At 58.7% G+C, this 115,343-nt stretch carries 101 protein-coding genes, 4 tRNA genes and 1 pseudogene; 51 read left to right on the forward strand and 55 right to left on the reverse strand.

From position 1 onward, the window contains the following. From msrQ to ACM6I0_RS26075, 6 genes are all read right to left on the reverse strand, one after another. The coding region (gene msrQ, locus ACM6I0_RS26050; RefSeq protein ID WP_414923622.1) for a protein-methionine-sulfoxide reductase heme-binding subunit MsrQ at window positions 1-609 on the reverse strand (609 nt) is incomplete at its 3' end. Then, window positions 609-1,622, reverse strand: coding sequence for a protein-methionine-sulfoxide reductase catalytic subunit MsrP (msrP, locus tag ACM6I0_RS26055; protein WP_285433654.1), 1,014 nt, complete (start codon window positions 1,620-1,622; stop codon window positions 609-611). The genes msrP and msrQ, both read right to left, overlap by 1 nt. Window positions 1,623-1,685: 63 nt before the next feature. Next, window positions 1,686-2,543, reverse strand: a complete 858-nt coding sequence (gene pssA / locus ACM6I0_RS26060; RefSeq protein WP_285433656.1) for a CDP-diacylglycerol--serine O-phosphatidyltransferase — start codon at window positions 2,541-2,543, stop codon at window positions 1,686-1,688. A gap of 146 nt (window positions 2,544-2,689) precedes the next feature. Continuing rightward, window positions 2,690-3,706 (reverse strand): ketol-acid reductoisomerase, encoded by a 1,017-nt coding sequence (gene ilvC / locus ACM6I0_RS26065; protein ID WP_007948647.1) that lies wholly within the window; start codon window positions 3,704-3,706, stop codon window positions 2,690-2,692. A 48-nt stretch (window positions 3,707-3,754) separates the two neighbouring features. Further along, entirely contained in the window at window positions 3,755-4,246 is a 492-nt protein-coding gene (gene ilvN / locus ACM6I0_RS26070) for an acetolactate synthase small subunit (RefSeq protein ID WP_003176102.1), read from the reverse strand. 2 nt (window positions 4,247-4,248) lie between these two features. Then, on the reverse strand, window positions 4,249-5,973 hold the full coding sequence (locus ACM6I0_RS26075; protein ID WP_285433658.1) for an acetolactate synthase 3 large subunit: 1,725 nt from the start codon (window positions 5,971-5,973) through the stop codon (window positions 4,249-4,251). Between the two features lie 398 nt (window positions 5,974-6,371). On the opposite strand from ACM6I0_RS26075, the gene ACM6I0_RS26080 reads away from it, so the two are divergent. Further along, entirely contained in the window at window positions 6,372-6,785 is a 414-nt protein-coding gene (locus ACM6I0_RS26080) for a DUF4124 domain-containing protein (RefSeq protein ID WP_285433660.1), read from the forward strand. 18 nt (window positions 6,786-6,803) lie between these two features. Here ACM6I0_RS26080 and ACM6I0_RS26085 read toward each other — a convergent pair whose 3' ends face one another. The 3 genes from ACM6I0_RS26085 to mrcB are packed head-to-tail and all read right to left on the reverse strand — an operon-like array spanning window position 6,804 to window position 10,217. Beyond that, window positions 6,804-7,139: a YqcC family protein gene (locus tag ACM6I0_RS26085; protein WP_285433661.1), complete on the reverse strand. Its 336-nt coding sequence runs from the start codon at window positions 7,137-7,139 to the stop codon at window positions 6,804-6,806. Continuing rightward, on the reverse strand, window positions 7,139-7,876 hold the full coding sequence (locus ACM6I0_RS26090; protein ID WP_414923623.1) for a tetratricopeptide repeat protein: 738 nt from the start codon (window positions 7,874-7,876) through the stop codon (window positions 7,139-7,141). Before ACM6I0_RS26090 ends, ACM6I0_RS26085 begins: the two co-directional genes overlap by 1 nt. A 16-nt stretch (window positions 7,877-7,892) precedes the next feature. Further along, window positions 7,893-10,217, reverse strand: coding sequence for a penicillin-binding protein 1B (gene mrcB / locus ACM6I0_RS26095; protein ID WP_222588464.1), 2,325 nt, complete (start codon window positions 10,215-10,217; stop codon window positions 7,893-7,895). A gap of 118 nt (window positions 10,218-10,335) precedes the next feature. Between mrcB and ACM6I0_RS26100 the strand changes: the two genes are divergently transcribed. The 3 genes from ACM6I0_RS26100 (at window position 10,336) to ACM6I0_RS26110 (ending at window position 12,841) form a co-directional block, all read left to right on the forward strand. Beyond that, window positions 10,336-11,892: an AAA family ATPase gene (locus ACM6I0_RS26100; protein WP_414923624.1), complete on the forward strand. Its 1,557-nt coding sequence runs from the start codon at window positions 10,336-10,338 to the stop codon at window positions 11,890-11,892. 90 nt (window positions 11,893-11,982) lie between these two features. Then, on the forward strand, window positions 11,983-12,327 hold the full coding sequence (locus ACM6I0_RS26105; RefSeq protein WP_285433667.1) for a pentapeptide repeat-containing protein: 345 nt from the start codon (window positions 11,983-11,985) through the stop codon (window positions 12,325-12,327). A gap of 241 nt (window positions 12,328-12,568) precedes the next feature. After that, window positions 12,569-12,841 (forward strand): TfoX/Sxy family protein, encoded by a 273-nt coding sequence (locus ACM6I0_RS26110; protein WP_003228231.1) that lies wholly within the window; start codon window positions 12,569-12,571, stop codon window positions 12,839-12,841. 259 nt (window positions 12,842-13,100) lie between these two features. Here the strand turns inward: ACM6I0_RS26110 and ACM6I0_RS26115 are convergent, their stop codons facing one another. From ACM6I0_RS26115 to ACM6I0_RS26125, 3 genes are read right to left on the reverse strand one after another with little or no spacing between them, the layout of a single operon-like run. Then, a complete protein-coding gene (locus ACM6I0_RS26115) occupies window positions 13,101-13,955 on the reverse strand; it encodes a ChaN family lipoprotein (protein WP_285433669.1) in 855 nt (284 codons plus the stop codon). 21 nt (window positions 13,956-13,976) lie between these two features. After that, a complete protein-coding gene (locus tag ACM6I0_RS26120) occupies window positions 13,977-14,744 on the reverse strand; it encodes a heme ABC transporter ATP-binding protein (protein ID WP_414923625.1) in 768 nt (255 codons plus the stop codon). Further along, the gene (locus ACM6I0_RS26125) at window positions 14,744-15,727 is read right to left on the reverse strand and encodes a FecCD family ABC transporter permease (RefSeq protein ID WP_285433686.1); all 984 of its coding nucleotides are present in this window, start codon (window positions 15,725-15,727) and stop codon (window positions 14,744-14,746) included. Before ACM6I0_RS26125 ends, ACM6I0_RS26120 begins: the two co-directional genes overlap by 1 nt. 305 nt (window positions 15,728-16,032) lie before the next feature. On the opposite strand from ACM6I0_RS26125, the gene ACM6I0_RS26130 reads away from it, so the two are divergent. Continuing rightward, the gene (locus ACM6I0_RS26130; RefSeq protein ID WP_414923626.1) at window positions 16,033-16,350 is read left to right on the forward strand and encodes a Rieske (2Fe-2S) protein; all 318 of its coding nucleotides are present in this window, start codon (window positions 16,033-16,035) and stop codon (window positions 16,348-16,350) included. Here the strand turns inward: ACM6I0_RS26130 and sfsA are convergent. Both sfsA and ACM6I0_RS26140 read right to left on the reverse strand, forming a co-directional pair. Further along, window positions 16,347-17,060 (reverse strand): DNA/RNA nuclease SfsA, encoded by a 714-nt coding sequence (gene sfsA / locus ACM6I0_RS26135; protein WP_414923627.1) that lies wholly within the window; start codon window positions 17,058-17,060, stop codon window positions 16,347-16,349. The genes ACM6I0_RS26130 and sfsA overlap by 4 nt on opposite strands. Next, entirely contained in the window at window positions 17,060-18,232 is a 1,173-nt protein-coding gene (locus tag ACM6I0_RS26140) for a pyridoxal phosphate-dependent aminotransferase (RefSeq protein ID WP_414923628.1), read from the reverse strand. The genes sfsA and ACM6I0_RS26140 overlap by 1 nt, the downstream gene beginning before the upstream one ends. A gap of 332 nt (window positions 18,233-18,564) precedes the next feature. Between ACM6I0_RS26140 and dksA the strand changes: the two genes are divergently transcribed. The 16 genes from dksA to ACM6I0_RS26220 all read left to right on the forward strand — a co-directional run bounded on the left by dksA (window position 18,565) and on the right by ACM6I0_RS26220 (window position 39,500). After that, a complete protein-coding gene (gene dksA / locus ACM6I0_RS26145; RefSeq protein ID WP_090179905.1) occupies window positions 18,565-19,005 on the forward strand; it encodes an RNA polymerase-binding protein DksA in 441 nt (146 codons plus the stop codon). Window positions 19,006-19,227: 222 nt separating this feature from the next. Continuing rightward, window positions 19,228-20,112, forward strand: a complete 885-nt coding sequence (gene gluQRS, locus ACM6I0_RS26150; RefSeq protein ID WP_414923745.1) for a tRNA glutamyl-Q(34) synthetase GluQRS — start codon at window positions 19,228-19,230, stop codon at window positions 20,110-20,112. A gap of 77 nt (window positions 20,113-20,189) precedes the next feature. Next, on the forward strand, window positions 20,190-20,366 hold the full coding sequence (locus ACM6I0_RS26155) for a hypothetical protein (RefSeq protein WP_003176118.1): 177 nt from the start codon (window positions 20,190-20,192) through the stop codon (window positions 20,364-20,366). After that, entirely contained in the window at window positions 20,350-23,304 is a 2,955-nt protein-coding gene (locus tag ACM6I0_RS26160) for a sensor histidine kinase (RefSeq protein ID WP_167360475.1), read from the forward strand. Before ACM6I0_RS26155 ends, ACM6I0_RS26160 begins: the two co-directional genes overlap by 17 nt. Before the next feature lie 22 nt (window positions 23,305-23,326). Beyond that, window positions 23,327-24,763, forward strand: coding sequence for a sigma-54-dependent transcriptional regulator (locus tag ACM6I0_RS26165; RefSeq protein ID WP_222588473.1), 1,437 nt, complete (start codon window positions 23,327-23,329; stop codon window positions 24,761-24,763). 710 nt (window positions 24,764-25,473) lie between these two features. Beyond that, on the forward strand, window positions 25,474-26,874 hold the full coding sequence (locus tag ACM6I0_RS26170) for a polynucleotide adenylyltransferase PcnB (RefSeq protein ID WP_285433675.1): 1,401 nt from the start codon (window positions 25,474-25,476) through the stop codon (window positions 26,872-26,874). Between the two features lie 3 nt (window positions 26,875-26,877). Beyond that, the gene (gene folK, locus ACM6I0_RS26175; RefSeq protein WP_285433676.1) at window positions 26,878-27,363 is read left to right on the forward strand and encodes a 2-amino-4-hydroxy-6-hydroxymethyldihydropteridine diphosphokinase; all 486 of its coding nucleotides are present in this window, start codon (window positions 26,878-26,880) and stop codon (window positions 27,361-27,363) included. 366 nt (window positions 27,364-27,729) lie between these two features. Next, on the forward strand, window positions 27,730-28,530 hold the full coding sequence (gene panB / locus ACM6I0_RS26180; protein WP_285433677.1) for a 3-methyl-2-oxobutanoate hydroxymethyltransferase: 801 nt from the start codon (window positions 27,730-27,732) through the stop codon (window positions 28,528-28,530). Then, complete coding sequence (panC, locus tag ACM6I0_RS26185; protein ID WP_285433678.1) at window positions 28,527-29,387, forward strand: pantoate--beta-alanine ligase; 861 nt, start codon at window positions 28,527-28,529, stop codon at window positions 29,385-29,387. The genes panB and panC overlap by 4 nt, the downstream gene beginning before the upstream one ends. 194 nt (window positions 29,388-29,581) lie before the next feature. Beyond that, window positions 29,582-29,962 carry an aspartate 1-decarboxylase gene (gene panD, locus ACM6I0_RS26190; protein ID WP_285433679.1) on the forward strand — a complete coding sequence of 127 codons (381 nt, stop codon included), beginning with the start codon at window positions 29,582-29,584 and terminating at the stop codon, window positions 29,960-29,962. A gap of 230 nt (window positions 29,963-30,192) precedes the next feature. Then, entirely contained in the window at window positions 30,193-31,857 is a 1,665-nt protein-coding gene (gene pgi / locus ACM6I0_RS26195; RefSeq protein ID WP_285433680.1) for a glucose-6-phosphate isomerase, read from the forward strand. Between the two features lie 246 nt (window positions 31,858-32,103). Then, window positions 32,104-34,041 (forward strand): acetate--CoA ligase, encoded by a 1,938-nt coding sequence (gene acs, locus ACM6I0_RS26200; RefSeq protein WP_414923629.1) that lies wholly within the window; start codon window positions 32,104-32,106, stop codon window positions 34,039-34,041. A 50-nt stretch (window positions 34,042-34,091) separates the two neighbouring features. Continuing rightward, complete coding sequence (locus tag ACM6I0_RS26205; protein ID WP_285433682.1) at window positions 34,092-34,964, forward strand: oxygenase MpaB family protein; 873 nt, start codon at window positions 34,092-34,094, stop codon at window positions 34,962-34,964. Window positions 34,965-35,134: 170 nt separating this feature from the next. Then, complete coding sequence (locus tag ACM6I0_RS26210) at window positions 35,135-36,151, forward strand: class I SAM-dependent rRNA methyltransferase (RefSeq protein WP_285433683.1); 1,017 nt, start codon at window positions 35,135-35,137, stop codon at window positions 36,149-36,151. 104 nt (window positions 36,152-36,255) lie between these two features. Then, a complete protein-coding gene (locus ACM6I0_RS26215; RefSeq protein WP_414923630.1) occupies window positions 36,256-39,198 on the forward strand; it encodes a DUF748 domain-containing protein in 2,943 nt (980 codons plus the stop codon). Then, complete coding sequence (locus ACM6I0_RS26220; RefSeq protein WP_414923746.1) at window positions 39,198-39,500, forward strand: DUF2845 domain-containing protein; 303 nt, start codon at window positions 39,198-39,200, stop codon at window positions 39,498-39,500. The genes ACM6I0_RS26215 and ACM6I0_RS26220 overlap by 1 nt, the downstream gene beginning before the upstream one ends. A 178-nt stretch (window positions 39,501-39,678) precedes the next feature. On the opposite strand, the gene ACM6I0_RS26225 is transcribed toward ACM6I0_RS26220, so the two are convergent. Further along, the gene (locus ACM6I0_RS26225) at window positions 39,679-40,032 is read right to left on the reverse strand and encodes a BON domain-containing protein (RefSeq protein ID WP_285433685.1); all 354 of its coding nucleotides are present in this window, start codon (window positions 40,030-40,032) and stop codon (window positions 39,679-39,681) included. Between the two features lie 978 nt (window positions 40,033-41,010). Next, on the reverse strand, window positions 41,011-41,427 hold the full coding sequence (locus tag ACM6I0_RS26230) for a pilin (RefSeq protein ID WP_414923631.1): 417 nt from the start codon (window positions 41,425-41,427) through the stop codon (window positions 41,011-41,013). A 224-nt stretch (window positions 41,428-41,651) separates the two neighbouring features. On the opposite strand from ACM6I0_RS26230, the gene pilB reads away from it, so the two are divergent. From pilB to yacG, 5 genes are read left to right on the forward strand one after another with little or no spacing between them, the layout of a single operon-like run. Continuing rightward, window positions 41,652-43,352 (forward strand): type IV-A pilus assembly ATPase PilB, encoded by a 1,701-nt coding sequence (gene pilB, locus ACM6I0_RS26235; protein WP_414923632.1) that lies wholly within the window; start codon window positions 41,652-41,654, stop codon window positions 43,350-43,352. 2 nt (window positions 43,353-43,354) lie between these two features. Beyond that, on the forward strand, window positions 43,355-44,572 hold the full coding sequence (locus ACM6I0_RS26240) for a type II secretion system F family protein (protein ID WP_414923633.1): 1,218 nt from the start codon (window positions 43,355-43,357) through the stop codon (window positions 44,570-44,572). A 1-nt stretch (window position 44,573) separates the two neighbouring features. Next, a complete protein-coding gene (locus tag ACM6I0_RS26245; protein WP_414923634.1) occupies window positions 44,574-45,446 on the forward strand; it encodes a prepilin peptidase in 873 nt (290 codons plus the stop codon). Next, a complete protein-coding gene (gene coaE, locus ACM6I0_RS26250) occupies window positions 45,443-46,066 on the forward strand; it encodes a dephospho-CoA kinase (protein WP_414923635.1) in 624 nt (207 codons plus the stop codon). The genes ACM6I0_RS26245 and coaE overlap by 4 nt, the downstream gene beginning before the upstream one ends. Beyond that, window positions 46,063-46,263, forward strand: a complete 201-nt coding sequence (gene yacG / locus ACM6I0_RS26255; RefSeq protein WP_222588489.1) for a DNA gyrase inhibitor YacG — start codon at window positions 46,063-46,065, stop codon at window positions 46,261-46,263. Before coaE ends, yacG begins: the two co-directional genes overlap by 4 nt. 4 nt (window positions 46,264-46,267) lie before the next feature. Here the strand turns inward: yacG and ACM6I0_RS26260 are convergent, their stop codons facing one another. The 4 genes from ACM6I0_RS26260 to ACM6I0_RS26275 form a co-directional block, all read right to left on the reverse strand. Continuing rightward, window positions 46,268-46,483: a hypothetical protein gene (locus tag ACM6I0_RS26260; protein ID WP_222588490.1), complete on the reverse strand. Its 216-nt coding sequence runs from the start codon at window positions 46,481-46,483 to the stop codon at window positions 46,268-46,270. Window positions 46,484-46,546: 63 nt separating this feature from the next. Continuing rightward, window positions 46,547-47,236: an energy-coupling factor ABC transporter permease gene (locus ACM6I0_RS26265; protein ID WP_414923636.1), complete on the reverse strand. Its 690-nt coding sequence runs from the start codon at window positions 47,234-47,236 to the stop codon at window positions 46,547-46,549. A 190-nt stretch (window positions 47,237-47,426) separates the two neighbouring features. Then, window positions 47,427-48,089 (reverse strand): hypothetical protein, encoded by a 663-nt coding sequence (locus ACM6I0_RS26270; RefSeq protein ID WP_414923637.1) that lies wholly within the window; start codon window positions 48,087-48,089, stop codon window positions 47,427-47,429. A 65-nt stretch (window positions 48,090-48,154) separates the two neighbouring features. After that, window positions 48,155-49,876: a SulP family inorganic anion transporter gene (locus tag ACM6I0_RS26275; protein WP_414923638.1), complete on the reverse strand. Its 1,722-nt coding sequence runs from the start codon at window positions 49,874-49,876 to the stop codon at window positions 48,155-48,157. A gap of 486 nt (window positions 49,877-50,362) precedes the next feature. Between ACM6I0_RS26275 and ACM6I0_RS26280 the strand changes: the two genes are divergently transcribed. The 4 genes from ACM6I0_RS26280 to ACM6I0_RS26295 all read left to right on the forward strand — a co-directional run bounded on the left by ACM6I0_RS26280 (window position 50,363) and on the right by ACM6I0_RS26295 (window position 57,596). Further along, window positions 50,363-51,439, forward strand: coding sequence for an efflux RND transporter periplasmic adaptor subunit (locus ACM6I0_RS26280; protein ID WP_414923639.1), 1,077 nt, complete (start codon window positions 50,363-50,365; stop codon window positions 51,437-51,439). Further along, window positions 51,436-54,645 (forward strand): efflux RND transporter permease subunit, encoded by a 3,210-nt coding sequence (locus ACM6I0_RS26285; protein ID WP_414923640.1) that lies wholly within the window; start codon window positions 51,436-51,438, stop codon window positions 54,643-54,645. The genes ACM6I0_RS26280 and ACM6I0_RS26285 overlap by 4 nt, the downstream gene beginning before the upstream one ends. Window position 54,646: 1 nt before the next feature. Next, a complete protein-coding gene (locus tag ACM6I0_RS26290) occupies window positions 54,647-56,080 on the forward strand; it encodes an efflux transporter outer membrane subunit (protein WP_285432567.1) in 1,434 nt (477 codons plus the stop codon). Between the two features lie 343 nt (window positions 56,081-56,423). Then, a complete protein-coding gene (locus tag ACM6I0_RS26295) occupies window positions 56,424-57,596 on the forward strand; it encodes a DUF2252 domain-containing protein (protein ID WP_414923747.1) in 1,173 nt (390 codons plus the stop codon). Between the two features lie 38 nt (window positions 57,597-57,634). Here the strand turns inward: ACM6I0_RS26295 and ACM6I0_RS26300 are convergent, their stop codons facing one another. Together ACM6I0_RS26300 and potE are read right to left on the reverse strand one after the other, a co-directional pair. After that, window positions 57,635-58,540, reverse strand: a complete 906-nt coding sequence (locus ACM6I0_RS26300; protein WP_414923641.1) for an amino acid ABC transporter substrate-binding protein — start codon at window positions 58,538-58,540, stop codon at window positions 57,635-57,637. A 48-nt stretch (window positions 58,541-58,588) separates the two neighbouring features. Next, on the reverse strand, window positions 58,589-59,929 hold the full coding sequence (potE, locus tag ACM6I0_RS26305; RefSeq protein ID WP_414923642.1) for a putrescine-ornithine antiporter: 1,341 nt from the start codon (window positions 59,927-59,929) through the stop codon (window positions 58,589-58,591). Between the two features lie 709 nt (window positions 59,930-60,638). On the opposite strand from potE, the gene ACM6I0_RS26310 reads away from it, so the two are divergent. The 5 genes from ACM6I0_RS26310 (at window position 60,639) to ACM6I0_RS26330 (ending at window position 64,090) form a co-directional block, all read left to right on the forward strand. Continuing rightward, window positions 60,639-61,265, forward strand: coding sequence for a DUF1780 domain-containing protein (locus ACM6I0_RS26310; protein ID WP_003228301.1), 627 nt, complete (start codon window positions 60,639-60,641; stop codon window positions 61,263-61,265). Then, complete coding sequence (locus ACM6I0_RS26315; protein ID WP_414923643.1) at window positions 61,262-61,789, forward strand: MOSC domain-containing protein; 528 nt, start codon at window positions 61,262-61,264, stop codon at window positions 61,787-61,789. The genes ACM6I0_RS26310 and ACM6I0_RS26315 overlap by 4 nt, the downstream gene beginning before the upstream one ends. Before the next feature lie 51 nt (window positions 61,790-61,840). Beyond that, window positions 61,841-62,014 carry a DUF3094 family protein gene (locus ACM6I0_RS26320; protein ID WP_090179818.1) on the forward strand — a complete coding sequence of 58 codons (174 nt, stop codon included), beginning with the start codon at window positions 61,841-61,843 and terminating at the stop codon, window positions 62,012-62,014. Between the two features lie 60 nt (window positions 62,015-62,074). After that, entirely contained in the window at window positions 62,075-63,373 is a 1,299-nt protein-coding gene (locus ACM6I0_RS26325) for an NAD(P)/FAD-dependent oxidoreductase (RefSeq protein WP_090179815.1), read from the forward strand. Between the two features lie 318 nt (window positions 63,374-63,691). After that, window positions 63,692-64,090, forward strand: a complete 399-nt coding sequence (locus ACM6I0_RS26330) for an EF-hand domain-containing protein (protein ID WP_285432562.1) — start codon at window positions 63,692-63,694, stop codon at window positions 64,088-64,090. A 61-nt stretch (window positions 64,091-64,151) separates the two neighbouring features. Here ACM6I0_RS26330 and ACM6I0_RS26335 read toward each other — a convergent pair whose 3' ends face one another. From ACM6I0_RS26335 to rluD, 9 genes and pseudogenes are all read right to left on the reverse strand, one after another. Continuing rightward, on the reverse strand, window positions 64,152-65,015 hold the full coding sequence (locus ACM6I0_RS26335) for a methyl-accepting chemotaxis protein (RefSeq protein WP_414923748.1): 864 nt from the start codon (window positions 65,013-65,015) through the stop codon (window positions 64,152-64,154). Then, a pseudogene (locus ACM6I0_RS26340) lies at window positions 65,007-65,777 on the reverse strand (MCP four helix bundle domain-containing protein); the annotation flags it as partial. The pseudogene ACM6I0_RS26340 and the gene ACM6I0_RS26335, both read right to left, overlap by 9 nt. A gap of 153 nt (window positions 65,778-65,930) precedes the next feature. Then, window positions 65,931-66,007 (reverse strand) — tRNA-Pro (locus tag ACM6I0_RS26345). 95 nt (window positions 66,008-66,102) lie between these two features. Continuing rightward, window positions 66,103-66,178: transfer RNA gene (locus tag ACM6I0_RS26350), tRNA-Lys, on the reverse strand. 5 nt (window positions 66,179-66,183) lie between these two features. Beyond that, window positions 66,184-66,260 (reverse strand) — tRNA-Pro (locus tag ACM6I0_RS26355). Window positions 66,261-66,269: 9 nt separating this feature from the next. Continuing rightward, window positions 66,270-66,345, reverse strand: a tRNA-Asn gene (locus tag ACM6I0_RS26360). 298 nt (window positions 66,346-66,643) lie between these two features. Next, on the reverse strand, window positions 66,644-69,208 hold the full coding sequence (gene clpB, locus ACM6I0_RS26365; protein WP_222588503.1) for an ATP-dependent chaperone ClpB: 2,565 nt from the start codon (window positions 69,206-69,208) through the stop codon (window positions 66,644-66,646). Between the two features lie 131 nt (window positions 69,209-69,339). Continuing rightward, window positions 69,340-70,065 carry a peptidoglycan editing factor PgeF gene (gene pgeF, locus ACM6I0_RS26370; RefSeq protein ID WP_414923644.1) on the reverse strand — a complete coding sequence of 242 codons (726 nt, stop codon included), beginning with the start codon at window positions 70,063-70,065 and terminating at the stop codon, window positions 69,340-69,342. After that, on the reverse strand, window positions 70,062-71,024 hold the full coding sequence (gene rluD, locus ACM6I0_RS26375; protein ID WP_007942311.1) for a 23S rRNA pseudouridine(1911/1915/1917) synthase RluD: 963 nt from the start codon (window positions 71,022-71,024) through the stop codon (window positions 70,062-70,064). The genes pgeF and rluD overlap by 4 nt, the downstream gene beginning before the upstream one ends. A 151-nt stretch (window positions 71,025-71,175) precedes the next feature. Here rluD and ACM6I0_RS26380 point away from each other — a divergent pair, with 151 nt between their 5' ends. The 4 genes from ACM6I0_RS26380 to ACM6I0_RS26395 all read left to right on the forward strand — a co-directional run bounded on the left by ACM6I0_RS26380 (window position 71,176) and on the right by ACM6I0_RS26395 (window position 75,466). Further along, the gene (locus tag ACM6I0_RS26380; protein WP_222588505.1) at window positions 71,176-72,198 is read left to right on the forward strand and encodes an outer membrane protein assembly factor BamD; all 1,023 of its coding nucleotides are present in this window, start codon (window positions 71,176-71,178) and stop codon (window positions 72,196-72,198) included. 112 nt (window positions 72,199-72,310) lie between these two features. Continuing rightward, complete coding sequence (locus ACM6I0_RS26385; protein ID WP_285432557.1) at window positions 72,311-72,544, forward strand: PP0621 family protein; 234 nt, start codon at window positions 72,311-72,313, stop codon at window positions 72,542-72,544. Further along, window positions 72,534-74,123, forward strand: coding sequence for a sensor histidine kinase (locus ACM6I0_RS26390; RefSeq protein ID WP_414923645.1), 1,590 nt, complete (start codon window positions 72,534-72,536; stop codon window positions 74,121-74,123). The genes ACM6I0_RS26385 and ACM6I0_RS26390 overlap by 11 nt, the downstream gene beginning before the upstream one ends. Continuing rightward, window positions 74,120-75,466: a sigma-54-dependent transcriptional regulator gene (locus ACM6I0_RS26395; RefSeq protein ID WP_414923646.1), complete on the forward strand. Its 1,347-nt coding sequence runs from the start codon at window positions 74,120-74,122 to the stop codon at window positions 75,464-75,466. Before ACM6I0_RS26390 ends, ACM6I0_RS26395 begins: the two co-directional genes overlap by 4 nt. A 6-nt stretch (window positions 75,467-75,472) precedes the next feature. On the opposite strand, the gene thiO is transcribed toward ACM6I0_RS26395, so the two are convergent. Genes thiO through ACM6I0_RS26430 form a run of 7 tightly spaced genes read right to left on the reverse strand, consistent with a single transcriptional unit; the run spans window position 75,473 to window position 82,227 of the window. Next, complete coding sequence (thiO, locus tag ACM6I0_RS26400) at window positions 75,473-76,573, reverse strand: glycine oxidase ThiO (protein ID WP_414923647.1); 1,101 nt, start codon at window positions 76,571-76,573, stop codon at window positions 75,473-75,475. 53 nt (window positions 76,574-76,626) lie between these two features. After that, a complete protein-coding gene (locus ACM6I0_RS26405) occupies window positions 76,627-77,028 on the reverse strand; it encodes a type IV pilin protein (protein ID WP_285432553.1) in 402 nt (133 codons plus the stop codon). Between the two features lie 14 nt (window positions 77,029-77,042). Beyond that, a complete protein-coding gene (locus ACM6I0_RS26410; RefSeq protein ID WP_414923648.1) occupies window positions 77,043-80,135 on the reverse strand; it encodes a pilus assembly protein in 3,093 nt (1,030 codons plus the stop codon). Continuing rightward, entirely contained in the window at window positions 80,122-80,601 is a 480-nt protein-coding gene (locus tag ACM6I0_RS26415) for a PilX N-terminal domain-containing pilus assembly protein (RefSeq protein WP_414923649.1), read from the reverse strand. Before ACM6I0_RS26415 ends, ACM6I0_RS26410 begins: the two co-directional genes overlap by 14 nt. Next, entirely contained in the window at window positions 80,598-81,311 is a 714-nt protein-coding gene (locus ACM6I0_RS26420) for a PilW family protein (protein ID WP_414923650.1), read from the reverse strand. Before ACM6I0_RS26420 ends, ACM6I0_RS26415 begins: the two co-directional genes overlap by 4 nt. Continuing rightward, entirely contained in the window at window positions 81,308-81,757 is a 450-nt protein-coding gene (pilV, locus tag ACM6I0_RS26425; RefSeq protein WP_414923651.1) for a type IV pilus modification protein PilV, read from the reverse strand. Before pilV ends, ACM6I0_RS26420 begins: the two co-directional genes overlap by 4 nt. After that, window positions 81,754-82,227: a GspH/FimT family pseudopilin gene (locus ACM6I0_RS26430; RefSeq protein ID WP_285432548.1), complete on the reverse strand. Its 474-nt coding sequence runs from the start codon at window positions 82,225-82,227 to the stop codon at window positions 81,754-81,756. Before ACM6I0_RS26430 ends, pilV begins: the two co-directional genes overlap by 4 nt. A 131-nt stretch (window positions 82,228-82,358) precedes the next feature. On the opposite strand from ACM6I0_RS26430, the gene ACM6I0_RS26435 reads away from it, so the two are divergent. Continuing rightward, the gene (locus ACM6I0_RS26435) at window positions 82,359-82,874 is read left to right on the forward strand and encodes a GspH/FimT family pseudopilin (protein ID WP_285432584.1); all 516 of its coding nucleotides are present in this window, start codon (window positions 82,359-82,361) and stop codon (window positions 82,872-82,874) included. Between the two features lie 3 nt (window positions 82,875-82,877). Here the strand turns inward: ACM6I0_RS26435 and ispH are convergent, their stop codons facing one another. From ispH to murJ, 6 genes are all read right to left on the reverse strand, one after another. Next, window positions 82,878-83,825 carry a 4-hydroxy-3-methylbut-2-enyl diphosphate reductase gene (ispH, locus tag ACM6I0_RS26440; protein ID WP_090179764.1) on the reverse strand — a complete coding sequence of 316 codons (948 nt, stop codon included), beginning with the start codon at window positions 83,823-83,825 and terminating at the stop codon, window positions 82,878-82,880. A 96-nt stretch (window positions 83,826-83,921) separates the two neighbouring features. Further along, window positions 83,922-84,359, reverse strand: coding sequence for an FKBP-type peptidyl-prolyl cis-trans isomerase (fkpB, locus tag ACM6I0_RS26445; protein WP_414923749.1), 438 nt, complete (start codon window positions 84,357-84,359; stop codon window positions 83,922-83,924). 7 nt (window positions 84,360-84,366) lie between these two features. Next, entirely contained in the window at window positions 84,367-84,879 is a 513-nt protein-coding gene (gene lspA, locus ACM6I0_RS26450) for a signal peptidase II (protein ID WP_090179761.1), read from the reverse strand. Further along, window positions 84,872-87,703 carry an isoleucine--tRNA ligase gene (gene ileS, locus ACM6I0_RS26455; RefSeq protein ID WP_414923652.1) on the reverse strand — a complete coding sequence of 944 codons (2,832 nt, stop codon included), beginning with the start codon at window positions 87,701-87,703 and terminating at the stop codon, window positions 84,872-84,874. The genes lspA and ileS overlap by 8 nt, the downstream gene beginning before the upstream one ends. Then, a complete protein-coding gene (gene ribF, locus ACM6I0_RS26460; protein ID WP_222588517.1) occupies window positions 87,704-88,654 on the reverse strand; it encodes a bifunctional riboflavin kinase/FAD synthetase in 951 nt (316 codons plus the stop codon). It lies immediately after the preceding gene. 129 nt (window positions 88,655-88,783) lie between these two features. Further along, window positions 88,784-90,322 carry a murein biosynthesis integral membrane protein MurJ gene (gene murJ / locus ACM6I0_RS26465; protein ID WP_414923653.1) on the reverse strand — a complete coding sequence of 513 codons (1,539 nt, stop codon included), beginning with the start codon at window positions 90,320-90,322 and terminating at the stop codon, window positions 88,784-88,786. Window positions 90,323-90,574: 252 nt separating this feature from the next. On the opposite strand from murJ, the gene rpsT reads away from it, so the two are divergent. After that, window positions 90,575-90,853, forward strand: a complete 279-nt coding sequence (gene rpsT, locus ACM6I0_RS26470) for a 30S ribosomal protein S20 (RefSeq protein WP_008154937.1) — start codon at window positions 90,575-90,577, stop codon at window positions 90,851-90,853. Between the two features lie 184 nt (window positions 90,854-91,037). Here the strand turns inward: rpsT and ACM6I0_RS26475 are convergent, their stop codons facing one another. The 5 genes from ACM6I0_RS26475 to rplU all read right to left on the reverse strand — a co-directional run bounded on the left by ACM6I0_RS26475 (window position 91,038) and on the right by rplU (window position 94,812). Continuing rightward, window positions 91,038-91,502, reverse strand: a complete 465-nt coding sequence (locus tag ACM6I0_RS26475) for a CreA family protein (RefSeq protein WP_285432545.1) — start codon at window positions 91,500-91,502, stop codon at window positions 91,038-91,040. A gap of 12 nt (window positions 91,503-91,514) precedes the next feature. Then, on the reverse strand, window positions 91,515-92,633 hold the full coding sequence (gene proB, locus ACM6I0_RS26480) for a glutamate 5-kinase (RefSeq protein WP_285432582.1): 1,119 nt from the start codon (window positions 92,631-92,633) through the stop codon (window positions 91,515-91,517). A gap of 137 nt (window positions 92,634-92,770) precedes the next feature. Next, the gene (gene cgtA / locus ACM6I0_RS26485; RefSeq protein WP_285432544.1) at window positions 92,771-93,994 is read right to left on the reverse strand and encodes an Obg family GTPase CgtA; all 1,224 of its coding nucleotides are present in this window, start codon (window positions 93,992-93,994) and stop codon (window positions 92,771-92,773) included. A gap of 193 nt (window positions 93,995-94,187) precedes the next feature. Further along, window positions 94,188-94,463 carry a 50S ribosomal protein L27 gene (rpmA, locus tag ACM6I0_RS26490; protein WP_017340859.1) on the reverse strand — a complete coding sequence of 92 codons (276 nt, stop codon included), beginning with the start codon at window positions 94,461-94,463 and terminating at the stop codon, window positions 94,188-94,190. Window positions 94,464-94,497: 34 nt separating this feature from the next. Then, window positions 94,498-94,812 carry a 50S ribosomal protein L21 gene (gene rplU, locus ACM6I0_RS26495; protein WP_003176051.1) on the reverse strand — a complete coding sequence of 105 codons (315 nt, stop codon included), beginning with the start codon at window positions 94,810-94,812 and terminating at the stop codon, window positions 94,498-94,500. Between the two features lie 240 nt (window positions 94,813-95,052). Here rplU and ACM6I0_RS26500 point away from each other — a divergent pair, with 240 nt between their 5' ends. From ACM6I0_RS26500 to ACM6I0_RS26510, 3 genes are all read left to right on the forward strand, one after another. Then, window positions 95,053-96,021 (forward strand): polyprenyl synthetase family protein, encoded by a 969-nt coding sequence (locus ACM6I0_RS26500; protein ID WP_208671383.1) that lies wholly within the window; start codon window positions 95,053-95,055, stop codon window positions 96,019-96,021. A gap of 190 nt (window positions 96,022-96,211) precedes the next feature. Continuing rightward, complete coding sequence (locus ACM6I0_RS26505) at window positions 96,212-96,553, forward strand: zinc ribbon domain-containing protein YjdM (protein ID WP_222588519.1); 342 nt, start codon at window positions 96,212-96,214, stop codon at window positions 96,551-96,553. 205 nt (window positions 96,554-96,758) lie between these two features. Next, complete coding sequence (locus ACM6I0_RS26510) at window positions 96,759-97,016, forward strand: hypothetical protein (RefSeq protein ID WP_285432543.1); 258 nt, start codon at window positions 96,759-96,761, stop codon at window positions 97,014-97,016. A gap of 72 nt (window positions 97,017-97,088) precedes the next feature. On the opposite strand, the gene ACM6I0_RS26515 is transcribed toward ACM6I0_RS26510, so the two are convergent. The 3 genes from ACM6I0_RS26515 to ACM6I0_RS26525 form a co-directional block, all read right to left on the reverse strand. Further along, window positions 97,089-97,706, reverse strand: coding sequence for an FKBP-type peptidyl-prolyl cis-trans isomerase (locus ACM6I0_RS26515; protein WP_285432542.1), 618 nt, complete (start codon window positions 97,704-97,706; stop codon window positions 97,089-97,091). Window positions 97,707-97,827: 121 nt separating this feature from the next. Further along, window positions 97,828-98,136, reverse strand: a complete 309-nt coding sequence (locus ACM6I0_RS26520) for a DUF6482 family protein (protein WP_259155886.1) — start codon at window positions 98,134-98,136, stop codon at window positions 97,828-97,830. A 134-nt stretch (window positions 98,137-98,270) separates the two neighbouring features. Then, entirely contained in the window at window positions 98,271-98,759 is a 489-nt protein-coding gene (locus tag ACM6I0_RS26525; protein ID WP_149418392.1) for a TIGR00645 family protein, read from the reverse strand. 171 nt (window positions 98,760-98,930) lie between these two features. Between ACM6I0_RS26525 and ACM6I0_RS26530 the strand changes: the two genes are divergently transcribed. Beyond that, window positions 98,931-100,760 (forward strand): hypothetical protein, encoded by a 1,830-nt coding sequence (locus ACM6I0_RS26530; RefSeq protein WP_414923654.1) that lies wholly within the window; start codon window positions 98,931-98,933, stop codon window positions 100,758-100,760. Window positions 100,761-100,765: 5 nt separating this feature from the next. Here the strand turns inward: ACM6I0_RS26530 and ACM6I0_RS26535 are convergent, their stop codons facing one another. Both ACM6I0_RS26535 and ACM6I0_RS26540 read right to left on the reverse strand, forming a co-directional pair. Next, on the reverse strand, window positions 100,766-101,107 hold the full coding sequence (locus tag ACM6I0_RS26535; protein ID WP_090179723.1) for a hypothetical protein: 342 nt from the start codon (window positions 101,105-101,107) through the stop codon (window positions 100,766-100,768). 254 nt (window positions 101,108-101,361) lie between these two features. Continuing rightward, a complete protein-coding gene (locus ACM6I0_RS26540; protein ID WP_285432540.1) occupies window positions 101,362-103,800 on the reverse strand; it encodes a Lon protease family protein in 2,439 nt (812 codons plus the stop codon). Window positions 103,801-104,077: 277 nt separating this feature from the next. Between ACM6I0_RS26540 and ACM6I0_RS26545 the strand changes: the two genes are divergently transcribed. The 4 genes from ACM6I0_RS26545 (at window position 104,078) to ACM6I0_RS26560 (ending at window position 107,653) form a co-directional block, all read left to right on the forward strand. After that, the gene (locus ACM6I0_RS26545) at window positions 104,078-104,566 is read left to right on the forward strand and encodes a DUF3015 domain-containing protein (RefSeq protein ID WP_285432539.1); all 489 of its coding nucleotides are present in this window, start codon (window positions 104,078-104,080) and stop codon (window positions 104,564-104,566) included. Window positions 104,567-104,660: 94 nt separating this feature from the next. Beyond that, window positions 104,661-106,514 (forward strand): DUF4105 domain-containing protein, encoded by a 1,854-nt coding sequence (locus tag ACM6I0_RS26550; protein ID WP_285432538.1) that lies wholly within the window; start codon window positions 104,661-104,663, stop codon window positions 106,512-106,514. Window positions 106,515-106,731: 217 nt separating this feature from the next. Continuing rightward, complete coding sequence (locus tag ACM6I0_RS26555) at window positions 106,732-107,088, forward strand: hypothetical protein (protein ID WP_285432537.1); 357 nt, start codon at window positions 106,732-106,734, stop codon at window positions 107,086-107,088. 70 nt (window positions 107,089-107,158) lie between these two features. Further along, the gene (locus ACM6I0_RS26560) at window positions 107,159-107,653 is read left to right on the forward strand and encodes a GreA/GreB family elongation factor (protein ID WP_285432536.1); all 495 of its coding nucleotides are present in this window, start codon (window positions 107,159-107,161) and stop codon (window positions 107,651-107,653) included. Between the two features lie 187 nt (window positions 107,654-107,840). On the opposite strand, the gene ettA is transcribed toward ACM6I0_RS26560, so the two are convergent. Continuing rightward, entirely contained in the window at window positions 107,841-109,505 is a 1,665-nt protein-coding gene (gene ettA, locus ACM6I0_RS26565; RefSeq protein WP_222588529.1) for an energy-dependent translational throttle protein EttA, read from the reverse strand. A gap of 282 nt (window positions 109,506-109,787) precedes the next feature. On the opposite strand from ettA, the gene ACM6I0_RS26570 reads away from it, so the two are divergent. Both ACM6I0_RS26570 and glyA read left to right on the forward strand, forming a co-directional pair. Then, a complete protein-coding gene (locus tag ACM6I0_RS26570; RefSeq protein WP_285432535.1) occupies window positions 109,788-113,636 on the forward strand; it encodes an EAL domain-containing protein in 3,849 nt (1,282 codons plus the stop codon). Window positions 113,637-113,883: 247 nt separating this feature from the next. Continuing rightward, window positions 113,884-115,137, forward strand: a complete 1,254-nt coding sequence (glyA, locus tag ACM6I0_RS26575) for a serine hydroxymethyltransferase (protein ID WP_222588531.1) — start codon at window positions 113,884-113,886, stop codon at window positions 115,135-115,137. Window positions 115,138-115,343 lie beyond the last annotated feature (206 nt).

Here is a 115,343-nt window from a genome sequence, read left to right on the forward strand (position 1 = left end):
TGCAGAAGAGGTCTTTTTAGCTATCAAACGCGGAATTCGGCGCGTCACAGCAGGGATTCGTAACGCCAATAGCAACGTCCCTATAGCTGCATAAATGGACCACTCCCTCAGATCGGCACGAACGATCCACAACATATGCAGCAGTCCAAGCCCGAGAACGACATAAACAAGCCGGTGCAGTTTCTTCCAGCGCACTCCCAGTCGTCGCTGACTATAACGATTGGAGGTCACTGCCAACGCCAACAAACACAAAAAGCCCAACGTCCCGACAATAATGTACGGCCGCTTGCGCAACTCGACGCCCAGCTGCGACCAGTCAAATCCAAGAATGAACGCCGTATAGCCGCTCAGATGCAGAACCACATAGGCGAAACACCACAACCCGAGTTGCCTGCGGACGGCAATCCAACCCGACCATCCGGTAAGCTTCTGCAGTGGCGTCATGCTTAAAGTAATAAGAAGCAGGATAAGCGTCCCCAGCCCCAACCGATCAACCAGCACTTTGCCAGGATCAGGACCCAATACATCTTCCCAGGCCTGATACAACCAAAGCAGCGGCCATACCGCAGCAGCTATAAAGACGCCAATTCGCCAAAAGGAAAAACGCATCAGTAATTCTTCCGCAGATCGAGCCCTGCATAGAGAGAAGCGACTTCATCGGAGTAGCCATTGAACATCTGGGTATCCCGCACATTTGGCTTGAACAAGCCGCTCGGCAAACGACGCTCGCGCGCTTGTGTCCAGCGTGGGTGATCGACCGTGGGATTCACGTTCGCGTAGAAACCATATTCATCGGCGGCAATGCTCTGCCAGGTCGTTTTCGGCTGCTCGCTAACCAGACTGATCCGCACAATCGACTTGATGCTCTTGAAGCCGTACTTCCAGGGCACGACCAAACGCAGCGGCGCCCCGTTCTGATTCGGCAGCTCACGCCCATACATACCCACCGCCAGAATCGCCAACGGGTTCATTGCCTCATCGAGTCGCAGCCCCTCTATATAAGGCCAGTCGATCAAGGCGAAGCCAGAACGCTGTCCAGGCATGCTTTTCGGATCCTGCAGCGTTTCGAACCGGATGAATTTGGCCTTCGACGTCGGCTCGACTTCCTTGAGCAACGCAGAGATCGGAAAACCCATCCAGGGAATGACCATCGACCACGCTTCAACACAGCGCAGACGATAGATTCGTTCCTCCAACTGATAAGGCTTCATAAAGTCTTCCAGCGCATACCGGCCTGGCTTACCCACCTCCCCGTCCACCACAACACTCCACGGCTCAGTCTTCAGCGCACCCGCATTGGCCGCTGGATCACCTTTATCGGTGCCGAACTCATAGAAGTTGTTGTAGTGGGTTGCGTCCTTGAAGGGCGTGATTGCCTCATCCTTGACGTTGACCGCCCCCCACTTGGTAGAAGGAAGCTTTTCGGCAAACCAGGAAGGCGCCTTGCCTGGCTCGACATCGGCATAACGAGCAGCATCGTCAGCGCTAGCCCAACGCGGCAGAGCGCTCACAGCCAAACCGGCAACGGTTGCGCCCAGTAGATTACGTCGGGAGAGATAGAACGATTCAGGCGTGACGTCCGACTCATGGCAGTCAGACGCTTTGGGGATTTTGATCAGCATGGCAACTCCGCAGCATTGGAGGACAGATGCACCAATAGACTGCGGAGTATGAGCGAAATTACATCACTCGGTTTTTTTGTGGCGACGAAGATGCAAAAGGTATTGAACCGGACCAGATGCCGCGTAAGCAAGGAAAACCAGTAGCAAAATACGCGGCGGATCACTGAACACCACAGCAAACACCAGCACCACCGCCAGGATCGCGACAAAGGGGACACGCCCCTTCAAGTCCAGCTCCTTGAAGCTGTTGTACTTGATGTTGCTGACCATCAACATGCCCGCAGCCGCGACCATCAACGCAACCAGGAATGACATCTTGGAACCCTGGATCCCGTAATCGCTGAATGCCCAGACAATCCCGGCAACGACACCTGCAGCTGCCGGACTGGCCAGACCGATGAAGTAGCGCTTATCAGCCGTGCCAACTTGTGTGTTGAACCGCGCCAGTCGCAACGCAGCGCCCGCCACATAGATGAAGGCAACCATCCAGCCAACCTTGCCCATGTCGCCCAGGGCCCAGCCAAATGCCAGCAACGCCGGCGCGACACCAAAGGCGACCATATCCGACAGCGAATCGTATTCGGCGCCGAATGCACTCTGTGTGTTGGTCATGCGGGCGACTCGACCGTCCAGGCCGTCGAGCACCATGGCGACAAAAATCGCGATTGCGGCAAAAGCGAAATACTTGCTTGCGCCTATCGAATCACCGGCACTCAGGGCACTCTGGGCGCTCATTGAGTTGATGATGGAATAAAACCCTGCGAACAGGTTCGCAGTGGTGAACAGATTCGGCAGAAGATAGATACCACGATGCCGGACTTTACGACCTTCAGCGTCATGCCCTTCCTCGATGTGCTCATCGATGGGCAGCAGGCTTTCGGCGTCAGAAGCCTGGTTTGGCTCTTCGGGACGTTCGCTCATGGACAATACCTTGCAACGGGGGTGGAAAGTTTCGACAGGTGTCTGGGACGACGGTTCGGCCGCAAACGATGCAGCTTTATACCAGAACCGACCGCCCAAACGAAAAAACGCGGCATAAGCCGCGTTTTTTTGTACAAGTGCGCGACTTAGTTTTTAGCTTTGTCGACGATCTTGTTGGCACCGATCCACGGCATCATGGAGCGCAGTTGCTCGCCGATGATCTCGATACCGTGAGCGGCGTTGTTACGACGCTTGGCGGTCATCGAAGGATAGCCGGTTGCACCTTCGCTGATGAACATCTTGGCGTATTCGCCGTCCTGAATACGTTTCAGGGCGTTGCGCATGGCCTGACGGGATTCGGCGTTGATCACTTCCGGACCGGTCACGTACTCGCCGTATTCAGCGTTGTTGGAGATCGAGTAGTTCATGTTGGCGATACCGCCTTCGTACATGAGGTCAACGATCAGTTTCAGTTCGTGCAGGCATTCGAAGTAGGCCATTTCCGGCGCGTAGCCAGCTTCAACCAGGGTTTCGAAACCGGCCTTGACCAGTTCAACGGTACCGCCACACAGAACGGCTTGTTCGCCGAACAGGTCGGTTTCAGTCTCGTCCTTGAAGGTGGTTTCGATGATGCCGGTACGACCGCCACCGACGCCAGCGGCGTAGGACAGTGCAACGTTTTTGGCGTTGCCGGAAGCATCCTGATAGATAGCGATCAGATCAGGAATACCGCCGCCTTTGACGAACTCGGAACGCACGGTGTGGCCCGGAGCCTTCGGCGCGATCATGATCACGTCAAGGTCAGCGCGCGGAACAACCTGGTTGTAGTGGATCGCGAAACCGTGGGAGAAGGCCAGGGTGGCGCCTTTCTTGATGTTCGGCTCGATTTCGTTCTTGTACAGGGCAGACTGGAATTCGTCCGGGGTCAGGATCATGACCAGGTCGGCAGCAGCAACGGCGGAAGCAACGTCGGTCACTTTCAGGCCGTGAGCTTCGGCTTTGGCAACAGTGGCCGAACCTTTACGCAGACCAACAGTAACGTCAACGCCGGAATCTTTCAGGTTGCACGCTTGAGCGTGGCCTTGGGAACCGTAACCGATGATGGCAACTTTCTTGCCCTGGATGATCGACAGGTCACAGTCTTTTTCGTAATAAACTTTCATGAAATTCCCCTATATATCCAGGCCGTTCAGGCCATTCGCTAATTTGGTTTAGATGCTGAGTACTTTGTCGCCGCGGGCAATACCGGTTACGCCGCTGCGGACGGTTTCCAGAATCGAAGCGGTGCCAATGGACTGAATGAAGCTGTCGAGCTTGTCGCTGGTACCGGTCAATTGAACGGTATACACGCTAGCGCTGACATCAACGATCTGCCCACGATAAATATCGGTGGTGCGCTTGATCTCGGCGCGCTGGGCACCGGTGGCCTTGACCTTGACCAGCATCAGTTCGCGCTCGATGTGAGCACTCTCCGACAGGTCGACCAGTTTGACCACTTCGATCAACTTGTTCAGGTTCTTGGTGATCTGCTCGATGACTTCATCGTGCCCCACCGTGGTCAACGTCAGACGCGACAGGGTCGGGTCTTCGGTGGGTGCCACGGTCAGGCTTTCGATGTTGTAGTTGCGCTGCGAGAACAGGCCGACTACACGAGACAGAGCGCCAGGTTCGTTTTCCAGAAGCAAGGAAATAATGTGCCGCATGATTAAGTACGCTCCGTCTTGCTCAGCCACATATCGCGCATGGAGCCGTCTTTGATCTGCATCGGGTAGACGTGCTCGCCAGCGTCGACCTTGATGTCGATGAACACCAGGCGGTCCTTCATGGCGAACGCTTGCTCCATCATCGGCTTCAGATCTTTCAAATCCGTGATGCGCATGCCGACGTGACCGTAAGCTTCAGCCAGCTTGACGAAATCGGGCAACGATTCCATGTAGGAGTGCGAGTGACGCGCGCCGTAGCTCATGTCCTGCCACTGACGAACCATGCCGAGTACGCCGTTGTTGAGCAGAACGATCTTCACCGGCAGGTCATGCTGCAAGCAGGTCGACAGCTCCTGGATGTTCATCTGGATGCTGCCTTCACCGGTCACACACGCCACATCAGCGTCCGGGAAGCTCAGTTTCACGCCCATCGCGGCCGGAAAACCGAAGCCCATCGTGCCCAGGCCACCCGAGTTGATCCAGCGGTTTGGCTTGTTGAAGCGGTAGTACTGCGCCGCGAACATTTGATGTTGACCCACGTCCGAAGTGATATAGGCATCGCCCTTGGTCACTTCGTGGAGGGTTTCAATCACGGTCTGCGGCTTGATGATGCTGCCGTCACCCTTGTTGTAAGGGAACATGTCGCGATCACCGCGCCACTCTTCAACCTGCTTCCACCAGGCAGCAACCGACTCCTTGTTAGGTGTCTCGCCGATTTCCTTGAAGGTAGCGACCATTTCAGTCAGCACACTTTCCACCGGGCCTACGATCGGAACGTCGGCCTTGATGGTCTTGGAGATCGAAGCGGGGTCGATGTCGATGTGGATGATCTTGGCGCTCGGGCAGAACTTCGACGCACCGTTGATAACACGGTCATCAAAACGCGCGCCGACAGCCAGGATCACATCCGCATGGTGCATCGCCAGGTTGGCGGTGTAGCTGCCGTGCATACCAAGCATGCCGAGGAACTGACGGTCGCTGCCCGGATAGGCGCCGAGGCCCATCAAGGTATTGGTGACCGGTGCGTTCAGCAGTTGCGCCAATTCGGTCAACGGCGCGGAGCCATTACCCAGGATGACGCCACCGCCGGCATAGATGATCGGCCGCTTGGCCGCCAACAGCATTTCCACGGCTTTGCGGATCTGGCCCGAATGACCACGAACCGCCGGACTGTAGGAACGCAGCTTGGCTTTTTTCGGGAAAATGTATTCGAACTTCTCGGCCGGGTTGGTCATGTCTTTCGGAATGTCGACAACGACAGGACCGGGACGACCGGATTGCGCCAGGTAGAAGGCCTTCTTCATGACTTCAGGGATTTCCGAAGCATGCTTGATCATGAAACTGTGTTTCACGATTGGCCGGGAGATACCGATCATGTCGGTTTCCTGGAACGCATCGGTACCGACCATCATGCTAGGCACTTGGGCGGTCAGGATCACCATCGGGATCGAGTCCATGTACGCCGTGGCAATACCGGTAATGACGTTGGTCGCACCAGGACCTGAAGTCACCAGAACGACGCCAGCCTTGCCGGTAGCACGCGCATAGCCGTCAGCCATGTGAGTGGCAGCCTGCTCATGACGAACGAGAATATGTTGAACAGCTGGTTCTTTGAACAGCGCGTCATAGATATGCAATGCGGCACCACCCGGGTACCCATAGATATACTTGACGCCTTCGTCACGCAAAAAGCGGACGATCATCTCACCGCCAGATAAAAGCTCCACGTTGTCCACCTCTAAAACGCCAGAATACCGCCCACATAAGAAGGGACGGGTCTAATAGGTTTACTTCTCAGCAGAGCATGAGCGACGGTGGTCGCCGACTACGTCAGCACTGACTGAGCAAGTATTGGGATCGTCCCAAGTGTTGCGGGCCTTTCCCACCCAGCGCGAGGTAACGCGTTGCGGGTGTAACAGGTCGGCGCGGATGTGCGCCTCATGATCTGCTGAGTGGGTCTGCTTCTGGCAGTCCCTCTACAGCGGACTTTGGATTCTTCTGTTTCGTCCCCTGCAAGTCAAGTCGTCTATGTGCTTTATTGAAGTAAGCACATGAGAAAGCAAGAAAAAACCGCTAAACAGCAACTGTGTTAGCTTCAATTGCGCAACTCTGGCAAGGAAATGGCATGCGAACGTTCATCATGGTCAGTCTGCTGATCAGCCCTTTGTGTATGGCGGGACAGATCTACAAATGGGTCGACGCCCAAGGCGTTACTCACTTTGACGCACAACCGCCCCAAGGAGAGGAGGTCACGACCGTGGTGACGCCCTCCTCGCCTTCCGGCAAACCGGTCACGCCATCGCACAGCACCGCGATCGGCGATCAACAGGCCATCGACAAGACAGTAAAAAAACAGGTCGCCGAGCAGCAAGCCCAGCTAAAGGTATTCTGCAATCAGGCGCGAACGAACCTGGCTCAACTGCAGAACAATCCGCGTTTGCGTGAAGAAGTTGACGGCGAGATGCGTCGCCTCAATGACGAGCAGCGTCAGGAACGAATTTCCGAGGCACAAAAACAGATCGAGAAAAACTGCCAGTAGGTACTGGCAGTTTCCAATTCAGCGGGAGGCAGTGATCAGCAGATCGAACTCTTTGAGCAAGACCTGCAACTGCCGGTCCTTGCCCTGGACATTGCGTCCGGCGAAGACCATTTCGGCCATTTCCTGAATTCCCGACGCGTTGGGCAATGGCAGATCCTGCTCAAGGATGGCCTTCATGCGCGGCAGGAAGATCCATTGCAGCCACTGCTCGAAATCCAGCGTATCAACCGAAAACGGCTCGACGCTGGACAACGCTTCAGCGGAGGGCGAAACCTCGTCCCACCATCCCTGAATTCGCAGTTCACGCTCGATCAGCAATAGCTGCTCGGCAATCTTGGGGAAGCGTGCATCCATCACGACGTAACCTTGGCCTTCTGACGGGCGAGTGCCGCACCTGCGGAATCCCCTTGCTTCTCACGCGCCTGGGCGATCAATTCCCACAGGCTAGCCTGAAGCGCAGGACGACCATTGGCGAACGTCAGACCACGACGGGCGAATTGTTCAGCCTGCGGCGCATCGCCTTGAGCCATGCGCACCTGAGCCAGACGATAAAGCACTTGCGGCTCGCGCGGCGCGACACGCTGGGCGCGCTCAAGACTGGACGAAGCACCGTTGAGATCACCGTTGGCCTGTTGCTGTTGAGCGGTGGTCAACAATGCCAGTACCGGGCCGTCCAGTTGTTCATCGGCAGACAAGCCACCGCCGGTACTGGCCGAAGGAATTCCGCTCGGCGTCGACGGCATGCTGTAGCTGCCCTGATTGATTGGCGCCGACTGCACCGGCGAGGTATCAATCGGGCCGGGCGTAATCGGACCCGGCGTGATCGGCGCTGTGCTGATCGGTGCCGACGTCACCGCGCCACCTCCAGGAACCATGACCACCACACCGGTATCGCCCTGCGGGATTGCCTGAGGCTGGGCTTGCACAGGGCGCTTCACTGTCGTTTGGCGGAAGCCGCCATTCGCCTGAATCCGCTCGCTATTTGAAACAGCGCTGCCGGAATCCACAACCGGAATCGAACCGCGCTGTACGGTGGAGCAACCGCTGAGCAAAGCCACGGCGGTAACCGCTGGAATCAACCACTTGTTCACTTGAAATCCTCTTTGCTTAGTTCATCCAGCCCTTGACCCAATCCATCACCGTCTCGCCGGAAGCAGGGCTTTCGCCACCGCAAGCGGCGCCGGGAGGCGGTTCACTGCCGCGAATATACGGCATCTGCACCGCGCCTGGGCAGTTCGCATCGGAGCCTTGCCCTGTACGCGAATCGACCCAGGCCTGAACAACGTTGTCCGGCTGCGGCATGTCCAGCGGCAATGGATCGGCCTTGCGCATGAAACTGGTCCAGACTTGCAAAGCACCCGTGGCCCCCGTGAACGGCGTCTTGCCGTTGTCATCGCGACCCAGCCAGACCACCGCCAGCAAATCCTGACTGAAACCTGCAAACCAGCTGTCTCGCGAGTCATTACTGGTCCCGGTCTTGCCGGCCAGGGTCAGGGTTTTCGGCAAAACGTTATAAACCGAACTACCGGTGCCTTCACGCATGACCCGCTGCATGGCGTTCTGAATCAGGAAGATGGAGCCCGGGTCGAAACGCTGTTCAATCTGGAACGGATAGCGCTTGAGCGGTTCGCCTTCGGCAGTCAGAACGCTACGAATTCCGCGCATCGGTGTATTGAAGCCACCGTTGGCCAGCGTCTGGTACATGGTTGCCACTTCCATCGGCGTCAGACCGCCAGCCCCCAGCAACATCGAAGGGAACGCCGGGAACTCGCGACTCACCCCAAGACGCGCCAGGGTCTTGAGGACATTTGGCACGCCCATCGCCAACCCGAGACGCGCGGTCGACAGGTTGTAGGAATGCGCCAGGCCTTGATAGAGGAACACAGTCCCGTGGGAGCGGCGATCGTAGTTCTGGGGTTTCCAGACCTGGCCGTCCGCGCCTTTGACCGAGAAGGAGTCGTCCGACAGCCAACTGGTCAACGTGTACTGGCTTGGCTTTTCCAGGGCAGTCAGATAAACCGCAGGCTTGATCAAGGAACCGATCGGCCGCACCGCATCCAGCGCGCGGTTGAAGCCGGCAAAACTGGCCTGACGACTGCCGATCATGGCCTGGACTTCACCGGTTTCCGGGTTGGTCACGACCATCGCCGCTTCGACGTCATCCGAGCCTTTGCGCCCAGCCAGGCGCTTAAAAGTGTCATTGACCGAGGCTTCGGCTTTCATCTGCAGGATCGGATCGAAACTTGTGAAAATTCGCATGCCTTCTCCGGTCAAGTCTTCGTCGCGATAGTCTTCGCGCAGCTGACGCTTGACCAGATCGAGGAAACCCGGGAAAGAGCTGTCCGCCAGTTTGCCGCGGGTCGTCACGCCTAGTGGCATGTTCTTCGCGGCGGCGACTTGCTCGGCAGTGGCGACGCCTTGTTGCTCCAGGACATCAAGCACCAGATTGCGCCGCTCCAGCGCCCGCTCCGGATTGCGACGCGGGTTGTAATAGGACGGCCCCTTGACCATCCCCACCAGCAATGCGACTTGATGCAGTTTCAGCTCGGACAATGGCTGGCCGAAGAAGAACTGGCTGGCCAGACCAAAACCGTGCACCGCACGCTGACCGTCTTGACCGACGAACACTTCGTTGAGGTACGCCTCGAGAATTTCCTTTTTGTCGTAATGCAACTCAAGCAGCATCGCCATCATGGCTTCGGTGAGCTTACGAGTCAGGCTGCGCTCGCTGGTGAGGTAGAAGTTCTTCACCAACTGTTGCGTCAGGGTACTGCCGCCCTGGGTCATCTTGCCGCCAGAGGTATTGACCCAGACCGCCCGGGCAATCGACTTCGGCGACACGCCCCAGTGGCTATAGAAATCCCGGTCTTCCACGGCCACCAGGGTTTCCAGCAGATACGGCGGGACCTGATCGATTTTGATCAGAATGCGATCTTCGAGGTTTTTTGGGTAAATCCCACCGATCAGCAGCGGCTCCAGGCGCACCACGGACAGCTTCGAACCGTTGGTCGCCGAAAGTTCGGCTACATAATCGCCGGAAAACCGCACACGCACCGGCTGAGGCTTCTCAAGGCCTTCATAAAACTGGAAACCACGGGTATTCAAGTCGACGGTGTTGCCGTTGACCGCCGCAGCGCCGGGGCCGTTACTGACGCTTTCACGTCGATAGCCCAATGCATCGAGCTCGGTGAGAAAGTCATCCTTGCTCAGCTTTTGGCCTGTGAACAGTTCAAGCGGGCGCGCGTACACCTTGGCCGGAATGGTCCAACGCTTGCCGGAGAACTTCTCCTGAACCACGGCATCGAGGTAAACCGCGAACCCGGCGAGCACAACGAGGCCCACCAGGCTGAGTTTAAGGGCCCAGCCCAGCCAGGGGCTCAAGCCCTTGGAAGGTGGTTTTTTTGGGGTGCGGGGGGATCGAGTACGAGTCATGGCGGCGGATTATACGCACTTTATTCATACTCAACAGAAGCCTGCCGAGGTTTGCGTCAGGCGGACTTGCGGCCATAATGGCGGCCGTGAATTTTCCCCAGACTCTGAAGGATCGCCTGTGAGCCAGTCCCTGATCGCCGCCCTGCAAAACCCGGCCCTCTACCCGCATCCGGTAGACGGGTTCCAGATCATCGAGACCCATATCTCCTGGGTCATTCTGACAGGCCCCTTTGCTTATAAAGTGAAGAAGCCGGTGAATTTCGGCTTCCTTGACTTCACCAGCCTCGACGCTCGCAAGCATTTCTGCGGTGAAGAGCTGCGCCTTAACCAGCGCCTGACCAAGGATTTATATCTGGAAGTGTTGCCGATCACCGGCAGCGCCGAAGCACCGCAACTGGGCGGTGAGGGTCCGGTTGTCGATTACGCGCTGAAAATGCGCCAGTTCCCACAAAGCCAGTTGCTCAGCACCCTGCAAGCCAACGGCGAACTGACCACTGCGCACATCGACGAGATGGCCGAGCAGATTGCCCAGTTTCACCTCAGCGCACCGAAAGTCCCGGCCGAACACGAAGCCGGCACCCCGGACAGCGTTATGGCGCCGGTGCGTCAGAACTTCGAACAGATCCGCCCGTTCCTCAGCGACAAGGCTGACCTGCTGCAACTTGATGCGCTGCAAGCCTGGGCTGAAAGCAGCTTCGAACGCCTCAAGCCGCTGTTTGCTCAGCGCAAGGCCGGTGGATTCATCCGCGAATGCCATGGCGACATCCATTTGGGTAATGCCACCGTGATCGATGGCAAGGTCGTGATCTTCGACTGCATCGAGTTCAACGAACCGTTCCGCTTCACCGACGTTTATGCCGACACCGGTTTCCTGGCAATGGACCTGGAAGACCGTGGCCTCAAGAGCCTGGCGCGTCGTTTCATCAGTCAGTACCTGGAACTGACCGGCGACTATCAGGGCCTTGAGCTGCTGAACTTCTATAAAGCCTATCGCGCTCTGGTTCGCGCCAAGGTCAGCCTGTTCAGCATGCCGGCCGAGGCCGACCCGGTGCAGCGCGCCACCACCCTGCGCCAGTACCGCAACTACGCCAACCTGGCAGAAAGCTACAGCACCATTCCTTCGCGCTTCCTGGCCATTACTCACGGTGTGTCGGCCGTTGGCAAAAGCCGCGTGGCCATGCGTCTGGTAGAAGCACTCGGCGCCATTCGCCTGCGTTCGGATGTCGAGCGCAAACGTCTGTTCGGCGAGCAAACCGTACCGAACGATCCACAGGCCGGCATTTATAGTGCCGACGCCAGCGTCGCTACTTACAACCGACTGCATGAGATTGCCGCCGTTATCCTGCGTGCCGGCTTCCCGGCCGTCATCGATGCAACGTACCTCAAGCGCGACCAGCGCGACGGCGCGGCAAAAATTGCCGAGGCTACCGGTGCTCCGTTCCTGATCCTCGACTGCAATGCACCACAAGCGGTCATCGAGGGCTGGCTGGCGTTGCGTCAGGCCGACAACAAGGACCCGTCCGATGCCAACCTGGCGGTCATCGAAGCCCAGCAGGCGAATCGTGAGCCACTGACGCCAGCAGAAATCCTGTGCAGCAAACGCATCCAGACCAACGAAAGCGGGACCCTGGACACTGTCGTTGCGCAAATTCGTCAGCGCATGCCAGGCCTGTAAAAACTATTTCAGCCGTGAAGCCTTTGCCGGCTTCACGGCTGTCAAATAGTGGCACTATACTGGCGTCATAAAACCATCAGGTGATGCGACATGAGCCAGCCAAAACTTCTCGACACCCCGCTTTATGCCTTGCTGCACAAAGACGACATCACCGGCTTCAATGCCGAACGTGCCAGCCACGCTTCTGTCGACATGGTCGGCGGTGATTTCCGTGGTCTGGACCTGCGCGAATTGAATGCCGACGGCGTCGATTTTACCGATGCCTATTTCCGCTCCGCCGATCTGCGCGGCATCGACTTTCGCAACGCTTGCCTGGAAGGCGCCAGCCTGGCCCACGCACAGATCTCCGGGGCCTACTTCCCGGCAGAGCTGAGCGCTGACGAGATTCTGATGTCGATGAATTTCGGGACACGCTTGCGTTACCGCACCCGCTAAAAACGACGTTCCCCCCGAAAGTCCAACGCCCCCGCTTAGCGTTGGACGCTGTGTATTTTGCCGCAATAGGCAACTCCCTCGCGCATCCTCCTACTGCAACCGCAGACTTTCCCCCAACGCATCGCGCCTTCGCTTAGAAGCTTTTGCGTCGAAACCGACCAAACAATCACGCTTTTCCTACTGATGGCTACACTCCTGAGAAGCTCGCCCACGCACCGTTCGGCCGTCGCAAGGAGGCTTGATGAATGATGAACTGCAACACCTGAAGAATCTTGGCAAGACGTCGGCGCAGTGGCTGCATGCCGTGGGCATCCACAGTGCATCGGACTTGCGTCGCCTGGGGGCGGTGGATGCATATCGAGCCGTGCGCACGCGCGGGTTTCGAGCGTCCAAGGTGTTGTTGTATGCGATCGAAGGCGCATTGATGGACGTGCACTGGAACGACATTCCAGCAGAACGCAAAGACGCCTTGAACAAACAACTGGAAGCCATCTCGTCACGTCACAAGAATTGAACCGGTAAATTTCTGGCGAGGGAAAACCCTCGTCATTACAGGGCTTTAGTAGTGAGAAAAACGACGGACTGATAGAAATCAAAAAACAGCGATTGACACGCAAATGAGAATCGCTATGATTATCACAACTGGTCGCGAGACTGGTCGATATTTGAAAAGCCCTTGGTTCGGACTCTCAGATATCTCCTCATCAGGCTAATCACGGTTATTTGACCCGGCGCTTGCCGGGTCTTTTTTTGCCTGCGGAAAAGTCGTCGGATTACTGGCTGAACTGCTTACGCATTTGCGCACAGTAATCCTGGGCTGGCGCGACCACAGGCGTGTACCACACGTAATCAGCCATGGCCGATGTCACCTCGGCGCCCTGCTCTGCCAGCAACAAAACGGTTGGCATTTGCGCCTCTCCCAGATCCAGCACATGAATCGGCACACCCACATCCTTGCGCGCATGATAGGCACCGGCCAATAACATCGAAGGCCTCGCAGCCGCCAACAAGCGCTCGGCCATTCGCCGGTCACGTTGTTGCTGGACCGCCAGCATCGCCGGCATTTGCGAGGCGGGCAGCAGGCCGCAATGGGAATCGCTTATCTGTCCCAGCAACTCAGTCTTGACCGAAGCCGCATTGGAGCGCGCCCCTTTGAGAACCGGCGGGTTGGCGTAGACGGCGCGGACGTCGAGATTGTCCAGATTTGCCGCCAACAATGGGTAGGGCTGAGTCAGCGCAAAACGCACAATGGGCCCATACAGATTCCAGTCCCATCCCGGCTGCCAGGCTAGCGCACCGGGCAGATCCGCCGGCAACGTCGAAGCGTGGTGCACATCATCGACACGCAACTGTTGATCCGGCGTGAGCATTTCCAGCAGCAGACTGCCTTGCGGACGCCGCTCGCCCAGGGCATGCAACAACCACAATTGCAGTTGATGATGATCACGATTGTCATGCTGCTCGCCAACGATCAGCCGCGAAGATCCGGCCAGCCGTGCAATCAGTTCAGGGGCCGTCAGGACCTGGCCACTGTTCAGGTCGCGAATCTCACCGGCGACCGGTGGTGGGTTCGTCAGATGCTGGCACCCACTCAAGGCCAGCAACGCCAGTAGCAAAATCACACGCATGTGCTCACCTCGATGAAATGTTCAGCGGGCGATGATCAGCGGATGCCCACGCTCCGGGTGTTGCTGCACCAAGACATCCAGACCGAACACGGCTTTGAGGGGCTCGGGCTGCAACACCTGCTGCGGCGTATCGAGCGCCACCGGCCGCCCGCCTTCGAGCAGCAACAAGCGATCACAATAACGCGCCGCCAGGTTCAGATCATGCAGGATCACCAGCACCGCAGCGCCGTGATCGGCAAACTCACGCACCGCTTGCAACGTGGTGTGCTGATGCAGCGGGTCGAGCATCGAGGTCGGCTCATCGAGCAGCAGCGTCTGCCCGGCTTCACCTGGCCACAACTGCGCCAGCACCCGAGCCAGATGCACCCGCTGACGCTCGCCGCCGGACAAAGCCAGGTAACTGCGACCACTCAAGTGCGCCGCATCGGCAGCGTGCAAGGCAGCGGCGATGATCTCGTCATCCCGGACCCGCCCGCTTTGATGAGGCAAACGGCCCATGCCGACCACCTCTTCGACACGAAAGGCAAAGTCCAGGGTCGATACCTGCGGCAAGACGGCCAATCGCCGAGCACGCTGCGCCCCGCCCCAGTGACTCAACTCCCGCTCATCGAGCCAGACGCTGCCGAGGTCGGCCTTCAACTCGCCACACAAGGCACCGAGCAAGGTGCTTTTGCCGGCGCCGTTTGGCCCGAGCACGCCAAGGACCTCGCCCGGCATGAGCTCAAGCGTAATGTCTGTCAGAACGATTTTGCCGCCCCGACGGATTTGCAGACTCTGCGTTCGCAACATCAGGCGCGCCCCCTCAGCAGTAAGTACAGAAAGAACGGCGCACCGATAAAGGCCGTGACAATCCCGATCGGCAGTTCCGCCGGCGCCAGCGCAAGCCGTGCGACCAGATCGGCAAACAGAAGAAGACTGGCACCCGCCAGCACTGAGGCCGGCAACAACACCCGATGATCAGGACCGGCCAACAGTCGCACCAGATGCGGAACCACCAGACCGACAAACCCGACCATGCCCGCCGCCGCCACCGCCGCACCGACGCCCAGCGCGGTGCAGAACACTAACTCGCGCTTGAGCCCTTCGACGTCGATGCCCAGGTGACCGGCCTCCGACTCGCCCAACAACAAAGCATTTAATGCGTTGGCCCGCCGTGGCAGCCAAAGCGCCACCCCGACAGTCACCAACAGTAATGGCCAAAGCCGCGAATAACTGGCGCCGTTGAGGCTGCCCAGGTTCCAGAACGTCAACGTACGCAAGGTCGAGTCGTCGGCCAGATAAGTAAACAGTCCGACCGCCGAGCCGGCCAGGGCAGTCAACGCGATTCCCGCCAACAGCATAGTTGCGACATTCGTTTGGCCATTGCGCCGTCCCAGTCGATACACCAGCGCCGTCACACCCAACCCGCCGAGAAACGCACACACTGACAACACATAAGGACCGAAAGACTCCGGCAGGCCGCCGAACATCGAACCACCGACAATTGCGATGGCCGCGCCCAATGCCGCGCCACTGGACACGCCGACCAACCCCGGATCGGCCAAAGGGTTTCGAAATAATCCCTGCATCGCCACGCCGGACAACGCCAGCACGCCACCCACCGCCAGCCCCAGCAAGGTCCGTGGCAGGCGAATTTGTCCAAGAATCAGTTCGGCCTGTTCAAGACCGTCAGGCGCAATTGGCAGGCCGATCATGCGCAACGCCGCGCGCAAGGTGTCGAACAACGGCAGACTCACCGGGCCCAGCGCCAGCGACAACCAGATCGCCAGCAAACACAGCAGGCTCAAACCAACGAACAAGGCACGGGGTTTAACCAGAAGGGTCATCGGGCCGCCACACACGTCGGATCAAGCTCAAGGACGTTACCGGCGTTCACCGTGCAGGTCGCAGACAGGACCGGGTTCAGGTGCATAGACAGCTTCCTTTAAAGTTTTCCCAGGCACCGGGATGACAGGCCAAGTATCCTCGACGTCCGGCGCCCGCACCCGACGGGCGAAGCGCAATTTTGATAATTGATTGCAGTTGAACATCAAGCCCGGACATTTCCGGTCACGGGCCGGCGGATTTGAGGATAGACATGAAGTTTCTTTGTACCGGCGCCCAATTGCCCGACAACAGCAGTCGCGGTTTCGACATCGATAGCCAGAAGCTGTTTGCCGTGCGCCGGGGCGGCCAAGTCTATGTCTACATCAATCGCTGTCCACACCGGGGCGTCGGGCTGGAATGGAAGGCCGACCAGTTCCTGGACCCCAGCAACAGCCTGATCCAATGCGCGACCCACGGCGCACTGTTTCTGATCGAAGACGGCGAATGCGTCGCCGGCCCGTGCGCCGGACAATCCCTGACCGCCATTGCCTGTCGCGAAGACGCGCAAGGAATCTGGATCAGCCTTTAGTCGCCGAGCAATACGTCCAGCCGCCGATCGACCACCATCTCTTCGTGAGTCAAACGCACGCCGTAAGCGAGCACCTCGACACCGCAGGCCACCGCCTCGCGCAATGCCGCCGCGTAGGCAGAGTCGATCTCCTCTGCCGGACGCACGGCGTCGACTCCCGTCAGGTTCACACAATACAACTGCACCGCACGAATCCCGTCCCGAGCCAGATGTGCGAGTTCGCGCAAATGTTTCGCACCACGCTGTGTAACCGCATCGGGAAAAGCCGCCACCAATGAACCGTCGAAGCCCAACGTGACACTTTTGACTTCCACATATGCCGGCCCGTCCGGGTAATCGAGGCGGAAATCAATGCGGCTGCTTTCCTGTCCGTAGGCCACTTCGCGCTTGAGCCCGGTAAAACCGTTCAGCTCGGTAATGACGCCCGCGCGCAACGCCTCTTCGATCAAACCGTTGGCGCGCCCGGTGTTCACACAAAACAGCCGGCCTTGCGGAGTTTCGCCAACTTCCCAGGTACCGGGCAGTTTGCGCTTCGGGTCATTGGAACGACTGAACCAGACCTGCCCGCCTTCGACCTGACAATTGAGCATCGAGCCCGTATTTGGGCAATGAATGGTCAACAACTCGCCTTCAATGGTTTCGATATCGGCGAGGAAGCGCTTGTAACGGCGGATCAGGCGACCTTCTTCAAGGGGAGGATGAAAACGCATCAGCCTTGCCAGCTCTTCAAGCCGCGCGCGATCCGCTCAACCGCTTCCTGCAGGCGTGGCAAGCTTTGGGTGTAGGCAAATCGCACATGATGCCCGGCCTGGTAACGCCCGAAATCCAGGCCCGGGGTAAATGCCACGTGCTCGGTTTCGAGGAAATGCCGGCAAAACGCGAAGGCATCGCCGCCGAACTTGCTGATATCAGCGTACAAGTAGAACGCACCTTCCGGTTCCACGGCGATGCCAAAACCCAGTTCCCGCAGGGCGGGCAAGAGGAAATCGCGACGACGACCGAATTCGGCGCGACGCTCTTCCAGAATGCTGATGGTCGCCGGTTCAAAGCACGCCAGTGCCGCGTGCTGGGCCATGCTCGGGGCACTGATGTAGAGATTCTGTGCCAGTTTTTCCAGCTCGCCGACCGCCACTTCTGGCGCGACCAGCCAACCCAGGCGCCATCCGGTCATGCCGAAATATTTGGAAAAACTATTGAGAACGAAGGCGCTGTCATCGACTTCCAGCACACTGGCGGCATCGGTGCCGTAAGTCAGGCCGTGGTAAATCTCGTCGACCACCAGATGGCCGTGACGCTCCTTGATCGCCACCGACAATCGCGCCAACTCATCGCGGGTCAGGATCGTCCCCGTCGGGTTGGCCGGCGATGCCACCAGGGCGCCGACGCTGTCCTGGTCCCAGTGGCGGGCCACCAGGTCCGGCGTCAACTGATAGCGCACGTCCGGTCCTACCGGCACCAGTTGCGCAGCGCCTTCGACCAATCGCAGGAAATGCCGGTTGCAGGGATAACCCGGATCCGCCAGCAACCAGTGTTTGCCCGGATCCACCAACAAAGCGCTGGCCAGCAGCAACGCGCCAGAACCGCCCGGAGTAATAAGGATTCGCTGCGGATCGATGTTCAGCCCGTAACGTTGCTGATAGAAGCCCGAAATGGCTTCACGCAACTCGGGGATGCCGCGCGCGGCGGTGTAACGGGTCTTGCCCGCCGTCAACGCGGCCTGGCCGGCCTGGATGATCGGCTCGGCGGTGGTGAAGTCCGGCTCGCCGATTTCCAGGTGGATAACATCGCGACCAGCAGCTTGCAGTTCATTGGCCCGCGCCAGCAGCGCCATGACATGGAAAGGTTCGATTGCGCGACTGCGGGCACTGTAGGACTGAGCCATTAGCCTTCCTCAACGGGGAAAAGAATCGATTCTACCCAAGCGCAGGAACGAGCGAGAACCTAAAGCGGTCTGAGCGCTTATACCCCTGGCCGTAAACGACTCAAGCGTGTACCCCAGGTTTGACTAAAATCAATAATTGATCAGGTCTCCAACGCCGCCAGACAAGGCTTTGCAATCATTTGCAAGCCCCTGGGGCCATTACCTCGACATCCGGGAGTAGCGCGCCCCGATTTGATCTGGTAAGTTCGCCCGCTTGCAGCCGCAGGGCCGGCAGGTGTCGGTGATGGAGCTATCCTGCGCAATGGATTACAAGAGTAGAGGCGGTCTATTTCATGTCCACCCAAGCAAAGCAACAAAATCAGTCGATCAGCGGCTTCGAACCCTACAAAGAAGTGAAGGGCGAGGAGTATATGGGCAAGCCCATGCGCGCTCACTTCACCAAGATCCTGAACAAGTGGAAACAGGACTTGATGCAGGAAGTCGACCGCACGGTTGATCACATGAAAGACGAAGCGGCCAACTTCCCGGACCCGGCAGACCGTGCCAGCCAGGAAGAAGAGTTCAGCCTTGAGCTGCGCGCCCGCGACCGTGAGCGCAAGCTGATCAAGAAGATCGACAAGACGCTTCAGTTGATCGAAGACGAAGAATATGGCTGGTGCGAGTCCTGTGGCGTCGAAATCGGCGTCAAGCGACTGGAAGCCCGCCCTACCGCCGACATGTGCGTTGACTGCAAGACCCTGGCGGAAATCAAGGAAAAGCAGGTCGGCAAGTAACATCGACTTGAACGAAAAACGGAGCGTGCGAACGCTCCGTTTTTGTTTCTGATATTTGCTGATGCCTGTTGTGTCTTTAAAATCGCCATCGCGAGCAAGCTCGCTGCCACGCTGGATTTGTGAACGCCACAGAGCCAATGTGGGAGCGAGCTTGCTCGCGATGGCGGTATCAAGCCGTACGCTCAATCGCCGCCAACAAAGTAATATCCAGCCATGACCGCCATCGCCTCTCCCTACATCGGCCGCTTCGCCCCCACGCCCAGTGGACATCTGCATTTCGGTTCGCTGGTCGCAGCGCTGGCCTCGTACCTCGACGCGCGTGCGGTCGGAGGGCGCTGGCTGATGCGCATGGAAGACCTCGATCCACCACGGGAAGAACCCGGTGCTCAGGCCGCTATCCTCAAAGCCCTGGAAAGCTACGGGTTCGAGTGGGATGGCGAGATGGTCCGCCAGAGTGACCGGCACGAGGCCTATGCCGACGTCCTCAATCGCCTGTTCAATCAGGGCCTGGCGTACGCCTGCACGTGCTCGCGCAAACAATTGGAGCCGTATCACGGCATTTATCCGGGGTTTTGTCGCAATGCCGGGCATGGCACCGAAGACGCAGCGATTCGCTTGCGCGTGCCTGAACTGGAATACCACTTCATCGACCGGGTGCAAGGCGAATTCCGCCAGCACCTGGGCCGGGACGTCGGCGATTTTGTGATCCGTCGCCGCGACGGCCTCTACGCCTATCAACTGGCGGTGGTGCTCGACGACGCCTGGCAAGGCATTACCGACATCGTGCGTGGCGCCGACTTGCTCGACTCGACCCCTCGCCAGCTTTACCTGCAAGAACTGCTCGGCCTGCCGCAACCGCGTTACCTGCATATCCCGTTGATCACCCAACCCGACGGCAACAAACTCGGCAAGTCCTATCGCTCGCCGCCATTGACCGAAGATCAGGCCACGCCGCTGCTACTGCGTGCACTGCGAGCACTGGGCCAAACCCCGGGTGCTGAACTGGAATATGCCACGCCACGGGAAGTGCTGAATTGGGGAATCGCCCACTGGGATGCGCGGTCAATCCCGCGCACACTGGCGCTGCCCGAGGCGCAATTGCAGTGATCGCGCTTGCAGTGGCGCACCCATCCGTTACCATCGCCGCACGTTTTCGGGCACGCGCCTAAAAAAGAGAGGCCGGGATGTACATCTATCGCTTGGTCCTGCTCCTGGTAGTGGGGATTTATCTGTTCTCCCCGGCCATCATGGATTGGTGGATCGACGCCACTGGCGCCTGGTATCGCCCCTATCTGCTCTGGCTGATTCTGATCGTCGTGACCTTCATCCTGCAGAGCCAAAAAGATGCCGATGAGCTTTAGCCTGACCCAGATGATCCTGATCAGCGCCGCGTACCTGGCGGTGCTGTTCGGCGTCGCCTGGATCAGCGAACGGGGCATGATCCCCCGGGCGATCATTCGCCACCCGCTGACGTACACCTTGTCGCTGGGCGTTTACGCAAGCGCCTGGGCATTTTATGGCACGGTGGGCCTGGCCTATCAGTACGGCTACGGCTTTCTGTCCAGCTACCTGGGTGTCTCCGGTGCATTTTTGCTGGCGCCAGTGTTGCTGTACCCGATTCTGAAAATCACCCGCACCTATCAACTGTCGTCGCTGGCCGACCTGTTCGCGTTCCGTTTCCGCAGCACGTGGGCCGGGGCGCTGACCACGATCTTCATGCTAATCGGCGTGCTGCCGTTGCTGGCGTTGCAGATTCAGGCGGTGGCCGACTCGATTGGCATCCTGACTCGGGAACCGGTGCAGCATCGCGTGGCCCTGAGCTTTTGCGCACTGATTACGCTGTTCACGATTTTCTTCGGCTCCCGCCACATTGCCACGCGCGAGAAGCATGAAGGCCTGGTGTTCGCGATCGCTTTCGAGTCGGTGATCAAGCTGATCGCCATTGGTGGTGTCGGTCTGTATGCCCTTTATGGCGTGTTCGATGGCCCGCAACAGCTGGAGTTGTGGCTGCTGCAGAACCAGACCGCCCTCGCCGCATTACACACACCCTTGCAAGAAGGTCCGTGGCGCACGCTGCTGCTGGTGTTCTTCGCTTCGGCGATCGTGATGCCGCACATGTACCACATGACGTTTACTGAAAACCTCAACCCGCGCTCGCTGGTCAGTGCGAGCTGGGGCTTGCCGCTGTTCCTGCTGCTAATGAGCCTGGCGGTGCCGCTGATCCTATGGGCCGGCCTGAAACTCGGCGCCACCACCAATCCCGAATACTTCACGCTGGGCATCGGCATCGCCGCCAACAGCAAAGCATTGGCGCTATTGGCCTATGTTGGCGGGTTGTCGGCGGCCAGTGGTTTGATCATCGTCACCACCCTGGCGCTGTCCGGGATGGCACTGAACCACCTGGTGCTGCCGCTCTATCAGCCGCCGGCGGAAGGCAACATCTATCGCTGGCTGAAGTGGACCCGCCGGGCGTTGATCGTTGCGATCATCATGGCCGGTTACGGTTTCTACCTGCTGCTGGGCGCCGAACAGGATCTGGCGAACCTGGGGATCGTCGCGTTTGTGGCGACGTTGCAGTTCTTGCCCGGCGTGCTGTCCGTCCTCTACTGGCCGACCGCCAATCGCCGCGGCTTCATTGCCGGTTTGCTGGCGGGGATTCTGGTGTGGGTGGTGACCATGCTGTTGCCGCTGGTCGGCAACCTGCAGGGCTTCTACATTCCGCTGCTGAACATGATCTACGTGCTGGACGATACCAGTTGGCACATGGCGGCGATCGCATCGCTGGCTGCCAACGTGCTGATGTTCACCCTGATCTCGCTGTTCACCAATGCCAGTCCCGAAGAGGCCAGTGCCGCCGAAGCCTGCGCCGTGGACAACGTACGTCGCCCGCAACGCCGCGAACTGCACGCCGCATCGCCTCAGGAATTCGCGACGCAACTGGCCAAACCACTGGGCGCAAAAGCCGCACAGAAAGAAGTCGAACAGGCGCTACGCGATCTTTATCTGCCGTTCGACGAGCGTCGGCCGTACGCCTTGCGCCGTTTGCGTGACCGTATCGAGGCCAACCTTTCTGGCCTGATGGGCCCGAGCGTGGCGCAAGACATGGTCGAAACCTTCCTGCCTTATAAGGCCGGTGGCGAAAACTACGTCACTGAAGACATTCACTTCATTGAAAGCCGCCTCGAGGATTACCACTCGCGCCTGACGGGACTTGCCGCCGAACTCGACGCTCTGCGCCGCTATCACCGCCAGACCTTGCAGGAATTGCCGATGGGCGTCTGCTCGCTGGCCAAGGATCAGGAAATCCTCATGTGGAACAAAGCCATGGAGGAGCTGACCGGGATTGCCGCGCAGCGTGTGGTCGGTTCGCGCCTGAGCACCATCGCCGATCCGTGGAAAGAACTGTTGCAAGGCTTCATCAATCTGCCGGACGAGCACTTGCACAAACAGCACCTGGCGCTCGATGGCCAGACGCGCTGGCTGAACCTGCACAAAGCGGCGATCGATGAACCGCTCGCACCGGGCAACAGTGGCCTGGTACTGCTAGTGGAAGACCTGACGGAAACCCAGATGCTCGAAGACAAACTGGTGCACTCCGAGCGTCTGGCCAGCATCGGTCGACTCGCCGCCGGCGTGGCGCACGAAATCGGCAACCCGATCACCGGCATCGCATGCCTGGCGCAGAACCTGCGCGAAGAACGCGAAGACGATAGCGAGTTGAAGGAAATCAGCGGACAGATTCTCGAGCAGACCAAACGTGTCTCGCGCATCGTCCAGTCGTTGATGAGCTTCGCTCACGCAGGCAGTCATCAGCACAGCGACGAGCCCGTCTGTCTGGCCGAAGTGGCTCAGGACGCCATCGGTTTGCTGGCCCTGAACCGGCGCAATTTCGAAGTGCAGTTCTATAATCTCTGCGACCCGGATCACTGGGTCGAGGGTGATCCGCAGCGACTTGCCCAAGTCCTGATCAATCTGCTCTCAAACGCCCGTGACGCCTCGCCTCCCGGCAGTGCGGTGCGAGTCAAGAGTGAAGCCGGCGAACACACGGTCGACTTGATCGTGGAAGACGAAGGCAGCGGTATTCCGAAGAACATCATGGACCGATTGTTCGAACCTTTCTTCACCACCAAGGATCCTGGCGAAGGCACCGGTCTGGGCCTTGCACTGGTCTATTCCATCGTTGAAGAGCATTATGGACAAATCACCATCGACAGCCCGGCTGATGTTCAAAGCCAACGCGGCACCCGTATCCGGGTGACCTTGCCGCGTCATGTCGAAGCGACGTCCGCTGTGAACTGAGACCGTCGAGAGAATCGAATCAATGCCGCACATTTTGATCGTCGAAGACGAAACAATTATCCGCTCCGCCTTGCGCCGCCTGCTGGAACGTAACCAGTACCAGGTCAGCGAAGCCGGTTCAGTGCAGGAAGCACAAGAACGCTTCACCATCCCCACGTTCGACCTGATCGTCAGTGACCTGCGTCTGCCTGGCGCCCCGGGCACCGAGCTGATCAAACTTGGCCAGGGCACTCCGGTGCTGATCATGACCAGCTACGCCAGCCTGCGTTCGGCCGTTGACTCGATGAAGATGGGCGCGGTGGATTACATCGCCAAGCCTTTCGATCACGACGAAATGCTCCAGGCCGTCGCCCGGATCTTGCGCGACCGCCAATCGGTGCAAGCCAGTGTTGAACCTGCCACCGGCAAAGCCGGCAATGGCGCGGCGAAACCGGGTGTCGATAACAGCAACGGCGAAATCGGCATCATCGGTTCATGCCCGCCGATGCAAGACCTGTACAGCAAAATTCGCAAGGTCGCGCCGACCGATTCCAATGTCCTGATCCAGGGCGAATCCGGCACCGGTAAAGAACTGGTGGCGCGCGCGCTGCACAACCTGTCCAAGCGCGCCAAGGCACCGATGATTTCGGTGAACTGCGCAGCTATCCCGGAAAGCCTGATCGAGTCCGAACTGTTCGGCCACGAAAAAGGTGCATTCACCGGCGCCAGCGCCGGGCGTGCCGGCTTGGTCGAAGCTGCGGATGGCGGCACCTTGTTCCTCGATGAAATCGGCGAACTGCCGCTGGAGGCCCAGGCCCGCCTGTTGCGCGTGTTGCAGGAAGGCGAGATTCGCCGGGTCGGCTCGGTCCAGTCGCAGAAGGTCGATGTGCGCCTGATCGCGGCCACTCACCGGGACCTCAAGAGCCTGGCGAAAATCGGCCAGTTCCGTGAGGACTTGTACTACCGCCTCCACGTGATCGCCCTGAAACTGCCGGCCCTGCGCGAGCGCGGCGCCGACGTCAACGAAATTGCCAACGCCTTCCTGGCCAGACAGAGCGCGCGGGTCAACCGCACCGATCTGAAGTTTGCCCCGGATGCTGAACAAGCGATTCGTCACTACACCTGGCCTGGCAACGTTCGCGAGCTGGAAAATGCGGTCGAGCGCGCCGTCATCCTGTGTGAAAGCCCGGAAATTTCCGCCGAGCTACTGGGCATCGACATTGAACTGAGCGACCTGGAAGACGACGACTTCATGGGCCTGGCGCCGCAACAGGGCAACAATGCCAGCAACAACAGCCATGAGCCGACCGAAGACCTGTCACTGGAAGACTACTTCCAGCACTTCGTTCTGGAACATCAGGACCACATGACCGAAACCGAGCTGGCCCGCAAACTCGGGGTCAGTCGCAAGTGTCTGTGGGAACGCCGTCAGCGCCTGGGTATCCCGCGGCGCAAGACAGGGGTCGCCAGCGAGAGCTGAACCACAGCTGTCTGATGTGCGGGTAACACGTGACTTTGCGAAGAAACTGTTACCCCACCTATTTCGCGTAACAGAAGCCGGGGCTTACGGTAACGAAGCCCCGGTTTTTTTGGGCCTTGAAAACCTCCCCCAGCCGGCCTAACCCCTTGTTTTACTGGCCTTCGCAAAAGTTGGCACGCCCCCTGCTATATGTTTGGTACAAGAACAATAACAAGCAATGCACAAGACAATAAAAATAAGACGAATCGACTCACGCACAATAAAAACAAGACGGCGAGAGGCGCAGCTAACTGATTCTTTTGGAGAGGCGTTGTATTTGGGGCTTGCCCCACGACCAGGCCGAGAATAATAAAAAACTGTCCTAAGACAGTGCCTGAACTGGTTGGATCGCGAGATCACTGCAGCACAGCGACCAAAGCAATCCGTTTGCTCTTGGCTCCCGATTGGGAGGGTCATGAAGGAAAAACTTCATGGCGAGGGCACTTAACAAAAACAAAAAGCCCGAAACCAATAATAAAAATAGAGCATGCAACTACTTCTTGGGGAGCTTCGGCTCCCCTTGTGGTTTCTGGCGTTTGGCCTTGTACGCGACATCCCCTGCACACGCTTGCGCAGCTTCCTACACCATCCCCCGACTAAATGCTAGAATCCCCGCCCATCATGCGGTCATTCTTCGTTATGGCCGAACATTCCTTCAAACAGTGCATCCCATGCTGAAGAAGTTGTTCCAGTCATTCCGTTCTCCCAAGCGTCATACGCAACACATTCGCACCACGCCTGAAGTCCTCAACAGCGGCCAACACTCGCTGCAAAAGGCCCAATTCAGCCGTTATGCGGTGAATATCGTCGAACGCCTGCAGAACGCCGGTTACCAAGCCTACCTGGTCGGCGGCTGTGTGCGTGACATGCTGCTCGGCATCACGCCTAAAGATTTTGACGTCGCCACCAGCGCCACGCCTGAACAGGTGCGTGCCGAATTCCGCAATGCGCGGATCATCGGTCGCCGTTTCAAACTCGTGCATATCCACTTCGGTCGCGAAATCATTGAAGTCGCGACCTTCCGCGCCAATCACCCGCAAAATGACGAGGAAGAAGACAGCAACCAGTCTTCCCGTAACGAAAGCGGGCGCATCTTGCGCGATAACGTCTACGGCACGCTGGAAGAAGACGCGCAACGCCGCGACTTCACCATCAACGCCCTGTATTACGATCCGGTCAGTGAGCGCATCCTCGACTACGCCAACGGTGTGCACGACATCCGCAATCACCTGATCCGTCTGATCGGCGACCCCAAGCAGCGCTATCAGGAAGACCCGGTGCGGATGCTGCGGGCCGTGCGGTTCGCCGCCAAGCTGAATTTCGGTATCGAAAAACACAGCGCCCTGCCGATTCGCGACCTGGCACCGATGCTGCGCGAGATTCCCTCGGCCCGCCTGTTCGAAGAAGTGCTCAAGCTGTTCCTCTCCGGCCATGCTGCAGACACCTTCGAGATGCTCGTCGACTTGCAGCTGTTCGATCCGCTGTTCCCGGCCAGTGCCGAAGCGCTCGAATACAACCCGACCTACACCCACACCCTGATCAGCGAAGCGCTGGTCAACACGGACCTGCGGATCAAGCAGAACAAACCGGTCACCCCGGCGTTCCTGTTTGCGGCCCTGTTGTGGCCTGCCCTGCCGGCGCGCGTACTGCGCCTGCAAGAACGCGGCATGCCGCCGATTCCGGCGATGCAGGAAGCGGCGCACGAGCTGATTGCCGAACAGTGCCAGCGGATCGCGATTCCAAAACGCTTCACCATGCCGATCCGCGAGATCTGGGACATGCAGGAGCGCCTGCCACGGCGCAGCGGCAAACGTGCCGACCTGCTGCTGGACAACCCGCGGTTCCGCGCCGGCTACGACTTCCTGCTGCTGCGCGAAAGCGCTGGCGAGCAGACCGATGGCCTGGGCGAATGGTGGACGGACTATCAGGACGCCAACGACAGCGAACGTCGCGACATGATTCGCGACCTCAGCGGCAAGGATGAAGGCACCGGCGCTCCACGCAAACGTCGTCGCAGCGGTGGCGCCAAGCGCAAACGCACAGCCGGCGCACCGAGTGCCACGGGCGAGTAATCCATGGAACGCATCTACATCGGCATGGGCAGCAATCTGGCTGACCCCGCTGAACAGTTGCGCAGCGCCGTCAATGCGCTCGCTCAGTTGCCGCAGACCGAACTGGTCGGGGTGTCCGCGTTTTATCAAAGCGACTCGCTGCTACCCGGCCAACCGCGTTACACCAACGCGGTGGCGGCGCTGCACAGCACACTCGCGCCGCTCGACCTGCTCGATGCACTGCAAGCCATCGAGAACGAACAGGGCCGCGAGCGACTTGAACGCTGGGGGCCGCGCACGCTGGATCTCGACATCGTGCTGTTTGGCGATCGGCTGATCGATGAACCGCGCCTCAAGGTGCCGCATTACCATTTGCAGGAACGAGCGTTCGTGCTGTATCCGCTGGCCGAGCTTGCGCCTGCGGATTTGCGCCTGGCCGATGGCCGCACGCTAAGCGACTTGCTCGCTGCCTGCCCGTTCGTCGGCCTGGAACGCCTCCCTCAGAATTGAAACCATTCCCTGTGGGAGCGAGCCTGCTCGCGATGACTGACTGTCAGTCAACTTCTCTATCGCCTGCTCAATTGCTATCGCGAGCAGGCTCGCTCCCACACTGGTTTATGTGTCGAACGCGAGATTGCAGCTGCTGAAACGCATCAGTTACAGCGGTAACACCCGCCTCGTAACAACGCGGTAACACATCCAATTGACTTCCCGAGTTCTCCTCACGACTATAGGCGTCCCGCTGCCGCCAACACGGCGTTAAAGGGCGCAATCCAGGCCTTAAAAGCACGACAACAGACCGTGCGCCTGTATTTAACGAAGAATCACGCGCGTTACTCGCAGTAGTTTCCACAGCGCCTGAATGAGGAACTTTTCATGCCAGCCATCACCCTGACCACGCTGCAAGGTCTCAAGCAAAAAGGTGAAAAAATCACCATGCTGACCTGCTATGACGCAACCTTCGCCCACGCCTGTAATGAGGCTGGCGTCGAAGTGCTGCTGGTGGGCGACTCCCTCGGCATGGTTTTGCAAGGTCATGACAGCACCCTGCCCGTGACCACCGCTGAGATGGCTTACCACGTGGCGGCCGTCAAACGCGGCAACACTGATGCGCTGATTCTCGCCGACCTGCCCTTCATGGCCTACGCCACCACCGAACAAGCCATGACCAACAGCGCGCTGTTGATGCAGGCCGGAGCGCACATGGTCAAGGTTGAAGGGGCATTGTGGCTCGCCGATTCGATCCGCCTGCTCGCCGAACGCGGCATCCCGGTCTGCGCGCACATGGGCCTGACACCGCAATCGGTGAACATTCTGGGCGGCTACAAAGTCCAGGGCCGCAACGAGAACCAGGCGCGGCAGATGCGCGCCGATGCGATTTCCCTGGAGCAAGCTGGCGCGGCCATGCTGCTGCTCGAATGCGTGCCCAGCGAATTGGCCGAAGAAATCACCCAGGCCGTGAAGATTCCGGTGATCGGCATCGGCGCCGGCAGTGGCACCGACGGCCAGGTACTGGTGTTGCACGACATGCTGGGCCTGTCCATCACCGGTCGCGTGCCAAAATTCGTCAAGAACTTCATGGATGGCCAAGCCAGTATTCACGCGGCACTGAGCGCCTACGTCACTGAAGTCAAAGCAGCCACTTTCCCTGGGATCGAACACGGATTCTCTGCATGAACACCGTCAAAACCGTACGCGAACTGCGAGCCGCCGTGGCCCGCGCCCGCAATGAAGGCAAGCGCATCGGCTTCGTGCCGACCATGGGCAACCTGCACAGCGGCCATGTTGCGCTCATCACCAAAGCCTCCCAACGGGCGGATTTCGTGGTCGCTAGCATTTTCGTCAACCCGCTGCAATTCGGCGCCGGCGAAGACCTCGACAAATACCCGCGGACCCTTGCCGCCGACCAGGAAAAACTCCTCCAGGCCGGTTGCCATTTGCTGTTCGCGCCATCCGCTGAAGAAATGTACCCGGATGGCATGGCCGGCCAGACCCGCGTCAGCGTGCCGCAACTCTCCGAAGGCCTGTGTGGCGCCAGCCGTCCCGGGCATTTCGAAGGTGTGGCGACGGTGGTCAGCAAGCTGTTCAACATGGTCCAGCCCGATCTGGCGATTTTCGGCCAGAAAGACTTCCAGCAACTGGCGGTCATTCGCGCGCTGGTGCACGACTTGAACATGCCGATCCAGATCATTGGCGAACCGACCGTGCGGGCGGCCGATGGCCTGGCGCTGTCGTCGCGCAATGGTTTCCTCAGCGAAGAACAGCGGGCCATCGCACCAGAGGTCTATCGCACCCTGACCCGGATCAGCGACGCAATCAAACAGGGCGAGCGCGATTACCCGACGCTGATCAATGAGCAGATCAAGCAACTGGAAGTCGCTGGCCTGCGTCCGGATTACCTGGAAATTCGCCATGCACTGACCTTGCGTCCGGCGACGACCGAAGATCGGGATCTGGTGATTCTGGTCGCAGCGTTCCTGGGGACCACGCGGTTGATCGACAACCTGCACCTGAACCTCGACGCGCACGCATAAACACCACCAAACCCTGTGGGAGCGAGCTTGCTCGCGATAGCGGATTGTCATTCAACATCGATGTTGGCTGATCCACCGCAATCGCGAGCAAGCTCGCTCCCACAAGGGGTAAGCAGTGGCCACGCACTGTATTGCCGCCCCTCAAGCCTTCGGGCAAACTGCCCGCCGTTCGATTCCGACCTGGGGAAACACTCATGCACGCCATCATGCTCAAGGCCAAGCTGCATCGCGCCGAAGTCACCCATGCTGTACTCGATTACGAAGGCTCCTGCGCCATCGACGGCGAGTGGCTGGACTTGTCCGGTATCCGTGAATACGAACAGATCCAGATTTATAACGTCGACAACGGCGAACGCTTCACCACCTATGCGATTCGTGGCGAAGAAGGCTCGCGGATGATTTCCGTCAACGGTGCTGCCGCGCATAAGGCCAAGGTCGGTGATCGAGTGATCATCTGCGCCTACGCTCATTACAGCGACGCCGAGCTGCTCAACTTCAAGCCGCGGATGCTCTACATGGCGCCGGGCAACGAACTGAGCCACACCAGCAACGCCATCCCGATCCAGGTCGCCTGATCGAACCAACGTCCTGTCACCTGCCCGTTTGTCGGCCCATACGCTACTCGATGTTAAAAAAGTACCGGAAACGGGTCAGACAAAGGCAAGACAGATCAATGCGCGGGGTTTACTGTATTCGCCCTGCGCCATGAAATCGTCTCGACGCAGTTGACCGGAGCGCCCGCCCGCAGCGTTCCGGGATTTTTCGTGTTCAAAAAGCCGTTCAAGTAAAAAGGAAACCCGCAGCGATGGCGTACTACCGCACTCCTCATGACGTGACCGCTCTGCCCGCCTGGCAAGCGTTGAAAGACCACCGCCAAGCCATGCAGGATTTCAGCATGCGCGAAGCCTTTAATGCCGACCCGCAGCGTTTTACTCAATTCACCCTCAGCAGCTGCGGCCTGTTTCTCGATTACTCCAAGAACCTGATCAACGCCCAGACCCGCAATCTGCTGGTGGGCCTGGCCAACGAAGTCGACCTCAAGGGCGCGATCAAGTCGCTGTTCGACGGCGAAATCGTCAACTCCTCCGAAGGCCGCCCGGCCCTGCACACCGCTCTGCGCCGCCCGGTTGGCGACAAGTTGTCGGTGAACGGCGTCAACGTGATGCCCGAAGTGCATAAAGTGCTGAACCAGATCACTGATCTTGTGGGCCGTATCCACGATGGTCTGTGGCGCGGTTACACCGAGAAGCCGATCACTGACGTGGTGAACATCGGCATCGGTGGCTCGTTCCTCGGCCCTGAACTGGTGTCCGAAGCGCTGTTGTCCTACGCCCAGAAAGGCGTGCGTTGCCATTACCTGGCGAACATCGACGGCAGTGAATTCCACGAACTGACCATGAAGCTGCGCGCCGAGACCACGCTGTTCATCGTCTCGTCGAAATCCTTCAACACCCTCGAAACCCTGAAGAATGCCCAGGCCGCACGCGCCTGGTACCTGGCCCAGGGTGGTTCGGAAGCCGAGCTGTATCGTCACTTCATCGCCGTGTCGAGCAACAACGCCGCCGCTGTGGCCTTCGGCATCCGCGAAGAAAACATCTTCCCGATGTGGGACTGGGTTGGCGGTCGTTATTCGCTGTGGTCGGCCATCGGTTTGCCGATCGCCCTGGCCATCGGCATGTCGAACTTCAAGGAACTGCTGTCCGGTGCCTACACCATGGACCAGCATTTCCAGAGCGCGCCGTTCGAACAGAACATGCCGGTGCTGCTGGCGTTGCTCGGCGTCTGGTACGGCAACTTCTGGGGCGCGCAAAGCCACGCGATCCTGCCGTACGACCACTACCTGCGTAACATCACCAAGCACTTGCAACAGCTGGACATGGAATCCAACGGCAAGAGCGTCCGTCAGGACGGCACGCCCGTGTCCACCGACACCGGCCCGGTCATCTGGGGCGGCGTGGGTTGCAACGGTCAACACGCTTACCACCAGTTGCTGCACCAGGGCACCCAGCTGATCCCGGCTGACTTCATCGTGCCGATCGTCAGCTTCAACCCGGTGTCCGACCACCACCAGTGGCTGTACGCCAACTGCCTGTCGCAAAGCCAGGCATTGATGCTCGGCAAGACCCTTGCCGAAGCTGAAAACGAGCTGCGCGACAAAGGCATGAGTGAAGAAGACGTGCATAAACTCGCACCGCACAAGGTGATCCCGGGCAACCGTCCGAGCAACACCCTGGTGGTCGAGCGCATCAGTCCGCGTCGTCTCGGCGCGCTGGTGGCGATGTACGAACACAAAGTCTTCGTGCAAAGCGTAGTGTGGGGCATCAACGCCTTCGACCAGTGGGGCGTGGAGCTGGGCAAGGAGCTGGGCAAAGGCGTCTACAACCGCCTGGTCGGCAGCGAAGAAACCCCGGCTGACGATGCTTCCACCCAAGGCCTGATCAACTATTTCCGTGGTCGTCACCGCGGCTGATCTAACGCCCCGCCCACAGGGTTTGTGCCAGGCATACATTCTGTGGGCAACACCAATACTGTGGGAGTGAGCCTGCTCGCGATAACGGTTTGTCATTCAACATCGATGTCGACTGATCCACCGCTATCGCGAGCAGGCTCACTCCCACAGTTGTTTTGGGTTACCCATTCCCAAGGCGTTCGGCTTGAACCCTTCCGCTACTCGGCGCATCTTTATTACTTGTCGCAACAAGAATAAGGAACCGTCATGTTCGATATCAGCACGTTCCCCATAGCCGATGCCGTCCGCCGGGCTGCGCACTTGAGCCAAGACGACTATAAGCGCCTCTACCGCCAATCCATCGAACACCCCACTGAGTTCTGGGCTGAACAGGCCACAAGGTTTCTCGACTGGAGTAAACACTGGGACACCGTCCAGCGTTACAACCTGAAAACCGGCGAGGCCAGTTGGTTTGCCGGCGGCAAGTTGAATGTCAGTTACAACTGCATCGACCGCCATCTGGAAAAACGCGGCGACCAGACCGCCATTCTTTGGGAAGGCGACGACCCCGCTGAATCGGCGCAGATCACCTACAAAAAACTCCATCACAACGTCTGCCGCCTGGCCAACGTGCTCAAAAGCCGTGGCGTGAAAAAGGGCGACCGCGTATGCATCTACATGCCGATGATTCCCGAAGCCGCCTACGCGATGCTCGCCTGCACGAGGATTGGCGCAGTGCATTCGGTGGTATTCGGTGGTTTCTCACCTGATTCCGTACGCGACCGCATTCTCGATGCCGATTGCTGCACCGTGATCACTGCCGATGAAGGCGTGCGTGGCGGTAAATTCGTGCCGCTCAAGAAGAAGGTCGACGAGGCCCTGAAAAGCTGCCCGAATGTCAGCACGGTCATAGTCGTTGAGCGCACCCAAGGCGAGGTGGACTGGGTAGAAGGCCGTGACCTCTGGTATCACCAGGCGCTGCGCGACGTCAGCGACGATTGCCCGCCGGAACCGATGGACGCCGAAGACCCGCTGTTCATCCTCTACACCTCCGGCAGCACCGGCAAACCCAAAGGCGTGCTGCACACCACCGGCGGCTATCTGCTGCAAGCGGCAATGACCTTCAAATACGTGCTCGACTACCGCGACGACGAAGTCTTCTGGTGCACCGCCGACGTCGGCTGGGTCACCGGCCACAGCTACATCGTCTACGGCCCGCTGGCCAATGGCGCGACCACGCTGATCTTCGAAGGGGTGCCAAGCTACCCGAGCAGTTCGCGCTTCTGGCAGGTTATCGATAAACATCACGTCAATATCTTCTACACCGCCCCGACTGCACTGCGCTCGCTGATGCGTGAAGGCCCGGAACCGTTGAAGGAAACGTCGCGCGCGAGCCTGAGATTACTCGGCAGCGTCGGCGAGCCAATCAACCCGGAAGCGTGGGATTGGTACTTCAATGCCGTCGGCGAACAACGTTGTCCAATCGTCGACACCTGGTGGCAGACCGAAACCGGCGGCATCATGCTCAGCCCGCTGGTCAGCGCACAACGGATCAAACCCGGTTGCGCCACACAACCGATGTTCGGCGTACAGCCCGTGCTGCTGGATGAGACGGGCAAGGAAATCAAAGGCGCCGGCAGCGGCGTGTTGGCGATCAAGTCCAGTTGGCCGGCACAGATCCGCAGTGTCTATGGCGATCCGCAACGGATGGTCGACACCTACTTCAAGCCCTACCCCGGCTATTACTTCACCGGTGACGGCGCGCGGCGCGACGAGGACGGCGATTACTGGATCACCGGGCGCATCGACGACGTGATCAACGTTTCCGGGCACCGTATTGGCACCGCAGAAGTGGAAAGCGCGCTGATCCTGCACGACAGCATCGCCGAGGCCGCCGTGGTCGGTTACCCCCATGACATCAAGGGCCAGGGCATCTACGCCTTCGTCACCCCCATGAACGGCACCGAACCCACTGACGAACTGAAGAAAGAACTGCTGGCCCACGTCATCAAGGAAATCGGCAGCTTCGCCAAGCCGGATTTGATCCAGTGGGCGCCGGCCTTGCCGAAAACCCGCTCAGGCAAGATCATGCGGCGCATTCTGCGCAAGATCGCCTGCAACGAACTGGACAGCCTCGGTGACACCTCGACGCTGGCTGACCCAAGTGTGGTGCAAGGCCTGATCGACAAGCGTCTGAACCAGTAAGCCCCGCGCGGCCAGCGATGGCCGCGTTTTCTTTCTACAACTGAGTCGCCATGGAATTTATCCGCAGCCGCATCGAAACCCAGCTCATGAGCCTGACCGGTCTGTCCCTGGGCAAACTCGACCTGGAAAATCCCAAGGGCGATCCCGGCCTGTTCGGTCCCGACTCGGTGAGCTGGCAAGTCCATGGCGATTTCAGCAGCATGCTGATCGGCGGCATCAGCGCGCTGATGCTTCAGGCCCTGCATCCATTGGCATTGGCCGGGGTCTGGGATCATTCGAATTTTCGCGAAGACATGATCGGCCGCTTGCGCCGCACCAGTCAGTTCATCTCCGGAACGACATTCGGATCGCGCAAGGACGCCGACTGGTTGATCGAGAAAGTCCGCACCATTCACCTGCAAGTGGTTGGCACCGCGCCGGATGGCCGGCCCTACGCCGCCAGCGATCCCGACCTGCTGACGTGGGTGCACGTGGCCGAGGTCAGCAACTTCCTGGCCGCGCATCTGCGGTATCGCAATCCGCACCTGTCTGCGCTTGATCAAGACCGTTACTACGGGGAAATCGCGATGATTGCCGAACGCCTGGGCGCGCGCGATGTGCCGCGCAACCGCAAGGAAATCGCGGCTTATCTTGAACGAGTCCGCCCGCAACTGCTGTGCGACCAACGCAGTCGCGAGGTGTTGCGACTGCTGCTGAACGCGCCCGCCCCCAGTCGCCTGGCCAAACCGTTCGGCGGCTTGATGATGCAGGCCGGGATCGACCTGTTGCCAGACTGGGCCAGTGACATGCTCGACGTGCGCCAGAACCCGCTGCAACGTCAACTGATCCGTGCCAGCGTCAAGCGCAGCGCACCGATGCTGCGTTGGGCGATGCGAAATGGCTCGGTGCAGCGGGCCAAGCGACGGATGGGGCTACTCACCTGATAAAAAGCATCGCGAGCAGGCTCGCTCCCACATGGGTTTTGTGTTGCTCACTAAATAGGTGACTCATAAAGATCCAGTGTGGGAGCGAGCCTGCTCGCGATGGCAGCACCAAGGTTTCGCGCCAAGCTGTTAAACTCCCGCGCCAAATTCCCTCCTGCAAGGCGCCCAGCATGTCTTCCTTGAATCAGGCGCTGCGCGCCGCCCTCGATCATCGCCAGGACCTGCTTGCCGAACTGCATCAGCAAGGCACCGACTGCTATCGCCTGTTTCACGGCAGCCAGGAAGGCGCCGGTGGCCTGACCATCGACCGCTACGGCCCGCAATTGCTGGTGCAAAGCTTTCACCAGGCGTTGGAACGTGACGCGCTGCTGCAACTGCACGATGCGATTAATCAACACTTGGGCCTGGAAACGCTGCTGGTCTACAACGATCGTTCCCGGGGCAACTCGCGTATCGACCGCGAAGACACCGTCTATCGCGCCGACGACGCCGCGCTACAGGACCTGGTCGGCCACGAATGGGGGCTCAATTATCGGGTGCGCGGACGTCATGCCGGCCAGGATCCGCTGCTGTTCCTTGACCTGCGCAACACTCGTGGCTGGGTCAAGGAGCACAGCAAAAACAAAAGCGTGCTCAACCTGTTCGCCTACACCTGCGGCGTGGGTTTGAGCGCCGCGGCCGGTGGCGCACGCGAGGTGTGCAATCTGGATTTCGCCGAGGGCAACCTGGCGGTCGGTCGTGAAAACGGCCTGCTCAACCCACAGCTGCCGACCATGGAATTCATCCAGTCCGATTACTTCCCGGCTATCCGTCAACTGGCGGGCCTGCCCATCAGTCAACGGCGCGGGCAGAAACTACCGAGTTACCCGCGCCTTGAGCAGCGTCAATACGACCTCGTACTGCTCGACCCGCCCGCCTGGGCCAAAAGTGCATTTGGCACGGTCGATTTGTTGCGTGACTATCAGAGCCTGCTCAAACCCGCCCTGCTGGCGACCGCCGACAATGGCGTGCTGATCTGCTGCAACAACCTGGCAAAGGTCAGCATGGACGATTGGCGCGAACAGGTTTTGCGTTGCGCGCAAAAGGCTGGCCGGCCCGTCCGTGAGTGGACGGTAATGAAGCCCGGCGGTGATTTCCCATCGCTGGATCAACAACCACCGCTGAAAACCCTGATCCTGCAATTCTAAGATTCAGCAAAAAATCAGATTAATCCTGGAAAGCAGGATGGCTTCGGAACCGGAAACGCGTGCCATACTCCAACGCACTCCGATTCAGACAGACGAAGCCACACATGCCCAAAGGATTGATTCGCGCTATCGGCGCTTTGTTGACTGCTCTGGCCCTTTATAGCCTGCTGGGGTTTCTGATTTTACCGGGCATCGCGCTGCGCATTGCCAATCAGCAACTGGCCCACTATGCCACGACGCCTGCCACGATTTCGCGGATCGAACTCAACCCCTTCAGCCTGGAAGTGACCCTTTGGGGCCTGGTCATCGGTGAACCTGGCAAGGAACAGGTCGGCTTCGAACGCCTGTACGCCAACCTGCAGATCGACAGCCTGTGGACCAAGGCGCTGCACCTGTCCGATATCGAAATAGACAAGCCCAAGACCGAAATCCTCTTTGGCAAGGACGGCAAACTCAATCTGCTGGGCCTGTTCAAAATACCCGCCAGCGAACCGACCCCGGCAGACCCGAACGCCAAGCCGTTTCCGCTGCGCATCGAGCGCATCAAACTGGCTGGCGGCAATGTGCATTTTCAGGATTCACGCCCCAGTGAACCCATTGAATTTCTTTACGACAAGCTCGACTTCGAACTGAAGAACCTCAGCACCCTGCCCGAGGACAGTGCCAACATGACGTTGGTGGCCATCGGCCCGGGAGGTGGACAGCTCGACTGGACCGGCAATTTCAGCCTGATCCCGATTACCTCCGAAGGTAAGCTGAAAATCACCGACGGCAAGATGAAATCCTTTTGGCCCTATGTCCGTGACGCTTTGCCGCTGGTGCTGGAAAACGGCGTCGTCAACCTGAGTACCGACTACAAACTCAACCTGTCCAAAGAAACCCACCTGCTGCTAAGCAACGTTGCCGTCAGCGTCGCGCCCTTCGCCATCAAGGCCCCGGACGGTCGGCCGCTGGCGAGACTGGAGCGCCTGGACATCAGCGACACCACCGTGGACCTGGCCAAGCAACAAGTGGTGGTCGGCAAGATCCGCAGTAACAAGCTGGAAACCTGGGCTGCCCTCGAAGCCGATGGCCAACTCGACTGGCAAAAACTGTTCGCCAGCCAACCGTCCAAAGCGGCGGTAAAAGCCAACGCCGAGCCGAAGAAAACGCCGGCGGCAGCCGATTCGCCGAAAGCTGAACCCGCCGCGCCAGGCAAACCGTGGCAAGTGCTGCTCAAAGACGTGCAACTGCGCAATTACCAGGTGCACCTGGCCGACCGCAAGGCACAACCTGCCGTGGCATTGGACGTCGGTCCGCTGAACCTGGACCTGCAAAACTTCGACAGCCTTAACGGCTCGCCTTTCAACCTCAAGCTCGACACCGGCGTGGGCAACCAAGGCAAACTTACGGTCGACGGCTTGGTCAATCTGGCGCCGGTCAGCGCCAAGCTGAAGGTGCAGACCAAAGACATCGATCTGCGGGTCGCGCAGTCCTACATCAACCCGTTCATCCGCCTCGAACTGCGCAGCGGCATGCTCGGCAGTGACCTGGCTGTCGACCTCAAGAGCACCGAGCCGCTGGCGTTCAACGTCACCGGCCGCGCTCAGGTCGATCAACTGCATACCCTCGACACCCTGAAAACCCGCGACTTCCTCAAGTGGCAGCAACTGGTGCTCGAAGGCCTGAACTATCAACACGGCGACAGCCTGTCGATCGACAAGGTCAACCTGTACCAGCCGTATGCGCGCTTCATGATCAATGATGATCGCACCACCAATATCGACGACCTGCTGATCCCGCAACCGGCCGACTCAGGTGTTGCCAAGACTGCGGCGGCCAAACCCGCCAGCCAGGAAAAACCCCTGGGCATCCATGTCGGCGGCGTGGCCATCAATGACGGTTCGGCAAACTTCGCCGACTTCAGCCTGACACCCAACTTCGCCACCGCCGTGCAACAACTCAACGGGCAGATCGGCACCATCGACAGCCGCCAGGCGAAACCGGCCAGCGTCGACATCAAAGGCAAGGTCGACCGCTATGCGCCCGTGACCATCAAGGGCTCGGTCAACCCGTTCGACCCGATGGCCAGCCTCGACATCGCCACCAGCTTCAAACGCGTGGAACTGACCACGTTGACGCCCTACTCCGGCAAGTTCGCCGGTTACCGCATCCGCAAGGGCCGACTCAATCTCGATCTGCATTACATGATCACCAAAGGCCAGCTCAAAGCTGAAAACAAAGTGGTGCTCGAGCAACTGCAACTGGGTGAGAAAGTCGACAGCCCGGATGCCGTCAGTCTGCCGTTGAAACTGGCGATTGCCTTGCTCAAGGACGTCGACGGCAAGATTTCCATCGAGCTGCCGGTGACCGGCGACCTGAACAACCCGCAGTTCAGCATCATGCCGATTGTCTGGCAGACCTTGCGCAACCTGATCGTCAAGGCCGCCGCCGCGCCGTTCAAAATGATTGGTGGGCTGGTCAGTGGCGGCGGTTCCGAAGATCTGGGCAGTGTTTCGTTCGAGCCGGGTTCGAGCGATCTGAACAAGGAGGCCGAAGCGGCACTGGTCAAACTGTCGCAAGCCTTGAAGGAACGCCCGGACCTGCATCTGGAAATTGAAGGCACTGCCGCTGCCAGCAGCGACGGTCCGCTGATTGCCGAGCAACGGCTTGAGCGTGAATACCAATACAACTACTACAAAATGCTCCAGCGTCGCGGCGACAAGGTTCCGGCACAGGCGTCGTTGGTCGACGTGCCGGACAGCGAGAAAGGCCCATTGCTGGAAGGAATCTACCGCACACGCCTGAAGACCCAGCCACCCGCCGAATGGAAGGACCTGGGCAAGGAAGAACGCACCGCCAAAATGCGTGCCGAGGTGATCAAGTTCTGGAGTACCAACGAGGTGCTGCTACGACAACTCGGTCAGGATCGCGCCAGCAGCATCAAGGATTTCCTGGTGGACAAGACCCAGATGGCCGATGACCGTGTCTACTTCGTCGACGCCAACCTTGGCGAGGCGCAAAGTGATGGTCGTGTGGTGACGCCGATGCACCTGGATGCCGAATGATGATCAGACGAGTGCTGATGGGCTTGAGCGTAACCTTGGCATTGGCAGCCAGCCAGGCCTGGGCGACCGATACATTGCGCTGCGGCAGTCAATTGGTCAGCGTGGGGGACAGGACCAGCGAGGTGCTGCAAAAGTGCGGTGAGCCCATTGCCCGCGACTTGCTGGGCTACAAGCGCAGCGCCAACCGACGGGAAGAGTTCCAGGTCGAAGAATGGACCTACGGGCCCAATAGCGGGATGTATCAATACTTGCGGTTTGAAGGCAATCGGCTGAAACAGATCACCAGCAAACGCGGAAACTGAAGACACCACTCCCACATGGGTTTTGCGGCGCCCACAATAGAACAGGCCCCCGACACGAATGTCGGAGGCCTGTAATGACCACATCCTTGTGGCCTTCGCATGAACTCTTCAGATGCAACAGGCGTACTACTCAGCCCACCTGCTGCGCCTTCTCCCGGTTCAGGCGAGAAGTCTTGCCTTACTCGGCTTTCAGGCCGTCAGCGGAGACCGCTTTGACGCCTTTGATTTTCTTGGTGATCGCGACAGCGGTAGTTTTCTGAGCTTCGGTCACTGCAACGGTGGACGACAGCGATACAACACCTTTGTTGGTTTCAACTTTGATGTCGGTGCCAGGAATGCCTTTTTCAGTTACCAGGTCGCTTTTGACTTTGGTGGTGATCCAGGTATCGGAAGTAGCTTCCTTGGCCTTGGTCACTTCACCCGCCGCCAGAGTCATCGGGGCTTGGGTGGTAGTGGTTTGTGCAAATGCTGCGTTGGCCATGGTCAGGGTCAGCGCGGTAGCAGCAGCGGCAGCGATAGCGAACTTCTTCATACGAGTAACTCCTGTTTTTCTATAAAGTCTGCTGTGTGTCTTATTCAGCAGGGTTACTGGGTATGTTGCGAACGGTGTGCCAACTTTGAGACAACGAATAAACCTATATAAAACAGTCACTTAAGAAATAGCCTGATTTTCGGATTCATGCAAAATGCATGACTTGGTGATTCTCTACATGCAAGTTGCGGGTTTTGCCTTGGGCCTAAGGCCATGAATTGTCGGGGGTTTTCATGTTTTCGGAATTCCAGGGTGTTTTTCCAACAGGAAGCCCCCGCTTTTCAGGGCTAATGCGGTTCAGTTACGACATTTTTGGGGTTGGGGTTGGGGGCATATCCGTTTCTGCGGTCATGGCGGCTATTGGTTCCGCCCTGACGGCGGGTCACTTGGAAGAGCGCCAAGTAACCAAGCGCTTGCGCCCCTGACGTCCGGTGCCTCGCCTAGGCTCGGCATCCCCTCACTCCGGTCCTGCTCCGTGGGCCCGCCGCCATCGGCCATCCATGGCCGGGGGCGGCTAACCCGGCATCCATGCCGGGTTGCCCACTGCGCAGAACCTGCGTTCGGCCTTCCGATGGGGCAGATCAAGATCAAAAGCGGAAGGCGAGCTAACGCTCGACCTGAAGAGTGGTGAGAAGCAAAAGCGGTGCGCCTATCTGCTCTGCTTTATGTGGGAGTGAGCCTGCTCGCAATGCTGTTGCTGTTGCTGTTGATCGTTCCCATGCTCTGCGTGGGAATGCCGCCGGGGACGCTCTGCGTCCCGCTGTCGACACCAGACTTGAGTCTTGCGCAAGGGTGACGCGGAGCGTCACGGGATGCATTCCCACGCAGAGCGTGGGAACGATCATTAAATTGCGGGTTTTGCCTGGTGCCTAAGGCCATGAATTGTCGAGATTTTCTCGCTGGTTTGCTGAGCATCAAACGCCAGGCAAAAAAATACCCCACCGTAAGTGGCAGGGCATTGATAGATCGAGCTGAAAGTCAGACGCCTGGGCAGCTGTTGTTTGTGTAGTCCTTTGAACCCGAGAACGCACAAGACCAGCCAGTAGTAGCGCTACGAGTCAGCGTAATTGTCTGACCCAGGACTGGCGGCGGCGAATTGATCAACTTGCAGACAATCGTCCCTTTGCCGTCAACAACCGTACCTATGATCGTCAGTGTACAGTTTTGAGTCGCGGCCACGTTTGGACTCACATTAGCGGTGGATGGGTTGGTAACCCCGTCGTTCATCACGTCTTCAAAACTGACTTTAAGCGCGGACACCTCAGCGACGCCGGCAGTGACCTTGGCCTTTGCCTGGTATTTGGAATACTGCGGCAACGCAAACGTCGCCAGAATCCCGATGATCGCCACCACGATCAGCAGCTCGATCAGGGTAAAACCTTTTTGAGTATTCATAGACAAGCTCCATGCATGAGTCGAAATCTCATGACCTGAATTAGCCCCAGCACAGCCCGTGCCAAGCGCCGCGCCCCCTGCTGGCAGGGCGCACACTCCATAGACAGCCCTGCCCTACCCCCAGTAACCGCACTATCTGACACTTTTTGTCACCTGACACCCGTGGTTTGGCTCAGCTCGTTGACTAGGCTATAAGTCATGAACTGTCTGCGTCCGGTATCCCAATGAATGACATCGCCCTTAGCGGTCTGGCCAAGCAATTGGTCCTGGCCGAGCTGCTCACTGAACAAAGCGCGCAACAGGCGTATCAGCAAGCTCAACGCAGCAAAATCTCACTGGTCAATTACCTGGTGCAGAACAAACTGGTGAAGAGCCAGCAGGTTGCCGAGATCGCCTGCGAGCACTTCGGCATGGCGCTGCTCGACCTCAACTGCCTGGACAAGGAAACCCAGCCACGAGGGCTGGTGAGCGAAAAGCTGGTTCGCCAGCACCACGTCCTGCCCCTGTGGCGACGCGGCAACAAACTGTTCGTGGGCGTTTCCGACCCGACCAACCAGCAAGCCATCAATGACATCCAGTTCAGTACCGGGTTAACCACCGAAGCCATTCTGGTGGAGGACGACAAGCTCGTCGACGCCATCGATAAATTCTTCGACAACCATTCCACCGGCCTCGAGGACATGGCGGATGTAGACCTTGACGGCGTGGACACCGAGTCAGTCGATGACAACAAGAGAGACTCCATCGCCGGTCAAGATGCCGATGACGCTCCGGTGGTGCGCTTCGTTCACAAGATGCTGCTCGACGCGATCAAAAGCGGCTCTTCCGATTTGCATTTCGAGCCCTACGAAAAATCCTACCGGGTGCGGATGCGTACCGACGGCATGCTGCGCGAAGTCGCCAAGCCGCCGATTCAACTGGCCAGTCGTATTGCGGCACGGTTGAAAGTCATGGCCAGCCTCGACATCTCCGAGCGGCGCAAACCTCAGGACGGGCGGATCAAGATGCGCTTGTCCAAGACCAAGTCCATCGACTTCCGGGTCAATACCCTGCCGACCCTGTGGGGCGAGAAGGTGGTGATCCGGATCCTCGACCCGTCCAGCGCACAGATGGGCATCGACGCCCTCGGCTATGAACCCGAGCAGAAAGACCTGTACATGGCCGCGCTGAAACAGCCACAGGGGATGATCCTGGTCACCGGCCCCACCGGTTCGGGCAAAACGGTATCGCTCTACACCGGCCTGAATATCCTCAACACCGTGGACATCAACATTTCCACCGCCGAAGACCCGGTGGAGATCAACATGGAAGGCATCAACCAGGTCAACGTCAATCCGAAACAGGGACTGGATTTCGCCCAGGCCCTGCGTTCGTTTCTGCGTCAGGACCCGGACGTCATCATGGTCGGCGAAATCCGCGACCTCGAAACCGCCGAAATTGCCATCAAGGCCGCCCAGACCGGACACATGGTGCTTTCCACCCTGCACACCAACAGCGCCGCCGAAACCCTGACCCGCTTGCACAACATGGGCATTCAGGGTTTCAACATCGCCACGTCGGTCACCCTGATCATTGCCCAGCGACTGGCGCGCAAACTGTGCAGCCATTGCAAGAGGCCCATCGAGATTCCCCGCGAGGCGCTGCTCAAGGAAGGTTTCCCCGAGGAACGCATCGGCTCGTTCACGATCTATGAACCGGTCGGTTGCGACCAGTGCAACGGCGGCTACAAAGGCCGCGTGGGGATTTATGAAGTGGTGAAGAACACCCCGGATCTGCAACGCCTGATCATGGCCGAAGGCAACTCGCTGGAAATCGATATCCAGATGCGCAAGGACGGTTTCAACGACCTGCGCACTTCCGGCCTGATCAAGGCCATGCAAGGCGTCACCAGTCTTGAAGAAATCAATCGGGTCACCAAGGACTGAACATGGCGGTCAAAGCGGCAAAAACAAGCGTCTACGCCTGGGAGGGCACGGACAGGAAAGGCACCAGGATGACCGGCGAGTTGAGCGGTCAGAACCCCGCGTTGATCAAGGCCCAGTTACGCAAGCAGGGCATCAATCCGGGAAAGGTGCGCAAGAAATCCGCCTCGATCTTCAGTTTTGGCAACCGTATCAAGGCTCAGGAAATCGCCCTGTTTACCCGGCAGATGGCGACCATGATGAAAGCCGGCGTGCCGTTGTTGCAGTCGTTCGACATCATTGGTGAGGGTTTCGATAACCCGGCCATGCGCAAACTGGTGGATGAGGTGAAACAGGAAGTCGCGGCCGGTAACAGCTTCGCGGCGTCCTTGCGTAAAAAGCCGCAGTATTTCGATGAGCTCTACTGCAACCTCGTCGACGCCGGAGAGCAGGCGGGTGCCCTGGACACACTGCTGGAACGGGTGGCGACCTATAAGGAAAAGAGCGAAAGCCTCAAGGCCAAGATCAAGAAAGCCATGACCTACCCGCTGGCAGTGGTGTTTGTGGCGATCATCGTCACCGGCATTCTGCTGGTCAAGGTGGTGCCGCAGTTCGAATCCGTGTTCAAAGGCTTTGGCGCCGAGTTGCCGGCCTTCACGGTCATGGTCATCAGGCTGTCGGAGTTCATGCAAGCGTGGTGGTGGGTGATGCTCGGCGTGCTGATCGCGACCGTATTCGGTGTGCGCCGCGCCTTCAAGACGTCCGAGGCCTTTCGGGACAGAATGGACACCTGGCTGCTGAAACTGCCGTTGATTGGCACGCTCATGTACAAGTCTGCCGTGGCCCGTTACGCCCGCACGCTGTCGACCACCTTCGCCGCCGGCGTGCCGCTGGTCGAGGCTCTGGAATCAGTGGCTGGGGCCACCGGCAACATCGTGTTCAAGCGAGCGGTCCTGCGGATCAAACAGGACGTGTCGACCGGCATGCAGCTGAATTTTTCCATGCGCACTTCCGGCATTTTTCCCAGCATGGCTATTCAGCTGACCGCCATTGGCGAAGAATCAGGTGCCCTCGACGACATGCTGGACAAGGTCGCGAGTTTCTACGAGGACGAAGTGGACAACATGGTCGACAACCTGACCAGCCTGATGGAACCGTTCATCATGGTGGTGCTGGGTGTTGTCGTCGGTGGCCTGGTCGTCGCGATGTACCTGCCTATCTTCCAACTCGGCTCAGCGATCTGACATGCCCTTGAACGATATTCTGACCTTCTACCCGCTGGTGTTCGTGGTCATCGCATTGGCGGTGGGGCTGCTGGTGGGAAGCTTCCTCAATGTGCTGGTCTGGCGCCTGCCGAAAATGCTCGACCGCGAATGGCGGCTGCAAGCCCGTGATGTGCTGGGCGTGCCCCAGGAAGTCCCCGGCCCGACCTATAACCTGATGCTGCCGCATTCTCAATGCCCACATTGCAACCATCGCATTCGCGCGTGGGAAAACATACCGCTGCTCAGTTATGTCTTTTTGCGGGGGCGATGCTCAAGCTGTGCCGCACCGATCAGCAAGCGCTATCCACTGACCGAACTGGCCTGCGGCCTGCTTTCGGCGTTTATCGCCTGGCATTTCGGTTTCGGCTGGCAAGCCTGCCTGCTGATGGTCCTGACCTGGGGCCTGCTGGCGATGAGCCTGATCGATGCCGAACATCAACTGCTGCCGGATGTGCTAGTGCTGCCGCTGCTGTGGCTGGGATTGATCGTCAACAGCTTCGGGCTGTTCGTGTCCTTGCATGAAGCCTTGTGGGGCGCGGTGGCCGGTTATCTGACATTGTGGTTGGTGTTCTGGCTGTTCAAACTGATCACCGGCAAGGACGGCATCGGCCAAGGAGATTTCAAGTTACTGGCGATGCTCGGGGCCTGGGGCGGCTGGCAAATGTTGCCGTTGACGCTCCTGCTGTCATCGCTGGTGGGGGCCGTTATCGGGGTCATTCTGCTGCGCTTGCGCCAGGCGAAAACCTCGACACCAATACCCTTCGGCCCCTTTCTGGCGATTGCCGGCTGGATTGCCTTGCTCTGGGGTGGTCAAATAACCGACTTCTATTGGCAGTTTGTCGGTTTGAAATGAATACCCCTGTGGAAAAACCCTGGATTCTTGGCTTGACCGGCGGCATCGGCAGCGGCAAAAGCGCGGCGGCCCAGCACTTCATCGACCTGGGCGTGCACGTGGTCGACGCCGATCATGCGGCGCGCTGGGTGGTGGAACCGGGTCGCCCGGCGCTGGCCAGCATCGCTGAGCATTTCGGCCCCGGCGTGTTGCTAGCCGATGGACAACTGGATCGCGCAGCGCTGCGCAAACTGATCTTCGAGGTGCCCGAGGAACGCCGTTGGCTTGAGGCGTTGCTGCATCCGCTGATCGCCAAGGAAATCGCCAAGCATCTGGCCAAGGCACAATCGCCTTACGCGATTCTGGTTTCGCCGTTGCTGATCGAATCCGGGCAGTCCGCCATGACCCAACGGGTCTTGGTGATAGATGCACCGGAACAGCTACAGATCGAACGCACCCTGCAGCGCGACCAGACGAACGAGCAACAGGTCCAGGCGATCCTCAAGGCCCAGTCCAGCCGCCAGGACCGCGTGAGCCATGCCGACGATGTGGTGGTCAACGACCGCGACCTCGCCTGGCTGCACAGCGAGGTCGAACGCCTGCATCACTTTTACCTAACTTTGCGTGGAGGCCAGTCATGAGCCAGACCCCAACCGTCAATTGCCCAACCTGTGGCGCTCCTGTTGAATGGGTCGCCAGCAACGTCAATCGGCCGTTCTGCTCGGATCGCTGCAAGCTGATCGACCTCGGCGCCTGGGCGTCGGAAGAACACAAGATTCCGGTCGCCCCGGATGCCGAGGATGAAATGTTTTCCGGGGATTTCGACCCGCGTCACTGATGACTCAAGGTCGCATAAATCCGTACTCCTGGCTGTCATCGAGGTTTTCCGCCAGAAAACTCAACTCATCGGCCAGGTCTTCGAGACTGCGCACTGCCTTGCTCTGCTGCACCACCGCACTGAGCAAGGCGCGCAGGCTCAGCCCCGGATCGAACCCCACCTCCTGCGCCGCATCCAGACTTTGACGCACCTCTTGCCTTGCCCATTCGTAGACACTCATTTCAATGCTCCTGTAGGTTTTGCAGAGCATGAAAGCATCAGCGTTTTATGGATTTGATGTGGGTCAAGACTTGGGATCGTCGTCTTTCCAGGGCGCCGAGAGGTAGCGGGTGCGGTTGAACGTTTCCAGCCATTCCGGACTGAACACCACCAGCGCGCTGACAATCATTCCGTTGATAAACGCTTCCGGGAAAATCAGCAGCCACAGATAGCCGACAAAATCTTCGAGCCAGTAAGGCATGGCAAAACGTTCGTCAAACCACAGCAACGTGAGCGCCAGCAGAAGGCACAGCAGCGCCGACAACGCTGCCGCAAAGAAACCGGAAACGAAGATATACACAAAGGGATTTCGCGGCTGCGCGCGCTCCACGAGGATCGCACAGCACTCAGTGACCAACACCGGCAGCAAAATGAACAGAGCGCCATTGACCCCGACAGCCGCCAGGTCCTGACGCCCGAGCAACACCAACCCGGCTTGCGCCACCAACCCGCCGATGATCGCCAGCGGCCAATCCAGCAGCAAGGTCACCGCCGTCATGCCGATGAAGTGGTAAGACACACCCGTGTCGAAATCACGGCGTACCAGCCACAGCATAAACAGGGCGAACACCGTACCGAACAGCAAATGCTGACGGCGGCTGTCACTGAACAGCTCAACCCAGGGCGCGCGGCAGAGGGCCCAGAGCAGCACGGGCACATACATCAACCAGCCGACCGTCAGGGTTTGCGGTGACAGCAGCTCGGCACCGATCATGGCCGGGCCTTCTCCAGCGCCTGGGTCCACAAAGGCAGAAGACTGAGCAGCAACACTGGCCAATATTTCACGTTCATCCCCTTGTTGAATCGCTTGTGCTTTATGGCCAACAGTCTACACCGCCCACTTCGGCAGCCCAGTAACGCCCTTTACCGGTAAACGTTTTGTGCTTTTCGCAGGGGCGTTGCGCTCATCCGCCGAGCGCGATGATCGCGGTGATTAAAACGGCCCCGGTGACCGCCATCGCCAAACCACCTTGCCACGGTTTTGCGCCGGCGTACTTGGCGAGTATCCAGCCAGCAAGGAAGAGCACTGCGAGTCCGACAACATTGGACACGCGTACTGCGAGCGCCGTCTCCTCAACGAGTAGAAACGGCACCACCAGCGGGAATGTAGAGAGCACTACCAACAGAAAAACGCCAACTGCTCCCATGAAATCATCCAGGCCGAGGCGCGGCGGCAAGGGCGTGGATGAATGCTTGACCATACGGCAGCGCAGGGATTCCAGCGCATCGGTGTCGATCAAGGACGAGAAGCGCGGTGGTAACGCCTCAGCAATCAGCGCTTGCCCGGCGGTGGGGTCGGCCGTGGCAAATAAACGTGTGAGCAACGTACGATTGCGTGTGCGCTCGATCAGCGTGCGCAATAAATACATCACGGCGTCCGCAAGTCCCCAGGCGAGGTTACAACCCAACGCGGCGATCATCATCGTACGTTCCGCCTCCTCGCCAGCGGTCGCCACGCTGATTGTTCCAGTGAAGGTCATTGCCATGAGCAGGCCGAAGATGACTTCCGTGACACGATCGACCGGATCAAGTACACGAGCCCGCTTTGGCTTTCCAGTACTTTGCATGCACTCATCCTCCCCCTGCCTGTGACAGGGATGCCCATCGCGTAAATCACGAGTCCCAGGACCGATTAAGCCTGGTAACTCGCAACCACTTGCTCAAGGTTTGAAAACATTCGTGTCTGGCTCAGCTCTGCCAAGGGCGAATGCATCATCATGGCCGATACAGTGGGGTTCATGCCGACCAGCAACAGTGTCACGCCTTGATCGCGCATTCGGCGCTCAGCTTCTATGAGCATTTTGAGCGCGGTGTATTCCAGATCGAAAACACCCGTGAAATCGATAGCCACGACGCGAGGTTTCGCCTCGACGATCAATGCCTGTAGTTTTTGTCCGACTCTCTCGGCATTGGCGAAGAAAATCCGGCCTTCGGGGCGCAGTAAAAGCAAATCGCAGAATTGCTCATCGAGGGGATTAGCGTCGCTCTTGGGGCGAAAGATGTTGGTTCCTGGCTTGCGAACCATGACATAGACCGGCGGGTCGGAACCCTGATGAGCCAAGGCCAGAAGTGACACGATTATTGCGACGACGATGCCTTGCAATGTTCCAAGGATCATGACTCCTAACGTTGCGACAACTGCCCAAATAAACTCTGTACGGCGGACCTTGAGAATTTCTTGAAACTCGGAAGGCTGAACAAGCCCGACTGAATAGACGATGACCACGGCAGCCAAGGTGGCATTGGGCATCAAGCCGATATAGGGGGCCAGTAACAGGCAGGTACCGAATGCCAAAATGGCTGTGATCAATCCCGCCAACTGCGTGTTGGCCCCGGCCAGCCGATTCACCGCCGTCTGCGTCGTTCCCCCTCCGGCGGTCATGGCGCCGAGGAAAGCTCCCCCGATGTTGGCCATGCCGGTCACGATCAATTCCCGGCTTGCTTGAGGCGAAGGTTCATCATTGCGACTGAAGGCACGCCCCGCAGCAATGGTTTCGGTAAAACTCATCAGCGCGATGCCCGCCGCAGAAGGCCAGAGCTGCGTCACTAGCCCCCACGCGGGCAACGTCACGGCGGGTAACCCTGTTGGAACATGACCGACAACCGAAACACCATGGTGATCCAGACCCAACAAGCTCACTCCGGCAATCCCGATGGCTACCGCTGCCAATGGCGCAGGTATGGCCGGAGTAAAGCGTTTCATGCTGATCAGGATAAGCACCATGAGCGCCCCGACCGCGACAGTCGGTAACGACGCATCAGGGATACCCTGCAACGTGACCAACACGTTATGGAAGAAGCCGCCCTTATCGATATGAATGCCGATGAGTTTGGGAATCTGATCGAGCACTATGACGACGCCGATTCCTGCCTTGAATCCAACCAGTACGGGCTCGGAGATAAAGCTGGCGACAAAGCCCATGCGCAAAATCCCCGCCAGTACGAGGAATCCCCCTACCAGCAGGGTCAATGTGGCTGAGGCCATCATCAAGTCTGCGCCGGAGGCGCCAACCTGTGCGAGTGCCGAGCCAGCAAGGATGGCGAGTGTCGTAGTCGTACTGAAACTGAGCGGCCGCGACGATCCGAGCAGGGCATAAATCAGCGTCGGCACCATGACCGTATACAGCCCGACCTGCACCGGCAGACCCGCAATGGTGGCGTACGCCAGCGCTTTGGGTATGACCACAGCCGCAGCGGTCAGACCTGCAACCGTATCGCCTTTGAGCCAGGCCTGCCGATAGTTGCTCACCCATTCAGGTACTGGCGTACGCGAGCCGCTGCTCGAATGCCCAAGCGCAACGTGAGAGGGGTCAATCCGTTGGGGTTCATTCGGTCCAGAGGGGCGCTGGCTCATTGAATACTCCCGAGCGAAATTGCATTCAGCAACTCATCCTTACGGATTCAGTATGGAAACGCAGCGGGTGTCGTGATTTGCGTTAAATCAACTTTTCGTCGCGCGGGTAATTCCCGAACCGTTTCACTTCAAGTATCTGGCTATAAGCATTGATCAATTTGATCGCGATTCGAAATATTGCCGATGTATCAGCTTTCGCTGTAACGGGCTGCCGGGCTGTCCCTTTGCGTACAGTTGATATTTGTCAGAAATGCCATCTTCCAGGGGTGTTAGCTTTTTAATAAGAAATGGCTACTTTATAAGAAATGCCTGCGTATCCATTCGAATAACCTATACGGGCATGGGAGGGGCGCGGGCGTGAATATAAATAATGCCAGACAGCCTGCCGGCTTTTCATTTGCCCTTGTTTTGGCGGCTTTGAGCCTGCTTTATGGCTGCGGCAAAGAACCGGTCTCACCGGCACGCAAGCCGCCTGAAGTAACCGTCATGACGGTCACTGCCCGAGACACGCCAGTATCCTTCGAATTCGTCGCTCAGACCCAGAGCTCCCGCGAGGTAGAAATACGTGCTCGCGTGGCCGGATTCCTGGATAAGCGGCTGTACACCGAAGGCGATCTGGTGAAGGCAGGGCAGACGCTGTTCCAGATGGACCGTAAACCCTTTGAGGCCGCGTTGGTGTCGGCTCAGGGGCAACTGGCCCAACAACAGGCCCGTTGGGAAGTGGCCAAGTCGACGCTGGCCCGAGTCCGCCCACTGGCAGCGCAGAATGCGGTCAGCAAGATGGACCTGGACAACGCCGTCGGCAACGAGCGTGAGACCCATGCCGCCGTATTGGCAGCAGAGGGTAATGTACGCACCGAGCAGTTGAACCTCAGTTACACCACCATCACCTCTCCCCTCACGGGGCTTTCAAGCTATGCCAAAAAACAGGAAGGCAGTTATGTGACGCCCGGTGAGTCGGGGCTGCTGACGTCCGTGTCACAGATGGACCCGATGTACGTCAACTTCAGTCTCTCGGAAAATGAAACCCTGAAGTACCGCGACGAAATCGCCGCCGGTCATCTTGTTTTCCCGCCACGAAGTGAATTTGTCGTTGAAGTGGTCTTGGCCGACGGCACCGTGGTGCCCAACACTGGCAAGGTGAATTTCCTGGCGCCTTCCTATAGCCAGGACACCGGCACCTTCCTGGTTCGGGCCGTGCTCGCCAACCCGAATGGCCAGCTCCGTCCCGGTCAGTTTGTAAGGGCCCTGGCCAAAGGCGCCTCCCGGCCCAACGCCATTCTTGTGCCACAAAAGGCGGTACTGGAAGGTGCCAAGAGCCACTTCGTCTGGGTCCTCAATGCCGAAGGCAAACCCGAGCAACGGGTGGTCGAAGTGGGTGACTGGCAAGGTGACAATTGGTTCATCAACAAAGGCCTGCGGGCGGGCGAGCGCATCGTCGTCGATGGCGCGATCAGGGTCACGCCGGGCGGGCCATTGAATATCGTCGATACCCCTGGCGCCGCCTCCACGAACGCAGCCAATGGGCAACCGGTAAAAGCCAATGGCGGGGAACGCCAATGAGCATTTCCCACTATTGCATCGACCGGCCGATCTTCGCCTCGGTGATCTCCATCATCATCACCCTGGCCGGTGCAGTGGCCATGCTCAAACTACCCGTTGCGCAGTACCCGGACATCACCCCGCCGCAGATTACAGTAGCAGCGACTTACCCCGGCGCGGATGCACAGGTCGTGGCCAACAACGTGGCCGCGCCCATCGAGCAGCAAGTCAACGGCGCCGACAACATGATCTACATGAACTCGTCGAGTTCGGCGACGGGCAACATGACCCTCAACGTTTTCTTCGAGATCGGCACCGATCCGTCGCTGGCCCAGGTCGATGTTCAGAACCGGGTCAATCTGGCCTTGCCGCAATTGCCCTCCGCCGTGCAGAGCCAGGGCATTCAGGTACAGAAAAAATCCTCGGCGTTCATGATGGTGCTTGCCGTGTATTCCGCTGGCGAACGCTACGACAGCACCTACGTCGCCAACTACGCCAACCTCTATATCCTCGATGCGATCAAGCGGATTCCGGGGGCGAACCAGGCCAGCATCTTCGGCACGCCCGACTATGCCATGCGGATCTGGCTCAAGCCTGACCGCATGGCCCAGTTGGGCATCACTGCTGCTGACGTACAGAGATCCGTAGCCAATCAGAACCAACAGTTCGCCGTGGGCCGGGTCGGTCAGTCGCCAACGGGGCAACCTGTCGAGCAGTCTTTTGCGGTGACTACCAAGGGACGTCTGACCGAGCCTTCGGAATTCGAGAACATTATCTTGCGCGCCAGCAACGATGGCGCGGCCATCGTTCGACTCAAGGACGTCGGACGCGCGGAGCTTGGGCAAAAAGACTATTCCCTGCGCAGCACTTATCAGGGCCGGCCGGCGACACTGATTGCCGTGTATCAGCAACCCGGCGCCAACGCCCTCGACGTATCCGCGGCGGTGACCAAGACCTTGGCAGATATGAAGGCCACGTTTCCCGAGGGCATCGAATACAAGATCGTGATGGACACCACGGCCTTTACCCGCGCTTCGATTTCCGAGGTGATCCACACCTTCTTCGAAGCTTTGGTGCTGGTGGTCATCGTGGTTTACATCTTCCTGCAGAGCCTGCGTGCCACGCTCATCCCGGTGCTGGCGGTGCCGGTATCGATTGTCGGCACGTTCATCGGCATGTCCGCCCTCGGGTTTTCGGTGAATATGCTGACGCTGTTCGGCATGGTGTTGGCGATCGGTATCGTGGTGGACGACGCGATCGTGGTGATCGAAAACGTCGAACGCAACATGCATGTGCACAAGATGACGCCCAAGGACGCGGCGAAACGGGCAATGGATGAAGTGGCAGGTCCCGTGGTGGCCATCGTGCTGGTGCTGTGTGCGGTGTTCATTCCGGTGGCCTTCATGGGTGGTATCACCGGTCAGCTGTACAAACAGTTCGCGATCACCATCGCCATTTCCGTGGTGATTTCCGGTCTGGTCGCCCTGACCCTCTCCCCCGCCCTCGCCGCCCTGCTGCTCAAGCCGCAGCATGGGGACAAGAACGCCTTTTTCCGCTGGTTCGAACGCAACTTCGAGCGCATGACCGAGGGCTACTCACGCTCGGTGGCCTTCATGATCAAGCGCTTCGTCCTGGCGTTGCTGCTCTTCGCCGGGATGATCGTGCTGATCCTGTTGATGGGGCAGCGCATTCCCAGTGCGTTCCTGCCACCGGAGGATCAGGGCTACTTGCTTGGCGCCGTGATCATGCCCGACGCCGCCAGCCTCGATCGCACCGGTGACGTGGGCAAAGTGGCCAGTGACTTTTTCATGAACGACGAGGCCGTCGAAGGCGTTGCCATCGTTAATGGCTACAGCCTGCTCGACGGACAGAACAAGAACAATGCCGGGGCGTTTTTCGTCGGCTTCAAGGATTTCGAGGGACGCTACAAGGACTCCGAGACCATCAAGGCACAAAGCGCCCCGGCGGTGATTCAGAAAGCCGCGCGTGCGTTTTCCACGGTTCAGGGCGGGATCATTCTGCCGGTCAACCCACCGTCCATTCCCGGCCTCGGCACCACCGGCGGGATGGAGGTCTGGGTTCAGAGCAAGGGTGACGCGAGCATCGATCAACTGGCGGAAATGGTCGCTAATCTGGTGGCGAAGGCCAAGGAGCGTCCGGAACTGGGCGCCATCACCTCCACCTTCAACGTGTTTTCCCGCCAACTGATGGTCGACGTCGACCGGGAAAAAGCGGAGTCCCTGGGTGTACCGGTCGAAGATGTCTACAGCGCCATGCAGACCATGTTCGGCTCGCTGTACGTTTCGCAATTCAACAAATTCAGCCGGCTGTGGCAGGTGATTTTGCAGGCCGAACCGGCTTATCGCTTGAAGGCCGAAGACCTGCGCGAGATTTTCGTGCGCAGCAAAAACCATGACATGGTGCCGCTCAAAGCCTTGCTGACCACCCGTTATGTCACCGGCCCCGACCTGCTGACCCGTTTCAATAACTTCCCGGCGGTCAAACTCACGGCGAACCCGGCGCCCGGCTACAGCTCCGGCCAGGCGCTCAATGCCCTGGAAGAAATCAGCGCGCAAATCATGACCAACGACTACGCGCTGGCCTTGAGTGGCGAGGCGTTCGAAGAGAAAAAGAGCGGTGGTGCCTCCTCCCAGGTGTTCATTTTTGGTCTGGTGATGGTGTTTCTGATTCTCGCGGCGCAATACGAAAAATGGTCGCTGCCCGTGGGCGTGCTGCTGGCGGTGCCATTCGCATTGTTCGGCGCGCTGCTCGCCGTCCTGCTTCGAGGCTTGAGCAACGACGTCTACTTCCAGATCGGCTTGACCATGCTGGTGGCGCTGGCGGCGAAGAACGCCATTTTGATTTTCGAGTTTGCGGTGCTGAACCGCGAAACCGGCATGTCTGCGTACGATGCCGCCATGACTGCGGCGAGGGAACGTCTGCGCCCTATCGTGATGACGTCCCTGGCGTTCATCCTCGGCTGCGTTCCGCTGGCCATTGCTGTTGGTGCTTCCGAAAACAGTCGTCACTCCATCGGGACCGGGGTGATTGGCGGCATGCTGGCGGCGACGGTGATTGCGATCTTCTTCATCCCCCTTTTCTATTACCTGATTGAAAGAATGTTCGGGGAAAAGGACGCCGAGCAAAAGACTGTCAGGCCGGCTGCACCGCCGCAGGCTGCGCAGATTCCCGATGGTGCGGCGCAAAACAGACATGAGGGGGATTGAGATGCGCAAGCCCACCGTCCCTCTGCTGCTGTATCTGTGCCTGGCGGGTTGCATGGTGGGGCCTGACTATAAGCCCCCGAAAATCGACACCCCCGCGGCCTACCGCTACGCGGACAAGGAAGCAAAGAACCTGTCGAACACGTTGTGGTGGGAGCAGTTCCAGGACCCCGTCCTGAATGACCTGATCCGCATCGCGTTGCAAGAAAACAAAGACATCAAGATTGCCGCCGCGCGGGTGGAAGAGTTCCAGGGCCGTTACGGGCAAACCCGTTCACTGTTGTTTCCACAAGTCGGGCTGGGTACCCAGGCGCAACGAAGCCGCTCGCAGCGGGACAACGGCCCGGTGCCGCTGGACCCAACGGTGGATCCGGTGTTCAACAACTACCAGGCCATTCTCAGCGTGAACTGGGAACTGGATATCTGGGGCCGTTTGCGTCGCCTCGACGAATCCGCCCGTGCCGATCTGCTCGCTTCGGAAGAAGGCCGTCGAAGCGTTATCTTGAGCCTGGTGGCGTCGGTAGCATCGAGTTACGTGACGCTGCGCGATCTCGACCGGGAGCTGGAAATCGCCCGCACGACCGCCAAGGTGCGCGGCGATTCTTATGAAATATTCAAACTACGCTTTGGTGCCGGCACCATTTCTGAAATGGAACTGGCACAAAACCAATCCGAGTACGAGCGAACCCTGGCCTCGGTTGCGCAATTCGAACCCTTGGTCGCGCAACAGGAAAACGCCTTGGCCGTACTACTGGGGCGCAACCCCGGGCCGATCATTCGCGGGCGCGACCTGACCCAACTGAATCTGCCATCAGTGCCTGCCGGCTTACCGTCGGACCTGCTTGAGCGGCGACCCGATTTGCGTCAGGCAGAGCTGAATCTTATCTCGGCAAATGCCCAGATCGGCGCGGCCAAGGCCCAGTACTTCCCGACTATTTCCCTGACCGGGTTATTAGGGTCTGCCAGCAACCAACTGTCGAACCTGTTCACCGGGCCCGCTTCAACCTGGTCATACGGTGTGGCCGCAAGCATGCCAATCTTCACTGCCGGCGGCATCGCCGGGCAGGTGAAACAAGCTGAAGCCTTCCAACAACAAACGCTGCTGACGTACCAGCAGGCAATTCAATCGGCGTTCAGGGACGTTGAAAATGCCCTGGTCGCGTCGAGCAAATCCAGAGAGCAGATGACTTACCAGGCAAGGCAGGTCGACGCGCTGCGCACTTACGCCCATTTCGCACGGCAGCGCTATGACAACGGCTACACCAGCTACATCGAAGTGCTGGACGCCGAACGCAGCCTGTTTGACGCCGAGTTGAACTACACCCGCACCCGGGGCTCTGTGTTCACCAACATGATTGATCTGTACAAGGCAACCGGCGGAGGCTGGGTGAGTCAGGCGGACAGCCTGACAGCAACCGCAGCGCAACAGAAACCATGATCAGACAACAGGTAAATCGCTTGATGAGCTTATTGAACCCGTGGCCTGACTGAAAAATGCCCGAACGCATTCGACTTCGTTGAGCAAAGGAGCGGATATGTCTCACAACCAAAAGGGTTCTGCCAAAGGTGCGGTAGAGAACGTCAAGGGAATGTGGGACGACGAGGTGTTTTTCCGCTCGCGCAAGGAACGCCTTGAAGCGGGCGAGCGTTTATCCAGGACCTGTCCACATGCGCTTCACGCAGTCTGGAAGCCGACACGCAAACACCGCGACCCCATTGATATTCTGGAAACGTCGAACCGATATCGATTGCCCAGCCTGATTCCTGTGCGCTTCGGGCGCATGCTACGCAGCCCATTCACCTTTCTGCGCGGCTCTGCGGGGGTCATGGCGTATGACCTGGCGACGACTCCAACCACGGGCGTTCGGGTACAAGCCTGCGGAGATTGCCATCTCTTGAACTTTGGACTGTTCGCAACTCCCGAACGTAATCTGATTTTTGATATCAACGATTTCGACGAAACGCTTCCTGCGCCTTGGGAGTGGGATATCAAACGCTTGGCGATCAGTTTTGCCGTGGCTGCCCGCGATCTCCAGATCAGTGACAAAGATGCCCAGGCAATCGCGATCGAGTGTGTCAGTGCTTACCGCAGGCGCCTGCGCAAACTGTCGAAGATGAGTCCGCTGGAGGTCTGGTATGACCGCCTCGATGCTCAAATGATCATCGACATGGCCCCCAATGACAAAATCAGAAAAAATAGAGAACAGCTGATCGCCAAAGCAAAAGTACGCATCGGCGATTACCTTTATCCGACCATCAGCAACGAAGTGGCAGGGCGTCGGCGGTTGGTCGATCAGCCACCGATACTGTTTCATGTGTATGAACATGACTTCGAACAGCGTGTGCGGCTGACGCTGCAGGACTATCGATTATCGCTACCCCTCGAACGGCGCGTGCTCCTGGATCGTTACCGACTCGAAGACTTTGTCGTCAAGGCCGTCGGGATCGGCAGCGTCGGCACCCACTGTTTTGTCGGACTGTTTTTTTCCGCAGAAAACCACCCGCTGCTTCTGCAATTCAAAGAAGCCAGTCCTTCGGTATTGGCCCCCTTCGCAGGCAAAAGCGACTTCGAGAATCAAGGTCAGCGTGTTGTTACCGGGCAACGGCTAATGCAGTCTGCCAGCGATATTTTCCTGGGCTGGGCGCAGGGAAAAAGTGGCCGGCATTTTTTCGTGCGCCAGTTGAGGGACATGAAAATGTCGGCCCCTATCGAGGGCGCATCGGTTGAACAAATGACGTTATACGCCGAGTTGTGCGGCCTCACCCTGGCCCGCGCCCATGCAAAATCCGGTGATTCAGCCCTCATTAGCGGCTATTTGGGAAAATCGGACACCTTCGACCTGGCCATTGGAAAATTTGCCATGAGCTATGCGGATCAAAATGCGAAAGACCATGCGTCACTGATCACCGCCGAAAAATCGGGGCGCATCAAAGCGCTTAGAGAAGAAGACTAATGACGGCGATCCAATCACCGCGCCCGCTAATTAAACGACTACGGAAGCGCATAAACCTTGAACAGTTTCTTGCCCAGATCGCCGATGCCGCCCAAGTATTTGTCATAGGCCTGTTCGATTTCGCCCGAGCGGTACATTTCACTCAGCGCAGTGTCGACCAGCAAGCGGAAGTTTTCATCGTTGCGATCCACCGCCATTGACGTCGGCGCGTACTCGAAAATGCGATCCAGCAACTTCAGATTCGCGGCGGCGTAATGGGTGGACAGGAGGTTTTTGAGCACCATGCGTTCAGCAAAGAACGCATCGGCTTTACCCTCGACGACCAACTTCATACCGGCGTCAGCGTTCTGAACCGTGACGAGTGTTGCCACCACACCGAGCAATTGCATTTGCTGACGAATCCACGCTTCAGTGACTCCTCCAGCTATCGTCGCGTAGGTTTGGTTGGACAGCCCACGATTGACCGTTGCGCGCCAGGTCGGCCCGGTATGAGCGACTTTGCCGTTGAGCACATTCATTAACGGCTCCGACGCATCCTCGCGCACCACGGCAGAGAGGCCGGCGGTGTAGACAGGCACCGAGAAGCTTACGATTTTGCGCTCTTGCAGGGTGGGCGGCGTCGGTGTGCAAAGGATGTCAACTTTGCCTGAACTGACGGCACTCATCTTCTCTGAGTCAGTGACAGCCTGATAACGTACTTGCAGCCCCTGCAAACCCAAATCGGCCTTGACCTTATCTGCAATTTTCAAACAAAGATCGATGGCATAACCCGTAGCTTTATCGCCTGCCTGGATGCTGAAAGGTGCGAAGTCAGGCAAGTAACCGAGGGTGAAGGTGTTGCTCGCCCGCACCCGTTCAAGGGTATTGGCACCGGCCATCAACGGCATCAGCCCAAGCAAGCCGACGAAGAAGAGGTGGATGGTTTTTATCAGTTTTACGTTCATGTCCCGGTTACCCGAATTCAGATGACTGTGCATGACTGAACACAACGACTAAGGATTATCGATCCTGGCTTGAACGGTTGAAGGCGCCTCGACAGAGCGCTTGGCGAGGAAGCCGTACAGCAAGTACCCGAACACAAGGACCAGGGCACCGCCGAATACCGCGTCTCTACCGCAGGCAAACAGGGCGTACAGAGAATAGGCCACGGCGATCAGCAAGAGCGTGGTGTTGCGCATGAAGACCCCCGCGCTGACGCGGGCCTTGTACATCATGACCAGCAACCCGGTAGCCGCCGTCACGTAGGGGATCAGGTTGGTCACCGCTGCGAGGCTGACGAGTTTTCCGAACTGGGCACTGGCATTGGGCGAGATGGTCGACAACGCCATCAGCGTTTGAAGCACACCGCAGACGAGCATGCCGACGATGGGGGCATCGAGGGAGGTCACTCTGCTGAAGAGTTTGGGGAACATGCCTTGGTCAGCCGTCATTTTGGCTGTTTGTGCCAAGGTGAACTGCCACCCCAGCAACGACCCCACACAGGCCATCACCGCCAACGCCATGATGATGTGACCGACCGCCGGATTGAACATGTGCGCGTAGACAAGCGCAAACGGTGCCGTCGAGTTGGCCAGCTCGGCGTTTGGAATGACACCCTGAATGACCGTCGTCGACAGCACATAGATGACTGCCGCACCCAGCGTGCCGAACAGACAGGCCAGCGGCACGGTGCGTTTGGGATCTTCCACGGCATCGGACGCTTGCGCCGCTGACTCCATGCCAAGGAATGCCCACAGGGTCAGGGGAATTGCCTTTCCGATGGCTTCGGAGATGGGCAGGTTGTTCGGGTTCCAGGCGGCAATCAGCAGTTCGGGCTTGAACCAGAACCAGCCGATGATGCTCAAGCCGGCCACCGGGATGATCACCCCCCACACGGTAATCGCGCCAATCTTGCCGGTGATGCCGGGGCCGCCAAAATTCGCCACGGTGGTCAGCCAAAGCAGGCCGACCGTACCGATGAACAACGGGATGGCACCGCTACCCAGCCAAGGCACGAACGATGTCATGTACCCGACTGCGGAGATAGCGACCGCGACGTTGGCGATGGCCAGCGAGAGAAAGTACAGGTACGAGCAAAGGAAGAACCCCGATTTGGCATGGGCTTCTTCGGTGTAGGCTGACAACCCGCCGGAGCGCGGACAGTAGATTCCGCACTGGGAAAAACAGTAGGCGATGGCCATGGAACCGATGGCGGTAACGATCCACGACAGAAGCGAAACCGCCCCGAGCTGGGCCATGCTCGTTGGCAACATGATGATGCCCGAGCCCATCATGTTCACCGTCACCAGTGTGGTGAGCCCCATGAGGCTCATTTTTTTGCTTGAGTCGGCCATCGGAAACTCCTTGATCTGCTCAACGGATTGACCCTCGCGTCCGGCGATACGCTAAGGAAAGTTAACAAGCTGGCCGTCTCAAAACCTTGAATCGATAACTGACAACATTAGCTATAGACATAACTGGGGCAGCGCGTTTCTTTTCTTCACTCCCTCGAGAAGAGTTGAGTATCACGCGTGAGAGCATTGCTTAAGGGGCGGAGTACATCGTGTTGATTCTGGGCTGGACTGTTTCAGATCTTTCTTTGCTAACAGAGAATAATCTCCAATCATATACAGGGCATGCGGCGCATTGATTCGCGAGTTCAATCGTTCGACAAAAGATTCAGCACCATCAAGACTGCGAAAACTTACGACCCACACATCCATGTGAACCCACCAGCGATTCAATGCGGGGTCCTTTTCAATAAAAATCTTCATTGAAGATGCTCCGAAAATACAAAAATGATGAGCCGGGTCATCCTTGGCTTTGTGAGTTAGCTGCAGATGAGCAAACTATTAAATTGCATCATTGCTTAGTTGGAATCGTGTCCTCAGTCATGCGGAAATCCATTGATAAAAATCAATAATTCCAGCGTAGCGACTCACAGCGCACTGCATAGCGAATGGCAAGCGTTCGCGCAAAAGCACGCGAAATCCCGGCAGACTTTTTTTCTTTCGCCACTGACTTTATTCCTTAGGGTCACATTTGAACGCTAAGCTTGGGCCTATGGATGACTCAGATTATTTACGCCTGCTGACCATCGCGGCCGAGCAAGCCAACGCCTTTCTGTCCAATGCCCGCAAATGGGAGCGTGAGCGTTGGGTCTGCCAGCGCCTGTTGCAAGGCCTGAACATTCCCTATCGCGCCGACGAATTCGCACCCGCCGGGGAACCGCCGGACGTACTGTTTCGCGACGCCAATTTCGAGGTGTTCTTCGTACTCGATGAAGGCCGGCGCCTCAACGATGAATGGCGCGACGAGCTGCAACGTCGACGCAGCGCGTTTTCCCTCAGTCAGTTGGTCCGGCGCGAGGCCAAGCCCCGGCGCATTCCAGCCAATGAATTCTTGCTCAGACTGGCGCCGACCTTGCGTAAAAAAGCGCACAACTACAAAGAACGCGGCATGGACCTGGGGGAACTGGACATCATCGCGTTCGCCAGCCTCAAGCGCGAAGTGCTGGATCTGAACAGCCATTTCCCGCCGCCCACCGAATACCTGCGCCAAGGCTGGCGTTCGTTGTCGCTGGTCGGTCCGACATTCGCCCGGGTGCTCTTCGCCCATCCGGACGCGCCGGATTTCCTGCGCAGCAACCTTGGTCGCAGCATTGTTTTCGATGTCGGGATCAGCCTGTGAGCCCATTGCAGGAACTGATCGCGCAAGTCCCGCAGATCGGCCGCGTACGCTGGATCGGCGTACGCCCGGAACCTCACGTACCGATGATCGAACTGGAAGCCGTGGAAGCGCGACTTGAGGCTGGCCTGACCGGTGATCGCGCACGGCCCGGCGTACGCAATGCGCGGCAGGTGACGCTGATTCAGTGGGAGCATCTGGCGGTGATCAGTTCGCTGATGGGCCGCCCGGACGATCAACCGGTGTTACCGAATGATTTGCGGCGCAACCTGGTTGTCAGCGGTATCAACCTGTTCAGCCTCAAGGGCCGACGCTTCAAAATCGGCCAGGCGATTTTCGAAACCACCGGTTGGTGCCAGCCTTGCGCACGCTTGCAAAACAACCTCGGGCCGGGGACTTTTCAGGCAGTTCGCGGACATGGCGGAATCACCGCTCGAGTGTTACAAAGTGGAATCATTCGCCTGGACGACACGGTGAGCGTCGAGCCTGTTCCGGACAGCGGCTATGCTCCGTTCAACGTTCGTTAAATCAGCCTGTAGCTTCCACACATTCAGCAACGTCTACCTGACGAGGCCTTTATGACCAGCCGCCTGAACCCCGACGACCAGAAGCATGTCGAAGAGTACCTGCACCTGTCCCAGCACCGAGTCGAGCGCCGGCCTTTCCGGCCGTGGATGCTCCTGGTGCTGGTGCTGGCAGTGACCATTGGTTTGGGCCTGTTGAGCCGACTTATCGGTTACCTGGCGCTATGAGCCGCATTGCGCTCGCGAGGGTAACTGCACCGATTTCCTTTAGCCTTGCGAGATATCCCCATGACTCATCGTATTGTCATCGTTGGCGGCGGCGCCGGCGGTCTGGAGTTGGCTACCCGTCTGGGTAAGACTCTGGGCAAGCGTGGCACGGCCAGTGTGATGCTGGTCGACGCGAACCTGACGCACATCTGGAAGCCGCTGTTGCACGAAGTGGCGGCCGGGTCGCTGAACTCTTCCGAAGACGAACTCAACTATGTTGCCCAAGCCAAATGGAACCACTTCGAGTTCCAGCTGGGGCGCATGAGCGGGCTTGATCGCGAACAGAAGAAAATCCAGTTGGCCGCCACCTACGACGAAGCCGGTGTGGAGCTGGTCCCGGCCCGTGAACTGGGTTACGACTCGCTGGTGATAGCCGTCGGCAGCACCACCAATGATTTCGGGACTCAGGGCGCAGCGCAACATTGCCTGTTCCTCGATACCCGCAAGCAGGCCGAGCGCTTCCACCAGCAATTGCTCAACCACTATCTGCGTGCCCATGCCGGGCAAACCGACAAGGTCGAGCAGATCAGCGTCGCCATCGTCGGCGCGGGTGCCACCGGCGTCGAACTGGCCGCCGAACTGCACAACGCCGCGCATGAACTGGCGGCTTACGGGCTCGACCGGATCAAACCGGAAAACATGCACATTACCCTGATCGAAGCCGGGCCTCGGGTATTGCCAGCCCTGCCGGAACGCATCGGCGGGCCGGTGCATAAAACCCTGGAGAAACTCGGGGTCAACGTCATGACCAATGCAGCGGTCAGCGAAGTCACGGCCGACAGCCTGATCACCGCCGATGGCAAAGTGATCAACGCCAGCCTGAAAGTCTGGGCCGCCGGGATTCGCGCACCGGGTTTCCTCAAGGACATCGATGGCCTGGAAACCAACCGCATCAATCAGCTGCAAGTGCTGCAGACCCTGCAAACCACCCGCGACGAGAACATCTTCGCCTTCGGTGACTGCGCGGCCTGCCCGCAACCGGGCAGCGATCGCAACGTGCCGCCCCGTGCCCAGGCTGCGCATCAGCAAGCTTCGTTGCTGGCCAAATCGCTGAAGCTGCGGATCGAAGGCAAGGCATTGCCGGAATACAAATACACCGACTACGGCTCGCTGATCTCGCTGTCACGTTTTTCGGCTGTGGGTAACTTGATGGGTAACCTGACCGGCAGCGTGATGCTGGAAGGTTGGCTGGCACGGATGTTTTACGTGTCGCTGTACCGCATGCACCAGATGGCGCTGTATGGCGCGTTTCGTACGGCGATGCTGATGCTGGGCAGCAAGATCGGGCGTGGGACAGAGCCGCGACTGAAGCTGCACTAACTCGGTCCAGTGTGGGAGCGAGCCTGCTCGCGATAGCGCAGTGACATTCAGCCTATCTGTTGAATGTTAGTGCCAATCGCGAGCAGGCTCACTCCTACAGTTGGTCTCTATTGATTTACAGATCTGTGTCTCACTGTATCTCCCCCCGCGTTTTCGACCCTTCGCTTACAAACTCCTCCCTTGCGCGACACAGTACCGATACACCCCGCCCGTTAAATGACCACATCCGAGCAAGGCAACCCAGCCAGCTACGGTTATCGCCGCCTGACGTGGCGTCCTTTATCGAACGGTTGTGTCGTGCAACCCAGGAGAGTTGAAATGTCCCGTACCACCAAAAACACTATTGGTCTGCTCGGCGCCGTCTTGGCCGGTGGCATGATGTTGACCGGCTCGGTTTTCGCTTCGCAGCCTCTGACTCAGGGTTACCTGCTGGCTTCGGCCGAACAGGTGGTGAAAACCCCTGAAGGCAAATGTGGTGAAGGCAAGTGTGGCGATGCGTCGATGGCCAAGACCGACACGGATGGCGACGGCAAAGTCTCTCGCGCCGAATTCCAGAAAGTCGCGCCGAACTCCAATTTCGACAAGATCGACACCAACCATGACGGCTTCATCGATGAGCAAGAGGCTTACAACAACGTGAAAGCCAACTTCGAAGCCAACGGCAAGAAAATGCCAAAAGGTCTGTTCGAGCACCTGAAAGACCAAGACGGCGCCTAAACGCCCAAAAACCAGGCCGCGCTTCTCCACCGAGAGGCGCGGCTTTTTTTGTCTGGCGGATTTACACCTGGAAGCGTTGCACCATCGTGCGCAACGAGTTGGCCAACCGTGAAAGCTCATGACTTGAAGCGTTGGTCTGGTCTGCCCCGGCGGCGGATCGTACCGACAGGTCACGGATGTTCACCAGGTTGCGATCGACTTCACGCGCCACTTGCGCCTGCTCTTCTGCGGCACTGGCTATGACCAGGTTGCGTTCGTGAATCTGGTGCACCGACGCAGTGATCGTCTGCAACGCCTCCCCTGCTCGCTCGGCCAGAGCCAGCGTGGCGGCTGCGCGCGAGGAACTGGCCTGCATCGAATCCAGCGCCTGGGTTGAACCGCTGCGCATGCCTTGGACCATTTGCTCGATTTCCTGGGTCGACTGCTGTGTGCGATAAGCCAGTGCGCGAACTTCGTCGGCGACCACCGCAAACCCCCGACCGCTTTCCCCGGCACGCGCCGCTTCGATCGCCGCGTTGAGCGCCAGCAAATTGGTTTGCTCGGCAATCGCCCGAATCACATCCAGTACCTTGCCAATGTCCTGGGATTGATTGGCAAGGGACTGAACCAACCCGCCGGTAACTTGCACATCACTGGCGAGGGCGCCGATGGCCGTCACCGTTTCGCTGACGCGCTCCTGGCCCGCATGCGCAGACTCGCTTGACTGGCGCGTGGCATCGGAAGTCGACACGGCATTGCGCGCGACCTCCTCCACCGCCGTGGTCATTTCATTGACGGCGGTGGCGGCTTGTTCGATCTCGTTGTTCTGCTGCTGCAGGTTTTGCGTGCTGTCGAGGGTGACCGCGTTCAACTCGTCGGCCGCCGTGGCCAATTGCGCCGCCGAGCCGCTGATACTTTGCAAGGTTTCACGCAGATTCTGTTGCATGGTCGCCAGAGCCTTGAGCAAGCGGCTCACTTCGTCATTGCCGTGGGTTTCGATGGGGCGAGTCAGATCGCCTCGGGCGACGTTCTCCGCGGCATTCAACGCGTCGCCCAAAGGCTTGACGATACTGCGCGTCAGTAGCATCGCCAGGCCGACGGTGGCCAGGGCTGCGAGGGCGATGAACAGGATGACGATCATTCGCGATGTTTCATAGTGCGCTGCGGAGTTCTGACTTTCGGCGGCGACCTGTTTGGCAAACAGGTCTGCCAGGTCATTGAGCTGTTTGCCGGAGCCATCGACCACGGTTTTCATGTCCACCAGCAACAATTTGGTCAGTTCGTCACGGCGCCCTTGTTCGGCCAGGGAGAATGATTGGGCGATACCGGCACGGTAGGCCGCGAACGTGGTTTTGAACTGGTCATACAGAGCCTTGCCTTCGGCGGTGTTGACCAACTGATCATAGGCGGCGATTTTTTCGCTCAGCTCCTTGTCCCGGGTATCCATCTGGCTGCGGTATTGAGCAATGTTCTTCGGGTCCTGATCCAGCGCCATTCGCAGGGAGATCGTGCGGATGCGCAGCATGATTTCGCGAATCTCGTCGCCACCGCGAATACTCGGCAGCCATTGCTTCTCCACCGCCACCTCGCTGCTGCGGATGCTCGACATCTGCCCCAGGGCGAAAACGCCGAGCAAGGCCACCAGCACGGCGATCAAGGCAAACCCCAAGGCTGCCCGAGGAGCAATATTCAACTGACGAAGCAACATGACGAACGCCCTTTTCTTGTAGTGGTCAGGATTGGGGGCGTCATTTGGCAGTACCCCGCAGCCTCGTTATCGGCAGGTTGTACGACGACTGAAGTGTTGTTTTTTCGAAGACAAAAAAAATCCCCGTATCTTTCGATACGAGGATTTTTAATATGGTCGGGGTAAGGGGATTCGAACTCCTGACATCCTGCTCCCAAAGCAGGCGCGCTACCGGACTGCGCTATACCCCGGTAAAAAAAAGGCACCTTTTAAAGGCGCCTTCTGCGAACAGAGCTTTTGGCGTCTGATCTTAAGATCTGATCCCAGCGTTAACTGGTTTCAAAAATGGTGGGTCGTGTGGGATTCGAACCTACGACCAATTGGTTAAAAGCCAACTGCTCTACCAACTGAGCTAACGACCCAAAAATGGTCGGGGTAAGGGGATTCGAACTCCTGACATCCTGCTCCCAAAGCAGGCGCGCTACCGGACTGCGCTATACCCCGGTTTGAAATTGGCTCCGTGACCAGGACTCGAACCTGGGACCCAATGATTAACAGTCATTTGCTCTACCGACTGAGCTATCACGGAACTACATATTTCAATTTACAACGGTGAAGCTAATTGCATCTCTTCGACTCGTTCGCATCGCTGCGTTCGTGTGTCTGAGGCGCGCTATTCTACAATCTTAAGCACCTCTGTCAACCCCCTAAATTGCATTCAAGTTAATGATTTGCAACTTATTTCAGATTCCTGCTTGGGGAGCAGAAACCCTTCCGGGTGACTTACTGCGGGGCGCACTTTACAAGCCTTTTCCTTTGAGTTCAACAACCTGACGAAAAAAAGGCCTCGCAATGCGAGGCCTCTCCACTTTTGCTGCCCACAAGGATCAGGCAAAGACGATTTCGTCGTTTTCCACTACACCTTTGGCAGTGTCGCCAGGCATGTACCGACCGGACAGAATCAGTTGTGCCAACGGGTTCTCGATCCAGCGCTGGATCGCACGTTTTAGCGGCCGTGCGCCATACACCGGGTCGTAACCCACCGCGATCAACTTATCCATCGCTTCTGGGCTGAGTTCCAGTTTCAGCTCACGCTCAGTCAGACGACTGCGCAGACGACCCAGCTGGATCTCGGTGATGCCCGCAATCTGATCCCGTGCCAATGGCTCGAAGATCACCACTTCGTCGACCCGGTTGATGAACTCCGGCCGGAAGTGTGTGGAGATGGCATCCATCACCGCCGCACGCTGCGCCTCGCGATCACCCACCAGTTCCTGGATCTGCACCGAGCCCAGGTTGGAGGTCATGACGATCACGGTGTTTTTGAAATCCACCGTGCGACCATGACTGTCGGTCAGACGGCCATCTTCAAGCACTTGCAGCAAGATGTTGAAGACGTCCGGGTGGGCCTTCTCGACCTCGTCCAGCAGGATCACCGAATAAGGCTTGCGACGCACCGCCTCGGTCAGGTAACCGCCCTCTTCATAGCCCACGTAGCCTGGTGGCGCACCGATCAGCCGAGCCACGGAATGTTTCTCCATGAACTCGGACATGTCGATCCGCACCATCGCCTCTTCAGTATCGAAGAGGAACTCGGCCAGCGCCTTGCACAGCTCGGTTTTACCAACACCGGTCGGGCCGAGGAACATGAACGAACCGCTCGGACGATTCGGGTCGGACAACCCGGCCCGCGAACGCCGCACCGCGTTGGAAACCGCTATCACCGCTTCGTCCTGGCCGATCACACGCTGGTGCAACAGGCTTTCCATCTTCATCAACTTGTCGCGCTCGCCTTCGAGCATTTTCGACACTGGAATACCGGTCCACTTCGACACGACTTCGGCGATTTCTTCCTCGGTCACCTTGCTGCGCAGCAACTGGTTTTCGCTTTTGCCATGCTGGTCGACCATTTGCAGGCTGCGCTCCAGGTCCGGGATCACCCCGTATTGCAGCTCGGCCATGCGGTTAAGGTCGCCTTTGCGGCGGGCAGTTTCCAGTTCCTGACGGGACTGTTCGATTTTCTGCTGGATCTGCGCAGAGCCCTGGACTTCAGCTTTTTCCGCGTTCCAGATTTCTTCGAGGTCCGAATACTCACGTTCATGACGAACGATTTCTTCCTGCAGTTTCTCCAGGCGTTTCTTCGCCGCGTCGTCGCTTTCTTTCTTCAGCGCCTGGGATTCGACCTTCAGCTGAATCAGGCGACGCTCAAGACGATCCAGCACTTCCGGCTTGGAGTCGATCTCCATGCGAATGCGGCTGGCAGCCTCGTCGATCAGGTCAATGGCCTTGTCCGGCAACTGACGGTCGGTGATGTAACGGTGGCTGAGCTTGGCCGCGGCGATGATCGCGCCGTCGGTAATCGCCACTTTGTGGTGAACCTCATAACGCTCTTTCAGGCCACGCAGAATGGCGATGGTGTCTTCTTCGCTCGGCTCGTCCACCAACACTTTCTGGAAGCGCCGCTCAAGGGCCGCATCCTTCTCTATATATTGGCGGTACTCGTTGAGCGTGGTCGCGCCGACGCAGTGCAACTCACCGCGAGCCAGTGCCGGCTTGAGCATGTTGCCGGCGTCCATCGAGCCTTCGCCTTTACCGGCGCCGACCATGGTGTGCAGTTCGTCGATGAACAGAATGATCTGCCCTTCCTGCTTCGACAGCTCATTGAGCAACGACTTCAGGCGTTCTTCGAACTCGCCGCGATACTTGGCGCCCGCGATCAGCGACCCCATGTCCAGGGACAGCAAGCGCTTGCCTTTAAGGCCGTCCGGCACTTCACCATTGATGATGCGCTGGGCCAGGCCTTCGGCGATGGCAGTTTTACCCACGCCAGGCTCACCGATCAGGACCGGGTTGTTCTTGGTGCGGCGTTGCAGAACCTGAATGGTCCGGCGAATTTCGTCGTCGCGGCCGATCACCGGATCAAGCTTGCCTTCTTCGGCACGCTTGGTCAGGTCGACGGTGTATTTATCCAGCGCCTGGCGCGACTCTTCGTGGTTGGCGTCATTAACCGCTTCGCCGCCACGCAGATTGGTAATCGCATTTTCGAGGGCTTTTTTACTGACGCCCTGACCGAGGAGCAATTTGCCGAGCTTGCTGTTCTCGTCCATTGCGGCGAGCAGCACCAGCTCGCTGGAAATGAACTGATCGCCTTTCTGCTGGGCCAACCGATCGGCCTGATTGAGCAGGCGCGCCAGATCCTGCGACATGTTTACGTCACCGGTCGGATTCTGGATTTTCGGTAGTTGGTCGAGCTCTTTGGTCAGCTCTTTACGCAAGCTGTTGACGTCGAAACCAACCTGCATCAGCAGAGGTTTGATCGAACCGCCCTGCTGTTCAAGCATGGCTTGCATCAAGTGCGCCGGCTCGATGCCGGGATGGTCGAGGCCGACAGCCAGCGATTGGGCGTCGGATAGGGCTAATTGCAACTTGCTGGTTAAACGGTCGATACGCATGGGTCACCTTCCTTTTGAGCAGGCCGGACCTAAGAAACCATCCTGAATGAAGAAACCTGCCAGATACCTCACTAGATGTGGTCGATTCTGGGAGATTCAAGCGGGGTGATGTTGATGCAGGTCAGCTAAGTCTAGCGGTCAAGCCAGATAAGGGAGGCAAACCGACCAGTGCGAAGACTGCGGCGGTAAGAAAAGAAGCGTGGGTCGGTCACGGTACAGAAACCGCCACCATAGACAGCGGTAACGCCGCGAGCGGCCAGGCGAAGACGCGCCAGCTCATAGATGTCAGCCATGAATTTGCCAGCATTCTGGCTCGGCACGAAAGCCTTGGCGGCTTCGGGCAGTTGCTCGATGAAGGTTTCGCGAACTTCCGGACCGACCTCAAAGGCTTGCGGGCCGATGGCCGGGCCCAGCCAGACCAGCACTTCATCTGACGGTACCGCCAGACTGTCAAGGGTCGCTTCCAGAATACCCGCCGCCAACCCGCGCCAACCGGCGTGGGCTGCTGCCACGCGAGTCCCGGCTCGGTCGCAAAACAGTGCCGGAAGGCAATCGGCGGTCATTGCCGTGCAGGCAATGCCGGGCGTTGCTGTCCAACTGGCGTCAGCGGTCACCACCCGGCCTGGGTCAGCAGGTGCCACGACAACGCCGTGAACCTGTTGCAACCAGGCCGGTTGAATAGAGAAATGATCGGTGAGGCGACGGCGGTTTTCGGCGACAGCTTCGGGATTGTCGTCGACGTGATCGCCGAGGTTGAGGCTGTCGAACGGCGCCAGACTGACGCCGCCCGCACGGGTGGTCACACAGGCTTTCACCCCGGCAGGCGCAGGCCAGTCGGGAATCAGCCAGTCACTCATCCGATGAACGCCTCGCGGTCTTGCTTGAGCAGTGTCAGCAACCAGACGAAATCGTCCGGCAACGGCGATTCCCAGCTCATGCGTTTACCGGTGGTCGGATGATCCAGCTCCAGGAACCGCGCATGCAGTGCCTGACGCGGGAACGCCTTCAACGATTCGACCATGGTCACACTGGCTGCCGGCGGAATGCGGAAGCGACCGCCGTAGGCAGGGTCTCCGACCAACGGATAGTTGATGTGTGCCATGTGCACGCGAATCTGGTGCGTACGACCGGTTTCCAGCTTCACCCGCACATGCGTGTGGGAGCGGAAACGCTCGAGCACGCGGTAGTGGCTGACGGCTTGCTTGCCGCCTTCCATCACCGCCATGCGTTGGCGTTGCTGGCCGTGACGACCGATCGGCGCGTTGATCTTGCCACCTGCGGTCACCACACCGATCACGATGCATTCGTAGATCCGGCTTACGCTGCGGCTCTGCAATTGCGTGACAAGCTGTGTCTGCGCCTGAATGGTCTTGGCTACCACCATCAGACCAGTGGTGTCCTTGTCCAGGCGATGCACGATACCGGCGCGGGGCACATTGATAATGTCCGGCACGTGGTGCAGCAAAGCGTTGAGCAAAGTGCCATCAGCGTGACCGGCAGCCGGATGCACCACCAGGCCCGCAGGCTTGTTGATCACCAGGATGTCGTCGTCTTCATAGACGATGTCCAGCTCGATGTCCTGAGCGATCCATTCGCCCTGAGCTTCCTGCTCGGCAGTCAGTTCAAGAATGGCGCCACCGTGAACGATGTCTCGCGGGCGGATTACCGCCCCATCCACAGTCAGGCGGCCGTCTTTGATCCAGGCGGAAAGGCGCGAGCGCGAGTGCTCAGCGAATAATTGTGCGGCGACTTGATCGAGGCGTTGGCCGCCCAATTCGGACGGCACCTCTGCGCGAAGTTCAATTTTATCGGACATGCTCAGACTAGGCGTCGGCACAGCCTTTGGTTTCGGCTGCGCGCTTGTGGTTAAATACGGCGTCTTTTGCCCCGAGGCTATTCAACGGGGCACTCATCATAACAGGACGGCCCCGCCCAAGACAGCGGCCGTCATAGGGACGCAAGCCGCCATGCAAGTGAAACACCTGCTGCTGATCGCCATCCTCGCATTGACCGCTGCTTGCTCATCGAAGGAAGTCGTAGACGAAAACCTGAGCGAGGTCGAGCTGTACCAGCAGGCTCAGCACGATCTGGACAACAACAGCTACACCGCCGCCACAGCCAAGCTGAAGGCGCTGGAGTCGCGTTATCCATTTGGTCGCTACGCCGATCAGGCTCAACTCGAGCTCATTTACGCCAACTACAAGAACACCGAGCCTGAAGCGGCGAAGTCTGCTGCCGAGCGATTCATTCGTCTGCACCCACAGCATCCAAACGTGGATTACGCCTACTACCTCAAGGGCCTGACTTCCTTTGATCAGGACGTCGGCCTGCTGGCGCGCTTCCTGCCACTGGACATGACCAAGCGTGACCCGGGTGCCGCTCGCGACTCCTACAACGAGTTCGCCCAGCTCACCAGCCGCTTCCCGAACAGCCGCTACTCGCCGGATGCCAAGCAGCGCATGATCTACCTGCGCAACCTGCTGGCCTCCTACGAAATTCACGTTGCCGACTACTACCTGACCCGTCAGGCCTACGTCGCCGCCGCGAACCGTGGTCGTTACGTGGTGGAAAACTTTCAGGAAACCCCTTCGGTCGGTGACGGCCTGGCGGTCATGACTGAAGCCTACCAGCGTCTGCACCTGGACGACCTGGCAGCCACCAGCCTGCAAACCCTGAAGCTCAACTACCCGAACCACCCAAGCCTGGTGGACGGTGAGTTCAAGCCGTCGGTCGCAGAAGCCGACAACCGGTCCTGGCTGAGCAAGGCCACTTTGGGCCTGATCGACTCCCGTCCGCCGCTGCCGCCGGGCGAAACCCGCGCCAACCAGGACGTGCAGAAGCAATTCCAGGATGCCAAGGACGCGATTCCGAGCGAGCTCAAGCCTAAAAATGAAAAAGGCGACGTGATCGAAGAAGAGGAACACGACTCCGAAGCCAACAACAGCGACCGCTCGTGGTTCAGCTACATGACTTTCGGCGTGTTCGACTGACACATCGGGTTGTGCAAAAAGGGAGACTCTTGAGTCTCCCTTTTTTATTACGCTGTGCGACTGCCATGTCCTTGGCTAAACTGGCTAATCACTCGCCATAAAGCAGCTCGCCATGCTTCGTTTATTGTTCTGGATCGCCCTGATTGCCGCCGCGGTATGGTTCTGGCGCAAGTTCAAGGGAGCGACTTCCGCCCCCAGGTCCTCCGCCGAGCTGGAAGCAGCACCCATGGTCCGATGTGCGCATTGCGGCGTGCATCTGCCCCGTGATCGTGCATTGAGCCTTCAACAACAGTGGTATTGCAGCCAGGCTCACCTTGAGCAAGGCCCGGGCCCCAGTGCTCGCTGAGACGTCCAGTCCCGGCAGCAAACAGGCCCTGCGACTGCTGCGCCTTTACCATCTCTACCGATTAAGCGTCGGCATCACGTTGGTGTTGCTGATTTCCAGCAACATGGACAACCAGTTGCTGGCCTTCGCCAAGAATGACTTGCTGCGCAGTGGCAGCTGGTTGTACCTGGTGCTGAATATCTTGCTGGTGGTGTTCTGGGAGAACACCCGGCGACCGGCACAGCTTTTCACCCTGGCATGGGTCGATGTCCTGATGCTGTGCGGATTGTTCTATGCCGCTGGCGGTGTCGGCAGCGCCATCGGCAACCTGCTGATCGTGTCGGTGGCCATCAGCAATACGCTGTTGCGCGGGCGCATCGGCCTGTTGATAGCCGCCGTCGCGTCCCTTGGCATCGTCGGTTTCAGTTTTCTCCTGAGCTTCAGCCAACCGACCAGCCCTGGCGATTACCTGCAAGTGGGCACGCTCGGTGCGTTGTGTTTTGCCGCGGCACTACTGGTGCAAGGCCTGACCCGACGCCTGGAAGTCAGTGAAAACCTTGCCCAGCAGCGAGCCAGTGAAGTGGTTGGTCTCGAAGCGCTCAACGCATTGATCCTGCAACGCATGCGCACCGGCATTCTGGTGCTGGACGACCAACGCCGGGTACAGCTGGCCAATCACAGCGCGCTGACCTTGCTGGGGCAGAAAAACCTCGACGGAGAGTTGATCGACGACTACTCGCCGACTTTGGTCGAGCGCCTTCAGCTATGGCTCAACAATCCGACGTTGCGACCGCAAAGCCTGAAGATCACCAGCAGCAGCCTGGAGTTGCAACCCAGCTTCATTGCCCTGGACCAAAGCCCGAACCATCGAACCCTGGTATTTCTCGAAGACCTCGCCCAGATCTCGCAACAGGCACAGCAACTGAAACTCGCGGCCCTTGGCCGTCTGACCGCCGGTATCGCCCATGAAATCCGTAACCCGTTGGGTGCCATCAGTCATGCTGCGCAATTGCTGCGCGAGTCTGAGGAACTGAACAGCGCGGACCGGCGTCTGACGCAAATCATCCAAGACCACTCTCAGCGAATGAATCGGGTTATCGAAAACGTCCTGCAATTGTCCCGCCGCCAGCAAGCCGTGCCACAAAGGCTCGATCTGAAGCCGTGGCTGGAGCACTTCGTCGCCGAAACCCGCGAAAGAGCCAACGAGCGCCAGCACATCCATCTGCACATCGGCGCGGGCGACTTCAACACCCTGATGGACCCCAATCAACTGACCCAGATTCTCGACAATCTGTTGCGCAATGCCTGGCGCCACAGTGCCGTGAATCATGACCAGGCGCAGGTCTGGCTCGAGTTGTTCGTCGACGCCGACAGCCAGCTACCCGTGCTCGAAGTCGTGGACGACGGCCCCGGCGTGGCGCCGGATCAACAGACGCATTTGTTCGAACCGTTCTTCACCACCAGCAGCCAGGGTACTGGCCTGGGGCTTTATCTGTCCCGTGAGCTGTGCGAAAGCAACCAGGCCCGCCTAGACTTCAAACCACGCCAAGGCGGCGGCTGCTTTCGCATCACTTTTGCTCACGGACGGAAACAAAGTTGAACATCAGCCCACGGCCGAAAGTCCTGATCGTCGACGACGAACCGGATATCCGCGAACTCCTGGAAATCACCCTGGGACGGATGAAACTCGATACCTTCAGTGCCCGTAACCTTGGCGAAGCCCAAGCCTTACTGGCGCGGGAGGCATTTGATCTGTGCCTGACCGACATGCGCCTGCCCGATGGCACCGGCCTTGAGCTGGTGCATTTCATCCAGCAGCGTTACACACACGTACCGGTGGCAATGATCACCGCCTATGGCAGCCTGGAAACGGCAATCAACGCGCTCAAGGCAGGTGCGTTCGACTTTCTGACCAAACCGGTAGACCTGACCCGCCTGCGCGAACTGGTCAGCAGTGCCTTGCGATTGTCGGCGGCGGGCGGTGCCAGTACAGCCATTGATCGCCGACTCTTGGGTGACTCATTGCCCATGCGCAACCTGCGCAAACAAATCGACAAACTCGCTCGCAGCCAGGCGCCCGTGTACATCAGCGGTGAATCCGGCAGCGGCAAGGAACTGGTCGCACGGCTGATTCATGAACAAGGCCCGCGAGCCAATCAGCCCTTCGTTGCAGTGAACTGCGGGGCCATTCCTTCGGAGCTGATGGAAAGCGAATTCTTCGGCCATCGCAAAGGCAGCTTTAGCGGCGCCATCGAAGACAAACCCGGGTTATTTCATGCCGCCAATAGCGGCACTCTGTTCCTTGATGAAGTCGCTGATTTGCCGTTGGCCATGCAGGTCAAACTGCTTCGAGCCATACAGGAAAAAGCCGTTCGCAGCGTCGGTGGGCAACAGGAAACCGTCGTCGATGTGCGCATCCTGTGCGCTACCCACAAAGACCTCGATGCCGAAGTCGCCGCCGAACGCTTTCGCCAGGACTTGTACTACCGGCTGAACGTGATCGAGCTACGCGTGCCGCCTTTGCGCGAACGCCGAGACGATATCGAGCTGTTGGCCAGCCATGTGCTCAAGCGTCTGGCCGCCGGCAGTGGTCACCCTGCCGTAAAACTCCACTCGCTCGCCTTGGACGCGCTCAAAGGCTACCGTTTTCCGGGCAACGTGCGTGAGTTGGAGAACGTGCTGGAGCGGGCTCACACCCTTTGCGAGAACCAGCAGATCGAAGCCAGCGACTTGCGCCTCGCCGACGGTAACTGCACCGCAGAGACCGGCGCGCCAGACCTGACGCAGATCGATAACCTGGAAGACTATCTGGAAAACGTTGAACGCAAACTCATCCTCCAGGCGCTGGAGGAAACCCGCTGGAACCGCACGGCGGCGGCTCAGCGGTTGAATTTGTCATTCCGGTCGATGCGCTACAGGCTGAAAAAACTGGGCCTGGATTGAGGGCGACTAAATCCGTCCCTCGGGAGCATACGGCGCCGGATCAATGATCGGCGCCCTGCCCAGCATTACATCGGCAAACAATTGACACGACGCCGGCGCCAGCACCAACCCGTTTCGGTAATGCCCACAATTGAGCCACAACCCTTCGAACCCTGGCACTCGGCCAATGTACGGAATGCCCTCCGGCGAACCCGGTCGCAATCCGGCCCAGTGCCCGACTACTTCGGCATCCGCCAGCGCAGGAATCAACTCCACCGCCGACGCCTTCAAGCTTTCCAGCGCGACGTCGGTCGGTGTCTTGTCGAAGCCTTCATGCTCCAGCGTACTGCCAATCAGAATGTGCCCATCGCGCCGCGGAATCGCATAACGGCCCTTGGCCAGGACCATGCTCGGCAGGAAGTCCGCCGCGCATTTATACAAAATCATCTGCCCCTTCACCGGTTCAACCGGCAGTTCCAGCCCCAGTTTTTTGAGCAAGTCACCGCTCCAGGCACCGGCGGTCAGAACCACCTCGTCGCCATGAACAGCACCTGCCGAGGTCTGCACGCCAACAACTTTATCGCCTTCACGGATGAACCCGCTGACTTCGCACTGCTCATGAATCGTCACGTTCGGCAGCGCCAGCAGGGCGGCCTTCAGCGACTTCACCAACCGGGGATTGCGCACGTTGGCCACGTCGGCCATGTAGATCGCCCGAGAAAAACCGGGACCCAATACCGGCACGGCATCATGGGCTGCCGAGATATCCACAGCCCGCAGCGGACGGTTTTCCCGCTGGGCCCAGGCCAGCGCTTCGGCCTCGTCATCCAGATCCAGCCAGTACAGGCCGGTGGTATGCACTTCAGGATCAACCCCGGTCGCTGCAAACAACCGCTCACCGAGCTGTGGATAAAAATCCTGCGACCAATGCGCCAGCGCGGTGACGGCCGGGCTGTAGCGCCATGGATAGAGTGGCGAAACAATTCCGCCACCGGCCCATGACGATTCCTGTCCCACGCTCGAACGATCCAGCAGCACAACATGTTGCACTTCGGACGCGAGATTGAATGCCGTCAGCAGCCCGATCACGCCGCCGCCGACAATCACCACTTGTTGTTGCCTGCTCATGTTCTGATCCAACCATTAAAAAGACAGAGGGCGCAAAAGACGCCCTGAAAAATTCAGCGGCCCCAGCAATCCTTGGTGGTCAGCCCGGCGGTTGCATTGACCATGCTTCTGACGCCGGTGTTGGTGAGGGTGAAATCCCCACACTTGTCGGTCGCCATCGCAGTGCCCGTCTTGCGCGCAGCCGTCAGCAGGAAAGTCTGATCGGTCAGCGTCGGGGTGATGGTGTAGAAGTCATTGCCGACGCTCAGCCCGGTGATACCGGTGTAGACATTGTTCTTCGAGTAGAAACGCTCAAGGATCTGCGCCTGTTCGGAAAGCAGCCCGGCCACTTCGGTACGGCGGCCTTTTTTCACGTACTCGGTGAGGCTCGGGGCGGCAATGGTCATGACGATGCCGATGATCGCAATCACGATCATGATTTCGATCAGGGTGAAACCTCGGTTGGATCTGCGCATTCCTCAACTCTCGCTTACTGTATTTGTCGCCACATGATGCGACGGCTGCCGCCGCCGGATTTTTCCACCAGCGTGTCAACGCCGCCACCGGAATTGCTCACGGCCTTGCGCGTCCCACCGTTGAGGACGGCGTTCAAGGTCGGATTACCACTGCTGACAATCACCCCGCTGGATACTATGTCGTTGCTGTCGACCGTCAAATCGTTATTGGTGTCGAGCACCGCGTAGTTGAGCATCTTACCGCTGAACGCATCCAGTTCGATCAGTTTGCCGGTGCCGAAGCTGGCACACGGATCGGTGGTGTCGACACTGGCCGTGGTAAAGACGATCCGCCCCAACACCAGATTGGCCTGGTTGATCACCCGCTCCCCCGTCAGCACGTTGTTGTACACCAGTGGCAAGTACCAGCCCTTCTCGGCCGGATAGGTCACGTCGTTCTGGCTGGTAGTGATGAATTGACCAGTGCTGCCGGAGAATACGCCGGTCACGGCTTGAGCCTGCAAACTGGAAACGGTGATTTGACCAGACCCGCCTTCCGCGTCCCATACGGCGTAGAACGCCTGTAGATCCTTGTTGGTCTTGTCGGCAGTCTCATTGAATTTACCTGTGCCGAAAAACACTTCCTTGCCGCCCAACGAGTTGTCCGCCAGCAATGGCTGCGCTGTAATCGGCTGGGTCGCGCCGCCAACGGTGGTGAACAGCGGCTTGCCGGAAAATGCCACGCCCCAGGTGTCAGGAGCCGTCGCGCTCAGGTCGAACTTCCATAACCGCCCTTTCAAATCACCGCCATAGGCCGCCTGCACCACATTCTGCGAATTGACCCTGAGCTTCACCGACGACAGGCCATTGTTGGTATCCGCGCTGTCGACCACGATCTTCTTGATCAATGAGCCGTCACGAACGTCCACCACATACAACGCAGCCACCCCGGTGTTGCTGCCATACCCGTTGGAGATGAATGCCGCCCATCGACCGTCGGCCAAGCGTGCCACTTCCGGTCGTGCATAGGCATAACCCAGGTCATTGAATACGTTCGCGGGAGTGGCAGTGGCAGGCGCGCTGATCTCCCACAGCGCCTTGAACACGTTGCCTAGTGAGGCGTCGAACAGCTGCAGCGCATAGAAGGTCCTGCCGCCCGCCCCGGTTCCGCCAATAGCCAGTGTTTTCCAGGCGCTGCTGAACTGAGCATCGAACACTCCGACCTGACCATCGACCAAAAACTTGTGGCTCACACCATTGATGTAGGTCGGGTCGGCGATATAGCGCAATGATGGCAGCACACTGGACGGCATATAGGCATAACGCCGGACACCATTGGCCGAGTTGATGACATTCACAAAGCCGTCGTTGGCGTTCACCACCAGACTGGCACTCATGTTGGTGGACTTGGTGGACAGGTAAGTGCTGTAGGTGCTGTCACCCACCAGGTCGGACGCTGTTTTGTCTGTCGGTGAAGCCAGTACAAGGGGGGAATTGACGATGTCGCCGAGCAGTACGCTGCGCACCTTGAGCCCGGTTTTGTTGGTGCCCTTGCTCCATTCCACCAGATCGTTGCCGTTGATGCCCGTTGGCAGACTCTGGTTGAGAGAGGTCTGCTGTGCCGCAGAGAAGCTCGTGTAGGCCAGCGTGACAGGCACGTTGGTCAAGGTGTTCCAGGACTGGTAGGTGGGCGCGGTGGCACCGGGAACGATCGTGGTATCGGTGGTCCACTGCGTCGCGGCGGTATTTACCGTGCCGGCCGAGGTGAAGCCGAAGGATTTGATCGTTCCGCGCCAGTCCTTGGGGTCGTAACTGGTCTGGAAGTAACTCGAATTGCTGGCCAGGGTGGCGCCGCTGGCGACGCCACCGCCACCGGAGCCGGCCTTGGACGTAATGTCGCTCAGCGCCGAGGACAATGCGCTGTTGAGCCCCGCGCTGTCGGTCGCCTGGTAATACTTGCCCTGTCCGTAGTTGGCCGCGTCCGACAACATCTGGTTCGCGGCGGTAAAACCCACGGTGTAGGTGTTCATGTTCTGCTTGGGAAAATCCCCGGCATTCCAGCTTTTGCCTGCCAGATCGGTGCCGGTGGAGCGCATATCGATGTCGAAGGCGAACTTGGCGATATCGTCCAGATACAACGTATCGCCTTCACCGTCACCGTTGAGGTTGTTGCCGTCATTGTTCACACCGTCCCAGTTCGGAAGCCGGGTCAGCCCCAGCGGATCATTGCTGGGAAAAGTCCGGTCATACGTCGGCAAGCCATCAGTGATGACCACCCCGTAGTTCTTCTGGCAACGGTATTGAATCGGGCTGGTGTAAGTCGTCGGTGTGGAGTTGTAGTAAGGCGCCATCCCACGAAAATACCGGGTGATTTCGTAGTAGGTTTCCGCCAGTGGCGTGTTGGCCACCGCACTCAATCCGTTAATGGAGGAGATCAGGTTGCTGTAGTTGTTATCGGCCTGTGACTGGGTAACGCTGCCGCTCACCGGCGACAGGTCACTGATTGATCGGGCGATGAAGCCGCCATTGCCGGGGTTATTGCTGGTGGCCGGATTGAAGGTTGCAAGGCCGATGCGCAGTGCGCGATTACTGGTAACCAATGTCGTGGACACGTTTCGCGCCACGTTTATGCGGTAATCGTTGGGGATCGAGCCGTTGGTGAAGTCCCGGTTGCTGCCGTTGGCAAGGCCCACCAGGTACGACAGATAATCGTCGGTATAGCGGGTATTTTCATTGCCGACCGGGTCCGGGAGCTTCAGGCACAAAGGCGCCGGGCTGTTGTTGTAAAACGCGTAGGCGCCCCCGGAACACCCGGACTGCGGCAGGCTGGAAAGGAAGATCGAATCCCCGACGATGTCGGTTCCGCTATAACACTGTCCAAAGAAGTAATTGCATTGTCTGGCGGGCGTTCGCCCGGTGACCGTCGGATCGAACCCGGCGGCATAAATGATGCTGTTCATGCTGCCCGAATCGTCGATCAGCAACATCACGTTGGGTACCACCGCCGCCGCACTTAACAGCGGCGAGTCAGAAGGCGTGAAGGCGTAGGCCGGAGCGGACAGGTACAGTCCCAGTACCGCGCCGAAAAACAGCTGCCACAGCCCTCCGCGCTTTTTAATACTTCGCATAAATACTCTCCACGACGCTGCGCGAGCTGCCCGCGATGCCGACGGCGGTCACCCGGTAAAGCGTCGCCGAGGTATTGCTCGGCACATTGACGGCGGTGGGTGTGATGCCAATGTTCTGCACGCCATAAAAACCCTGGCCGGAAGCAATCCATGTCACCCCGGAGGTGGAATTGAGCCCTGCCGCGGAAACCGTTGTCGACTCGGCCGGGGGCGCGCATTGGGTGGCGCCACTGCAAATCGGCAAAGAGTAAGTGTCCAGTTGCACTGCGCTTTCCCCGACCCGCAAGGCCGATTCCGCTCCCTGGAATGACTGGTTGCGCAGACTCACGCTGCCGGCCATTTTTTCCTGCAGCGTCGCGTTTTGCATCGACGAAAGCCCAATCAATGTCAACAACAGCAGGAACACCAGGCTGACCAGCAGCGCCATGCCGCGTTGTGTGTGAGAAGTCATGCCGGCCCTCCTCATGGCAACCTGTTGCGCAAGGCGGCAACTACGTTGAATGTCTGGTCGCGCACCCGGCTGTTGGGGTCGGTGAGGGTCAGGCTCAGGCGTACGCTGCGAATTCTGGCGGGATCGGCCGGGTTGCTGCTGTAACTGGAGGCGGCCACATCCGTGGCTGAACTGGCGAGGCCAAAGCTCACGTTAAAGGCACTGACATTGTCTACCAACACGAACTGGGTCGGCGTGCCCGCGCCGGAGCCCATCATTATTTTGTTGTTGCTGAAGCTGTAGATCAGACGCCGAATCGGAAACGCCAGAAAACCCGATGCCGGCACACGAAGCCCGGTGTAGGCCGTTGCCGTATTTCGACAGTCGGAGATCACCGTCCAGGTGGGTATCCCGCCGTTAGCGCCGACATCGGCTGTTACCAGGGTCAACTTCAGGTTGGCGTTGTCCCAACTGATCGGCGCGAGCTGACTGGCATTGAAGTCACCGGCGGTACTTGAGTCAGTGATCGCGCCCAGGCAACCAAACATACCCACCATGCGGATTTCCTGAGTCAGCTTGCTCAGCACGAACCGCGCGTCTTCCTGCATGGCGGCGGCGGTGTTCTGGCTGACGTAGGTGTTCTTTGCGGCGATGAAAATCTGCGCCACACCCAATACCACGATCAGGCTCAACGCGAGGGCGATCAACAACTCGATCAGTCCAAAACCTCGGCTGGAGCGGCTCATGGTGTCGCCACCGGATCGACAGTGGCACGACTGGTCAGGACAAAGCTGCGACGCGAGTTGGCTATATTGTCCGCACGCGAGTCATCCCACGTGATGGTGATGGTGTACACGCGCTGGTTCAACGTAATGGTGCCGGTAGCAGTGGCGCCGCCGAAATTAATGATGCTGGTGGTGAAATCGTAAAGGTCCTGGTCCCGGGCGACGCTCAGGTTGCCCGACGTCGGTGGCGGCACGGTGTAATCGGCGCCGGAGTTGGCACGGATACGGTCCATGATGTCGTAGGCGATAAAACTCGCCTGGCTGGTCATCCGTGAGCTGTCGGTGTACTTCAGCGCGTTGAGCTGAATCGCCGCCGCACCTAACAACCCCACGGTCAGAATCACCAACGCGACCAAGACTTCGATCAGCGTCATGCCTCCCTGTGCATGCTGGCTCCGCTCCCTCATCCGCAACTTCCACCCAATAGAATTCGTCCGTTCAAACACACATTCAGCGTCCTGCTTTGCGCCCCCAGCACATAGCTGATCACCACGGGTGTGGATGGCGCGGATAAACCGCCCAGATTGTTGAAATCGATAGCGGTCACTCCTGAGGTTAGCGTCAGAGTCGCGCCGCTGCTCATCGCAGGAACAACCCGCAACACATTGGCCGGCGTGCCAGTACCGTCGTAGACGGTCAACTCCCCGGTCCAGACGCTGCCACCGGCTGTGGGGCGCAAACGGGTGGTGATGCCCCGGTCGATAGCTTCAAGCCGTGCGAAATTGAGTCCGCGTTGCAGATCACCGACTTCAGTGTCGGCCCTGGTGTTTTGCACCGACCGGGTAAACATTGGCACGGCCAGCGTGATCAGAATCAGAAAAACCGCAAGCGAGACCAGCAGTTCGATCAGCGTGAAACCTTTTGTACGAAGATCCATCAGTGCCCTCCGTTGCCGTCGGCTATACCTGCTTCTACACGCTAGAACATTCGACCGGCAGGCGTACGGTTGATTTGCCATTACTCGCGCAGGGAATGCGCGGGCTGCCGCACTCCATGGAGGGAGATGTCATGCATCAGCGAGGCTTCAGCCTGATCGAACTGCTTATGGGACTGACGATTGTCGGGATTGTTCTGCTATTGGTCAGTCCGGCGTTTGCAGCGCTTACGCAAGCGAACCATCGCGAGGAGGCGGCGAAGTCTCTCGCCAGTGGTATTCGCAACGCCAGAAGCGCAGCGATCACGCGTAATCAGACCGTCATCATCCACGGAATAAACGACGACTGGGGTCAGGGTTGGCGGATCATTGTGGATGTTAGCGGCAGAGGCCAGGAGGACAGCAGCAATCCGCTGCTGGTAGAGCACCAGAGCAGCACTCGGGTGTCGATCTTCGGCAATCAGCATGTCCAGACTTCCGTACGCTTCAGTCATCTGGGAGAACCGCTGTACGGTGGATTTCAATCGGGAACGCTGCACGTTTGCGCAGCCCGCGAACCGGTAAGTCAGTACCAGGTGGTGCTGGCCTCGAGTGGTCGCGTCAGCCTGCGCAGCAAACAGACTGCACAGGCGTTATGCGAACGAGGATAAAACTCAGAGCAGCGAGCGGACCCGTAACTCTTTAGGCATGGAGAACGTAATGTTCTCCTCGCGACCAGCCAGCTCATCGGCACCGGTTGCACCCCAGGCCTGCAACTGCTGGATCACACCACGCACCAGAACTTCCGGCGCAGAGGCGCCGGCGGTAATGCCGATGCGCTCGACACCTTCGAACCAGCTCTTTTGCAAGTCTTCGGCACCGTCGATCAGATAGGCCGGGGTAGCCATGCGCTCGGCGAGTTCACGCAAGCGGTTGGAGTTGGAGCTGTTCGGGCTGCCGACCACCAGTACCACGTCGCACTCGTCGGCCAGTTGCTTGACCGCATCCTGGCGGTTTTGCGTGGCATAGCAGATGTCGTCCTTACGCGGGCCACCGATCGCCGGGAAGCGCGTACGCAGCGCGTCGATCACGCGGCTGGTGTCGTCCATGGACAGGGTGGTCTGGGTCACAAACGCCAGTTTTTCCGGGTTGTTGACCTGCAACGAGGCGACGTCTTTCTCGTCTTCAACCAGATAGATCGCACCACCATTGCTGCCATCGTACTGGCCCATGGTGCCTTCGACTTCCGGATGACCGGCGTGGCCGATGAGGATGCATTCACGGCCGTCGCGGCTGTAGCGCGCAACTTCGATGTGCACCTTGGTTACCAGCGGGCATGTCGCATCGAATACTTTCAATCCACGGCCGGCTGCTTCGGTACGTACGGCCTGGGAAACGCCGTGGGCACTGAAGATAACGATGACATCGTCCGGCACCTGATCCAGCTCTTCGACGAAGATCGCCCCGCGCGCACGCAGGTCTTCGACGACGAATTTGTTGTGGACCACTTCATGACGCACATAGATCGGCGGCCCGAAGACTTCCAGGGCGCGGTTGACGATTTCGATCGCGCGGTCCACACCGGCGCAGAAGCCACGGGGGTTGGCGAGTTTGATTTGCATGCTGTGCCTCGTGTCTTGCGCGCAAGAAATAGCAAAAACAGTGAAAAACCGACTGTGGGAGCGAGCCTGCTCCCACAGTTGACCGTGTTCGGTCAGTTACAGCGATTTTACGCTGATGATCTCGACGTCAAAGGTCAAGGTTTTACCGGCCAGCGGATGGTTGAAGTCGATGGTCACTTGCTCGTCATCGAATTCCTTAACCACACCGGGCAGTTCGGTATTCGCCGCATCGTTGAAGATCACCAGCAAACCGGGCGACAGTTCCATGTCCTTGAACTGCGAACGAGGAATGATCTGCACGTTCTGCGGGTTGGGCTGGCCGAACGCGTTTTCCGGCAGAATCGTCAGAGTACGCTTGTCGCCCGCCTTGAAGCCGAACAGCGCGGCTTCGAAACCTGGCAACAGGTTGCCGTCACCGACCTTGAAGGTCGCCGGGGCTTTGTCGAAGGTGCTGTCGATGGTGTCGCCATTCTCCAGGCGCAGTGCAAAGTGCAAGGTGACTTCCGTGTTCTGGCGGATGCGTTGCTCAGCCAATACCTGTTCAGTCATGAACGGCTTCTCCGGTTTTCTTACTTTTGAACATATCCAGCGCCAGCATCACGGCACCGACAGTAATTGCACTGTCGGCAAAGTTGAACGCCGGGAAATACCAGCGGTTCTGCCAATGCACCAGAATGAAGTCGATCACATGGCCCAGGGCAATGCGGTCATACAGATTGCCCAGCGCGCCACCGAGTACCAGGGCCAGCGCAATCGCCAGCCAGGTTTCGTTGCGCCCCAGGCGCTTGAGCCACACCACCAGCACCGCACTGACCACGACGGCAATCAGGGCGAACAACCAGCGCTGCCAGCCGGAGCTGTCGGCCAGGAAGCTGAACGCCGCGCCGGTGTTATAGGCCAGGGTCCAACTGAACAAATCGGGGATCACCACGATTTGCTGGTACATCTCGAGCTTGCCTTCGAAGTAGAACTTGCTGGCCTGGTCGATGACCAGGACCAGCAAACTCAACCAGAGCCAGCTCAGCCGTCCGAAACGGCCAGCCGCATTAGGCATAGTGACGAACCTCGCCAGCGCCGCTGATGTTGTCGACGCAACGACCGCAGATTTCCGGATGCTCCGGGTTCACGCCGACGTCCTCGCGGCAGTGCCAGCAACGGGCGCACTTGGCGTGGCTCGACTTGACCACTTGCAGTTTCAAACCGCTGACTTCGGTGACCACGGCATCGGCCGGCGCCTGCACGAACGGTGCAACCGTGGCGGTCGAGGTGATCAGCACGAAGCGCAGTTCGTTGCTCAACTTGGCCAGGTCGGCGCTCAGCGCCTCTTCGGCGAACAGCGTCACTTCGGCTTGCAGGTTGCCACCGACGGCCTTGGCCGCGCGCTGGATTTCCATTTCCTTGTTGACCGCTACCTTGACTTCCATGATCCGCTCCCAATAGGCGCGGCCCAGTTCGACGTCTGCCGGCAATTCGGTCAGACCTTCGTACCAAGTGTTGAGCATGACCGATTCGTTACGCTCGCCCGGCAGGTATTCCCACAGTTCGTCGGCGGTGAACGCAAGGATCGGAGCGATCCAGCGCACCAGCGCTTCAGAGATGTGGTACAGCGCGGTTTGCGCCGAACGGCGAGCCTTGCTGTTGGCGCCAGTGGTGTACTGACGGTCCTTGATGATGTCGAGGTAGAAACCACCCAACTCCTGCACGCAGAAGTTGTGGATCTTGGAGTAGACGTTCCAGAAGCGGTACTCGCCGTAATGCTCTTGCAACTCGCGTTGCAGCAGCAGGGTACGGTCCACGGCCCAACGGTCCAGCGCCAGCATTTCTTCGGCGGGCAGGATGTCGGTGGCCGGGTTGAAACCGGTCAGGTTCGAAAGCAGGAAACGTGCGGTGTTACGGATACGCCGGTAGGCGTCCGCGCTGCGCTGCAGAATCTGCTCGGAAACGGCCATTTCGCCCGAGTAATCGGTCGATGCAACCCACAGACGCATGATGTCGGCGCCCAGGGTGTCGTTGACCTTTTGCGGCGCGATCACGTTGCCCAGGGACTTGGACATTTTGCGGCCGGACTCATCGACGGTGAAGCCGTGGGTCAGCAGCTCGCGGTACGGCGCGTGGTTGTCGATGGCGCAACCGGTCAGCAGCGACGAATGGAACCAGCCGCGGTGTTGATCCGAGCCTTCCAGGTACAGGTCGGCACGTGGACCGGTCTCGTGGCCCATCGGGTGCGAACCGCGCAGGACGTGCCAGTGCGTGGTGCCCGAATCGAACCAGACGTCCAGGGTGTCGCTGATCTTGTCGTATTGCGGCGCTTCATCACCGAGCAACTCGGCGGCGTCCATCTTGAACCAGGCTTCGATGCCTTCGACTTCGACGCGCTTGGCCACTTCTTCCATCAGTTCAGCGGTACGCGGGTGCAGTTCGCCGCTTTCCTTGTTCAGGAAGAACGGGATCGGCACGCCCCAGTTGCGCTGTCGGGAGATACACCAGTCCGGACGGTTGGCGATCATCGAGTGCAGGCGCGCCTGGCCCCAGGCCGGAACGAACTTGGTCTCTTCGATGGCTTTGATCGCCCGCTTGCGCAGGGTGTCGCCGTTCACAGGTTCTTTGTCCATGCCGATGAACCACTGCGCGGTGGCGCGGTAGATCAGCGGAGTCTTGTGACGCCAGCAATGCATGTAGCTATGTTCGATGATGCTGGTGTGCAGCAACGCACCGACTTCGGTCAGTTTGTCGACGATGGCCGGGTTGGCTTTCCAGATGAACTGGCCGCCGAAGAACTCCAGCGATGGCACGTAAACGCCGTTGCTTTGCACCGGATTAATGATGTCGTCGTTGACCATGCCGTACTTCTTGCAGGTCACGAAGTCGTCCACGCCGTACGCTGGCGAGGAGTGAACCACACCTGTACCCGCGCCCAGTTCAACGTACTCGGCCAGGTAAACCGGCGACAGGCGATCGTAGAACGGGTGACGGAAGTTGATCAGCTCCAGCGCTTTACCGGTGGTGGTCGCGATGACCGAGCCTTCCAGGCTGTAACGGGCCAGGCACGACTCGACCAGCTCTTCAGCCAGTATCAGCAGCTTGTCGCCGACATCGACCAGGGCGTAGTTGAATTCCGGGTGGACGTTCAGCGCCTGGTTGGCCGGAATGGTCCACGGGGTGGTGGTCCAGATCACGATCGAAGCCGGTTTGGCCAACGACGCCAGACCGAAAGCGGCAGCCAGTTCGGCCTCATCGGCAATCGGGAACGCTACGTCGATGGTCGAGGACTTTTTGTTTTCGTACTCGACTTCCGCTTCAGCCAGGGCCGAACCGCAGTCGAAGCACCAGTTCACAGGCTTGAGGCCCTTGAACACGAAACCGCCCTTGACGATTTCAGCCAGGGCGCGGATTTCACCGGCCTCGTTTTTGAAGTCCATGGTCTTGTACGGGTTGGCGAAGTCGCCCAACACGCCCAGACGGATGAATTCGGATTTCTGGCCTTCGATCTGCTCGGTGGCGTAAGCACGGCACAGTTCGCGGGTCTTGTCCGCGCCCAGGTTTTTACCGTGGGTCACTTCAACTTTGTGTTCGATCGGCAGGCCGTGGCAGTCCCAGCCCGGAACATAAGGCGCGTCGAAACCCGACAGGGTTTTCGAACGGATGATCATGTCCTTGAGAATCTTGTTCAGCGCATGACCGATGTGAATCGTGCCGTTGGCGTACGGAGGACCGTCGTGCAGTACGAACTTCGGACGATCCTTGCCAATCTCGCGCAACTTACCGTACAGGCCAATGCTGTCCCAGCGCTGCAGAATCTGCGGTTCGCGCTGAGGCAGGCCGGCCTTCATTGGGAAGGCGGTGTCCGGAAGGTTTAGCGTGGCTTTATAGTCGGTCATTTAAGGCTCTTCATTAGCGATTGGCGCTAGGTGCGACAGGGCACGGGCGGCGGCAACATCCGCATTGATCGCCGTCTTAAGCGCCTCCAGAGAGGCGAAACGCTGCTCTTCACGCAGCTTGTGGTGGAAAACCACCGTCAAACGCCGGTCATACAGATCGCCGGCAAAATCTAAAAGATGCACTTCAAGGTGGGCTTTGCCATCACCTTGAACAGTTGGCCGCACGCCAATATTGGCAACGCCTGGCCAGGTCTTGCCGTCGATGTCGACATTGACCAGGTAAACCCCGGTCAGTGGCACACGACGACGCTTGAGTTGAATGTTGGCAGTCGGCGTTCCCAACTGACGCGCCAGCTTCTGGCCATGCAACACGCGCCCGGCAATCCGGAACGGACGCCCGAGCAGCCGCTCGGCCAAGGCAAAATCGGCAGCGGCCAGGGCATTGCGGACCTGAGTGCTGCTGACGCGAATACCGTCCAGCTCGACGGTCTGCGCCGCTTCAACGGTAAAACCCTGAAGAACACCGGCGTGCTGCAGGAAATCGAAATCCCCGACGCGGTCACAACCAAACCGGAAGTCGTCACCGACCTCCAGGTGCTGCACGCCCAGGCCGTCGACCAGAATGGTATCGACGAACTCATTGGCGCTGAGCTTGCTCAGGCGCTGATTGAAGGCCAGGCACAGAACGCGGTCGACGCCTTCCTCGGCCAGCAGCTGAAGTTTGTCCCGCAGCCGGGCCAGACGGGCTGGAGCCGTGTCCGGGGCAAAGAATTCCCGTGGCTGCGGCTCGAAAATCACCACGCAGCTGGGCACGCCCAACTCGATAGCGCGCTCACGCAGTCGCGCCAGGATAGCCTGGTGGCCACGGTGAACACCGTCAAAGTTGCCAATAGTGGCGACACAGCCCCGATGCTGGGGGCGCAGATTGTGGAGGCCTCGAACCAGCTGCATAACGCGCTTCTTGCTCATAAAGTGGTCGATTATAACCACACCCGGCGGCCGACGACAGGCAACACCGTAACCCAAAGTAATCGAGCCGACAAAACTGCCGGTTCGCCCATGTTTATCGAGGCAAAAGCCTCAGCTCAGCGCCTTGCGATTGAAGTCGCGCAAACGGAAGCCCATCAACAGCAGCATGCCAAAATAACTGACGACACCGGCCGTGACCAATGCGCCCAGGCGCAGGAACCGCTGCAGCATCTGCCCCTGATCCCAGGCGGGCATAAAGTGCATCCCGACCAGTAGCACCGCAGACATGACCAATACGGCAATCACCAGTTTAAGGCCAAACTTCGCCCAGCCCGGCTGCGGCTGATACATCTGCTGTTTGCGCAATTGATAGAACAATAGCCCGGCATTGATGCAAGCACCGACACTGATCGCCAGGGCCAGACCGGCGTGAGCCAGCGGGCCGATCAGCACCAGGTTGAACAACTGGGTAACGACCAGGGTAAAAATCGCGATTTTTACCGGGGTCCGGATGTTTTGTTGCGCATAAAAGCCCGGCGCCAGCACCTTGATCACAATAATCCCGAGCAGACCGACAGAATAGGCAATCAACGCCCGCTGAGTCATGGACGCGTCAAACGCACTGAACTGGCCGTACTGGAACAGCGAAACCGTCAGCGGCTCGGCCAGGATCCCCAGCGCCAGCGAACATGGCAGCACCAGCACGAAGCACAGGCGCAGGCCCCAATCGAGAATGCGCGAGTACTCGTGGCGATCCTTGCTGGCGTAGGTCTTGGCCAGGGTCGGCAGCAGAATCGTTCCGAGCGCGACCCCCAGCACACCGGACGGCAATTCCATCAAGCGGTCGGCGTAATACATCCACGACACGGAGCCTGCGACCAGGAACGAGGCGAAAATCGTGTTGATGATCAGCGAAATCTGACTCACGGAGACGCCGAGAATCGCCGGCAACATCTGCTTCATGACGCGCCAGACGCCAGTGTCACGCAGATTCAGACGCGGAAGTACGAGCATGCCGATCTTTTTCAGGTGTGGCAGCTGATAGAGCAATTGCGCCAGCCCACCCACCAGTACCGCCCAGCCCAGCGCCATCACCGGCGGATCGAAATACGGCGTCAGAAACACCGAAAAGACAATCATGCTGACGTTGAGGAGCGTCGGCACGAAGGCCGGCACGGAAAAGCGGTTGTACGTATTGAGGATCGCGCCTGCCAAAGAGGACAGGGAAATCAGCAATATATAAGGGAAGGTCACCCGCAACAGGCTGGAGGTCAGCTCGAATTTTTCCGGGGTATCGGTGAAACCTGGCGCCGTGGCCCAGATAACCCACGGCGCGGCAAGTATGCCCAGCGCGGTGACCAGGGCCAGCACCAATGTCAGCAGGCCGCTGACGTAAGCAATGAAGGTTCGCGTCGCCTCTTCGCCCTTTTGGCTTTTGTATTCGGCAAGAATCGGCACAAATGCCTGGGAAAATGCCCCTTCGGCAAAGATTCGCCGCAGCAGATTGGGCAGTTTGAAGGCGATGAAGAAGGCGTCAGTCGCCATTCCGGCGCCAAATGTGCGCGCGATGAGAGTGTCACGAACGAACCCCAGAACCCGGGAAAGCATCGTGATAGAGCTGACGGCGGCCAACGATTTGAGCAGATTCATTGAAAGAGTTTGTGCCTGTCGATAAACAGCAGGCGAACAAAGCGCCTACTTATGCGATACTCCGCGCCGCAGCAGCACAGAGCCAAAGCTCGCGAGTTTACAGGTCAAGCGCCGGAAATAAATATCCCGCCTCTTTATACCTACCACTTAGCGGAACGTCTCAACCGCCCTTGACAAGACATCAACTCATCGGCATGATTCGCGGCCTATTTTGTTTGCTATTTCCTAAAAAGTCTTTCGAGGAGCTCGACGGTGGCCAACACACCTTCCGCCAAAAAACGTGCAAAACAGGCTGAGAAGCGTCGCAGCCACAACGCCAGCCTGCGTTCCATGGTTCGTACCTACATCAAGAATGTAGTTAAAGCCATCGACGCAAAAGACGCTGAAAAAGCTCAAGCAGCTTACGTTCTGGCTGTGCCAGTTATCGACCGTATGGCCGATAAAGGCATCATCCACAAGAACAAGGCAGCTCGTCATAAGAGCCGCCTGAACGGTCACGTCAAGGCTCTGAACCTTGCTGTTGCCGCATAAGCGATAAGCTTGTTAAAAAACCGACCCTAGGGTCGGTTTTTTATTGCCTGCGATTTAATAAACGTCGCACAAAAAAATGTGGGAGCGGGCTTGCTCGCGAATCCGGCGTGTCAGCCAACATCAAATCACCTGACACACCGCATTCGCGAGCAAGCCCGCTCCCACAATTTGGATCTTCGCTAGGCTACTGAGCGTGTGTCCACGGCAGGATCGGGATGGCCGTCACCGCATTCTGCGGACTGCCTTCGATCAGGCGATCGCTATAAACCAGGTACACCAGCGTATTGCGCTTCTTATCGAGGAACCGCACCACCTGCATGGTCTTGAACACCAGCGATGTGCGCTCCTTGAACACCTCGTCACCATCCTTGAGCTCACCCTTGAAACTGATCGGACCGACCTGGCGGCACGCGATAGACGCCTCTGCACGATCTTCAGCCAATCCCAAACCGCCCTTCACGCCGCCTGTCTTGGCTCGCGACAGGTAGCAGGTCACGCCGTCTACCTTGGGATCATCAAACGCCTCGACGACGATACGGTCATTCGGGCCGACGAATTTGAACACCGTCGACACCTGGCCAATTTCCTCGGCCGACGCCAGCAGCGGCATCGCCAACAGCAGACCCAATAATCCTTTTGCCATGCGCATTCAGGTATTCCTTCAGACCAGAATCAGGTTATCGCGGTGAACCAGTTCCGGCTCAGCCATGTAACCCAACAGACCGACAATCGCCTCAGACGACTGACCGATGATTTTTTGTGCTTCAAGCGCACTGTAGTTGGCCAGGCCGCGAGCAATCTCCCGACCATCCGGGGCCACACAAACGACCATTTCACCACGCCGAAAACTACCCTGGACCAGCTTGACCCCCACCGGCAGCAGACTTTTGTTGCCCTTGGACAACGCTGTCACCGCACCCGCATCCAGCACCAGGGTGCCGCGAGTCTGCAGATGCCCCGCCAGCCATTGCTTGCGCGCCGCCAGCATGCCGCGCTCCGGCGACAACAAGGTACCGATGCGCTCACCCGCCTTCAGGCGATCCAGCACGCGATCAATGCGCCCGCCCACGATGATGGTGTGCGCACCGGAACGCGCCGCCAGACGCGCAGCGCGCAACTTGGTCTGCATACCGCCACGACCCAATGCACCACCGGTGCCGCCCGCGACAGCATCCAGCGCCGGATCATCAGCGCGCGCTTCGTAAATCAGGTTTGCGTTGGGGTTGTTGCGAGGGTCAGCATCGAACATGCCATCGCGATCGGTGAGAATGACCAGCAGATCAGCCTCAACCAGGTTCGCCACCAGCGCCGCCAAGGTGTCGTTGTCGCCGAAACGGATCTCGTCGGTGACCACGGTGTCGTTTTCGTTGATGACCGGGATCACTTTCAGCTCGACCAATGCTCGCAGCGTACTGCGCGCATTCAGGTAGCGTTTGCGATCAGACAAGTCATCGTGCGTCAGGAGAATCTGCGCAGTGTGCCGGCCATGCTCGGCGAAGCTCGACTCCCAGGCCTGCACCAACCCCATCTGACCGATGGCGGCAGCGGCCTGCAGTTCATGCATCGCACTGGGTCGCACCGTCCAGCCCAGGCGACTCATCCCCGCCGCCACAGCCCCGGAGGACACCAGCACCAGCTCGACGCCAGCTTCATGCAAAGCAACCATCTGCTCGACCCAGACACCCATTGCCGCGCGATCCAGGCCCTTGCCGTCCGCCGTCAGCAAAGCGCTGCCGATTTTCACGACCCAACGCTGCGCACCTGTCACCTTGCTCCGCATCATCTTCAACCTTAGCTTGAGGACAGCGCGACGTAGCACTGCCCGTAACGTTATTCGTGGTTATTTGTGACCAACAATCGATTTCCAGATACTAAAACGCCGCTCTAGTAAGCGGCGTTTAAGTTTATCGCAACGAATCAGTCACGCACGTAAATGATTTCCGGACCGTCTTCATCATCCACATCTTCTTCGTCCCAATCATCGTCGCCGATGTCATGGACCGACTTCACGCCGCTGCGACGCAGAGCACGCTGATCATCCAGCGCCTGCAGCTGAGCACGGGCTTCGTCTTCGATGCGCTGATCGAGCTCGGCCAGCTCTTCCTTGTAGGCCGGGTCGTTAGCCAGACGATCAGCACGGTCTTCCATGTAACGCATGATGTCGTGACACAGACGTTCGGTACCAAGCTTGGAGATGGCCGAAATCACGTAGACAGGACCAGTCCACTCCAGGCGGTCGACGATTTCCTTGACGCGAGCGTCGTGCTCTTCTTCAAGGATCTGGTCGCATTTGTTCAGCACCAGCCAGCGATCACGCTCTGCCAGGGACGGGCTGAACTTGGTCAGCTCACTGACGATCACTTCAGCGGCATCCGGAGCGCTGGCGTCATCCAGCGGCGCCATGTCCACGAGGTGCAGTAGCAAACGGGTACGCGACAAGTGCTTGAGGAAACGAATCCCCAGGCCTGCGCCATCGGAAGCGCCTTCGATCAGCCCCGGAATGTCCGCGACCACGAAGCTTTTCCAGCGATCGACACTGACCACACCCAGGTTTGGCACCAGCGTGGTGAACGGATAGTCAGCGACTTTCGGCTTGGCGGCCGATACCGAACGAATGAAGGTACTTTTGCCAGCGTTGGGCAGACCCAACAAGCCAACGTCAGCCAACACTTTCATTTCCAGCTTGAGATCACGCGCCTCACCCGGCTTGCCCGGAGTGGTTTGACGCGGAGCCCGGTTGGTACTGGATTTGAAGCGCGTGTTGCCCAGGCCGTGCCAGCCACCGTGAGCCACCAACAATTTCTGGCCAGCCTTGGTCAGGTCACCAATGACTTCCTGGGTGGCCGCATCGATAACGGTAGTGCCGACCGGTACACGCAGTACCAGCTCCTCACCTTTCTTGCCGGTGCAGTCAGTGCTGCCGCCGTTGGAACCGCGCTCGGCATCGAAGTGCCGGGTGTAACGGTAGTCCACCAGGGTGTTGAGGTTTTCGTCGGCGAGCATGTAGACCGAGCCGCCATCACCACCATCACCGCCGTTCGGGCCGCCGTTTTCGATAAACTTTTCGCGACGGAAGCTCATGCAACCGTTGCCGCCGTCACCGGCCTTTACTCGAATCGATACTTCATCAACAAACTTCATAACAAAACGCCTCTCGCCATACGGACGAGCCGAAAAAATCTAGACATAAGACTCTTGCAAAAATGAGCGCAGCGACCTCAATCAACGACCGCGAATCCAGCGCTGGAGCCCATTACAAACAGCTTTGCAAGAGACTCACCCCACAAACGAAAAAGCCCCGTCGCAAGACAGGGCTTTTCCAGCAACCACGTAATTATGCCGCGACGACTTCAGTCTTCGGGACAATGCTTACGTAACGACGACCGAAGGCGCCTTTTACTTCGAACTTGATCACGCCGTCGATTTTAGCGAACAGAGTGTGATCTTTACCCATGCCAACACCGTAACCGGCGTGGAATTGGGTGCCGCGCTGACGCACGATGATGTTGCCCGGAATGATAACCTGGCCGCCATACATCTTCACGCCAAGGCGTTTGGCTTCTGAGTCGCGACCGTTACGGGTACTACCACCAGCTTTTTTGTGTGCCATGAGTCAATTCTCCTAGTGAGGAATTAGGCTGAAATTAAGCCTGAATACCGGTGATTTTGATCTCGGTGTACCACTGGCGGTGGCCCATACGCTTCATGTGGTGCTTACGACGACGGAACTTGATGATGCGGACTTTATCGTGACGACCTTGGGAGATCACTTCAGCCACAACGGTAGCGCCGGCAACAACTGGAGCGCCGATGTTCACGTCATCGCCATTGGCGACCAACAGAACGCGATCAAAAGTAACGGATTCGCCAGTAGCGATTTCCAGTTTTTCGATCTTCAGGTATTCACCTGGGGCGACCTTGTATTGCTTGCCACCAGTAACAATTACTGCGTACGACATGGTATTTCTCCGATAATCCTGCTCACCCAGCTCTTTATAAGAAGAGGTATTGGCTGGCATGGCTGCATAAGGCTGGAAGGCCTGTTTGCAATTGCGTAAGGCAGGTGCTGCCCAGGAAGTTCAGGGTGCGCGATTGTACGCAAGCTGCCAAGACGATGCAAGAGGCCGTCCATCGCGCCTTGACACCCGCCGACGTGGGTCCTAGCATGCCGCGCAACCCTTCTGGAGCAACTGTCGCTGATGCAACCCCAAGCTTTCTACCGCGCGGTGGCGGACGATTTTAGCGCCGTCGACGGCATCATCAAGAAGCAGCTGACTTCACGCGTGCCGCTGGTATCGAAAATCGGCGATTACATCACCTCGGCCGGCGGTAAACGCCTGCGCCCATTATTAGTGTTGCTGTGTGGCAAGGCCCTGGGTCGCGAAGGCGATGACTTACGCCTGCTGGCCGCAACCATTGAGTTTCTGCACACCGCCACCCTGCTGCACGACGACGTGGTCGACATGTCGGGCATGCGCCGTGGCCGCTCGACCGCCAACGCCATGTGGGGCAACGCTCCCAGCGTACTGGTCGGCGACTTCCTGTACTCGCGCTCCTTCGAAATGATGGTCGAGCTGGGCTCCATGCCAGTGATGAAGATCCTTTCGCAAGCCACGCGCATCATCGCTGAAGGCGAGGTGTTGCAGCTGTCGAAGGTTCGTGACGCCAGCACCACGGAAGAAACCTACATGGAAGTCATCCGCGGCAAGACCGCGATGCTCTTCGAGGCGTCGACCCACAGCGCCGCAGCCCTGTGCGAAGCCACGGCGGAACAGGCCGAAGCACTGCGTACGTTCGGCGATCATCTGGGCGTGGCTTTCCAACTGGTCGACGACTTGCTGGACTACAAAGGCGACGCAGAAACCCTGGGCAAGAACGTCGGTGACGATCTGGCCGAAGGGAAACCGACTTTACCGCTGATCTACACCATGCGCGAAGGCACGCCGGAGCAGGCTGCACTGGTGCGCAAGGCGATCCAGAAAGGCGGGATCGAAGACCTGGAAAGCATCCGCGAGGCCGTTGAAGCTTCCGGCTCGCTGGAATACACCGCAACTCTGGCTCGTGATTACGTGGCCCGTGCGATCAAGTGCCTCGACGCTCTGCCTGCCAGCGAATACCGCGATGCGCTGGTTGAGTTGAGTGAGTTTGCGGTCGCCCGTACGCACTAACTGCACCGCAATACCCTGTGGGAGCGAGCCTGCTCGCGATTGCAATCTGCCAGTCGACACTGTTGTGCTGGCAGACGCACAGCAATCGCGAGCAGGCTCGCTCCCACAGGTTTATCAGCGCCCAACCCTCTCCCGCCTAAAACCCTATATAATGTGCGACTTTTAGCGATCCTCAATCCAAGGAGCCTTAGTGAGCACGTTGCCACCCTGCCCGAAATGCAATTCCGAATACACCTATGAAGACGGTGCGCAGTTGATCTGCCCGGAGTGCGCCCACGAATGGTCCGCCAACGGCGAAGCTGAAGCGGCGTCCGATGACTCCGTGAAAAAAGATTCGGTCGGTAATGTTCTGCAAGACGGCGATACCATCACCGTGATCAAGGACCTCAAGGTCAAGGGCACGTCGCTGGTGGTCAAGGTCGGCACCAAGGTCAAGAACATCCGCCTGTGCGACGGCGATCACGACATCGACTGCAAGATCGACGGCATTGGCCCGATGAAGCTCAAATCCGAGTTCGTCAGAAAAGTCTGATATTGCTGTCTTCCATCCCGCGCCCTGCGTGGGATGGCGCTTCACCCTCCCCCGCTTCGCCCAGCTATTCCTGGCAGTAGCCAACGCCAGCCGTTTTGACCTCACGCAACCTTTACCCGGAAAAAATCACAAATCGCCAATAGCCCCTTGCTATTCGACGAATAAGAATTATTCTCATTGAAACCCATTAAAGGAGATGAGACTCATGACTTACTTGATCGATGCCTGGCTGGACCGTCCACACCCCTACCTCAGGATCCTGCATCGGGAAACCGGAGAAGTCTGTGCGGTGCTTGAAGAGGAAGCCTTGAACGAATTGCAGGACCAGGGTGACCTGGACGTCAACAGCTTGAGTTCCAGCGAGCCAGTGGTGCTCAAGGAGCTGGTGCGTAATCTGTTTCTGTTTTGCTATGCCCGGGCGTTGCGCCCGACCAGCGATTTGAACCATAAGATCGAACTATGAGAAACCGTAAAACACTGTGGGAGCGACGGTGTGTCGCTCCCACATCAGCCCGACGTTAGATCGGGCCAGGTCTTACAGAACGTCGAGCAGCTCGACGTCGAATACCAGTACGCTGTGCGGTGGAATGCCGCCAACGCCTTGAGCGCCGTAAGCCAGTTCGCTCGGCACGTACAGACGCCATTTGCTACCGGCGTTCATCAGTTGCAGGGCTTCGGTCCAGCCAGGGATCACGCCGCCAACCGGGAATTCTGCTGGTTGGCCACGATCGTAGGAGCTGTCAAACACAGTGCCATCGATCAGGGTGCCGTGGTAGTGGGTGCGCACTTGATCTTCTCGGGTTGGCTTGGCGCCTTCACCTTGAGTCAGCACTTCAAATTGCAGGCCGGAAGCCAGGGTGGTGATGCCATCGCGCTTGGCATTTTCAGCCAGGAACGCCAGGCCTTCGCCAGCAGCCGCTTCAGCTTTTGCAGCTGCTTCGGCCTGCATGATTTCACGGATCACCTTGAAGCTTGCGGACATTTCTTCCTGGCCCACACGGCTAGGCTTGCCGGCGAATGCGTCAGTCAGGCCAGCCAGGATCGCGTCCAGGTTAACGCCCGGTGGCGGGTTGTCGCGCAGTTGATCGCCCAGCTGACGGCCAATACCGTAGCTGACGCGGGTTTCGTCGGTGGACAGATTTACTTCGGACATGACACTGCTCCGCTGTGCGGACGGCCCGGAACTTGCCGTGCTTGCACAGCGCATCCCGGATGCGCCCGGAACCAAAAGGGCCAGCAGACTAGCACAGATGTGGCAATGCTGATGAGCGCCGTCAGTGCGCCCAGAACGAACGGAAGGCTATCGGCAACTTAAGGCTTTCTTCCGCCGCGCTCAATCCGCACATTTCGTCATGAACAGAGGTGTGCACAAGATTGAATGGCAAGGCCGGGAAGGACTTGATCAGATCACGTGCATGCTCGACCGAGCGCAAATGAAACATATGCCCGCGAGTATCGCTCAACGGATACGCAGCACCGTGCATCCGAGCCTCCAGCAGATAGATCCCGCCCTCCATGGAAATCAGGTTCAGCTCATCGATTTTTCCGGCGATGGCATACGCACGCAACTCTTCAACATTCATGGAGGCACCTCACGCAGTGGCGAGCCAATATCAATACATGGATAGGCCTCGGCACCTCAAAGCACAAGTCAAAAACGGCACCGCCCGTCTGTTTCGCAACAGACGGGCGGCTTGAGCCTGCAAAAAGACAGCAATCAGTGCTTGGTCAGCTTGTCCAGATACCCCATGGCAAACGCCGATACCACAAACGTCATGTGGATGATCACGTACCATTTCAAATGCTCAGGATCGACGTTCTTGGCGTCCATGAAAATCCGCAGCAAGTGGATGGAGGAAATCGCCACGATGGAGGCCGCCACTTTCATCTTCAACGAAGACGAATCCATGGTGCCCAACCAGTTGAGCTTTTCCTTGTCGTCGTCGATGTCCAGTTGGGAGACGAAGTTCTCGTAACCGGAAATCATCACCATCACCAGCAGGCCGCCCACCAGGGCCATGTCGATCAACGACAGCAGCACCAGGATCAGATCCGACTCAGCCATCGAGAATACATTGGGGATGACGTGGAAGACTTCCTGGAAGAATTTCAGCGCCAGTGCCAGCAGCCCCAGGGACAGACCGAAGTAGATCGGCGCCAGCAGCCAGCGGGAGGCGTACATCGCATTTTCGATAAAGCGTTCCATTGAATCTCGCACGTAGGGTTGAAAATGGCCGCGAGTATACCAGCCGCCTGTCTGTCCTCAGAAGCAACCGGAAACCGTTGGGAAATCCATTACCTGCGCGTGTGTTACAAAGTTTTTCTGCTAGTGTCCAGACTATCGAAAGCTTAGCGACATCGGACAGGAAAACTGGAAATGGATGTGCGATTGCCTCTAAAGAGCGCCGGCATTTGCCTGGCTTTGCTGTTGAGTGCCTGCTCGCCAAGTGACGAGAAACGCCAGGTCAGCCTCGAGGAAAAGACCGCGCAGTTCGAAAAGTCTCTGGATGCCATTCAGGACCCCAAGCTCAAGGATGCCGTGGCCGAACTGGGCGGCTCACTGTTGCTGCTCGAACGAGCGCAGCTGAAACTCGACAGCAAGCCGGTCGAAACCGAGTACGGCGAAGACGTCCTCGCCGCGCTCAAGCATTACCCCACGCCACAGGCACTGGTCGATACCTACATCAACGGTCTGTTCGTGCTGCACAAGGATTCGAGCTCCGACTACCTGACCGACTTGCAACCGGTGTTCCCCTTCAATTTCAGCATCCCGGCGTCATTTCTCTTTCCCCATGGCCTGGAATGGCAATCGGTGACCCTGAGCAACAAGCGCGTCATCGCGTTTCAGCCGGAATGGTCGGAAACCGATCCTGGGATTCAGCTGAGCCCCTCGAGCTCCAACCTGAGCAACCCCGATGATTTGACGGTGACCTATCCGTTCATCGAAGGCCTGGACGTGGACATCAAGCACCAGCCCCAACCGGTGAGCCTGCAGGGCAAGGTGGAAGTGATTGCGCCGCGCCGCCTCTACACCTTTGAGCTGACGAAAAAGGACGTGGGTCAGACTCGCACCGATGACAACCTCAGTGTCACCTTGCTGCGCCTTACCAACAACTACGCTGAAATCGAATTCAACAACAGCGCACCACCCGCCCCCGACGTCGGCGATACGCCATTGAACCCCTTGATCGTCCAGGCCAGGGACACCTCCGGACAATTCCTGTCGCGCTCGGGTTCGATCAATGAAACCGCCGCGCAAATTGCCTTCTATCAACAACAGCTGACGAAGATGCAACAACAGAAGGCCTGGAGCGAGGCGTTCGAAAAGCAGATCGATGAGGAACAGCGCAACTTCGAGAAGCAGCAGAATCATCATTACACCAAGGTGTATTTCAACGGCTCGATCGACACCCTCGACGTCAGCGTATTGGACTTTTCAGCCGTCACGGTGACACGCAAAGACCTCAACCTGCCGGTGCGCCGCTTCGATCCGCACACCACGGCAAAAACCATCCAGCCACTGAGCTTGCCCGTCGTGGTGTATGACGATCAGGCCCCACGCTGGCTCAAGGGCGCGACACTCGGCGAGGAACAACTGAAGAAGAGCGTCACCGTCACCCAGTCGGTGGACGACCCGAGTGCCGCACGCATTGAATTCGATCACCCCCGAAGCTTCAACGATGAACTGCTCGGCACCTCGTTCAGTCCCGGCGATAGCCCGGTCACTTTTTTTACAGCGGACGGAAATGGCAAGCGCGATGGCCCCATCGAGCTGCCACCAGAGGCTTACCAGGTCGACCCGCTTCACGGAACTATCTCCTATGACCTGAACCTGTTTCCGGAGACGCCAGCCTATGCAGTGGGCTCGATGCCGCTGTTTTTGGCGATAGTCGACAAACAATCGCTCAACGCCCACCCATTGCCCAAAGGCCTGGAACTCAAAGGCAATGCATTGGTGGTTGATCTGAAGCTGTTTCCAGCTCAGGACTGGCGTTTTTTTGCCAAGGACGACACTGGAAACTACCTCAAAGAGATTCTTTCGGTGACCCACGACGCGAGCACTGAAGGCCCTGCGTTATTTGCCGTGCATTACTTCTACGGCCAGCCAACACGTCTGGAAACTTACCAGCGAACCGACCTCACCACCGTGCAATACGGCTTCGAAGTCAAACTGGCCCAAGCGGACTTGACGCACCTCGGGCAATAGCCGGCTCAGTGATCGGGTCGGAACTCGAAGCCACCGAGATTGCGGCACCGGCCACCGTTGATTTCCCGAAGCTGGGCTTGCAGGTGCAGGCACCAGATTTGCGGGTCATCGGCCAGCTCGTAGCCATGCAGAGTCAGGCTCTCAACAATCGTGTCGAGAATTGATTCAGCCACGAAAGGACCGTGGAACGGGCCCTGTGCCTTGATGGCTGAAGGTTGTTCGCCGGCCATTCCGGCGGCAAAGAGCAAGGTCCACATGCCCGTATCCCCCGCCAATGGGCGGATGGCACATTCGATACGGGTCACAAGACCCAAACATTGACGGGTAAGGCAGAGGTTGCGCGACATGGCGGCGACCCTCGATAGATCCGGTATTCAGCCCCCACGGGAAGGCTGTCTCGATCCAGTGATTACTGTCGATATCCTTGAGCTGAGAATAGAAGAAAAGTCTGACCAGTACGTCAAGCGAAACCAGAAGGCGCCGAATGGTCATTGTGTGAATATTGGCGCCAGAGTGATGGCACATTGCAGGGTGCGTCGGATACAAATGTGGGAGCGAGCAGGCTCGCTCCCACAGTGGATCGTTGTGATCCTCAGATGGGTCAGGCCGGTTTGGCTTCGACCAACGCCTCCAGCGCCGCTTCTTTCTCGGCCTCCTTGAGGTCGTCTTCGCTGATCATTTCAGCGATCACCCGCAAGCGTTCCACCACCCGCGCATTCACGCTGCCCTCGGGAAACGCGCCATTCTCGTCCGGCGCTCCGGCCGGCTCGCCCACCAGCAGACTCAGCGCCTCATCGGCCTGGCGCACCGCATAGACGTGGAATTGACCCGCACGCACCGCCGACAACACCTTCTCATCGAGCATCAACGTGGCAACGTTGGCGTGGGGAATGATCGCCCCCTGCTCCCCGGTCAAACCGCGGGCTTCGCAGAGCCGGAAGAAGCCTTCGATTTTCTCGTTGACCCCGCCCACGGCCTGCACTTCACCAAACTGGTTGATGGAGCCTGTGATCGCAAAGCATTGCTTGAGCGGTGTTCTCGACAAGGCCGAGATCAGCGTGCACGCCTCGCCCAGCGACGCACTGTCGCCGTCGACGTAACCGTAGGACTGTTCCAGCGCGATACTCGCCGAGATCGCCAGCGGGAATTCCTGGGCGTAACGGCTGCCCAGATACCCGGTGAGGATCATCACGCCTTTGGAGTGAATTGGCTGGCCAAGGTTGACCTCGCGCTCGATGTCGACAATGCCGCTGCCACCCGGATACACCGTGGCCGAAATCCGCGCCGGCACACCGAAGGCCGAGTCGCCGACCTCCAGCACCGTCAGACCATTACATTTGCCCACCGCCGCGCCATCGGTATCGATCAGGATGATCCCGGCGAGCATGTCATCGAGAATCCGTGCCGAAACGCGCCCGGTGCGAGTCGCCTTGGCCTTCAGTGCGCGTTCGATGTGCCCGGCATCGGTCATATCGTCGCTCGCCAGGTTGCGAATGAAATCCGCCTCGCTGACCAGCTGGAAGAGATCGCCAATGCGCGCCGACAAACGTCCCTGATGCTCGGCCAGGCGTGCACTGTAGGTCGCCAGGCGTGCTACCGCGTCGGCGGTCAGCGGTGCCATGCCTTCTTCCGAAGTACGGGTCTTGAGCAACTGGGCGAACTGCTCCAGGCTTTCGTCGACCATCGGGATGTCTTCATCGAAGTCCACCAGGACGCGAAACATTTCCTGGAAGTCCGGATCGAGGTCTTGCAGCGTGTAATACAACTGCCGCGCACCAATGATGACGACCTTCACTTGCAATGGAATGTTTTGCGGCGTCAGGGTCACGGTGGCCAGACGGCCCAGCTCACCGAGCGGCGACTCCATTTTCAGCTTGCGCGATTGCAGGGCGCGTTTCAGCGCGTCCCACACGAACGGCTCGCTGAGCATTTTTTCCGCTTCAAGGATCAGGAATCCGCCGTTGGCGCGGTGCAATGCACCCGGGCGCAGCTGCCGATAGGTCGTGTACAGCGCCCCTTGGTCGGTGCTGTATTCGATGCGGCCAAACAGGTTTTCGTAAGTCGGGTGCGGCTCGAACACCACCGGCGCACCGCCGCTGGCGGAATGACCGACCACCAGGCTCGGCGCGTATTGTTCTTCCAGCATCTTGCGGGCTACCGCATCGACTTTACTGTCGTCGACCAATTGCTCGACCACGGTCTTGAGCAGATAAACCTGCATCGCTTGCAGATAACCGCACACCGCAGCGTTTTCGGCGTACTTCTCCGAGAGCGGAGACAGCAGCGGCTGCAAGGCCAGGGTGATGGTTTCTTCGTTGAGGTGGCGCAGTTGATTGCTCGACTCGCGCTTCCATTGCGGCAGGCTCGCGAGTTCTTCGTTGAGGCGTTCTTCCAGCCACGAGATATCGTCGTGGAAACGGTCGCGATCGGCTTCCGGCAACTGGGAAAATTCCGCCTCGTCCAGCGCCTTTCCCTCGGCCATCGGAGTGAACGCAATATTGCTGGCATCGCGGTACAGCGCGACCTCTTTCTCCAGCGCCAGACGCTCGATCACATCCAGAGCCTTGTCGTAGCGCTGGTTGAAGGCACGGTCGATGGCACTTTTCTTCTGCTGGTAGGACGGGTGTTCGAAGACCGCCGGAAAGGTTGCCAGCAGGTTGTCGATCAAACCGTTGATGTCAGCGATGAAGGCACCGGCCGTGCCCGAGGGCAGCTCCAGCGCGCGGGGTTCGCGAGGCTCGTCGAAATTGTTGACGTAGACCCAGTCTGCCGGGGTCTGCAGGCGTTTGCCTTCGGCTTTCAGGTAGCGTTTGACGAACGAAAACCGGCCGGTGCCGGGCTCACCCATGACGAATACGTTGTAACCGGGGCGTGGCATGGCCACGCCAAACTGCAAGGCTTCGACCGCACGTTCCTGGCCAAGCACACCGCGGAAGGGCTCCAGATCATTGGTGGTAGAGAAGCTGAACTGTTCAGCGGAAAACGGACGGGTCAGCGCTTCAGGCGCTAGACGCAAGCTGGCAGCAACAGGATCAGGCATCGGGCTTCCTTACATCAGGCGGGGCAGATAGCGGCATTCTGGCGCTGCCCCTACCTCACTTGCAAGGCGCGCCTCTTGCCAAAGCATAGACAAACCGTCATCCCCGGGTGCGCTGGGGCTAAATCAATGTTTAGTGCGAATGTTTCGTAAAAAAAGACGGAACCCTTGGAACGTGCCTAAACTCCAAACTGCGCGGCTGGAACTAATAACCGGCCCACTGGCGCCAGATCGGGCCAGACCCCTTGTCCATTGGTATGCACACAAAGAGAACATAGCTATGAAACGGATTCTTCTCGGTACTCTCTTCACCGTTGTATCCCTCAACGCCATGGCACAGGCACCAGGCGGCCCGGATTGCGGTTGGGGCAACATGCTGTTCGAAGGTCAGCGTGGCACTCCGGCTCACTTCCTGGCCTCCACCACCAACGGCACTTCCGGCAACGCAACATTTGGTATGACTTCCGGCACCAACGGTTGCTCGACCAATGCGTCGCTGACCTATGGCGGCAAATCCTGGCTTGCCATGAATGGCATGATGAATGAGCTGTCCGAAGACATGGCTAAAGGCAACGGCGAAGCGCTGACGACTTATGCCGTAGTACTGGGCGTGGCGCAGGAAGACCGTGCGCACTTCGCCGCTGTGACTCACGAGCACTTCCAGCAGATCTTCAGCAAGGCTGACGTGACCGCTGAAGACGTGCATACCAACACCCTCGCTATCCTGAAGAACGATCCTCGTCTGGCCAAGTACGCTACTCAAGCTTAAGCTCGACTCTGCCCGCTCCTCTCGAGGCGCGGGTTTTATTTTTTGGGCCCCTCCCTCTTTGGGTCTTTGTTTTTTTCGACTTAAGTTGCCCACTATGCTCAAACGCCTTGCCTGGCTGGCGCTCTGTGTCTGCGCCCCGCTGTCCGCCGCGCCACACATTGACGACCAACGTTTGCAGCAACTGGCCAATGACCCTTTCTGGATTTCCCTGGGCCATTACGAAACCGCCAAGCTCGGCGGCTGGCGCAGCTATGTCAGCGACAAGAAGTTCTTTCTGGCGCCCGACGGCAATGAACACCCCGACCACGAACTGGCCGCCACCGTGCAGGCGCTGTACGCACCGACCAGCGCTGGCGAACGGCATGCCCAATGCGTCTACCCTGCGCGTACCCGCTGGCTGAAGGCGCAACTCAACCTGACTGATCTTCCGTCACTCGATTGCACTGAATTCAAGCAGTGGTTCAAGGATGTCTCGCCCCACAGCGCGGTGATGATTTTCCCGGCGGCTTATCTGAACAGTCCTTCATCAATGTTCGGCCATACCTTACTGCGCATCGACCAGGCCGATGTAGAGAGCGACAAGACTGCACTGCTCAGTTATGCGATTAACTTCGGCGCCTATATCGAAGGTTCGGACAACAGCATCCTTTACGCCTGGAAAGGCTTGATGGGCGGTTATCCAGGGCTATTCGCACTGGTGCCCTACCAGGAAAAACTCTCGGAATACCGCAGCCTCGAAAATCGTGATCTGTGGGAGTACCGGCTGAACCTGACGCAGGCCGAAACCGAGCGCATGGTCGAGCACGTCTGGGAGTTGAAGCAGATCCAGTTCGACTATTTCTTCTTCGACGAAAACTGCTCTTATCGCTTGCTGGAGCTGCTGCAAGTGGCGCGGCCGAGCCTGCGCCTGACCGAACAATTTCCGCTCACGGCGATTCCGACCGACACCGTCAAAGCCGTGAAAGAAGCCGGCTTGGTGCAGTCCATTCAATATCGTCCATCACGCGAACGGGAGCTGTTGAGTCGCGCCCAGCCGTTGACCGATGCAGAGCAGCAGTGGGTGCTGAAAGTCAGCGCCGACCAGAAGCAGCTGCAGGCACCGGCGTTTAAAGCGCAACCACGCGAGCGTCAGGCACTGATCATCGACGCGGCGTACCGACTTGAACGTTATCGCGCCAATGGTCAGGAACGCGATCCGGAACGGGCACAACGCAGTTTCGAACTGCTGCGGGCGATCAACCAGAATCCGCCGCCAGAGCTGGATATCCCCCGCCCCGGGCTGCCCGAGGACGGTCATGAATCGCGCACCTGGCAGGCCGGCATCGGCACCCGGGGCGACAAGGCCTTTGGCGAATATGGCCTGCGCATGGCTTATCACGATCTGAATGACAACGCCGAGAGCTTCCCACTCGGCGCACAAATCGAAATCCTGCAGATGAAACTGCGCCAATACGAAGGCAATCACTGGCAGTTGCAGCAGCTCGACCTGGCGACCATCCGCTCCCTGACGCCGCGCAATGAGCTGTTGCAGCCGTTGTCGTGGCAAGTCACCGGCGGCCTGGAGCGGGTGCCGGGCAAACATGACGACGAAACACTGGTCAGCCACGTCAACGGTGGTGCCGGCGGCACCTGGCAACTGGGCGAAGACACGCTCGGGTTTGCGCTGGGCACGGTGCGCATCGAACACAACAACGACTTTGCAGGGTTCGTTGCCCCCGCGGCCGGCTTCAACAGCGGCTTGCTGTGGAAAAACCCGCTCGGCAACTTCAGCCTGGAAGCCAAGGGCGATTTCTTCACCAATGGCGAAGTGCGCCGCAGCATGAGCCTGAACCAGCAATGGGAATTGTCGCGCAACCTGGGGCTGCGCCTGAGTGCCCAACGCGAATTCAGCCACCTCTCCACACCCGAGAACGAAGTGATGCTTGAGGTGAAGTGGTATCACTATTGATTGGCCACACCACCATCCCTGTGGGAGCGAGCTTGCTCGCGATGACGATGTAACAGTCGCTGATATTGTCGACTGATCCACCGCCATCGCGAGCAAGCTCGCTCCCACATTAGATATTCGTTGGCCGAACGGACTAATCACAGGCCTTTCACACACGCCTCACGAATCCACTCCTAGACTTCCCTTATAGGCCGTTGAAACGGTCCGGGAGTCAGAGATGTGGCGTTGCGCAGCGTTGCTGGGGTTGTTGATGTTGATTGCGGGTTGCCAGACGACCCACGAAGATCTGATCGCCAAGGGGTATCCACCGGCCTTCGCCGATGGTTTCGATGACGGATGCAGCAGTGGCCGGCAGGCTGCCGGGGCCATCACCGGCGAGTTTCGCAAGAACGTCCCGCGCTACCTCAAGGACAAGCAATACGCCGAAGGCTGGAGCGACGGTTTCCGCCAGTGCCAGGCCATGCGCGAAAGTGAAGATCGAAAGGACTATCACAGCCGCCATTGGGACGATCGGGACAAAGCCTGGCAGCAACAGAAAGACCAAGGCGCTGCCCGGGCCTATCGCTCGCCATGAGTCGCTGACAGACATCCGTCGAAACTAAAAGCCTGCAACCATGGCCCAAACCCTATAACGGGAGAAAACCATGAGTCGCGCCTTCGTCAATGAAGATAACGCCGCCGCGCAAGCCGATCAGCCAGTCGAACGGCAAGTCAGCGCGCAGCCCAATTACGTCACGCCCGCCGGACTTGCTCAGCTTCAGGCGAAAGTCGCCGAGGTGCAAAACCTGCTCAATGAACAGAGCGCGAAAGGTGAACTGGCCGACAAACAGCGCCAGGCCGACCTCGAGCGTGACTGGCGATATTTCAACCAACGCCTGCAAAGCGCCCAGTTAGTCATACCGGCCTCATCGACCGAGAAGGTGCAGATGGGCGCCTGGGTGACGTTTGCCGATGAACAGGGCAACGAACAGCGTGTGCAGTTGGTCGGCGAGGATCAAGCGGATGCCGCCGCCGGGCTGATCAATTGGGGTTCGCCACTGGGGCGGGCGCTGCTGGGTGCGCAGATGGGGGATGAGGTGGTGTGGAAGCGGCCGGTGGGGGATTTGGTGATTGAGGTTCTGGGCATCGAGGTTGAGTGACCGAGATGACGCCATCGCGAGCAAGCTCGCTCCCACAGGGATTTGTGGTTGGCGATGAATCTGAAGTTCACTGCTGATCCACTGTGGGAGCGAGCTTGCTCGCGATAGTCGCGCCGCGATTCACCTGAATGACACCCATAAAAAAACGGAGCCCGAAGGCTCCGTTTTTTATGCGACCAACTTGAAATCAGGCCAGTTTCTTGTGCCGTACACGATGCGGCTGGGAAGCTGCTTCGCCGAGGCGTTTCTTGCGATCAGCTTCGTACTCGGTGTAGTTACCTTCGAAGAACACTGCTTGCGAGTCGTCTTCGTACGCCAGGATGTGTGTCGCGACGCGGTCAAGGAACCACCGATCGTGAGAGATCACAATGGCAGCGCCCGGGAAGTCCAGCAGGGCTTCTTCCAGGGAACGCAGAGTTTCAACGTCGAGGTCGTTGGACGGTTCGTCGAGCAGCAGAACGTTGCCGCCCTCTTTCAAGGTCAGGGCCAGGTGCAAGCGACCGCGCTCACCACCGGACAGGTCCTTGACGAACTTCTGTTGATCGCCGCCCTTGAAGTTGAAGCGACCGACGTAGGTACGCGACGGAATCTCGTAGTTGCCGATGCGGATCTGGTCCGAACCGTCGGAGATTTGCTGGAACACAGTCTTGCTGCCGTCCAGGTCTTCGCGGCTCTGATCCACACAAGCAAGCTGCACGGTTTCGCCGACTTCGATGGTGCCCGAATCCGGTTGTTCCTTGCCCATCAGCATGCGGAACAGGGTCGATTTACCGGCACCGTTACCGCCGATCACGCCAACGATGGCGCCTTTAGGCATGGAGAACGACAGGTTGTCGATCAACACGCGATCGCCATAACCCTTGGAAACGTTCTTGAACTCGATGACCTTGTCGCCCAGGCGCGGACCGGCCGGGATGTAGATCTCGTTGGTTTCGCTGCGCTTCTGGAATTCCTGCGATTGCATTTCTTCGAAGCGTTGCAGACGAGCCTTGGATTTGGACTGGCGGGCCTTGGCGCCTTTGCGCACCCACTCCAGCTCTTCCTTCATGGCTTTTTCGTGGGCCGACTGTTGCTTGGATTCGGCGGCCAGACGATCGGACTTGGCTTCGAGCCAACCCGAATAGTTGCCCTCGTAAGGGATACCGGCGCCACGGTCGAGCTCGAGGATCCAGCCGGCAACGTTGTCCAGGAAGTAACGGTCGTGCGTGATCGCAACCACGGTGCCCGGGAAATCGTGCAGGAAATGCTCCAGCCAGGCGACGGAATCGGCGTCCAGGTGGTTGGTCGGTTCGTCGAGCAGCAGCATGTCAGGGGCGGACAGCAGCAGTCGGCACAGGGCCACACGACGCTTTTCACCACCGGACAGGAATTCGATCTTGGCATCCCACGCCGGCAGACGCAGCGCATCGGCGGCGACTTCCAGTTGGCGATCCAGGTTGTGGCCGTCGCTCGCTTGCAGGATGGCTTCGAGCTTGGCCTGTTCAGCGGCCAGTTTGTCGAAGTCGGCATCCTCATCCGCGTAAGCGGCGTAGACCTCGTCCAGGCGAGCCTGGGCGTTCTTGATCACGCTGACGGCTTCCTCGACCACTTCACGCACGGTCTTGGTCGGGTCCAGGATCGGTTCCTGCGGCAGGTAACCGATGTTCAGCTCCGGCATCGGGCGGGCTTCGCCTTCAAACTCGGTATCGACGCCGGCCATGATTTTCAGCAGCGTGGACTTACCCGAACCGTTGAGGCCGAGTACGCCGATCTTGGCGCCGGGGAAAAATGACAGCGAAATGTTTTTCAGGATTTCCCGCTTCGGCGGAACAACTTTGCCCAGCCGATGCATGGTGAATACATATTGAGCCATGGAGAACCTTGGGTCAGTGACAGATGATTTGGAGCGCAGGCGTTGCCCGGCCAGACCGTGCGCGTCGTCCGCTTGACGGGTATCAATGCGTGCGCGCTGAAAAAGTCTGAGTTTAGGAGCTGGAACGCTCCCGTGTAACCGGCAAAGCTACCTGAATGACAGATGGCAGTCCAGCCAGTAGGGGCTGGCACTTCGCCACAACACAAGGCATGCTAGCCGCCCTCCGGGCGTCCGGCTTATAGTGCACGTCGCGCCAGTCCAGCCAAACCGCAGGATTACAGTTTGTCTAACGTCTCTCCGCCATCGTCCGTGAGCGCACCGCAACCTGCGCCCGGCTCCCCCCTGCGCGGATCCTTGAAGGGTGCGCTGGCGACACTCGTGTTGTTGCTGCTCGCGCTGCTGTTCTGGCAGCTGCTGGATCAACTTCGCGAAACGCAGAAAAACCAGCGCCAGTACACCATCGATTACACCGCCGACCTGGCCTCGCAAGTCAGCCTGAACATGGCGCTCAACGCGCAGATCGCCCTGAATCTGCTACCGATCGTCGAACAACCGCAAAGTGACGACGAACAGCAGGCGCTGCTGCGCAAGCTGCAACAGTCGCTGCCTGGTCTGCGCAGCCTGGCGTTACTCAGCCCTTCCGGAAAAGTGCTCAGCGACAGCGCCGCCAACAGCGACGATGCCGACTACCTGAGCGACCTCGTCCGGCGCAGCCGCGCCCAGGCTCATTATTTCAGCAATGCCGACGACGGTTCAGTGGTGCATCTGCTGCTGCATCAAGCCAGCGGCAGCACCCGCGGCTATTGGGTGCTACGCCTGACACCGGGCTTTTTTTCGTCATTGACCCAACAGAACGAGGCCGGTATCCGCCCGTTGTGGCTGGTGGAAAACCGCGTCAATCACCAAATCATCAGCCGTGATGAAGCGTCGCCCTCAACCCGCCAGGGCGTGTTGTCCCCGGACGATCTGACCAACAGTGTGCTGACAGTGCCGCTGAGCAACAGCGACTGGCAATTGCGCGGGCTGTTCGACCGTCAGCAAGTGCTCGAACAACTGTTGCCGGCATTCATCGGCAAATGCCTGTTGGGCCTGGCGCTCTCCCTGCTGCCGTTCATCGTGCTGCTGAACATTCGCCGCCGACAGCGCCAGCTGCATGAGGGCCGCCGACGCTATCACGATATTTTCGAAGGCACCGGCGTCGCCCTTTGTGTGCTGGACGTCTCCGGTCTCAAGGGCTTCTTTGACAAGGCCCAACTGCACAGCAGCGAACAACTCACGGTGTGGCTCAAGAACCCGGAGCAACGCCAGCAACTGCTGTCGGAGCTGCGCGTTACCGAGGTCAATCAGGTCGCCCTGCAACTGCTGAACGTCAATTCCTGCGCTCAAGCCTGGAAACTGCTGATTGACGGCTCTGCGCTGGACGGCACCGCCATTGGCCATCAAGTGCTTGAAACGGTGCTCAACCAGCAGAAACAGCTTGAGCTGGAAATCAAGCTCCAGGATGCCAACGGCCGCGACCAGCATCTGTGGCTGGTGCTGCGCCTGCCGGAAAACCAGGAGGACTATAAAGCGGTCATCCTGAGCATCACCGACATCACCAGTCGCAAACTCGTCGAGCTGTCGCTGTTGGAGCGCGAAGGGTTCTGGTCCGACGTGGTGCGCACCGTACCGGATCACCTGTACGTGCAGGACGTGATCAGCCAACGGATGATCTTCAGTAACCATCACTTGGGGCAGACTCTCGGCTACAACCGCACCGAGCTGCACCAGATGGGCGAGTACTTCTGGGAAATCCTCCTGCACCCCGAAGACGCCGATGAATACCATCGCTCGCGCCAGACCCAGCGCCAAGGGGGGTACACCCAACTGCTGCAATGCCAGCTGCGTTTCCGTCATCGCGATGGAAAATGGCGACGTTTCGATATTCGCGAACAGGCGCTGGCGCGGGACAAACACGATCAAGTCACACGAATCATCGGCGTGGCCAAGGACATCACCGATCAGATCGAAGCCAGTGAATCCCTGCGAGACAGCGAACAGCGCTACCGGATGCTCGCCGAAAGCATCAGCGACGTGATTTTCTCCACCGACAGCAAACTGGCGCTCAACTACGTCAGTCCTTCGGTGCAGGCGGTGTTGGGTTTCGACGCCGACTGGATCTTCCAGAACGGCTGGCAGTCGACCATCGCCAACCCGCAACAACTGACCGGCATCTACAGCTTGATGGACCGGGTCAGCAAAGCGCTGAACAAACCCGAACAACTGGCGCTGCTGCGCAGTCAGGTGCAGACCCAACTGTTCCTGTTCGATTGCCTGCGGGCTGACGGTCGCAAGATCCCGATCGAACTGCGGCTGGTGCTGGTCTGGGACGAACACGGCGCCTTCGAAGGCGTGCTGGGCGTCGGTCGCGACATCAGCCAGCAACGCCGCGCGGAGAAAGACCTGCGCATGGCGGCCACGGTATTCGAACATTCCACGTCGGCAATCCTGATCACCGACCCGGCCGGCTACATTGTCCAGGCCAACGAAGCGTTCAGCCGCGTCAGCGGGTATGCCGTGGAGCAGGTGCTGGACCAGTTGCCGAACATGCTGACCGTCGACGAACAGCAGGAAGCACACCTGCGCTACGTGCTCAAGCAACTGCATCAGAACAGCACCTGGGAAGGCGAAGTCTGGCTCAAGCGGCGCAATGGCGAACACTACCCGGCCTGGGTCGGCATCACCGCCGTGCTCGACGATGAAGGCGATCTGGCCAGCTACGTGTGCTTCTTCAGCGACATCAGCGAGCGCAAGGCCAGCGAGCAGCGAATCCACCGCCTCGCCTATTACGATGCCCTGACCCACCTGCCCAACCGCACACTGTTCCAGGACCGTCTGCACACGGCGCTGCAATCGGCCGAGCGGCAGAAGTCGTGGGTGGTGCTGATGTTCCTCGACCTCGATCGCTTCAAGCCGATCAACGACTCCCTCGGACACGCCGCTGGCGACCGCATGCTCAAGGAAATGGCCACCCGCCTGCTCGGTTGCGTTGATGACGACGACACCGTGGCGCGCATGGGCGGTGACGAGTTCACCCTGCTGCTGCAACCGCGGGCCACTCGTGAAGTGGCGTTGAACCGGGCGATTCATGTCGCCGAACAGATCCTCGCCAGCCTGGTGAAACCGTTCGTGCTCGAAGGCCGCGAGTTTTTCGTCACCGCCAGTATCGGCATCGCGCTGAGCCCGCAGGATGGCAACGAACTCAGTCAGCTGATGAAGAACGCCGACACCGCGATGTACCACGCCAAGGAGCGCGGCAAGAACAACTTCCAGTTCTATCAGGCGGACATGAACGCCAGCGCTCTGGAGCGCCTGGAACTGGAAAGCGACTTGCGTCATGCCCTGGAACAGGACGAATTCGTTCTGTACTACCAGCCGCAGTTCAGTGGCGACGGCAAACGCCTGACCGGCGCCGAAGCGTTGCTGCGCTGGCGTCATCCGCGCCGTGGCCTGGTGCCGCCGGGGGATTTCATTCCGGTGCTCGAAGAGCTCGGGTTGGTGGTGGATGTCGGCGACTGGGTGATCAGCGAAGCCTGCCGCCAGCTCAAGACCTGGCATCAAGCCAAGGTGCGGGTGCCGAAGGTCTCGGTGAACATCTCGGCCCGGCAATTCTCCGACGGTCAGCTCGGCACGCGGATCGCCACCATTCTCAGGGAAACCGGCCTGCCACCGGCGTGCCTGGAGCTGGAACTGACCGAAAGTATTCTGATGCGCGAAGTCAGCGAAGCGATGCAGATACTCGCCGGGCTTAAAAACCTTGGCCTGAGCATTGCGGTCGATGACTTCGGCACCGGTTATTCATCGCTCAACTACCTCAAGCAATTCCCGATCGATGTGCTGAAAATCGACCGCACCTTCGTCGATGGGCTGCCGTCAGGCGAACAGGATGCGCAGATTGCCCGGGCGATCATCGCCATGGCCCACAGCCTGAACCTGGCAGTGATCGCCGAAGGCGTGGAAACCCATGAGCAACTCGACTTCCTGCGCGAGCATGGGTGCGATGAGGTTCAGGGGTATCTGTTCGGACGACCGATGCCAGCCAACCGGTTTGAGGCGCAGTTCAGCAATGATGCGCTGTTCATGTTCGACTGAGGCCTTGCGCAGAGGCTACCGGCCCCATCGCGGGCAAGCCCGCTCCCACCGTTTTTTGGGTGAATCCAGGATTTGTGACCACTGAAGATCCCTGTGGGAGCGGGCTTGCCCGCGATAAGGCCAGCACGATCACCGCTGATCCCGTCATGAAGCCCACTTGTCTGCGACATGATGTCCTTTCATATGCCATCTAAAAGCGGTTGGGTTAGAATGCCCCCCTTTTCTGCCCCGATCCTTGAGGACCGCCATGTTCAGCCGTGATTTGACTATTGCCAAGTACGACGCCGATCTTTTTGCCGCCATGGAGCAAGAAGCTCAGCGCCAGGAAGAACACATCGAGCTGATCGCTTCGGAAAACTACACCAGCCCAGCGGTGATGGAAGCTCAAGGCTCGGTACTGACCAACAAATACGCCGAAGGCTATCCGGGCAAGCGCTACTACGGTGGTTGCGAGTTCGTCGACGTGGTTGAGCAACTGGCCATCGACCGTGCAAAAGAACTGTTCGGCGCCGATTACGCCAACGTTCAGCCACACGCCGGTTCCCAAGCCAACAGCGCCGTCTACCTGGCCCTGCTGCAAGCGGGCGACACCATCCTGGGCATGAGCCTGGCCCACGGCGGTCACCTGACCCACGGTGCTAGCGTTTCCTCCTCCGGCAAGCTGTACAACGCCGTTCAGTACGGCATCGACGCCAATGGCCTGATCGACTACGACGAAGTCGAGCGCCTGGCTGTAGAACACAAGCCGAAAATGATCGTGGCCGGTTTCTCTGCCTACTCGCAGATCCTCGACTTCCCACGCTTCCGCGCTATCGCTGACAAGGTCGGCGCCTACCTGTTCGTCGACATGGCTCACGTGGCCGGTCTGGTCGCCGCTGGCGTCTACCCGAACCCGGTGCCATTCGCTGACGTCGTGACCACCACCACGCACAAGACCCTGCGCGGTCCACGTGGCGGCCTGATCCTGGCTCGCGCCAACGCCGACATCGAGAAGAAGCTGAACTCCGCGGTATTCCCGGGCGCCCAAGGTGGCCCGCTGGAGCACGTGATTGCTGCCAAGGCGATCTGCTTCAAGGAAGCGCTGCAGCCTGAGTTCAAGGCTTACCAGCAACAAGTGGTGAAAAACGCCAAGGCGATGGCCGGCGTGTTCATCGAGCGCGGTTTCGACGTGGTCTCCGGCGGTACTGAAAACCACCTGTTCCTGCTCTCGCTGATCAAGCAGGAAATCTCCGGTAAAGACGCCGACGCCGCTCTGGGCAAAGCGTTCATCACCGTGAACAAGAACTCCGTGCCAAACGATCCACGCTCCCCGTTCGTCACCTCCGGCCTGCGCTTCGGCACGCCGGCCGTGACCACTCGTGGCTTCAAGGAAGCTGAGTGCAAAGAGCTGGCCGGCTGGATCTGCGACATCCTGGCTGACCTGAACAACGAAGCGGTGATCGACGCCGTTCGTGAGAAGGTCAAGGCCATCTGCAAGAAGCTGCCGGTGTACGGCGCTTAACTGCACCGCTGAACCGCAGTACAAAAACCGGCCAGTGATGGCCGGTTTTTTTATATCTTCAATTCGATATATCCACGTATTAACACCCCACCCTAAAAAACCCAAAGCCACTATACGACCGCATAAACCCCACCACAGAAACAGCTTGAAAAGTTACTCCACACGCACGTCACACGCAAAACTCTTACTATTCGAAAACTCAGAAA

Origin of the sequence: Pseudomonas sp. IT-P294, assembly GCF_949767865.1 — a bacterium.
In the GTDB taxonomy this organism is placed as follows: Bacteria; Pseudomonadota; Gammaproteobacteria; order Pseudomonadales; family Pseudomonadaceae; genus Aquipseudomonas.

Bases quoted from the DNA above. Each gene is read 5' to 3' on its own strand.
- msrP (WP_285433654.1), bottom strand. From the start codon at position 1,622: ATGCTGATCAAAATCCCCAAAGCGTCTGACTGCCATGAGTCGGACGTC.
- pssA (WP_285433656.1), bottom strand. From the start codon at position 2,543: ATGAGCGAACGTCCCGAAGAGCCAAACCAGGCTTCTGACGCCGAAAGC.
- ilvC (WP_007948647.1), bottom strand. From the start codon at position 3,706: ATGAAAGTTTATTACGAAAAAGACTGTGACCTGTCGATCATCCAGGGC.
- ilvN (WP_003176102.1), bottom strand. From the start codon at position 4,246: ATGCGGCACATTATTTCCTTGCTTCTGGAAAACGAACCTGGCGCTCTG.
- ACM6I0_RS26080 (WP_285433660.1), top strand. From the start codon at position 6,372: ATGCGAACGTTCATCATGGTCAGTCTGCTGATCAGCCCTTTGTGTATG.
- ACM6I0_RS26085 (WP_285433661.1), bottom strand. From the start codon at position 7,139: ATGGATGCACGCTTCCCCAAGATTGCCGAGCAGCTATTGCTGATCGAG.
- mrcB (WP_222588464.1), bottom strand. From the start codon at position 10,217: ATGACTCGTACTCGATCCCCCCGCACCCCAAAAAAACCACCTTCCAAG.
- ACM6I0_RS26105 (WP_285433667.1), top strand. From the start codon at position 11,983: ATGAGCCAGCCAAAACTTCTCGACACCCCGCTTTATGCCTTGCTGCAC.
- ACM6I0_RS26110 (WP_003228231.1), top strand. From the start codon at position 12,569: ATGAATGATGAACTGCAACACCTGAAGAATCTTGGCAAGACGTCGGCG.
- ACM6I0_RS26115 (WP_285433669.1), bottom strand. From the start codon at position 13,955: ATGCGTGTGATTTTGCTACTGGCGTTGCTGGCCTTGAGTGGGTGCCAG.
- ACM6I0_RS26120 (WP_414923625.1), bottom strand. From the start codon at position 14,744: ATGTTGCGAACGCAGAGTCTGCAAATCCGTCGGGGCGGCAAAATCGTT.
- ACM6I0_RS26130 (WP_414923626.1), top strand. From the start codon at position 16,033: ATGAAGTTTCTTTGTACCGGCGCCCAATTGCCCGACAACAGCAGTCGC.
- sfsA (WP_414923627.1), bottom strand. From the start codon at position 17,060: ATGCGTTTTCATCCTCCCCTTGAAGAAGGTCGCCTGATCCGCCGTTAC.
- ACM6I0_RS26140 (WP_414923628.1), bottom strand. From the start codon at position 18,232: ATGGCTCAGTCCTACAGTGCCCGCAGTCGCGCAATCGAACCTTTCCAT.
- dksA (WP_090179905.1), top strand. From the start codon at position 18,565: ATGTCCACCCAAGCAAAGCAACAAAATCAGTCGATCAGCGGCTTCGAA.
- ACM6I0_RS26155 (WP_003176118.1), top strand. From the start codon at position 20,190: ATGTACATCTATCGCTTGGTCCTGCTCCTGGTAGTGGGGATTTATCTG.
- ACM6I0_RS26160 (WP_167360475.1), top strand. From the start codon at position 20,350: ATGCCGATGAGCTTTAGCCTGACCCAGATGATCCTGATCAGCGCCGCG.
- ACM6I0_RS26165 (WP_222588473.1), top strand. From the start codon at position 23,327: ATGCCGCACATTTTGATCGTCGAAGACGAAACAATTATCCGCTCCGCC.
- ACM6I0_RS26170 (WP_285433675.1), top strand. From the start codon at position 25,474: ATGCTGAAGAAGTTGTTCCAGTCATTCCGTTCTCCCAAGCGTCATACG.
- folK (WP_285433676.1), top strand. From the start codon at position 26,878: ATGGAACGCATCTACATCGGCATGGGCAGCAATCTGGCTGACCCCGCT.
- panB (WP_285433677.1), top strand. From the start codon at position 27,730: ATGCCAGCCATCACCCTGACCACGCTGCAAGGTCTCAAGCAAAAAGGT.
- panC (WP_285433678.1), top strand. From the start codon at position 28,527: ATGAACACCGTCAAAACCGTACGCGAACTGCGAGCCGCCGTGGCCCGC.
- panD (WP_285433679.1), top strand. From the start codon at position 29,582: ATGCACGCCATCATGCTCAAGGCCAAGCTGCATCGCGCCGAAGTCACC.
- pgi (WP_285433680.1), top strand. From the start codon at position 30,193: ATGGCGTACTACCGCACTCCTCATGACGTGACCGCTCTGCCCGCCTGG.
- acs (WP_414923629.1), top strand. From the start codon at position 32,104: ATGTTCGATATCAGCACGTTCCCCATAGCCGATGCCGTCCGCCGGGCT.
- ACM6I0_RS26205 (WP_285433682.1), top strand. From the start codon at position 34,092: ATGGAATTTATCCGCAGCCGCATCGAAACCCAGCTCATGAGCCTGACC.
- ACM6I0_RS26210 (WP_285433683.1), top strand. From the start codon at position 35,135: ATGTCTTCCTTGAATCAGGCGCTGCGCGCCGCCCTCGATCATCGCCAG.
- ACM6I0_RS26215 (WP_414923630.1), top strand. From the start codon at position 36,256: ATGCCCAAAGGATTGATTCGCGCTATCGGCGCTTTGTTGACTGCTCTG.
- ACM6I0_RS26220 (WP_414923746.1), top strand. From the start codon at position 39,198: ATGATCAGACGAGTGCTGATGGGCTTGAGCGTAACCTTGGCATTGGCA.
- ACM6I0_RS26225 (WP_285433685.1), bottom strand. From the start codon at position 40,032: ATGAAGAAGTTCGCTATCGCTGCCGCTGCTGCTACCGCGCTGACCCTG.
- ACM6I0_RS26230 (WP_414923631.1), bottom strand. From the start codon at position 41,427: ATGAATACTCAAAAAGGTTTTACCCTGATCGAGCTGCTGATCGTGGTG.
- pilB (WP_414923632.1), top strand. From the start codon at position 41,652: ATGAATGACATCGCCCTTAGCGGTCTGGCCAAGCAATTGGTCCTGGCC.
- ACM6I0_RS26240 (WP_414923633.1), top strand. From the start codon at position 43,355: ATGGCGGTCAAAGCGGCAAAAACAAGCGTCTACGCCTGGGAGGGCACG.
- ACM6I0_RS26245 (WP_414923634.1), top strand. From the start codon at position 44,574: ATGCCCTTGAACGATATTCTGACCTTCTACCCGCTGGTGTTCGTGGTC.
- coaE (WP_414923635.1), top strand. From the start codon at position 45,443: ATGAATACCCCTGTGGAAAAACCCTGGATTCTTGGCTTGACCGGCGGC.
- yacG (WP_222588489.1), top strand. From the start codon at position 46,063: ATGAGCCAGACCCCAACCGTCAATTGCCCAACCTGTGGCGCTCCTGTT.
- ACM6I0_RS26260 (WP_222588490.1), bottom strand. From the start codon at position 46,483: ATGAGTGTCTACGAATGGGCAAGGCAAGAGGTGCGTCAAAGTCTGGAT.
- ACM6I0_RS26265 (WP_414923636.1), bottom strand. From the start codon at position 47,236: ATGATCGGTGCCGAGCTGCTGTCACCGCAAACCCTGACGGTCGGCTGG.
- ACM6I0_RS26270 (WP_414923637.1), bottom strand. From the start codon at position 48,089: ATGCAAAGTACTGGAAAGCCAAAGCGGGCTCGTGTACTTGATCCGGTC.
- ACM6I0_RS26275 (WP_414923638.1), bottom strand. From the start codon at position 49,876: ATGAGCCAGCGCCCCTCTGGACCGAATGAACCCCAACGGATTGACCCC.
- ACM6I0_RS26280 (WP_414923639.1), top strand. From the start codon at position 50,363: ATGACGGTCACTGCCCGAGACACGCCAGTATCCTTCGAATTCGTCGCT.
- ACM6I0_RS26285 (WP_414923640.1), top strand. From the start codon at position 51,436: ATGAGCATTTCCCACTATTGCATCGACCGGCCGATCTTCGCCTCGGTG.
- ACM6I0_RS26290 (WP_285432567.1), top strand. From the start codon at position 54,647: ATGCGCAAGCCCACCGTCCCTCTGCTGCTGTATCTGTGCCTGGCGGGT.
- ACM6I0_RS26295 (WP_414923747.1), top strand. From the start codon at position 56,424: ATGCTACGCAGCCCATTCACCTTTCTGCGCGGCTCTGCGGGGGTCATG.
- ACM6I0_RS26300 (WP_414923641.1), bottom strand. From the start codon at position 58,540: ATGAACGTAAAACTGATAAAAACCATCCACCTCTTCTTCGTCGGCTTG.
- potE (WP_414923642.1), bottom strand. From the start codon at position 59,929: ATGGCCGACTCAAGCAAAAAAATGAGCCTCATGGGGCTCACCACACTG.
- ACM6I0_RS26310 (WP_003228301.1), top strand. From the start codon at position 60,639: ATGGATGACTCAGATTATTTACGCCTGCTGACCATCGCGGCCGAGCAA.
- ACM6I0_RS26320 (WP_090179818.1), top strand. From the start codon at position 61,841: ATGACCAGCCGCCTGAACCCCGACGACCAGAAGCATGTCGAAGAGTAC.
- ACM6I0_RS26325 (WP_090179815.1), top strand. From the start codon at position 62,075: ATGACTCATCGTATTGTCATCGTTGGCGGCGGCGCCGGCGGTCTGGAG.
- ACM6I0_RS26330 (WP_285432562.1), top strand. From the start codon at position 63,692: ATGTCCCGTACCACCAAAAACACTATTGGTCTGCTCGGCGCCGTCTTG.
- ACM6I0_RS26335 (WP_414923748.1), bottom strand. From the start codon at position 65,015: ATGCAACAGAATCTGCGTGAAACCTTGCAAAGTATCAGCGGCTCGGCG.
- clpB (WP_222588503.1), bottom strand. From the start codon at position 69,208: ATGCGTATCGACCGTTTAACCAGCAAGTTGCAATTAGCCCTATCCGAC.
- pgeF (WP_414923644.1), bottom strand. From the start codon at position 70,065: ATGAGTGACTGGCTGATTCCCGACTGGCCTGCGCCTGCCGGGGTGAAA.
- rluD (WP_007942311.1), bottom strand. From the start codon at position 71,024: ATGTCCGATAAAATTGAACTTCGCGCAGAGGTGCCGTCCGAATTGGGC.
- ACM6I0_RS26380 (WP_222588505.1), top strand. From the start codon at position 71,176: ATGCAAGTGAAACACCTGCTGCTGATCGCCATCCTCGCATTGACCGCT.
- ACM6I0_RS26385 (WP_285432557.1), top strand. From the start codon at position 72,311: ATGCTTCGTTTATTGTTCTGGATCGCCCTGATTGCCGCCGCGGTATGG.
- thiO (WP_414923647.1), bottom strand. From the start codon at position 76,573: ATGAGCAGGCAACAACAAGTGGTGATTGTCGGCGGCGGCGTGATCGGG.
- ACM6I0_RS26405 (WP_285432553.1), bottom strand. From the start codon at position 77,028: ATGCGCAGATCCAACCGAGGTTTCACCCTGATCGAAATCATGATCGTG.
- ACM6I0_RS26410 (WP_414923648.1), bottom strand. From the start codon at position 80,135: ATGCGAAGTATTAAAAAGCGCGGAGGGCTGTGGCAGCTGTTTTTCGGC.
- ACM6I0_RS26415 (WP_414923649.1), bottom strand. From the start codon at position 80,601: ATGAGGAGGGCCGGCATGACTTCTCACACACAACGCGGCATGGCGCTG.
- ACM6I0_RS26420 (WP_414923650.1), bottom strand. From the start codon at position 81,311: ATGAGCCGCTCCAGCCGAGGTTTTGGACTGATCGAGTTGTTGATCGCC.
- pilV (WP_414923651.1), bottom strand. From the start codon at position 81,757: ATGAGGGAGCGGAGCCAGCATGCACAGGGAGGCATGACGCTGATCGAA.
- ACM6I0_RS26430 (WP_285432548.1), bottom strand. From the start codon at position 82,227: ATGGATCTTCGTACAAAAGGTTTCACGCTGATCGAACTGCTGGTCTCG.
- ACM6I0_RS26435 (WP_285432584.1), top strand. From the start codon at position 82,359: ATGCATCAGCGAGGCTTCAGCCTGATCGAACTGCTTATGGGACTGACG.
- ispH (WP_090179764.1), bottom strand. From the start codon at position 83,825: ATGCAAATCAAACTCGCCAACCCCCGTGGCTTCTGCGCCGGTGTGGAC.
- lspA (WP_090179761.1), bottom strand. From the start codon at position 84,879: ATGCCTAATGCGGCTGGCCGTTTCGGACGGCTGAGCTGGCTCTGGTTG.
- ileS (WP_414923652.1), bottom strand. From the start codon at position 87,703: ATGACCGACTATAAAGCCACGCTAAACCTTCCGGACACCGCCTTCCCA.
- ribF (WP_222588517.1), bottom strand. From the start codon at position 88,654: ATGCAGCTGGTTCGAGGCCTCCACAATCTGCGCCCCCAGCATCGGGGC.
- murJ (WP_414923653.1), bottom strand. From the start codon at position 90,322: ATGAATCTGCTCAAATCGTTGGCCGCCGTCAGCTCTATCACGATGCTT.
- ACM6I0_RS26475 (WP_285432545.1), bottom strand. From the start codon at position 91,502: ATGCGCATGGCAAAAGGATTATTGGGTCTGCTGTTGGCGATGCCGCTG.
- proB (WP_285432582.1), bottom strand. From the start codon at position 92,633: ATGCGGAGCAAGGTGACAGGTGCGCAGCGTTGGGTCGTGAAAATCGGC.
- cgtA (WP_285432544.1), bottom strand. From the start codon at position 93,994: ATGAAGTTTGTTGATGAAGTATCGATTCGAGTAAAGGCCGGTGACGGC.
- rpmA (WP_017340859.1), bottom strand. From the start codon at position 94,463: ATGGCACACAAAAAAGCTGGTGGTAGTACCCGTAACGGTCGCGACTCA.
- rplU (WP_003176051.1), bottom strand. From the start codon at position 94,812: ATGTCGTACGCAGTAATTGTTACTGGTGGCAAGCAATACAAGGTCGCC.
- ACM6I0_RS26500 (WP_208671383.1), top strand. From the start codon at position 95,053: ATGCAACCCCAAGCTTTCTACCGCGCGGTGGCGGACGATTTTAGCGCC.
- ACM6I0_RS26510 (WP_285432543.1), top strand. From the start codon at position 96,759: ATGACTTACTTGATCGATGCCTGGCTGGACCGTCCACACCCCTACCTC.
- ACM6I0_RS26515 (WP_285432542.1), bottom strand. From the start codon at position 97,706: ATGTCCGAAGTAAATCTGTCCACCGACGAAACCCGCGTCAGCTACGGT.
- ACM6I0_RS26520 (WP_259155886.1), bottom strand. From the start codon at position 98,136: ATGAATGTTGAAGAGTTGCGTGCGTATGCCATCGCCGGAAAAATCGAT.
- ACM6I0_RS26525 (WP_149418392.1), bottom strand. From the start codon at position 98,759: ATGGAACGCTTTATCGAAAATGCGATGTACGCCTCCCGCTGGCTGCTG.
- ACM6I0_RS26530 (WP_414923654.1), top strand. From the start codon at position 98,931: ATGGATGTGCGATTGCCTCTAAAGAGCGCCGGCATTTGCCTGGCTTTG.
- ACM6I0_RS26535 (WP_090179723.1), bottom strand. From the start codon at position 101,107: ATGTCGCGCAACCTCTGCCTTACCCGTCAATGTTTGGGTCTTGTGACC.
- ACM6I0_RS26540 (WP_285432540.1), bottom strand. From the start codon at position 103,800: ATGCCTGATCCTGTTGCTGCCAGCTTGCGTCTAGCGCCTGAAGCGCTG.
- ACM6I0_RS26545 (WP_285432539.1), top strand. From the start codon at position 104,078: ATGAAACGGATTCTTCTCGGTACTCTCTTCACCGTTGTATCCCTCAAC.
- ACM6I0_RS26550 (WP_285432538.1), top strand. From the start codon at position 104,661: ATGCTCAAACGCCTTGCCTGGCTGGCGCTCTGTGTCTGCGCCCCGCTG.
- ACM6I0_RS26555 (WP_285432537.1), top strand. From the start codon at position 106,732: ATGTGGCGTTGCGCAGCGTTGCTGGGGTTGTTGATGTTGATTGCGGGT.
- ACM6I0_RS26560 (WP_285432536.1), top strand. From the start codon at position 107,159: ATGAGTCGCGCCTTCGTCAATGAAGATAACGCCGCCGCGCAAGCCGAT.
- ettA (WP_222588529.1), bottom strand. From the start codon at position 109,505: ATGGCTCAATATGTATTCACCATGCATCGGCTGGGCAAAGTTGTTCCG.
- glyA (WP_222588531.1), top strand. From the start codon at position 113,884: ATGTTCAGCCGTGATTTGACTATTGCCAAGTACGACGCCGATCTTTTT.